The sequence below is a fragment of the Lysinibacillus sp. G1-3 genome, assembly GCF_056322905.1.
Genome location: NZ_JBWHYQ010000021.1, coordinates 1 through 101,173, shown reverse-complemented (window position 1 = coordinate 101,173; position 101,173 = coordinate 1). Strand labels below are relative to the sequence as shown.

Annotated in this window: 75 protein-coding genes, 2 pseudogenes and 1 riboswitch; of the genes and pseudogenes, 50 read left to right on the top strand and 27 right to left on the bottom strand. The window is 37.7% G+C overall.

Going from position 1 to position 101,173, the window contains the following annotated elements; genetic code table 11:
• Positions 1-280: 280 nt before the first annotated feature.
• From ACVYAD_RS20580 to chrR, 3 genes are all read right to left on the bottom strand, one after another.
• A complete protein-coding gene (locus ACVYAD_RS20580; protein ID WP_476427746.1) occupies positions 281-751 on the bottom strand; it encodes a peptide-methionine (S)-S-oxide reductase in 471 nt (156 codons plus the stop codon).
• 382 nt (positions 752-1,133) lie between these two features.
• Positions 1,134-1,433 (bottom strand): hypothetical protein, encoded by a 300-nt coding sequence (locus tag ACVYAD_RS20575; protein ID WP_476427745.1) that lies wholly within the window; start codon positions 1,431-1,433, stop codon positions 1,134-1,136.
• Between the two features lie 278 nt (positions 1,434-1,711).
• Positions 1,712-2,443 (bottom strand): class II chromate reductase ChrR, encoded by a 732-nt coding sequence (chrR, locus tag ACVYAD_RS20570; RefSeq protein ID WP_476427744.1) that lies wholly within the window; start codon positions 2,441-2,443, stop codon positions 1,712-1,714.
• A gap of 283 nt (positions 2,444-2,726) precedes the next feature.
• On the opposite strand from chrR, the gene ACVYAD_RS20565 reads away from it, so the two are divergent.
• On the top strand, positions 2,727-4,247 hold the full coding sequence (locus ACVYAD_RS20565; RefSeq protein ID WP_476427743.1) for a succinate CoA transferase: 1,521 nt from the start codon (positions 2,727-2,729) through the stop codon (positions 4,245-4,247).
• Between the two features lie 276 nt (positions 4,248-4,523).
• On the opposite strand, the gene ACVYAD_RS20560 is transcribed toward ACVYAD_RS20565, so the two are convergent.
• Positions 4,524-6,005, bottom strand: a complete 1,482-nt coding sequence (locus tag ACVYAD_RS20560; RefSeq protein ID WP_349662256.1) for a DASS family sodium-coupled anion symporter — start codon at positions 6,003-6,005, stop codon at positions 4,524-4,526.
• A gap of 181 nt (positions 6,006-6,186) precedes the next feature.
• A complete protein-coding gene (locus tag ACVYAD_RS20555; protein WP_386831029.1) occupies positions 6,187-6,819 on the bottom strand; it encodes a glycerol-3-phosphate acyltransferase in 633 nt (210 codons plus the stop codon).
• 296 nt (positions 6,820-7,115) lie between these two features.
• A riboswitch (SAM riboswitch) is annotated at positions 7,116-7,229 on the top strand.
• 117 nt (positions 7,230-7,346) lie between these two features.
• Between ACVYAD_RS20555 and ACVYAD_RS20550 the strand changes: the two genes are divergently transcribed.
• The 3 genes from ACVYAD_RS20550 to ACVYAD_RS20540 all read left to right on the top strand — a co-directional run bounded on the left by ACVYAD_RS20550 (position 7,347) and on the right by ACVYAD_RS20540 (position 11,037).
• On the top strand, positions 7,347-8,648 hold the full coding sequence (locus ACVYAD_RS20550) for an O-acetylhomoserine aminocarboxypropyltransferase/cysteine synthase family protein (protein ID WP_476427742.1): 1,302 nt from the start codon (positions 7,347-7,349) through the stop codon (positions 8,646-8,648).
• Positions 8,649-8,971: 323 nt separating this feature from the next.
• Positions 8,972-9,358 carry a hypothetical protein gene (locus tag ACVYAD_RS20545; protein WP_349662253.1) on the top strand — a complete coding sequence of 129 codons (387 nt, stop codon included), beginning with the start codon at positions 8,972-8,974 and terminating at the stop codon, positions 9,356-9,358.
• A gap of 692 nt (positions 9,359-10,050) precedes the next feature.
• Complete coding sequence (locus ACVYAD_RS20540) at positions 10,051-11,037, top strand: homoserine dehydrogenase (protein ID WP_386831023.1); 987 nt, start codon at positions 10,051-10,053, stop codon at positions 11,035-11,037.
• 54 nt (positions 11,038-11,091) lie between these two features.
• Here ACVYAD_RS20540 and ACVYAD_RS20535 read toward each other — a convergent pair whose 3' ends face one another.
• Entirely contained in the window at positions 11,092-11,322 is a 231-nt protein-coding gene (locus ACVYAD_RS20535; protein WP_323650927.1) for a MerR family transcriptional regulator, read from the bottom strand.
• A gap of 381 nt (positions 11,323-11,703) precedes the next feature.
• Here ACVYAD_RS20535 and ACVYAD_RS20530 point away from each other — a divergent pair, with 381 nt between their 5' ends.
• The 3 genes from ACVYAD_RS20530 to ACVYAD_RS20520 are packed head-to-tail and all read left to right on the top strand — an operon-like array spanning position 11,704 to position 14,743.
• On the top strand, positions 11,704-12,396 hold the full coding sequence (locus tag ACVYAD_RS20530; protein ID WP_079564002.1) for a response regulator transcription factor: 693 nt from the start codon (positions 11,704-11,706) through the stop codon (positions 12,394-12,396).
• A complete protein-coding gene (locus ACVYAD_RS20525; protein WP_170939071.1) occupies positions 12,374-12,529 on the top strand; it encodes a hypothetical protein in 156 nt (51 codons plus the stop codon). Before ACVYAD_RS20530 ends, ACVYAD_RS20525 begins: the two co-directional genes overlap by 23 nt.
• A 15-nt stretch (positions 12,530-12,544) precedes the next feature.
• Positions 12,545-14,743: a sensor histidine kinase gene (locus tag ACVYAD_RS20520; RefSeq protein WP_476427741.1), complete on the top strand. Its 2,199-nt coding sequence runs from the start codon at positions 12,545-12,547 to the stop codon at positions 14,741-14,743.
• A 489-nt stretch (positions 14,744-15,232) separates the two neighbouring features.
• On the opposite strand, the gene ACVYAD_RS20515 is transcribed toward ACVYAD_RS20520, so the two are convergent.
• Complete coding sequence (locus ACVYAD_RS20515; RefSeq protein WP_476427740.1) at positions 15,233-16,381, bottom strand: acyl-CoA dehydrogenase family protein; 1,149 nt, start codon at positions 16,379-16,381, stop codon at positions 15,233-15,235.
• Between the two features lie 278 nt (positions 16,382-16,659).
• On the opposite strand from ACVYAD_RS20515, the gene ACVYAD_RS20510 reads away from it, so the two are divergent.
• The 4 genes from ACVYAD_RS20510 to ACVYAD_RS20495 all read left to right on the top strand — a co-directional run bounded on the left by ACVYAD_RS20510 (position 16,660) and on the right by ACVYAD_RS20495 (position 21,902).
• Positions 16,660-17,739: a metallophosphoesterase gene (locus ACVYAD_RS20510; RefSeq protein ID WP_476427739.1), complete on the top strand. Its 1,080-nt coding sequence runs from the start codon at positions 16,660-16,662 to the stop codon at positions 17,737-17,739.
• 104 nt (positions 17,740-17,843) lie between these two features.
• Positions 17,844-18,677: an undecaprenyl-diphosphate phosphatase gene (locus ACVYAD_RS20505; RefSeq protein ID WP_349662248.1), complete on the top strand. Its 834-nt coding sequence runs from the start codon at positions 17,844-17,846 to the stop codon at positions 18,675-18,677.
• Between the two features lie 236 nt (positions 18,678-18,913).
• Positions 18,914-20,206 carry a protoglobin domain-containing protein gene (locus ACVYAD_RS20500; protein WP_476427738.1) on the top strand — a complete coding sequence of 431 codons (1,293 nt, stop codon included), beginning with the start codon at positions 18,914-18,916 and terminating at the stop codon, positions 20,204-20,206.
• A gap of 733 nt (positions 20,207-20,939) precedes the next feature.
• On the top strand, positions 20,940-21,902 hold the full coding sequence (locus ACVYAD_RS20495) for a 2-hydroxyacid dehydrogenase (RefSeq protein WP_476427737.1): 963 nt from the start codon (positions 20,940-20,942) through the stop codon (positions 21,900-21,902).
• Positions 21,903-22,362: 460 nt separating this feature from the next.
• On the opposite strand, the gene ACVYAD_RS20490 is transcribed toward ACVYAD_RS20495, so the two are convergent.
• Positions 22,363-23,163 carry a TIGR00266 family protein gene (locus tag ACVYAD_RS20490; protein ID WP_349661527.1) on the bottom strand — a complete coding sequence of 267 codons (801 nt, stop codon included), beginning with the start codon at positions 23,161-23,163 and terminating at the stop codon, positions 22,363-22,365.
• 411 nt (positions 23,164-23,574) lie between these two features.
• Here ACVYAD_RS20490 and ACVYAD_RS20485 point away from each other — a divergent pair, with 411 nt between their 5' ends.
• The 5 genes from ACVYAD_RS20485 (at position 23,575) to ACVYAD_RS20465 (ending at position 33,183) form a co-directional block, all read left to right on the top strand.
• Positions 23,575-25,053 (top strand): aldehyde dehydrogenase family protein, encoded by a 1,479-nt coding sequence (locus ACVYAD_RS20485; protein WP_349661528.1) that lies wholly within the window; start codon positions 23,575-23,577, stop codon positions 25,051-25,053.
• A gap of 26 nt (positions 25,054-25,079) precedes the next feature.
• Positions 25,080-26,252 carry a saccharopine dehydrogenase family protein gene (locus tag ACVYAD_RS20480; protein WP_349661529.1) on the top strand — a complete coding sequence of 391 codons (1,173 nt, stop codon included), beginning with the start codon at positions 25,080-25,082 and terminating at the stop codon, positions 26,250-26,252.
• Positions 26,253-26,262: 10 nt separating this feature from the next.
• On the top strand, positions 26,263-27,456 hold the full coding sequence (locus tag ACVYAD_RS20475) for an acyl-CoA dehydrogenase family protein (RefSeq protein WP_349661530.1): 1,194 nt from the start codon (positions 26,263-26,265) through the stop codon (positions 27,454-27,456).
• Between the two features lie 269 nt (positions 27,457-27,725).
• On the top strand, positions 27,726-30,956 hold the full coding sequence (locus ACVYAD_RS20470; RefSeq protein WP_476427736.1) for a collagenase: 3,231 nt from the start codon (positions 27,726-27,728) through the stop codon (positions 30,954-30,956).
• Positions 30,957-31,089: 133 nt separating this feature from the next.
• Positions 31,090-33,183 (top strand): beta-propeller domain-containing protein, encoded by a 2,094-nt coding sequence (locus ACVYAD_RS20465; RefSeq protein WP_476427735.1) that lies wholly within the window; start codon positions 31,090-31,092, stop codon positions 33,181-33,183.
• Positions 33,184-33,694: 511 nt separating this feature from the next.
• Here ACVYAD_RS20465 and ACVYAD_RS20460 read toward each other — a convergent pair.
• Positions 33,695-35,101 (bottom strand): polysaccharide deacetylase family protein, encoded by a 1,407-nt coding sequence (locus ACVYAD_RS20460; RefSeq protein WP_476427734.1) that lies wholly within the window; start codon positions 35,099-35,101, stop codon positions 33,695-33,697.
• Positions 35,102-35,491: 390 nt separating this feature from the next.
• On the opposite strand from ACVYAD_RS20460, the gene ACVYAD_RS20455 reads away from it, so the two are divergent.
• The 3 genes from ACVYAD_RS20455 (at position 35,492) to ACVYAD_RS20445 (ending at position 38,722) form a co-directional block, all read left to right on the top strand.
• Positions 35,492-36,244, top strand: coding sequence for a threonine/serine exporter family protein (locus ACVYAD_RS20455; protein WP_349661534.1), 753 nt, complete (start codon positions 35,492-35,494; stop codon positions 36,242-36,244).
• A gap of 12 nt (positions 36,245-36,256) precedes the next feature.
• Positions 36,257-36,724, top strand: coding sequence for a threonine/serine exporter family protein (locus ACVYAD_RS20450; RefSeq protein WP_476427733.1), 468 nt, complete (start codon positions 36,257-36,259; stop codon positions 36,722-36,724).
• A gap of 708 nt (positions 36,725-37,432) precedes the next feature.
• Positions 37,433-38,722 (top strand): flagellin N-terminal helical domain-containing protein, encoded by a 1,290-nt coding sequence (locus tag ACVYAD_RS20445; RefSeq protein WP_476427732.1) that lies wholly within the window; start codon positions 37,433-37,435, stop codon positions 38,720-38,722.
• A gap of 207 nt (positions 38,723-38,929) precedes the next feature.
• Here the strand turns inward: ACVYAD_RS20445 and ACVYAD_RS20440 are convergent, their stop codons facing one another.
• Together ACVYAD_RS20440 and ACVYAD_RS20435 are read right to left on the bottom strand one after the other, a co-directional pair.
• Positions 38,930-39,133 (bottom strand): hypothetical protein, encoded by a 204-nt coding sequence (locus tag ACVYAD_RS20440; protein ID WP_476427731.1) that lies wholly within the window; start codon positions 39,131-39,133, stop codon positions 38,930-38,932.
• Between the two features lie 289 nt (positions 39,134-39,422).
• On the bottom strand, positions 39,423-41,444 hold the full coding sequence (locus tag ACVYAD_RS20435) for an EAL domain-containing protein (protein WP_476427730.1): 2,022 nt from the start codon (positions 41,442-41,444) through the stop codon (positions 39,423-39,425).
• 695 nt (positions 41,445-42,139) lie between these two features.
• Between ACVYAD_RS20435 and ACVYAD_RS20430 the strand changes: the two genes are divergently transcribed.
• From ACVYAD_RS20430 to ACVYAD_RS20390, 9 genes and pseudogenes are all read left to right on the top strand, one after another.
• A complete protein-coding gene (locus tag ACVYAD_RS20430; RefSeq protein WP_476427729.1) occupies positions 42,140-43,861 on the top strand; it encodes an ABC transporter ATP-binding protein in 1,722 nt (573 codons plus the stop codon).
• Complete coding sequence (locus ACVYAD_RS20425; RefSeq protein ID WP_476427728.1) at positions 43,861-45,693, top strand: ABC transporter ATP-binding protein; 1,833 nt, start codon at positions 43,861-43,863, stop codon at positions 45,691-45,693. Before ACVYAD_RS20430 ends, ACVYAD_RS20425 begins: the two co-directional genes overlap by 1 nt.
• 471 nt (positions 45,694-46,164) lie before the next feature.
• Positions 46,165-47,031: a GNAT family N-acetyltransferase gene (locus ACVYAD_RS20420; protein ID WP_476427726.1), complete on the top strand. Its 867-nt coding sequence runs from the start codon at positions 46,165-46,167 to the stop codon at positions 47,029-47,031.
• 870 nt (positions 47,032-47,901) lie between these two features.
• Positions 47,902-47,952, top strand: a pseudogene (locus ACVYAD_RS20415) (sortase B protein-sorting domain-containing protein); the annotation flags it as partial.
• A gap of 228 nt (positions 47,953-48,180) precedes the next feature.
• Positions 48,181-48,972, top strand: a complete 792-nt coding sequence (locus tag ACVYAD_RS20410; protein WP_476427724.1) for a WxL domain-containing protein — start codon at positions 48,181-48,183, stop codon at positions 48,970-48,972.
• 33 nt (positions 48,973-49,005) lie between these two features.
• Positions 49,006-49,824, top strand: coding sequence for a WxL domain-containing protein (locus ACVYAD_RS20405; RefSeq protein WP_476427722.1), 819 nt, complete (start codon positions 49,006-49,008; stop codon positions 49,822-49,824).
• A 260-nt stretch (positions 49,825-50,084) separates the two neighbouring features.
• A complete protein-coding gene (locus tag ACVYAD_RS20400; protein WP_476427720.1) occupies positions 50,085-51,122 on the top strand; it encodes a WxLIP family cell surface protein in 1,038 nt (345 codons plus the stop codon).
• 394 nt (positions 51,123-51,516) lie between these two features.
• Positions 51,517-54,768: a hypothetical protein gene (locus ACVYAD_RS20395; protein WP_476427719.1), complete on the top strand. Its 3,252-nt coding sequence runs from the start codon at positions 51,517-51,519 to the stop codon at positions 54,766-54,768.
• A 268-nt stretch (positions 54,769-55,036) separates the two neighbouring features.
• Positions 55,037-56,233, top strand: coding sequence for an alpha/beta hydrolase (locus tag ACVYAD_RS20390; protein WP_476427718.1), 1,197 nt, complete (start codon positions 55,037-55,039; stop codon positions 56,231-56,233).
• 196 nt (positions 56,234-56,429) lie between these two features.
• On the opposite strand, the gene ACVYAD_RS20385 is transcribed toward ACVYAD_RS20390, so the two are convergent.
• Positions 56,430-57,005: a TetR/AcrR family transcriptional regulator gene (locus ACVYAD_RS20385; RefSeq protein ID WP_476427716.1), complete on the bottom strand. Its 576-nt coding sequence runs from the start codon at positions 57,003-57,005 to the stop codon at positions 56,430-56,432.
• 145 nt (positions 57,006-57,150) lie between these two features.
• Here ACVYAD_RS20385 and ACVYAD_RS20380 point away from each other — a divergent pair, with 145 nt between their 5' ends.
• On the top strand, positions 57,151-58,620 hold the full coding sequence (locus ACVYAD_RS20380) for an MDR family MFS transporter (protein WP_476427715.1): 1,470 nt from the start codon (positions 57,151-57,153) through the stop codon (positions 58,618-58,620).
• Positions 58,621-59,103: 483 nt separating this feature from the next.
• On the opposite strand, the gene helD is transcribed toward ACVYAD_RS20380, so the two are convergent.
• On the bottom strand, positions 59,104-61,341 hold the full coding sequence (gene helD, locus ACVYAD_RS20375; RefSeq protein ID WP_476427714.1) for an RNA polymerase recycling motor HelD: 2,238 nt from the start codon (positions 61,339-61,341) through the stop codon (positions 59,104-59,106).
• 249 nt (positions 61,342-61,590) lie between these two features.
• Between helD and ACVYAD_RS20370 the strand changes: the two genes are divergently transcribed.
• Entirely contained in the window at positions 61,591-62,310 is a 720-nt protein-coding gene (locus ACVYAD_RS20370) for a glycerophosphodiester phosphodiesterase (RefSeq protein ID WP_476427712.1), read from the top strand.
• 959 nt (positions 62,311-63,269) lie between these two features.
• Here the strand turns inward: ACVYAD_RS20370 and ACVYAD_RS20365 are convergent.
• Complete coding sequence (locus ACVYAD_RS20365; RefSeq protein ID WP_349661548.1) at positions 63,270-64,292, bottom strand: DUF2804 domain-containing protein; 1,023 nt, start codon at positions 64,290-64,292, stop codon at positions 63,270-63,272.
• 171 nt (positions 64,293-64,463) lie between these two features.
• Here ACVYAD_RS20365 and ACVYAD_RS20360 point away from each other — a divergent pair, with 171 nt between their 5' ends.
• Together ACVYAD_RS20360 and ACVYAD_RS20355 are read left to right on the top strand one after the other, a co-directional pair.
• Complete coding sequence (locus ACVYAD_RS20360; RefSeq protein ID WP_476427710.1) at positions 64,464-64,958, top strand: amidase domain-containing protein; 495 nt, start codon at positions 64,464-64,466, stop codon at positions 64,956-64,958.
• A gap of 288 nt (positions 64,959-65,246) precedes the next feature.
• Positions 65,247-65,819, top strand: a complete 573-nt coding sequence (locus ACVYAD_RS20355; RefSeq protein WP_476427708.1) for a nitroreductase family protein — start codon at positions 65,247-65,249, stop codon at positions 65,817-65,819.
• A 46-nt stretch (positions 65,820-65,865) separates the two neighbouring features.
• Here the strand turns inward: ACVYAD_RS20355 and ACVYAD_RS20350 are convergent, their stop codons facing one another.
• The 3 genes from ACVYAD_RS20350 to ACVYAD_RS20340 form a co-directional block, all read right to left on the bottom strand.
• Positions 65,866-67,248, bottom strand: coding sequence for a dipeptidase (locus tag ACVYAD_RS20350; RefSeq protein ID WP_476427706.1), 1,383 nt, complete (start codon positions 67,246-67,248; stop codon positions 65,866-65,868).
• 238 nt (positions 67,249-67,486) lie between these two features.
• Positions 67,487-68,113: a nitroreductase family protein gene (locus ACVYAD_RS20345; protein ID WP_476427704.1), complete on the bottom strand. Its 627-nt coding sequence runs from the start codon at positions 68,111-68,113 to the stop codon at positions 67,487-67,489.
• A gap of 26 nt (positions 68,114-68,139) precedes the next feature.
• Positions 68,140-68,544, bottom strand: coding sequence for an Ohr family peroxiredoxin (locus ACVYAD_RS20340; RefSeq protein ID WP_349661553.1), 405 nt, complete (start codon positions 68,542-68,544; stop codon positions 68,140-68,142).
• A gap of 152 nt (positions 68,545-68,696) precedes the next feature.
• Between ACVYAD_RS20340 and ACVYAD_RS20335 the strand changes: the two genes are divergently transcribed.
• The 5 genes from ACVYAD_RS20335 to ACVYAD_RS20315 all read left to right on the top strand — a co-directional run bounded on the left by ACVYAD_RS20335 (position 68,697) and on the right by ACVYAD_RS20315 (position 71,363).
• Entirely contained in the window at positions 68,697-69,143 is a 447-nt protein-coding gene (locus tag ACVYAD_RS20335) for a MarR family winged helix-turn-helix transcriptional regulator (protein WP_476427702.1), read from the top strand.
• A gap of 297 nt (positions 69,144-69,440) precedes the next feature.
• A complete protein-coding gene (locus tag ACVYAD_RS20330; protein WP_386831096.1) occupies positions 69,441-69,611 on the top strand; it encodes a hypothetical protein in 171 nt (56 codons plus the stop codon).
• 86 nt (positions 69,612-69,697) lie between these two features.
• Entirely contained in the window at positions 69,698-69,958 is a 261-nt protein-coding gene (locus tag ACVYAD_RS20325) for a hypothetical protein (protein ID WP_476427700.1), read from the top strand.
• Positions 69,959-69,980: 22 nt separating this feature from the next.
• Positions 69,981-70,217: a hypothetical protein gene (locus ACVYAD_RS20320; protein ID WP_476427698.1), complete on the top strand. Its 237-nt coding sequence runs from the start codon at positions 69,981-69,983 to the stop codon at positions 70,215-70,217.
• Between the two features lie 567 nt (positions 70,218-70,784).
• Positions 70,785-71,363, top strand: coding sequence for a hypothetical protein (locus tag ACVYAD_RS20315; protein ID WP_476427697.1), 579 nt, complete (start codon positions 70,785-70,787; stop codon positions 71,361-71,363).
• A gap of 689 nt (positions 71,364-72,052) precedes the next feature.
• On the opposite strand, the gene ACVYAD_RS20310 is transcribed toward ACVYAD_RS20315, so the two are convergent.
• Positions 72,053-72,727, bottom strand: coding sequence for a DUF2642 domain-containing protein (locus ACVYAD_RS20310; RefSeq protein WP_349661559.1), 675 nt, complete (start codon positions 72,725-72,727; stop codon positions 72,053-72,055).
• A 767-nt stretch (positions 72,728-73,494) separates the two neighbouring features.
• On the opposite strand from ACVYAD_RS20310, the gene ACVYAD_RS20305 reads away from it, so the two are divergent.
• Positions 73,495-74,838 (top strand): arsenic transporter, encoded by a 1,344-nt coding sequence (locus ACVYAD_RS20305; RefSeq protein ID WP_476427695.1) that lies wholly within the window; start codon positions 73,495-73,497, stop codon positions 74,836-74,838.
• Positions 74,839-75,281: 443 nt separating this feature from the next.
• Here ACVYAD_RS20305 and ACVYAD_RS20300 read toward each other — a convergent pair whose 3' ends face one another.
• From ACVYAD_RS20300 to ACVYAD_RS20290, 3 genes are all read right to left on the bottom strand, one after another.
• Positions 75,282-75,926: a methyltransferase family protein gene (locus ACVYAD_RS20300; protein ID WP_349661561.1), complete on the bottom strand. Its 645-nt coding sequence runs from the start codon at positions 75,924-75,926 to the stop codon at positions 75,282-75,284.
• 20 nt (positions 75,927-75,946) lie between these two features.
• A complete protein-coding gene (locus ACVYAD_RS20295; protein ID WP_476427693.1) occupies positions 75,947-76,744 on the bottom strand; it encodes a MerR family transcriptional regulator in 798 nt (265 codons plus the stop codon).
• Between the two features lie 272 nt (positions 76,745-77,016).
• Complete coding sequence (locus tag ACVYAD_RS20290) at positions 77,017-77,886, bottom strand: DMT family transporter (RefSeq protein ID WP_349661563.1); 870 nt, start codon at positions 77,884-77,886, stop codon at positions 77,017-77,019.
• A gap of 445 nt (positions 77,887-78,331) precedes the next feature.
• Here ACVYAD_RS20290 and ACVYAD_RS20285 point away from each other — a divergent pair, with 445 nt between their 5' ends.
• Positions 78,332-78,880, top strand: a complete 549-nt coding sequence (locus tag ACVYAD_RS20285) for an RNA polymerase sigma factor (protein ID WP_349661567.1) — start codon at positions 78,332-78,334, stop codon at positions 78,878-78,880.
• A 138-nt stretch (positions 78,881-79,018) separates the two neighbouring features.
• Here ACVYAD_RS20285 and ACVYAD_RS20280 read toward each other — a convergent pair whose 3' ends face one another.
• Positions 79,019-80,962, bottom strand: a complete 1,944-nt coding sequence (locus ACVYAD_RS20280) for a helix-turn-helix domain-containing protein (protein ID WP_476427691.1) — start codon at positions 80,960-80,962, stop codon at positions 79,019-79,021.
• Between the two features lie 125 nt (positions 80,963-81,087).
• Between ACVYAD_RS20280 and ACVYAD_RS20275 the strand changes: the two genes are divergently transcribed.
• Positions 81,088-82,320 carry an MFS transporter gene (locus ACVYAD_RS20275; protein WP_476427690.1) on the top strand — a complete coding sequence of 411 codons (1,233 nt, stop codon included), beginning with the start codon at positions 81,088-81,090 and terminating at the stop codon, positions 82,318-82,320.
• Positions 82,317-83,723: an amidohydrolase gene (locus ACVYAD_RS20270; protein ID WP_476427688.1), complete on the top strand. Its 1,407-nt coding sequence runs from the start codon at positions 82,317-82,319 to the stop codon at positions 83,721-83,723. The genes ACVYAD_RS20275 and ACVYAD_RS20270 overlap by 4 nt, the downstream gene beginning before the upstream one ends.
• 198 nt (positions 83,724-83,921) lie before the next feature.
• On the opposite strand, the gene ACVYAD_RS20265 is transcribed toward ACVYAD_RS20270, so the two are convergent.
• Both ACVYAD_RS20265 and spx read right to left on the bottom strand, forming a co-directional pair.
• Positions 83,922-84,365, bottom strand: coding sequence for a MarR family winged helix-turn-helix transcriptional regulator (locus tag ACVYAD_RS20265; RefSeq protein WP_197142462.1), 444 nt, complete (start codon positions 84,363-84,365; stop codon positions 83,922-83,924).
• Positions 84,366-84,388: 23 nt separating this feature from the next.
• A complete protein-coding gene (spx, locus tag ACVYAD_RS20260) occupies positions 84,389-84,793 on the bottom strand; it encodes a transcriptional regulator Spx (RefSeq protein ID WP_079563727.1) in 405 nt (134 codons plus the stop codon).
• 538 nt (positions 84,794-85,331) lie between these two features.
• Between spx and ACVYAD_RS20255 the strand changes: the two are divergent.
• A pseudogene (locus ACVYAD_RS20255) lies at positions 85,332-85,841 on the top strand (sigma-70 family RNA polymerase sigma factor).
• Positions 85,834-86,598: a hypothetical protein gene (locus tag ACVYAD_RS20250; protein WP_476427686.1), complete on the top strand. Its 765-nt coding sequence runs from the start codon at positions 85,834-85,836 to the stop codon at positions 86,596-86,598. Before ACVYAD_RS20255 ends, ACVYAD_RS20250 begins: the two are co-directional and overlap by 8 nt.
• Before the next feature lie 94 nt (positions 86,599-86,692).
• On the opposite strand, the gene ACVYAD_RS20245 is transcribed toward ACVYAD_RS20250, so the two are convergent.
• From ACVYAD_RS20245 to ACVYAD_RS20235, 3 genes are all read right to left on the bottom strand, one after another.
• Entirely contained in the window at positions 86,693-88,258 is a 1,566-nt protein-coding gene (locus tag ACVYAD_RS20245; RefSeq protein WP_349661573.1) for an ABC-F family ATP-binding cassette domain-containing protein, read from the bottom strand.
• A 54-nt stretch (positions 88,259-88,312) separates the two neighbouring features.
• Positions 88,313-88,498, bottom strand: coding sequence for an SE1832 family protein (locus ACVYAD_RS20240; RefSeq protein ID WP_285397488.1), 186 nt, complete (start codon positions 88,496-88,498; stop codon positions 88,313-88,315).
• Between the two features lie 491 nt (positions 88,499-88,989).
• Positions 88,990-90,036 (bottom strand): PseG/SpsG family protein, encoded by a 1,047-nt coding sequence (locus tag ACVYAD_RS20235; RefSeq protein ID WP_349661574.1) that lies wholly within the window; start codon positions 90,034-90,036, stop codon positions 88,990-88,992.
• Between the two features lie 270 nt (positions 90,037-90,306).
• Between ACVYAD_RS20235 and ACVYAD_RS20230 the strand changes: the two genes are divergently transcribed.
• From ACVYAD_RS20230 to ACVYAD_RS20200, 7 genes are all read left to right on the top strand, one after another.
• Positions 90,307-91,152 (top strand): NAD(P)H-binding protein, encoded by an 846-nt coding sequence (locus ACVYAD_RS20230; RefSeq protein ID WP_476427685.1) that lies wholly within the window; start codon positions 90,307-90,309, stop codon positions 91,150-91,152.
• 17 nt (positions 91,153-91,169) lie between these two features.
• Entirely contained in the window at positions 91,170-91,556 is a 387-nt protein-coding gene (locus ACVYAD_RS20225; protein ID WP_476427684.1) for a hypothetical protein, read from the top strand.
• 98 nt (positions 91,557-91,654) lie between these two features.
• Positions 91,655-92,209, top strand: coding sequence for an NADPH-dependent FMN reductase (locus ACVYAD_RS20220; RefSeq protein ID WP_349661576.1), 555 nt, complete (start codon positions 91,655-91,657; stop codon positions 92,207-92,209).
• A 119-nt stretch (positions 92,210-92,328) separates the two neighbouring features.
• Positions 92,329-96,111, top strand: a complete 3,783-nt coding sequence (locus ACVYAD_RS20215; RefSeq protein WP_476427682.1) for a DEAD/DEAH box helicase — start codon at positions 92,329-92,331, stop codon at positions 96,109-96,111.
• A 1-nt stretch (position 96,112) separates the two neighbouring features.
• Positions 96,113-96,871, top strand: coding sequence for a hypothetical protein (locus ACVYAD_RS20210; RefSeq protein ID WP_476427680.1), 759 nt, complete (start codon positions 96,113-96,115; stop codon positions 96,869-96,871).
• 146 nt (positions 96,872-97,017) lie between these two features.
• The gene (locus tag ACVYAD_RS20205) at positions 97,018-98,091 is read left to right on the top strand and encodes a glycosyltransferase (protein WP_476427678.1); all 1,074 of its coding nucleotides are present in this window, start codon (positions 97,018-97,020) and stop codon (positions 98,089-98,091) included.
• A 388-nt stretch (positions 98,092-98,479) separates the two neighbouring features.
• On the top strand, positions 98,480-100,669 hold the full coding sequence (locus tag ACVYAD_RS20200; RefSeq protein WP_476427676.1) for a DNA topoisomerase III: 2,190 nt from the start codon (positions 98,480-98,482) through the stop codon (positions 100,667-100,669).
• Positions 100,670-101,173 lie beyond the last annotated feature (504 nt).

Sequence of the window (101,173 nt, the reverse complement as noted above, 5' to 3'; positions counted from 1 at the left end):
TTTAAAATGCATAAAGGAGTCCTCCTTGTTTGATGATGGGTCAATGGTCGTTGACACTCATGCATCATACTAGAGGGCTCCTTTTCTTTCAAGACCTCGAACATCCTTCAAACAGGAATGCTGCTCCTTTCGTTGAAGAAGAAAAAGATGGAAGCTCTATGGAATTCCATCTTTAAGTAAAGCCACCGTTAATTTAAGAAGAACAGTGACGCTTATTAAACAATCGCGCCCAATCGTTGAAACTGATTAAATCCCATAAACCATCTGTTAATAATCTCTCTTACTTATACCTATTTAATATTTCTTCTGGAATATGACAATAATCATCTGGACATCTAGCTAACCTATCTTGATGTTCTTCTGCACTTCTCATATAGTTTGTAAGAGGTAATACTTCAACAACTATAAGGTTGTAATCATTTCTCTCATTAAGAAACGCCTTCGCCTCTTTTAAGTGTTCAGGCTTTTCACTATATACTCCTGTTCTGTATTTCACGCCAACATCCTGTCCTTGTTTATTCAAACTGTATGGGTCAATGATTTCAAAAAAATACCCCATTAACTCTCTGATTGTTACAACTGTCGGATCAAATTCTGTTTTTACACATTCGGCGTACCCATCATAATCACCCTCAAGTGTATGACTTGTTCCATTAGCCCTTCCTGCTTCCGTAAACTTAACTCCAGGTAAAGTTTTTATAAAAGCTTGTACTCCCCATAAACATCCACCTGCAAAATATACTATTTCCATATTGACTCTCCTCTTTGTTTAAAAAATATAAAAATTCATTCCAAGTAAATAGGAGGAAAAAATGTAGTTACTAGGTCTACTAATGACAAATTTCATTATTCCATATTATGGACCGAACCTGTACCGTTAGTTCAATTAAGAAAAAAAGAGCTGCATATGCAACTCAATGACCTTTAATTAACACAACGTTAGTCCAACAAGCACATTCACTTATCTTTCTCTACTGACTCATTTATCAACCGACTATGTATTCTCTGCAAGGCCATCTACTCCTTTATTAATAGCTTTCCATAGGGGTGTGCCTTAAAATTGTTCATACGGATGTGACATACCACTGTATATCTCCAAAGGCTTTTGTAGCTTGTCCAATTAAAGCACAACCTTAGTTGAAGAACGGAGCTATAAATAGCATTAGAATCGAACATAAAATTAGAGAATTACTAACTTCTTTTGGAAGCTTTTCTTTTCCTGGCCCTTTATAAAATCCGGAAAATTGAAATTTATTTCTATATAACACAAAAAATAAAATAAAAATTGAAATACCAACTAACCAGCCACCATTGGTATTATCTACATTTATCCCTAAATTCGTATAGATTAATTTCACCAAAGCTCCCATCATACTACCCAGAACTAAGAAAATTACAATTATCCGAATTAATTCTAAAAATAATCTAATCATAATTCAAGTTCCCTTCGATTTATTTATATTAAAAGTTCTTTGTATACAGGAAATCCTAACTTTCTGCGTCGTTCTTCACAATCTTTATAGTCATATTAACATAAATGCCTAATAAAGAATTGAGCTACAAGGAGATACCATAATCATAAAAAACGTCTAAAAGTTAATGGATTTAATCCCTTTAACTTATCGTTTAGTTTAGAAGCCAAAGAAAAGAATATAAAAGAAGTGGAGTTACTATCAATACGATAGTAACTCCACATAGCTTGTTGATGAAGTTATTTCCAATTAAAACCCTTTTTCGCTAAGAAATCTTTAATATGAGGACGGCGCTGTTCAATTAAGAAATCAGCCATTTGCTTTGTCCAGTTATCAATTTTTCGATTGGATGAGCGATTATTATAGTATGCTTCCATTGTGTCGTTGTACGCTGGTAAAAGTTCCTCATATTTTTCTGTATTGTATTCATTTTCATGTAATACTGCTGCAACAGGTAAACGAGGTTTTACTTCATTGCGACGTGCAGGAACCCCGATTGTTAAGCCGAATAGTGGGAAAACATAGTCAGGTAGATTGAATAATTCGCTTATTTCCTCTAGCTTATTACGCACTCCACCGATGTAACAAATTCCATATCCCATAGATTCTGCAGCAACAACGAAGTTTTGCGCGAATAATGATACATCGGCCACTCCAACAAGTACATTTTCTGCGGAATCAGCGACGATGTCTACACCTTCTAATTTGCCTGCTGATTGAAGACGTTTGAAATCTACACAAAAGACAAAGGCACCGCCTGAAGTTTCGTATTGACGAGGATTACCAGAGAGTAACCCTAGTTTTTCTTTTTTCTCCTCATCAGTGACCCAAAGAACACTATAAGCTTGTACAAAATGTGATGTAGCAGCCATTTGTGCAGTAGCAATTAATTCTTCAATAATTTCCTTCGAAATCGGATTTCCATCATAAATACGAACCGAAGAGTGGTTGCGTAATAATTCTTTAACCATCAAAAAAATCCCCTTTTCCCTTTTATATATCAAGAGCATATCACGCTTTTTCGTCAAAATCGAATTTTTTTCATGTTGAAATTATTTTTAAATAATTTGCAGATGCATAAAATTTCTCGTAAAATAAAATATTTTGTTAGTTATAGATTAAAAATTCTAAATAGTTTAAAATTATGTGTGGGCGGTTCATTTGGTTGGATTTCTAATAAATGGATGACTATACCAAAATGAGTAAACCGGATAATCTAGTTGAACAAAATAAAGTCGGATGGAGGAATAGGGGATGGAAGAAAAGTTGGCGAAAAAGCTTCGTAATGAACAGCTACGGAGCAAGGTAGTAACAGCAGATGAAGCAGCGTCTTGGATTAAGGATGGTATGGTTCTTGGGATGAGTGGATTTACTCGTGCTGGTGACGTTAAAGTGGTACCGCTTGCGCTTGTGGAAAAAGCTAAAAAGGAGAACTTCAAGGTAGATGTATATACAGGTGCATCACTAGGCCCAGAAGTCGACCAATACTTAGCAGAAGCTGGCGTTATTCGTAAACGTGGACCTTTCCAAGCAGATGCTGGCATTCGTAACAAAATCAACAGTGGTGACATCACATTCGTTGATGCGCATCTATCACATAATGCGGAGTTAGTACGTCAAGGTATTATCGGTCCCATTGACTTTGCGATTATTGAAGCAGCTGCTATTACAGAAGACGGCTTACTAATTCCTACAACTTCAGTTGGTAACTCTCCGATTTTTGTGCAAGAGGCAGACCAAATAATTATTGAGTTGAACGTAGCTCAGCTTGATGAATTAGAAGGTGTCCATGATATTTTTGTACCAGGACTACAGGGGCAACGTGATCCAATTCCATTGCAAAATGTATCTGATCGGCTTGGCACAATTGGTATACCACTAGATTTAAATAAAGTAAAAGGCATTGTAATTTCAGATATTTTAGATGCGCCATCAACGATTGTCCCTGCGGATGAAGAGACAGATATTATGGCTAATCATTTATTAAATTTCCTACGTGAAGAAATTAAAGTAGGGCGTTTAACAACAAGCTTAAGGCCTATTCAATCGGGTGTAGGCTCAGTAGCAAATGCCGTTTTATTAGGTTTTAAAGATTCTGAGTTTGAGAACTTAGAAGTATATTCAGAAGTATTGCAAGACGCGGTATTCGAATTAATTGATGCCGGAAAGGTAAACTTCGCATCTGCTACTTCAATTACACTTTCCGAGGAAGTTGGAAATAGAGTTTATGGTAATTTTGAAAAATATACAGATAAACTAGTATTACGTCCGCAAGAGATTTCTAACCAACCAGAAATTATTCGCCGACTCGGGTTGATTTCTGTTAATACGGCATTAGAAGTAGATATTTACGGGAATGTGAATTCTACACATGTTTCTGGTACAAAAATGATGAATGGAATCGGCGGTTCTGGAGACTTTGCGCGTAATGCAAGATTAGGTATTTTTGTCACAAAATCTTATGCAAAAGGCGGAAATATTTCTAGTATCGTTCCAATGGTGTCGCATGTAGACCATACAGAGCATGATGTAGACGTCATCGTAACAGAGCGGGGAGTAGCAGACTTACGTGGGCTTGCTCCAAGAGAGAGGGTTGGACTCATTATCGATAACTGTGCACACCCGGAGTATCGTGAGCAGCTATGGAAGTATTTTAATGATGCCAATGAAGCAACAGGTGGACATCATACGCCACATGTTTTAGAAAAAGCGCTCTCATGGCATGTGAATTACGCAAAAAATGGCACGATGAAGAACCCAGCTTTATCGAAATAATAAATTGAAAAAGCCTTGAAGGATAGTTTATTTGTTCCTTCAAGGCTTTTCATTGTTAATAATGTTGTCCCGAAAGTTTAGGTAGCTCTACGAAGTGATCGGTTAAGCCCGTAAATTGATCAGGTAGCCCTGTTAAGTGATCGGGTAGGCCTATAAAGTGATCGGGTATCCCCGTAAAGTGATCAGGTAAGGCTGTAAAGTGATCGGGTAGGCCCGTAAAGTGATCAGGTAGCCCCTCGAAGTGATCAGGTGTCCAAAGAAAACCCTAGCTGCTTCTTACAATAATCCAATCCATTTCCAATATGTTGCGGAGAATAAAAGAACTAGGATGTATCCGATGATCGTTAATGGAATACCAGACTTTAAGAAATCTTTTGTTGTAAAGGCTCCTGTACCATAGGCAAGCATATTTTGTGGTGCACTAATAGGTAAGAGGAAGCCGAAGCTAATAACGAATTGTTGCACGATAACGAAACCAACCTGATCGACATTAGTCGTTAATGTTGAAGCTAAAACGATAAATACTGGTATAAGCGCAGATGCTAAGCTTGTTGCGCTCGCAAAGCCTAAGTGAATAAGAATATTGAATAAAGTGACAAGGGCAATGGTTGCAAGAATTGGCATAGAATCTAAACCGAGTGAACCGAATACTTTATCAGATAACCAAGATGCACCTTTAGTATTAAGCAAGACTGTTCCTAACATAATTCCTACTGCAAAGACGATAATTGTACCCCAAGGAATATGCGGTTCAACTTGTTTCCACGTATAGACCCCGATTTTGGGCATTAATAAAATGGCAATTGCAACGATTGTGACCGTTGTCGTATCGAATGGGTGGAGTTTGCCCTCAGCAGCCCAGAAAAATAGTAAAACGACAGATGTTATGATTAATCGAATTTCGGGAGCTTTTAGTGGGCCAAGTTCCGCAAGTTGTTTTTTGATTACTTCTCGGCCACCTTCGATATTGCTTGTTTCAGGCTTAATTAGTGTAATCATAATGAAAAATAGAGCTACTGACATGATGATGGAGAAGGGAGCCGCGTAAAGCAACCAAGCACCCCATGAAATATCCACACCAAATTGTTCTTTAATGAAATTTAAAGCGACCATATTTTGAGCTGCTGCCGTTTTAATACCGATATTCCAAATGGAGACAGCTTGCACAGAGGTAATGACAAGTAAAGCAGCAAGTCGACTATCGCGTGGTAAACCAAATGCCGCTACCATTCCGAGTAGAATTGGTACAACTGCGCCTGCACGTGCAGTAGCAGAAGGGACGAAGAATGCGAGTGCAATAGATACTAAAATAGCACCGAAGACAATGGCTTTCGTTTTTGTCCCTACTAGTGAAAGAATCCATAGTGCAAGACGTTTATGTAAATTGGTAATTTGCATGGCTGCCGCTAAGAAAAGAGCTGCGGCTACTAGTGCAACTGCTGAATTACTAAATCCGCTTAATGCTAATTTTAATGCATCTGATGTTCCTAGCTCTCTCGTTGGATCTTCCATTGACGGAGCTAATCCTAGTAAAACTGTAACTAGAGCAATAATCATGGCAGAGCTAACGGGATAGGATACTGCTTCTGTAACCCATAGGATGACCGCGAAAGCTAAAATAGCCAAAGCCCGTTGTCCAGCTACAGGTAAATCGCCGTTGTTCGGTAAAAAAGTTATGATGATTAGGGATGCGAAGGCTAATGCAATCCAGAGTGGCTTTAAATTACGTTTCGGTTTTGCTTGTTCAGAAGTAGACATACTTTCTCATCCTTTCTAGCATTTTCTATAACATCGACTAGTAAAATGCTTTATTAAGAAAGTAAATTGTCTATTTATTGTAAAAAAAGCTAGTGTGTTCAAATGCGCTCTAGTTATAGCGATAATGGGCAGTTACGAGAAAATCCGCGGTCATAGAAAAGACAAAAATATCCAAAAGATATTAGTTTTTCTTCTTGAATGCAGAGGTAACTTTAGGCTCAGTTCCTAGCATCAATCGTTTAATATTTTCGATATGCAAAATGATGGCTATACTAAAAAGAAATAAGGCTATAAACGTTGGGCCGACCCCAGGAATCCATAAATATGTGGCTGTACAAAAAACGAGATAAAATTCAAGTACACCGACAATTAAAAAGCTCGTCACGAAAGAAAAAATAACAAATAAAATGAGTGCAAATAAGCCAACTTTCCAATCAATCGCGAGTAATATCCCAATAATTGAAGCAGTTCCTTTGCCGCCATTGAAGCCCATATAAAATGGGAAATTATGACCTAGAATGACACCGGCTGCTACGATATAGATAAAGAGCCAAACTTGTACTTCAGTTAATTGTGTTATATCAGCAAGATAGACATGTGCACCGATTATAGCTGCAACACCTTTACCGATATCGATAAGTCCGACTAATATGCCGTATTTCCATCCAAGGGAAAGCGTGGCATTAGAGGCACCTGCATTACCAAAACCAGTCTTTTTTAAATCTACCCCAGATAAAAACTGAGCAACTTTAGAGCCATGAATGCAGCCAATCAAATAACCAACAAGAAGAAAAATGATAATGGCTTTTAACATTAAAGTCCTCCTTTCTAAATAATAAGCTCATCAATAAAAGCTAGGGATGTCATTTTAAAACGTGCCATTGTATATAAGTTGATTTCCGTTCCGACTGGACGCCCCCAGGAAAGCGCCCAGTTGGAACGGAAATCAACCCCAAGTTTTGATGATAAATCATTTATCATTAAAATAATGTATGCGTTCGTAATACGTAAAAAAGCAGACAGAAGTTTCGGAAAAAATAAAATTTTAGTGTTGACAGAGAAAATGTCTATGTTTATACTTTGTAACAACGATGGAAATTGAATCACATACTCTTATCAAGAGCGGCGGAGGGATAGGCCCTATGATGCCCGGCAACCAGTAAGTGACGAGCTTGCTAAGGTGCTAATTCCTACAGATTCTTACTTGGATCTGGCAGATAAGGGGAGGAAAACTTGCAACCGCAACCCTCTTCTTAGCTGAAGAGGGTTTTTGTTTTCTACTTAAAAAATCCTCCTCATCTCCGGTGCCATCGTAAAAAAATAACCATATGGAGGTATACAATGACAAATTTTAAACCAGAAACATTGCTGTTACACGGTGGCCAAGAGCCAGACCCGGTAACAGGATCTCGTACAGTACCCGTATATCGCTCAACGGCATTTGTTTTTAAAGACACTGCTCATGCGCAACGTCTTTTTGCCTTAGAGGAAGCTGGCAATATTTACACACGAATTACAAACCCAACTGTAGATGTTTTTGAAAAACGCGTCGCTTTATTAGAAGGCGGTACAGCAGCGGTAGCACTTTCATCTGGTGCAGCAGCTATTGCATTTTCAATTTTAAATCTAGCAGGGGCAGGTGATGAAATTGTTGCAGGTAGCTCTTTGTACGGAGGTACTTATAATTTATTCGCCAACACACTACCAAACTACGGTATTAAAACAATTTTTGTAGACGAAACAAATCCAGAAAATTTCCGAGCAGCTATTACAGATAAAACAAAAGCGGTGTTCGCTGAAATTTACGGTAACCCAAGTTTAAAAGTGCTAGACATCGAAGCAGTAGCGAATGTAGCACATGAAAACGGCTTACCATTAATTATTGATAGCACATTTGCTTCACCATATGGCTCTACACCAATTGATTTCGGTGCAGATATCGTTGTTCATTCCGCAACAAAATGGATTGGCGGCCATGGTACAACTTTAGGTGGCGTTGTTGTAGATGCAGGGAAGTTTGATTGGACTCGTGGACGCTTCCCAGGCTTTACAGAGCCAGATGCTTCTTATCACGGTTTGCGTTATGGTATTGACACAGCAGCGGCTGCATTTGCCACAAAACTGCGAGTGCAATTACTACGCGACTTTGGACCAACATTAAGTGCAGATGCAGCATTTAATTTATTACAAGGTTTAGAAACGCTTCATTTGCGTATTCCTAAACACAATGAAAATGCATTAGCGGTAGCTGAATATTTACGAAACCACCCATCTGTGGAATATGTAAATTACAATGGCTTAGAAGATTTCCCTACTCATGAGTTAGCTAAAAAGTATTTGAGAAATGGCTTCGGATCCGTGCTTACATTTGGTATTAAAGGTGGGCGTGAAGCAGGGCGTAAATTAATCGATAGTGTGAAATTATTCTCGCACGTAGCAAATGTAGGGGATGCGAAATCATTAATTATCCATCCAGCATCTACTACACATCAGCAACTATCAGCTGAGGAGCTAATCCAAACTGGCGTAACCGAGTCGCTCATTCGCTTATCCATCGGTTTAGAGGCAGTAGAGGACATTATTGCAGATTTAGAACAAGCTATTGAACAAGTAACAGCTATCCAGCAACAAGTAGAAGCCTAAATACTAAAAGACATTGACTAATGTTGTAGCGTTTACGTATTTTCCCATTCGATAGGCCTCATTTGGTAATGCGTAAAACGTTGCTACATCATCCGCTTGCCTCATTCGGTAAAGGTAACTGAAAATCTTTAAAAATAATACCTAGTAATTTGATAAGTATTGTTGACTTGTTTAATTCCTTGTTTTATACTAGGAAATAAGAAAAGCGTTCGACATTTAGTTTTCATAAGTGCTCCCCCACTTTTGAAATATATGAAGCGGAGTAGTTGCTAAGTCAGTAACTACTCTTATCTACCAATACTGATGATAAAGGAGTGTTTTAAATGGGAAATGTGTATAGTGCGCAAAACATTGCATCTTATCTTATTTATGAGTTAAATGAAGGTCATGTTTTTGTGAACAACATGTCCATTCAAAACATACTTGCATCAGTTGAGAGTAAATGGCAAGAGAACTTCGGACATTCAGCTTTTAAGGAAATTGTTTATGTCAAAGAAGAAGGCTATACAGTAAAAGAAGTTTTTGAAGCTTATGAAGGCTATGGAGCAAGTCATATCTCTCTACCAGCAACAGAGTATTACTTAAAATACGGCACGTTCCAATTAGTTGAACGTACGTATGCAATACCAAATTTTACGCTAGAGGAAATAAGACTGGTGCAACAAGCGTTAACACAATATCGTTATAAATTACTAGCAAAAGCTAGTTAAATCCCTCATATAATTATGCTCATTCTCTGCTGCTACAGAGAATGAGTTTTTTAATTAGATGTTGGAAGATATACTATTATAATTGAAAAAATTTTTATTAATATATTTCAAAAGAACAATTTTTATAAATGTATTTACATAAATATAATAGAAGAAAGACAATTATTTTTGGCTCATTACAAAAGCTGTGGATGACATTTGTTAAAATTAATACCAAGTATAAGTTGATTGGAGTGGAGGTTGGGCGCCCCCCAGGAAATCAACCCCACACAATTGTGATGATCCTTAGTTTTTATAAGAATCGTCAATATTTCTTCAATATTTTATAGATCAAGTGAAAAATCATATAATAAAAGGAATGAAAACGATTTCCTTTGCACTTCTAGGAGAAACAAATGTCCATCCTAGAAAGATTTTTCTTGTGAAATGTATGTATTTACGATACAATTTTCAATAAGTTAAATTTTGAATTATTTGAATTTGTGTGTTTCACAGACTGTATCTTCATTCAGAATATTTTTGTAGTGAGAGTGAAACACAATGACTAAATATCTGTCTGAAGACGAAGTGTTAAACACGGCAAACTGACCTGCTTTGTAAAGTCAGCGAACAATTCAAAATCTGTACGAATTAAGCTGAGACGAAATAAATATAATGAAACTGCGGAATGTAAGTTGGAGGGAATAACAGAAATGGCAACTATAAAGGCAGCTATATTAGGATTTGGAACGGTAGGTCAAGGAATTTACCATATATTAAACGAAAAGCGTGAAGAGCTTAAAAATAAATTAGGCATTGAGCTAGAAGTAGCAAAAATTTTAGTGACAGACGCCAGCCGTGAACGCGTACCAGGGACAGCACATTTAATGACAACTAGTATGGATGAAGTTTTAGCTGAACCAGGTATGCAGGTTGTTTTTGAGGCAATCGTGAATGAGGAGCCAGCATTTACTTACTTAAAGCGCGCTGTTGAACATAAATGTCATGTTATCACAGCTAATAAAGTAATGTTTGCAAAGCGAGGCTTAGAGCTACAGGACCTTGCAAAAGCAAACGGTGTATTTGTGGGCTTTGAGGCAACAACGGCTGGTGGTGTACCAGTTATTAAAACGATGAAAAACATTTTGCTTGTCAATGATGTTAGTCGTATTCAAGGTGTTTTAAATGGGACATCCAACTATATTTTAACGAAAATGCGTTCACAAGGCTGGTCGTTCGAAACTGCTTTAAAAGAGGCGCAAAATTTAGGCTATGCAGAGGCAGATCCATATAATGATATTTCTGGGCAGGACGCCTTTAAAAAATTAATGATTTTAAGTGCTTTAGCATTTGGTGAACAACCAGACTGGGCTGACGTCGAAGTAGTAGGTATTGATAGTATTTCGGCAGAGGAAGTAAAAGAAGCATGCGAAAAAGGCTTGCGTTACCGCCACGTTGCAGAGGTTGAGAAACTAGCGGATGGTAAAGTGGTCGCAAAGGTTGGCCCGCAATTAGTAGATAAAGAACATCCACTTTACCCCGTTGATGACGTCAATAATGCTGTGGCATTAGATACAAATTATATTGGCACTTTAACGCTAGTTGGACCTGGAGCAGGTATGTATCCAACAGCTAGTGTAATGGTAGAAGATTATGCCGAAATTATCGGTAAAAGAGCCGGGTTTGTCGTAACAATATAATAGATATGCCTATCATTCAACAATGCTCAACTTGTTTGAATGATAGGCATTTTTTTAATCCTCATCTTTAACATCAATATCCTCTGGAATAGGAGTATTCCGCCAAATTTCAATTTCCTCTTTAATACGATCTAGCTGCTCAAAATAAGTACTAAACTGCCCACTATTAATCAGTATTTGGTCCCCATCGTATACTGAACGAATACGGCCCTCGTAAACTAAGCGAAGTATTTGATCTTCTGGCATACTAAGGTCGATGGCTGTTTCTTCAATTGTTTTATACATAATTTCGCTCCTTTTGTTGTTTATATTATAACCTCCCGTTAAAAGAAAGCCTACTGTAGGTTAATAAATGAAAGAAAAAGGAAAATGGTAATTGTTTACTTTTTGATAAATCTGTATTATTAATGTTAATGGGCTGTGGGGACTAGTATTAACAATGTCTTTTTTTCTAATTAATTCGTCTAACAGGTACAACTATTATTTTTTATTGGGGGACAACCTTAGTTGATCCAAGCGACTAATCAAACGCCCCAACCGGAACGGAAAACAACTCACAAATTTGGTAATGAGATTCATTAAAATCTTAAGAATTTCTTCATTTTTATAATAACTGGTTTTTAAGATTTAAAAGGTACACTATTTATTGAGAGCGAGGTGTATATCATGACGAAACTAACAGTTCTTGTTACAGACGATGATCAAGATATTCGTGATGGTATTGAAATCTATTTAAAAAATGAAGGCTACAATGTTATTAAAGCTGCTGACGGCTTAGAGGCAATTGAAAAATTAGAAAACAATGAAGTACATTTAATTATTTTAGATATTATGATGCCGAATATGGATGGAATTACAGCGACGTTTAAAATTAGGGAAGAGCGCAATATTCCAATTATTATGCTTAGTGCAAAGGCAGAGGATGGCGACAAAATTCATGGTCTATCTGTAGGCGCAGATGATTACGTTACAAAGCCTTTTCATCCGTTAGAGCTATTGGCTCGTGTGAAATCTCAACTGCGACGTTATGTACAACTTGGGACGTACAATGAAGGAGCGGCAAAGGTGGAAATCGACGGTCTTGTATTAGATGAAGATGCAAAGGAAGTCAATTTAGAAGGCGAACCTGTTCGATTAACGCCAATCGAATATAAAATTACGGAATTACTAATGAAAAATGCAGGACGTGTATTTTCGATAGGAGAGATTTATGAACGTGTATGGAATGAGGAAGCGTACAATGCAGAAAATATTGTGGCTGTACACATTCGAAAAATACGTGAAAAAATCGAAGCAGATCCGAAAAATCCACGTTATTTAAAGGTGGTGTGGGGCGTTGGCTATAAAATGGAAAAATAAAGTAGAGCAGTATGTTACAATTGCAGGGTTTGTAGCAGGGGTTATTGGACTTATTTATTTTGGCGTGTATGCGTATCAGATAGTAACTGCCCACTCTCCGGGGATGTTACAATTGCTCGAGAGAATTTTTTAGAGAGGAGTTAAAAATATGGTGAAAAATTGGAAACCTCTTCTCGCTCTTATATGTTTAATCTGGGTGATATTCGGTATTGTCACGTTCTCAAAAGTGGGGTATCGATATATTGGAAAGTCTTATTTTCAATCTGAAAATTTACAACCTCAACTTGATAATTTCCAGTCGGAATTAGGACCATTAGTGTTAAATGTACCAACAGCTGAAGATTTAAAAAGTAAAATTGTGGTGACACAAAGCGAAATCGAGGAACACCGTAATCGCTATGGAACATTAGGAGAACAGATAGGTAATATTAAAGCCCAATATGAGGCGCGCATTCAAGAAGCTGCTAATGTCAATGCAACGGATTTAAAAACAAAGCTTGAAAAAGAGCGAGAAGCCAAAATTAAAGATATTACAACTAATTTTGGGGATGATGAGCATGTCCGCAAAAAAATTCTCACTCAAAAGGAAGCGCTTGTTGATAAATATATAAATGCTGTACAAGAAGAAGCAAAGAGTTTTGTGAAGACTAATAATCACTGGTCTTATGAATTAACGAACATTGACTCAGGTCAAACATTTACCTCGGGTAATGTTTCAGACAGTAGTGCTTTCAAAATAAAGTATACGGACCAACATCCATTAACGACTTCAAATATTAGTAGTGGTTATTTAAACGCGATTTTTTATCAAACTGATACTGTCATGGATACAGAGGATCTTAGTGAAACCTTTGATTACACTGGCATAATATCCATCTCAAAAAAATCAGCCCAAGCAGAACAAATCATGGTGGGATATAACAATTTTATAACCCATCAATACATTTTCTTCTTTATATGGTTAACGAGTATTGTGGCAGCTATTTTTGCATGGAAAGGACGCAAAGAAGTACTGCCGATGATACAAGCTTTAAAGGGAAAAGAAGCTTTGGCAAAGATGAGAATTGATTACCCAATCGGATTATTATTAATAAGCGCATTTGTATATTTGATAGCAACTCAAATTGCTTATCGATCGATTGTAGGTTATATGGATCCAGATAATTATATAAGCTATGTAACGGATATGTTGCTGAAAATTGGTATCTTATTCATTGTTGCTATACTGTTCTTTGTACAGCTAATTTGGTTGTATGATCGAGTGAACACAGTACAGAAATTAGAGGAGAATTTAAAAGCTAGTTATTTATGGTCTCTAGGTGAATCCATTACAGATTTATTTTTAAATCGTTCCATTGCATTACATACCATTGTGATGATAGGGGCAGCATTTTTTGGTGGTGGAAGTCTTGTTGCATTTTTGCTAAGTGGCGATGGATTCCCTTTTCTAGTATTAGGCATCTGTGCAATGATCGGTATTCCAGCCATGATTCTTTTCCTTTCGAGAATGGGCTATTTAAACCGAATTATGAAGGACACAAAAGATATGGCAGAAGGGCGTTTAAATCGCGATGTCAAGGTAATGGGCAAATCACCACTCGCGGGGCATGCAGAAAATCTTAATCATTTAAGAGAAGGCGTACGCACATCTATGCATGAGCAGGCAAAAAGTGAGCGTTTAAAATCAGAGCTTATTACGAATGTTAGTCACGACTTACGCACGCCGCTAACATCCATTATTACGTATACAGATTTACTGAAAAATCCTGATATTACAGAGGAAGAACGTAAGCAATACATTCATATCCTTGATAAAAAATCAGAACGTCTAAAATTACTGATTGAAGATCTTTTTGAAGTATCTAAAATGGCGAGTGGTAATATGGAGCTTCATCGCAGTCGAGTCGATTTAACCCAGCTTGTACAGCAGGCGGTAGGGGAGCATGAGGAAGATTTAGCTCAGGCGCATTTAGATTTACGCATGACAAAACCACATGAGCCAATCTACGCGTATGTGGATGGGCAAAAATGGTGGAGACTAATCGATAATTTAATCGTTAATGTATTGAAATATGCATTAGAAGGCACAAGAGTTTATGTAACATTAAAACGTACAGCAGAAGGTGATGCTGAATTCACGGTGAAAAATGTTGCAAAATACGAAATTAGCGAGAATGCCGATGAGTTATTCGAACGCTTTAAGCGAGCGGATGCCTCACGCCATACAGAAGGCTCAGGACTAGGCCTAGCCATCGCACAATCCATTGTAGATTTGCATGGTGCTCGCATGAGTATAGAAGTAGATGGAGATTTATTTAAAGTAATCGTTCGAATTCCAACAGCATAAACCAAAAAACAGCGGCAATCATTTTGCCGCTGTTTTTGTTATGACGGTTTTATCCGTCGATAAGGCACTAAGTTCCGTCGCTAAGGTGTATTAGACCGTCGCTAGGATAGATACATCCGTCGTTAAGGCTTATCATACTGTCGCTTTGAGGAGCTATCCATGGAATTTACGTTTCTATCCACGTTTTTGGGTGTTCTATCCATGGAATTGACGTTTCTATCCACGTTTTTGAGCGTTCTATCCGTCACTCCGGCTTTTCGTTCCATCGCTTCGGAGCATTCATCCGTCGTTACGCCCATCTATCAATCTATCCGTCGCCCCGGCTCGTCGCTTTAAATTTTGCCAATTCTTTAGCACTACACTTTCAACCTACACACCATTTATGCCGGAGTTTTATATTATCAAAGCGAAGCGGCTCACAGGACGCCCCAGTCTAAACGAAAACCAACCCCACTGCCGAAGAGCCACATACACACACCAATCACACAGTTATAACCCTAAATTCTTAGCAATAATTACTTTCATAACTTCGTTGGTACCTGCATAGATGGACATGACGGGAATGTCTCGATATCTTCTAGCAATCTTGTATTCTTCCATGTAACCGTAGCCACCGTGTAACTGCATACATTGGACAGCGAGCTCACGGGCATTTTCCGTTATCCAGTATTTTGCCATTGAAACTTTTGTTACAACGTCATTTCCTGCGATATGTTCTTCTATTAAAGATTCTAAAAATGATTTGCCGAGTTCAATTTTTGTTGCCATTTCGGCTATTTTGAATTGCGTATTTTGGAAGTCGCTAATTGATTTTCCGAAAGCTTCACGTGATTTTACATAATCAATTGTTAAAGCAAGCATATCCTCAGCGGCCGTTTGTGCGGCGATGGCAACTGCTAATCGCTCTTGTTGTAGCTTTTCCATCATATAGATAAATCCTTTACCTTCTTCACCAAGGAGATTCTCTACAGAGACGCGACAATCCTCGAAATATAGCTCGGCTGTGTCTTGGGCGTGCATGCCAACTTTTTCGAGCTTGCGACCTTTCGTGAAGCCTGGTGTCCCATCCTCAATGACAAGGAGGCTAATGCCACGATGTTTTTTTTCTGCCTGAGGATTTGTTTTTACAGCAACGACTGCTAAATTTGTATGAATACCATTTGTAATAAATGTTTTTTGCCCGTTAACGATATAGTGATCGCCATCCCGAACGGCAGTTGTTTGGATATTTGCCAAATCTGAACCTGTACCTGGCTCTGTCATAGCAATAGCTGTAATATTTTCGCCTGTAACGCATTTTGGTAGCCAGCGTGATTTTTGCTCATTTGAGCCGTATGCTTCGATATAGGGCACGACGATATCGTTATGCAGACCAACGCCGATAAGGCTTGAACCTACACGCTCTAACTCTTCTTGAATAATAACGCCAAAACTAAAATCGAGCCCGAGACCGCCATATTGCTCTTCTACTTGAGGGCATAGATAGCCCATTTCCCCAAGTTTTCGCCAAAACTCAAGTGGAATAAGATGATCTTTTTCCCATTGTGGATAATGTGGCTCGGCTTCCTCTGCTAAAAACTTACGTAAAGTTTTACGGAATAGCTCATGCTCTGTTGATTCGAATTTATATTTTGTCATATGAACAGCACCCCTTTTTTGCTCGTACATGCATAAATTTCCTCTTGCTACTACAATGTTACCTAAATATTCAGAAAAATTAAAGTGTATTATTTATAGCTGTTTAAGTTTCCTAGATGACAATATTGTCACTTTCCTAATTAGATTGTCATGTAAATCATACGATTAAATTATATAGAAGATGTACACTTGCTATATTGATAGTTGCCCTTTATCCTTACTTTCTAGAAGAGAATGCTATAATCAACTAAGATTATATGAAAGTAGGGAACTAAATTATGCCTAAAGTAATTGGTGGAATTCTTTTAATAAGTATATATAGTGCACTAACTTTTTACTTAGGGTGGGGATTAAAACAGTGGCTTGTGGCGATGGGGTGGTTCCGCTATCCAATTTTATATTGGTTAGTGCTGTATATCATTGCGTTTAGTATTATCATTAGCAGATTGCATGAGTCTTTACGAGTGTTTTCAATCATCAGTAATTACTGGATGTTTATTTTTGAATATGGATTATTGCTTTGCTTAGTAGCACACTTGATTATTTGGCTAAGTCCCTTTAACAGTGTAAAGATAGTTGGTAGTATAGCGATTACTATATTGTTTGTACTAGGTGTTGTGGGCACTTATTTAGCGTATTCACCTGTTGTCCGTCATTTAGACATAACGATGGATAAAAAGAGTAGTGAATTAGAATCGATGAGGGTTGTAGTTGCATCAGATTTTCATTTAGGAGTTCTATCAAATAAAAGTCATTTACAGCGCTTTGTTACTTTATCGAATGAAGCAAAGCCGGATATCGTCTTTTTAGCTGGAGATATTGTGGATGATGATCCTAAATGGTTTGTTAAAGAGGGAATGGCAGATGTGATGAAGCAATTATCATCTACATATGGCGTGTATGGTGTACTTGGCAATCACGAGTATTATGGCAAGAAAATTCCTGAGTTTATTGATGAGATGGAAAACGCAAATGTAAAAATTTTGTGTGATGAAACTATTAGAATCGATAATGTGTTAGTATTAACGGGTCAAGAAGATATTACAAACAAGGATAGAAAACAACTAGATGCATTGAAGACAACTGATGACTTACCTTGGTTTGTCATGAATCATACCCCGAATGATTTAAGTACGCCTGCAAAACTAGGCGTAGACTTCCATATGTCAGGTCATACACATAAAGGTCAACTATGGCCTAATCAGTATATTACTGCTCGTGTATTTGAGCTTGATTATGGTTATAAGTTGAGGGAGAAAATGCATACACTTGTTTCATCAGGTTTTGGTTTTTGGGGTCCTCCAATGCGACTAGGCAGCCGCTCCGAACTATGGGTTGTAGATATAAACTTTCGTTAGAAGGTGAACTGGACACTCAGAAATCAACCCCACGTTATGGTAATGAGCTCATAGTGTATTTTATAATATGTTTGTATTTAATTAACAAAAGGTAAGGTGACAATGTGGATATCATTGAATTATTAAAGGCGCTTATTTTAGGCTTTGTCGAGGGAATGACAGAGTTTGCACCAGTGTCGTCGACAGGTCATATGATTATTGTGGACGATATGTGGTTAAAGACAGAGGAGTTTTTAGGGATGTATCCCGCCAATACATTTAAAATCGTTGTACAGCTAGGCTCTATTTTAGCCGTAATCGTTGTTATGTGGAAACGAATGTTAAATTTAGTGGGACTATATAAAATTGAAGGCCAATCGAACTCAGTGAAAGGTCACTTCAATTTAGCACATGTTATTGTGGGTATGTTGCCAGCAACTATAATTGGCTTTGCGGCTAAAGATTTTATCGATGATCATTTATTTAAAGTGGAGCATGTTATTTATGCTTTAGTAGCTGGGGCCATTTTAATGATTATTGCAGATAAATTTGCAACGAAAAAACCAAGCGTTGATTCTCTAGATAAAATCTCTTATGGTTTAGCATTTAAAGTAGGGTTAGTACAATGTTTATCACTTTGGCCAGGGTTCTCTCGTTCGGGTGCAACAATATCGGGTGGTGTTCTATTTGGAATGAGTCACCGCGTGGCGGCAGATTTTACTTTCATTATGGCCGTACCAATTATGGCTGGTGCTAGTCTAGTATCTGTACTAAAAAACTGGGATACGCTATCTATGGATTATATCGGATTCTATGTAGTGGGCTTCATTAGCTCATTTATCTTTGCGTTACTATCTATTAAATTCTTCTTAGCGCTTATTTCAAAAGTGAAATTAATGCCATTTGCTATTTATCGTTTAGTATTAGCTGCTGTACTAGCTGTTATTATCTTTATGTAATGAATAAAGTCACTCTTCTATTAAAGAAGGAGTGGCTTTTTTTAGCGATTTTATTTTGTTCTAAGAAAAATAGTATGGTTATTAAGTATTGTTTGTAAGGAGGGGGGATTAATGCTTTTTACAAAAATAGATATTTTTTACCTATTTATTGTCATTTCAGTTGTCTAGACAGTATAATTGATTTTAGAATTATTTGTTATTAGTAGAATAGATATAGGTGCGATGGGGTGTAGAAGTTGTTTCATATTGGAAGTAAGCCTAAGAAAAATTCAATTGAGATTAGTGACGAATCAAGTATAGGAGTTATTATTCAAGATCAGGAACGTTTACAACAGTTAAATCTAGTAAATTTGACGAAAGAAGATTTGCGATTAATTAGAAGTTTAAAGCCATATGTTGAACAGAATGTCACAGAGGTGGTAGCCGCATTTTATCAGGCAATTGAAAGTGTGCCAGACTTATGTGAAGTTATTGAAAAGTACAGTTCTAGTGAGCGTTTACGCCAAACATTACGCCTTCATATTATAGAAATGTTCGAAGGGTGTATAGACGATGCATTTTTGGAGAAGAGAAGACGGGTCGCAAAAATGCATGTAAAGATTAACTTGTATCCTAAGTGGTATTTAGCAGCCTTTCAAAACCTTGAAAAATTGTTAAGAAAGATTGTATATAAACTTCAATTAACGAGGGATGAAGAAGAAAAGTTTTGTGAGGCGATTAGTAAAGTATGTAACTTTGAACAACAGATTGTCCTAGAGGAATATGATCATTATGCTAACACATTATTGGAACAGCAACAGGATACCGTTCGAGTACATGTGAAGGAAGTTATAGGCGGGATATCTACGCAGCTAGATACTCAATCTCATAGCACGAATGAAACAGTGACCGAACTTGTTGATAACGCTAAGGAAGTGAATGAATACTTGAAGGACAGTATAGACGAGGCAAAAACAATGCAAAAGGTATCGTCTGAAGGTTATTCTAAAATAGTCCGAATCAATGAGCAAACAGGGGAGATTCATCATAAAACAGTCGAAATGTCGGCTATGGTGGAGCGATTAAATCACTCTTCCTCTAAAATTAATGCTGTTATTGAAATAGTGAAAAGGATTTCTGATCAAACAAATTTACTTGCGTTAAATTCAGCTATTGAGGCTGCACGTGCAGGGGAGCACGGAAAAGGCTTTGCTGTCGTGGCGAGTGAAGTTCGTAAGCTTGCAGACCAGACGAAAAGTTCGGTTGAACAAATTGGGGACCTTATTACGATGTCGAATGGCATTACAAACCATGTTGTTCAAGCTATTCATGAGATCCAAGAGCTGGTGAACGATAGTATTGAGCAAAACTCAGAATCTTTAAAAGCGTTTGATGCCATATCCTGTTCAGTAAACGGTTCTATCTCAAACTTCCAAAACGTCGGACTAAAAATAACAGAATTGGCAGAAATTATAGAAACCATTGGAGAATCATCCGAGGAATTAAAACAAGTTGCCAATCGTTTAGATACAACAATTAGAGAATTTTAGCGACTATGCATAAAGCTGTGCATAGTTTTTTTGATTATTACCATAGTGTGTGAGGGGTTGATTTCCGTTTCGGATGGGCGCTTTGTTGTTGCTGTCGCTACGCTTTCGCACAGATAAAACATTTGTTGCTGTCGCTTCGCTTTCGCACAGATAAAACATTTGTTGCTGTCGCTACGCTTTCGCGCAGAGCAGAGCTTCCTGGGGGTGCCCGATGAGCAACTTGGGCAAACAGATGTTTTTTGCGCGAAAGCGTAGTGCTAACGTAGCGACAGCGGCAGGATGTTGGTCACGAAGGGGTTATCACAAGATGTGATGGATTTAGCCTTCGCTCCTTTATCACTGATCCCCGAGGTGTCGCCCATCTTCCACTCCACTCCAATCAACCTATTTGCAAGGCATACGTTTAACAAAATGTAATCCCTAACGAATTCATTAGAAATCACTTGTATGGCCTATTACCATAGCAAGTTTCTGTTCACTGGGCGCTATCAACTTAGCTTCATGAACAAACCTTTTAAATAAAATGCATCCAAAACTGATTGGACTAGTTTTATTTTTCATAAAACTTAGGACAAAATCCCTTTTCTGAAGGACAAAACACCAAATAGGCAGATGAAGTTTGGAAAGTGATAAAAAAGGAATAGTGTTATAAATGCAAAAATAAGAAATCCCTAGAAAATGAGCGTTCTAAGTGTTACGCTATAGGCGAATTGAGTAGAGAGGTGTTCGAAATATGAAAAAGAAATTATTTATTACACGTAAGTTTCCGCCACATATAGTTGAACCGTTAAAAGAGTTTTATGATATTAAACAATGGGAGGAGGAGGAAATTGTTATACCGCGGGAAAAGCTATTAGCAGCTGTCGCAGATTGTGAAGCACTTTGGGTAACGCTTGCTGATCAAGTCGATGAAGAGCTATTAGTACGCGCACCCCATTTAAAGCTTGTGACAAATTTAGCAGTTGGATTTAATAATATTGATATTAAAGCTTTGCGTAAACGCGGAATAATGGCGACAAATACGCCGGGAGTTTTAACAAATACGACGGCTGATTTTGTAATGGGATTATTGCTTGCAACGGCTCGTAGAATTCCAGAGAGCGATCGATATTTGCGCGAGGGCAAATGGAAAAGCTGGTATCCAATGCAATTAGTAGGCAAAGATGTTTCGGGGTCCACGATAGGAATTATTGGGATGGGACGTATTGGTCAAGCTGTTGCAAGACGCGCAAAAGGTTTTGATATGAAAATTTTATACAACAATCGTAGACGTCGCCATGAGGCAGAGGAAATGTACGGCTTTCAATATGTATCGTTAGAGGATCTTTTAAAACAATCGGATTTTGTTGTGATTATGACACCTTTTAACGATGATACAGTAGGACTAATCGGGGCAGAGGAACTTGCTTTAATGAAAGATGATGCGGTATTAATTAATGCGTCACGTGGTGGCATTATCGATGAAAACGCACTTTATGAGACGTTAAAAAGTGGTAAGCTGTGGGCTGCAGGGCTAGATGTTTTTGAACAAGAGCCTATTACGTTAGATCATCCATTGTTGACGCTTCCTAATGTTGTAGCACTCCCGCATATCGGTAGTGCCTCGCTTCAAACTAGAACGGCTATGCTGATGCTGAACGTTAAAGCACTTACTGCTTACGGGCAGGGCCAAACTCCATCCAATCGAATAGATTAATGACAATGAAGAAAGGAGCACATCTATTTGAGATGTGCTCCTTTCATGTTGATTAAGTATTGCTCTTTGCAAAACGAGGGGTTGATTTCCGTTCCGACTGAGCGCTTTGTAGCTGCCGCTTCGCTTTCGCACAGATAAAACATTTGCCGCTGTCGCTTCGCTTTCGCGCAGAAAAAACATTTGTTGTAGCTGCCGCTACGCTTTCGCACAGAGCAGAGTTTCCTGGGGGCGTCCGGTGAGCCGCTTGGGCCGACACGATGTTGGTCACGAAGGCGTTATCACAGGACGTGATAGTTTTAGCCTTCGTGCCTCTAACGCTAATCCCCGATGAGTCGCTCAGTCTCCACTTCAATTAAGGTGAGTAGCCATAGCCTTCGCTGCATATAATTTATAAAAATTCTACGCGAACGCTGACGTGTTCCTTAAATGTTCCTTCTTCTGTATTTTTAAATAGCGTCTACTATTTATTAAACATATCAAATAAACCGCCGATGCCACCTTCGCCTTTAGATTGACCGCCACCGCCTTGTGAAATTGGTGCTGCAGCGAAGACGCGGCTTGCTAATCGGCTAAATGGTAAGGATTGAACCCATACTTTACCCGGCCCCTTTAACGTAGCGAAGAAGATACCTTCACCACCGAACAATGCTGTTTTTACGCCCCCAACCATCTCGATATCGTATTGTACATCAGATGTCATGGCTACTAAACAGCCTGTATCCACACGCAATACTTCGCCATGTTGTAAAACCTTTTCGTGAATAGCGCCACCTGCATGTACAAATGCCATGCCGTCTCCTTCAAGTTTTTGCATAATGAAGCCTTCACCACCGAAGAAGCCAACGCCGATTTTCTTTTGGAATTCAACGCCAACTGAAACTCCTTTTGCGGCAGCTAAAAAAGCATCTTTTTGACAAATAATTTTCCCGTTTAATTGACTTAAATCCATTGGAATAATCTTACCTGGGTAAGGAGAAGCAAAATAGACGTGACGTTTACCTGAACCAACGTTCGTAAATGTCGTCATAAATAAACTTTCACCAGTAATTAGGCGTTTTCCGGCTCCAAATAATTTACCCATAAGACCACTTTCTAGGCTTCCTTTCGAACCATCGCCAAAGATTGTTTCCATATGGATAGCATCATCCATCATCATTAAAGCACCAGCTTCAGCTACTACTGTTTCTTGCGGGTCAAGCTCGACTTGCACATATTGCATATCGTCGCCATGTAATTTGTAGTCAATTTCGTGATTATTCATTATGGGATTCCTCCAAAATTCAATTTAGTATTATATACGATTATATGTTATGTAAGTTTCAATGAATAATTATTTATTTAAGAAAAAAAAGGAATAAGATAGAAAATGTCGAATATAAAAAACTAGTATGAGTATTTTTTATTTTCTTTCAGCTAAAAATTTGTGATTGTTTTTTCAATGATCACAAAAGATTTTCATTTGTAACGTAGCTAAAAGGAAATAAAATCTCTGGTGATTGTCACCAATATCATTGTAACCAAAAGCATGCTTTACAGATTGTTATATATTGAAGATTCGGAATTTTGACATATTTGATTCTGCATAGAGATTAATAGATGACAGCTGTCTAAAAGCGATGCGACTGGTAACGATGATATAGAGGCAACATAGATACTTCAGGGGGTGTTTGTAGTGGAAATCAAAAACTATATCGGTGGTAAATGGGCAACATATTCCCATTTACAAAGTATAGTAGTGACCAATCCTGCAAATGGGGAGCAGCTAGCTACGATTCCGCGTTCTACGGCAAGTGAGGTAGATGAAGCGGTAGCGGTTGCAAAACAGGCACAAAGAAGCTGGGCATTAGTACCTGCGCCTAAACGTGCTGACTATTTATATGCCATCGGTCAAAAAATGAAGGAGAAGAAGGAGCATTTAGCGACCGTTTTAACAAAAGAGATGGGAAAGGTTATTGAAGAAGCTAGAGGTGAAGTACAGGAAGGAATCGATATGGCCTATTATATGGCTGGTGAAGGGCGACGGTTATTCGGGGAGACAACACCGTCTGAGCTAGCCAATAAATTTGCCATGAGTGTACGGGCACCTATTGGCGTAGTAGCTTTAATAACTCCGTGGAATTTCCCTGTAGCGATTGCCACTTGGAAGTCGTTCCCGGCGATTGTTGCTGGCAATACGTTCATTTGGAAGCCGTCGAATGAAACACCGATGATGGCGTATGAAATGGGTAAAATTTTTGAAGAGGTTGGCTTACCAGATGGAGTAGCAAATATCGTCTTCGGTACAGGGCCAACAGTTGGAACAGCATTAATTGAACATCCAGGCGTTAAGGTCATTTCGTTTACTGGCTCTACAACAACAGGAAGTAAAGTAGCGGAGCTAGGTGGTAAACACCTGAAGAAAATTTCATTAGAGATGGGCGGAAAAAATGCAGTCATCGTAATGGATGATGCCGATCTACAACTAGCGACTGAAGGAATCCTATGGAGTGCATTTGGAACTGCAGGTCAAAGATGTACAGCATGTAGTCGCGTGATCGTGCATAAAGATGTAAGAGAGGAACTAGAAAAACGTCTATTAGACGAAATGCATAAGCTAACAATTGGTGACGGTCTAGATGAAAGTGTGAAAATCGGACCTGTCATTAATAAAGCTGCATTGGAAAAGATTAATCACTATGTGCAAATCGGTAAACAGGAAGGGGCAACGTTGTTAGCTGGAGGTAGAATTTTAGCTGAGCCTCCTTATGACAAAGGGTTTTATTATGAGCCTACACTATTTACGAATGTGAAGCCTGACATGATTATTGCACAGGAAGAAATCTTTGGTCCGGTCGTTTCTCTTATTGAAGTAGCAAGTTTGGATGAAGCAATCGAAGTAAACAATGGCGTAAAATTTGGCTTATCCAGTTCAATTTTCTCACAAGATGTGAATACGATTTTCCGCGCACAACGAGATTTAGATACAGGTATTGTTTATGTGAATGCTGGCACAACAGGTGCTGAAATCCATTTACCATTTGGTGGGACAAAGGGTACGGGGAATGGTCACCGTGACTCGGGTGTAGCTGCCTTAGATGTCTATACAGAGTGGAAAAGTATTTATGTGGACTATAGCGGGAAATTACAAAGAGCACAAATCGATACAGAATAACAGATCAATGAAAGGGGATGTTCTTGATGAAAGTTGTTGTATTAGGTGCAGGTTTAATGGGTAAAGAGGTAGCTCGCGATTTAATAAAAAATAACAAAGTGGAGTGTGTATTTTTAGGGGATATTGACGTAAAAATAGCGCAGGACTTTGTAGACTCGTTAAACACAGATAAAATTCAGGTTGTAGAGCTTCATGCTGAGCGCGATGACTCGTTAATGGAGGTTATTTCAAAAGGCGACGTAGTCGTTAATGCATTGTTTTATGCCTTTAATGAGCGTGTAGCAAGAGCAGCCATCGCGGCGGGTGTTCATTCTGTGGATTTAGGTGGTCATATTGGCGGCGTCACAGAAAAAATATTAAATCTCGACGAAGAAGCAAAAGCGAAAGGTGTAACTATTATTCCGGATTTGGGTGTTGCTCCTGGTATGGTCAACATTTTAGCCGGTTATGGTGCTTCGAAATTAGATGAGGTTGAATCTATTAAACTATTTGTAGGCGGTATTCCTACAGAGCCGAAGCCACCTCTTCACTATACACGCGTATTTTCTTTAGATGGTGTCTTTGATCATTATACGGAGCCATCAAAAGTGATTCTAAAAGGTAAACTTCAAGAAGTTCCGTCATTATCAGGCGTTGAACCTATTTATTTCAAAGATTTTGGTGTGCTTGAGGCATTTTATACATCTGGCGGTATATCGACGTTGGATAAGACATTCCCAAATGTCCAAACATTAGAATATAAAACAATTCGTTATAAAGGCCATGCAGAGAAATTTAAGCTATTAGCAGATTTAGGATTCCTCGATGCTAGCAATAAGGTAGAGGTAGAAAATCAAGAGGTTTCTGTACGTCCAGTTGTTCGTGAAGCGCTTAAAAAGAAACTTGAGCTTGGTACAAAACCAGATGCCGTGCTATTGCGTGTTATTGTAGCGGGTGAAAAGGCACAGCAACAAGTGACGTATGAGTACGAAATGGTCGTAACTAAAGATATGACGATTAATGAAACAGCTATGGCTCGCTCAACAGCCAATACAATTTCTGTCGTTGCTCAAATGATTGGAGAAAATAAAATTACAGAGCGCGGTGTATTTGCACCTGAATCAATTGTACCGGGCGACATTTATATTGAAGAAATGGCTAAACGTGGTGTAGTTATTAAAGAAACGTCTCATACGTCTGCAATGATCGTGAAATGGTAGGTGCTCGGTCATGAATTTCGAATTTACCACTGAGCAGGAAATGTTACGTAAAACAGTACGGAAGTTTGTGGATGATGAAATACTTCCATATATTGCGAAGTGGGATGCTGAAGGTGGCTTCGATCCGAAGATTTGGTTAAGACTAGCTGAGCTTGGCTTAATGGGCGTTTGTGTCCCAGAACAATACGGTGGCAGTGGTATGGATTACAATGCACTCGCCATCGTTTGTGAAGAGCTTGAACGTGGAGATACAGCATTTCGTACAGCTGTTTCCGTTCATACAGGCCTGAATAGTATGACCTTAATGCAATGGGGAACAGAGGTTCAAAAACAGCGATATCTTATTCCGCAGGCGAAAGGTGTTCGGATTGGTGCGTTCGGTTTAACAGAGCCTGGAGCGGGGTCAGATGTAGCTGCTATGTCTACGACCGCTATAAGGGATGGAGACTTTTACGTATTAAATGGGCAGAAAACATGGATTTCCTTATGTGATATAGCTGACCATTTTATCGTTTTTGCCTACACGGATAAATCGAAGAAGCATCATGGCATTAGTGCATTTATCGTAGAGCGTTCTATGGCGGGCTTTACGTCGAAAGCGATTAAAGGTAAATACGGTATTCGTGCTGGTAACACTGGTGAGCTCTTTTTTGAAAATCTACGTATACCTGTAGAGAATCGTCTAGGAGAAGAAGGAGAAGGCTTTAAAATTGCAATGTCCGCGTTAGATAATGGACGTTTTACCGTAGCTGCTGGCGCTGTTGGTCTCATTCAAGCGTGTCTCGAGGCGAGTGTGAAATACTGTCATGAACGCGAAACATTTGGAAAGCCTATCGGTGAGCACCAGCTAGTAGGGCAAATGGTTGCCAAAATGGAGGCGGGCTATCAAATGAGCCGCTTGCTTGTCTATCGTGTTGGAGAATTAAAAAACAAAGGTGTACGTAATACGCGAGAGACATCATTAGCAAAGTGGCAGGCTTGTGATTTTGCCAATAAAGCTGCGGATGATGCCATGCAAATTTATGGAGCATATGGTTATTCGGATGAATATCCAGTCGCCCGTTATTTGCGTAATTCGAAAGCACCTGTTATTTATGAAGGCACGCGGGAGATTCATACAATTATGCAGGCGGACTATGTATTAGGAACTCGCCAAGATAAGCCATTAGCGAAAATGCTACCGAAATGGCCATTTGAAGAGTAAGTGTTTTATTAAAAATTAAACAAAAAAAAGAATCCGAATTTCGGGTTCTTTTTTTTATGTCCAAGTAAAATATTCCATTTAGTTTCAATCGTATCTATTTTCATGCTCCAATTGTGTCCTAATGTTCAAATTATACTAGAAAAAATTGTTATAATATAACATTTAATGTTGCTTTGCTCTCATAATATGGTATTTTTAAAAAGGTGATATAGTTCTAAATAATCAACGTATTACCGAGTTGTGAATATAGTACAATAGGAGGATTTGTTATGAAGAAAAAATTAAAACTAAATCAAGTGTTACTTGGAGTAAGTACAATGGCACTGTCGTTCGGAGCGTTACAAGCAGAAGCATCAGCAGCAGAAAAAACGCCTTATAATGTATTACAAATGAAGCCTGCCGGCATAGTGACTTCGAATGATGAAGTTACACATTCTACAACGGCTGATGAAACATTGTCATTTGAAAAACGTTTGGAAATTGGTGATTTTTCGGATCAACCAGCTCCAACTATAAAGCTTGCTGAAACGAAGCAATTGCAAGAGCAGTACTCAATGGCAGAGCTTAATAAAATGAGCGATAGTGAGTTAATTGATACGCTAGGAAATATTCGCTGGAATCAAATTACAGACTTATTCCAATTCAATGAGGACTCAAAAGCTTTTTATCAAAATAAAGAACGTATGCAAGTGATCATCGATGAATTAGGAAAAAGAGGAAGTTCATTTACGAAAGATGATTCAAAAGGTATTGAAACATTTGTTGAGCTATTGCGTTCAGCTTTTTATGTAGGCTTTTATAATAACGAACTAGGTTATTTAAACGAGAGAAGTTTCCAGGATAAGTGTTTACCAGCATTAAAAGAAATAGCTAATAATCCGAACTTTAAACTTGGTACAGGTGAACAAGATAAAGTAGTATCCGCCTATGGTAAATTAATAGGTAATGCTTCTAGTGATGCGGAAACAGTTCAAAATGCTACGAAGGTTTTAAAACAGTATAATGAAAATCTTTCTACATATGAACGCGAGTATTCAAAAGGACAAGCTATATATGATTTAATGCATGGGATAGATTTTGACTTGCAGTCGTATTTGCATGATGAACGTAAAGAAGCTAATACGTCGATATGGTATGGAAAGATTGATGGTTTCATAAATGAAGTGAATAAAATTGCACTTTTACATAATGTGACAGATGACAATGGTTGGTTAATCAATAATGGTATTTATTATGCAGGGCGTTTAGGAAAATTCCATAGCAATCCGAATAAAGGTTTAGAAGTTGTTACACAAGCGATGCATATGTATCCATATTTAAGTGAAGCTTATTTTGTGGCAGCAGAACAAATCACTACAAATTATGATGGAAAAGACAATAATGGAAATACAGTAGATTTACAAAAAGTACGTGAAGAAGGAAAGAAGGAGTATTTACCGAAAACATATACATTTGATAATGGATCAATTGTCTTTAAGACGGGAGATCAAGTAACAGAAGACAAAATTCAAAGATTATACTGGGCTGCAAAAGAAGTGAAAGCACAATATCACCGTGTCATTGGAAATGATAAGGCATTAGAACCAGGCAACCCTGACGATATATTAACAGTTGTCATTTATAACTCTCCAGATCAATATTCATTAAACCGTCAATTGTACGGATATGAAACAAATAATGGCGGTATTTATATTGAAGAGACTGGAACGTTCTTTACATATGAACGTACGCCAGAGCAAAGTATTTATAGTTTAGAAGAGTTGTTCCGCCATGAATTTACTCATTATTTACAGGCAAGATTCGAGGTTCCTGGTTTATTCGGAAGAGGAGATATGTACCAAAATGAGCGACTAACATGGTTCCAGGAAGGAAATGCAGAATTCTTTGCAGGATCAACGCGAACAAATGATGTTGTTCCACGTAAGAGTATTATTAGTGGATTATCAGATGACCCATCACAACGTTATACAGCAAAGCAGACATTGTTTGCTAAATATGGATCATGGGATTTCTATAATTACTCATTTGCGCTACAGTCTTATATGTATACTCATCAATTTGATACATTTGATAGAATTCAAGATTTAATTCGTGCGAACGATGTGAAAAATTATGATGTGTATCGTGACTCTTTAAGTAACGATCCACAACTGAATGCGGATTACCAAGCCTATATGCAGCAATTGATTGATAATCAAGAAAAATACGAGGTGCCACAAGTAGCAGAAGATTATTTAATGGAACATGCACCAAAACCGTTAAATGAAGTGGAACAAGAAATTGTCGATGTTGCTAACGTAAAAGATGTAAAAATGACAAAACATAAGTCCCAATTCTTTAATACATTTACACTCGAAGGTACGTATGTAGGTAGTGAAACACAAGGTGAATCTCAAGATTGGAAAACGATGAGTAAGCAAGTGAACCAAGTACTAGAGAAACTGTCGCAAAAAGAGTGGAGCGGCTATAAAACAGTGACAGCGTATTTTGTAAACTACCGTGTGAACGCGGCAAACCAGTTTGAATATGATATTGTTTTCCACGGCGTTGCGACGGATGAAGGAGATCATCAAGCACCTATTGTAAATATCAATGGTCCATATGCTGGGGTCGAAAATGAAGAAATCCAGTTCAAGAGCGATGGTTCAAAAGATAAGGATGGAGAAATTGTTTCTTACCTTTGGGATTTTGGTGATGGTAAAACAAGTGACGAGGCAAACCCTACTCATGTATACGAAAAAGAAGGCACATATAATGTGACATTAACAGTGAAAAATGATAAGGGAATAGAAAGTAAAGATCGTACAATTGTATCTGTACGGAAAGGCGCACAAACAGAGAATCCTCAACCAGAAGAAGCGAAGAACATTCCATTTAATACGCCTCTAAAAGGTGATTTGGTTGGTGATGATGATTCGGATGCATACACATTCGAAGTTACGTCTCCAGAAGAAATCGATATTTCTGTCTTAAATGAAAATCAAATCGGCATGACATGGGTGCTTTATCATGAGTCTGATAAGCAAAATTATGTAGCATATGGACAGGAAGATGGAAATAGTATAGAAGGCAAACTTCATGCAGAGCCAGGAAAGTATTATTTATATATTTATAAATTTGATAAAGAAAATGGGACATATACAGTAAACGTACAAAATAGTGCACAAACAGAGCTAGAACCAAATAATCGTCCAGAAGAAGCGAATATGATTCCATTTAATAAGTCTTTAAAAGGTAGCTTGATGGATGATGATCATACGGATGTATACACATTCGATGTTACGTCTCCAAAAGAAATCGATATTTCTGTCCTGAATGAAAATCAAATTGGCATGACATGGGTGCTTTGTCATGAGTCTGATATGCGAAATTACGTAGCATATGGACAGGAAGACGGAAATAGTATAAAAGGTAAATATAATGCGAAACCAGGCAAATATTATTTATACATTTATAAATATGATAATGAAAATGGTGCATATTCAGTAACAGTACAATAGTAGAAGGTAATTTGAAAACGAGAGGGATTCACGTCCTCTCGTTTTTTATTAAGAAAAAATTTCAGAATAATGTAACTCTTCTGCTCTTAAGTAGTCTAAATAATAAACAACTTTATGAAAGGTAGGAAAAATAATGAAAAGTAAGTGGCTAGCATTGCTAATCATCTTCGTACTAGCTATTTTGCCAGGAATTTTTACGCTCATGTCGACCCCAAAAGTGGAGGCACGGACTGCAAGTGAAAGTAATACAACTCATAGCTGGCAAGTATCCTTTACGAAGGCACTAAAGGCAAGCAAAATAACGGAAGACAATGTTTACGTAACAAATAGCAAAAATCAAAAGGTAACAGCAACTGTCTCATTAGCAGAGGATAACAAGACAGTTCTCATTAGCGATTTAGTACCCGGTAGCTATAAATTACATGTGAAGAAAGAAGCTTTTGTACTAGGTGGTCCGAAAACAGCATCGCAAGAAATAGCGTTCACCATCATTGAAAAACTGGAAGCCATCAAATCAGAAAAAGAACTACAACAATATTTTGAAACACTTTTAGCTAATTCAAAAAAAGAGCGGGAATATGAAGTAACTACAGAAGTTTCGGCGAAAGATGAGAAATCTAGTGCGAACGACTCCTCGACAACGAATAATCAGGTCGAAGGCGTGGAGGAGGGTGATATAGTCGTTGTCAAAGATGGCTATATTTACGCTGTCAAAGATCAGAACATTACGGTAGTGGATGCTAAAGATCCGAAAAATTTAAAGCTAGCAACAACGATTAAGATGAAGGAAACTCAATATATTTCGAAGCTAGCAGTATACGACCATTTATTAATAGCAATTAGCGATGAATATTTAGAAAAAATAGGCACGAGCATGACGAAAGCCTCTTTATATGATATTTCAAATCCAAAAAATCCAAAGCTTATACGTGAAGTGGGGCAAGAGGGGTATTTACAAGATATTCGAATTACAAATGACACATTATATTTAATCGGTAATATGCATCCGAATTATTGGATGCTTAGAGAGAAAAAAGCGCCAGATTTAAAACCGAAAACATATGATAGTGTAGAAGGAAAAGAATATAAAAGTTTACCTCTAGAGAAAATTTCTATTTTACCAAATACAATGGATGGAACATATAGCTTAATGACAGCGGTGGACTTAAAAAATGGTGCTCAGAAAACGGCGAATACGAAAGGATACTTAGGTGGTAGTAGTGGACTTTATATGTCGGAGAATGCACTTTATTTAACAACGCCTATTTATGACGGAAATATCGTGCCTGCTGCTGGCATCATTATGGATAGAATTTGGATGCCAAGAACAACGAATACCCAAGTTTTTAAATGGAATGTTGATGGAACTGACATGAATTTTGTAGGTACTACGGAAGTAAAAGGATCCGTGTTAAATCAATACTCGATGGATGAATATAAAGGTAATTTCCGTATCGTTACAACGGAAGGAAATGCATGGGATGAACAACAAATATCAAAAAATCACCTATTTATTTTAGATAATAAATTACAGCAGCTCGGTGCTGTAAAAGATTTAGCTCCTGGTGAAAAAGTGTATTCTGCACGCTTTATGGGCGAAAAAGCATATGTCGTAACATTCAAGCAAGTGGATCCACTGTTTGTAATTGATGTAGCAAACCCGAAAAAGCCAACTGTGCTAGGAGAGCTAAAAATTCCAGGCTTTAGTAACTATTTACACCCTTTAGACGATACCCATTTAATCGGCATTGGTTATGATACGGAGCAACGCTATGATGCCTATACGAAACGTAATTTTACGGTGACAACAAATATGAAAATGTCATTATTTGATGTGTCAGATTTCAAACATCCAAAGGAACAATCAACCGTAAAAATCGGTGGCAAAGGTTCGTACTCCGATGTTCAATACAACCCTAAAGCGTTATTCCGCAACAAGGAATACCATTACTTTGGTTTCCCAGTTGTCCTGTATGATGCAGGAAAGGGCGATGAAATTGTCTACAAAGGCCAAGGCGCACAAATCTATGAAATCACTGCAGATAAAGGCATCGATCTTAAAGGAAATATCATTAATAAAAGTAAGGGCGATCCGTATGAAAACTGGGAGCAACTCGTACAGCGAGTAGTCTATATAGACGACGCGCTTTACACAGTAGCTCGCAATGAAGTAAAGAGTTACCAACTAAAAGACTTCAAACCACTTGATACATTAACAATTAAATAATGAAAAGAGTCCAATAAACTTAAGGTGAGTTTATTGGACTTTTCATGTTGTTGAAAAACTAGTAGAAAAAACTGAAATTGTTCCGATAAAACGAGAAAGTATTCCGATAAAATCTAAAATTGTTCCGATAAAAAGAGAAAATGTTCCGATAAATCTTCGATGTATTCATATGAAAATTCCGGCAGGCGCTTTGACGGTGCCGCTTCGCTTTGAGACTTTTAGTTTGATCGGGACATTTTCAGGAGTTATCACCCAACTTTGAAAGTTTATCGACCAACTTTCACGTTTTATCGACCAACTTTCATGTATTATCAACTAACTTTTAATTTTTATCGACACCACCTTCTACAGCTTGCCCCCAGGAAGTTTTGCTCTGTGCGATAGCGAAGCGTCAGCAACAAAGCGAGTAGCCCGAGAATCAACCACTCGTTTTGCCAAAGAGCCGCACTTTTTTATTTATTTAACACAAAAAAGTCCAATAAACTTTGAGTTCATTGGACTTTTTCTTTAATTATTTTTGACGATATGGAAGAATTTCCGATACTGTCACGAATTCATAGCCTTGCCCTTGTAAATAAGCAAGTACGGCATCAAGACCGTCGGCAGTCGATTGATGAATATCATGCATTAAGACAATGGCGTTATTGTGTAAATTATTTTTAACATGAGGTAGAAGCTGTTGCGCATTGCGATGCTTCCAGTCTAATGTATCGATTGACCATAAAACAACAGGAATTGGAATTTGAGCGTTAATCGTATCGTTCGTTGCGCCATACGGTGGTCTAAATACAGTTGGCTTGTGATTAATGGCCTTCTCAATTTCCCCAAATGTAGATGTATATTGATTCACTGCCTGCTCTAGAGACAGTTTTGTTAATACAGGATGGTCCCATGAATGATTACCGATTTCATGTCCCCTTGCAAGGACATCTCTTGCGATATCAGGGTAATATTGTACGCGACTACCAAGCATAAAGAAGGTAGCTTTTGCATTATATTTATCGAGCGTATTTAAAATCTGTTCTGTAACCTTTGGATGTGGACCATCATCAAAAGTTAAGGCAATACGTTTTTTGTTTGGATCACCTACATTAACTGGCTTCGTCGGTTTTTCCATAGCAATCTGGAATTCAGATGCTAGCAACGGATTGATAAGTGAAAGGGGAAGCTTCACAGTTTGTGGACCGGCAGCTCCGCTAGCAATCTCATACTCATCAAAATAGAATTGTAACGAATTATCAACGATAGCAAACCTATGGAAGTTAGACCACTTCGGTTCAGTTGACTTGATTACATCATCCTTGAAAAGCTCTTCCTTTAATTTGGGATTTTGTTGTAAGTCCTTACGTACATAAGTAGCTAATGCCGATAAGTTGTTTTCGTCGTTATTTAACAATGTTTCAATGGAAATTAATTTACCAGTTTCATGATTGATAAAGAATGTTTTTGTTGAAATCTCGGGATTGGCTCCACTTGTATACAACGTTTTTGTTAGCACAAACGAATAGTAGTGCTTCTGGTATGGGAAAGTTTCCAAGCTAATATTCAGCTCACCCATTGCCTCTTTATCTTTATTTTTTTTCATAGATGACAGATAGTTTTCTTTAGAATCCGTTATGTACTGTAGTACAGCATCGTTAAAAGCTTTATTATCTGTTTCTGGATAGTGAATAGCAAAAGGAGTTCGCTTATCATTTGAAACATCGGTTACAATACGTATACCTGGAAACGCAGAGCTTTCAGTGGATAGGTTACTCGTTATTGAATCTGAATTTGTCTCTTTTGAGGCACTGATTTTTTGAAACTTAAAGTCATCCTTTGATAGGATAATGACTAAAATAATAGTCGTTAATGAAATGATGAGGCCAATTAATAGGAAATCAATCATTGGGCCGCGTTTTTTTCTGCGTTCCGGCATTTTGATGGATACGCTCCTTTCCGTATTTATTTTTCTATACAAATCAGACGTGTTAGTCATTGAAAAAGTTATACGAATCTACGAAGTTTTGCTATAAATTTGTATGAAACAATCCTCATGAATAAATGACTCATTAGCTTATCATTTTTATCATATGAAAGCTAAAATACTTTTGTGTTAAAAGTTGAAATTTTAGTTGAGTTTTTATTTGCAGTTCGATACTATTGGCAAGGAACCTTAACTTCTCTCAGCGGGTGCCAAACACCCGTTGAAAGAAGTTAAAGCCTCCGGCGGATGTCACGGAATCGGAAAGGAGTGCTTTGTGCAAGCACAAACCCGATTCCGGACGCAATTATGCCGAGGCATAATTGAGGGAGGTAGTTAACTGTAATGGTTTTACATGAAGTGGATAATGAATTTACGATTGACTGCTTATTGCTTGCGGGGCGAATTATGATTGAAAGTGGTGCAGAAACATACCGTGTGGAGGATACAATGCTACGTATGGCACATTCTCAGAACATGCTAGATGCGCAATGTTATACCACACCCACAGGGATCATTTTTTCGTTAGGCAAGACACAGCCAACGAGAATTACATCGATTTCCAACAGGGTAACAGATTTACAAAAAATAGCCTTGGTAAATTCAGTATCTCGGAGACTCACATCTCACATGATAACATTAGAAGAAGCTTATGACGAGCTAAAGTCGATACAAAAAACAAATTATTTTTTACCCACATATATTCAAGTCATATCAGCGGCTCTTGCGAGTGGTTGTTTCCTTATAATGTTTAAGGGGGGGTGGTCTGATTTCCTTTTTGCCTGTTTGGCAGGGGGGGTAGGCTTCCTAGTGCTTTTATTGATAAATGACTTAACAAAAGTGAAATTTTTCGCAGAATTTACAGCTTCATTAGTAGTAGGAACGATTGCTGTCTTTTCAGTGAAATATGGCCATGGTACGGAAATAGATAAAATTGTAATTAGTTCCGTTATGCCACTAGTACCAGGTATTTTGATTACGAATGCAGTTCGAGATTTAATAGCAGGTCATTTTATGTCAGGGATGGCGAAGGGCGTAGAAGCCTTTTTAACAGCTTTTGCAATTGGTGCAGCTATTGCCGTTACTCTATCGTTTTAGGAGGCAGACGACATGGACTATATTACACAGTTGATTCTTAGCTTTTTTGCGACGGCCGGTATCGGCGTTATTTTTAATGTACCTAGAAAAAACCTCATTTATTGTGGTTTTGTTGGGGTAGTAGGCTGGATGATTTACTTCATCCTAACAGAGCATGGCATGGATGTAGTAAATGCCTCATTCTTTAGCGCTTTTGTCATTGCGATTGTTTCCCATTTGTATGCTCGGCGCTTCAAAATGCCAATGATTATTTTTATTGTTGGTGGGATTATCCCGTTAGTTCCGGGAGGCATGGCTTATAATGCCATGAGAAATGTAGTTGAGGATGATTATATACAAGGGCTACAATATGGATTAAAGGCATTTTTAATTACAGGTGCCATCGTTATAGGACTTGTATTTGCAGAGGTACTGATACAGCTTATTTTCCGTTCTGTACGTAACGGTAAGGCGACAATCCAAAAGGTCTACAAGAAATAAGGCTTTAGAGCCGATGCGGATAGAAAAGCAAAAGCAAATATAAGGAGGTTACGTTTTAAATGTAACCTCCTTTATATTGTTCTACAGATGAAAGATTGTTGTTGCTTCCAAGTGAAAGCGCTATAAGGAATTTGCTTAACTCTTACAAGGTGTAAGAACGAGCAGATTCCTTTTTTATTTGCAGTTGAAAATGAGAAAAAATAAGAAGCACATACATTACTTAGCGAGAAATTTCAAGAAAAGTGAATATCAAAATATGTTCAAAAACGAGCAAAAGTTGATTTGTATCTTTTTGAGAGGATTGCTAGTGTAATAACTGTAGAAAATAACAAATATTATCCATTTAAAGGTAGCTGCCCTTTGTTATTTTTTCAATAAGATGAAAAGGAGACTTCGAAATGAAAAAAGCAAGTTTACTTTTAATAGTCATCCTTTTAGTCTTTTTCAAACTAACTTTTAGTTATCAAACAGTCATTAATCGATGGTTTTCCTTACGTAATCGAACCAGTTCATTTTCTTCTTCTGTTCGATTATCTTTGGCAACGAAAGAGCCTGTTTTATTATGGTTTTTTATCCAACGATCTAACCCAGAAGGTATATATCATAGTCTCTAGCAATGTTTGCACGAGATTTATCAATTTCATAAAGCTTCATTAATTGCAGTTTAAATTCGGGTGTAAAAGTTCGACTTGAAAGGAGTAGATATTTGTGAGAATAAAACATAATATTTCATCCCTAAATACACATAACAGATTAACACAAAATAAGAAAAAGGCTGATAGTGTATTAGAGAAGCTATCTTCTGGATATCAAATCAATCATGCGGGAGATGATGCAGCTGGACTGGCCATCTCGGAAAAAATGCGTGGGCAAATTCGTGGTTTAAATATGGCAGGAAAAAATATTCAAGATGGTATTTCATTAATACAAACAGCTGAAGGCGCTTTAAATGAAGTGCATTTACTTCTTCAACGCGGAAGAGAGTTAAGTGTGCAAGCAGCGAATGACACCAATACAGCTAGTGATAGAGCAATGATCCAAATGGAATTAGAAGCGATAAAAAAAGAAATTACATCTATTGGTAATAATACGGAATTTAATACTAAAAAATTACTTAATGGTGCACTGAAGATTTCACCACCTTCACCGCCTTTACCACCTTTACCACCTTCACCAACCTCATCATTAACTATTGTGGATTATAACGATAATAAAATAGGCCCGTTTACAGCAGAAGATGATTGGATTGAATTTGGAAGTGGTAGTAACCCTAAAAAAGACCCTAATCAGAATAATAAAGTTAAGCTTAATGAAGGCGAGAAGGTTATTGAAGACCCTGATAATGGTTTTTATACAGAATTAGTGATAACTGTTAATTATGTTAAGGGGGTTGCAGAAAGTTTAACTATTCATGGAGATGGACATATTATTACAGAAGAAAATACTAGTTTAATATATTCATATAACGGTATGACAATTGATGTAAGGCATAGAAAAGTTCCTAATGAAGAAACTAATCCTTATTTTGAAGGGGTTATTGATTTAACAGCAGGAGAAAATCAACCTACAGATCCTACAGATCCTACAGATCCTACAGATTCTACAGACGGTTTAAAGCTTCAAATAGGCGCTAATTCTGGTCAGACAACAGAATTAACAATACCTGATATTCGTTCACAGGCCATAGGTATTAATGGTGTCTCGGTTTTGGATAGCTCATTGGCTCAAAGTAGTATCAGTAGTTTTAACAGTGCTATCGATATTGTTTCCGGTGTACGTTCTAGTCTTGGGGCGCATCAAAACAGACTTGAATACGCTTATAATTCAGTTACAAATACATCTGAAAACCTTCAATCTGCTGAATCACGTATCCGCGATACTGATATGGCTAACGGTATGATAATATTCACGAAAAATAATATTTTAGTACAAGCTGCCCAAGCAATGCTCGCTCAATCAAATAAACAACCAGAAGAAATTTTAAAACTTCTTCAATAAGTTACGTTAAGATTGAACGCAATAAGTGGTCATATGATGGAACTATTAACAGAACGCAACGTTCCAAGTCTTATCATAGAGGGAGATGTATCGTAATTTGATACATCTCTTTTTCTAATAAACGAAACATTTAAAACTAAGTGGATGCTCATGTGCTTGGACTACAAGTGTAGCGGGATGACCTTTTGTTAAACGTATGCAATGAGATTAAGTTGATTGGAGTGGAGACTGTATGACTCCTTGGGGATCAGCGATAGAGGAACGAAGGCTAAAAGCATCATGTCCTGTGATAACGCCTTCGTGACCAACACCCTGCTGTCGCTGCGCTTTCGCATAAACAAAATCCTCTGCTGTCACTATGTTAGCACTACGCTTTCGCGCAATAAACATCTGTTGCCCCAAGCGGCTCATCGGACGCCCCCAGGAAGCTATGCTCTGCGCGAAAGCGAAGCGTCAGCAACAAATGTTTTCTGTAGCGAAAGCGAAGCGGCAGCTACAAATGTTTTAACTGCGCGAAAGCGAAGCGACAGCAGCAAATGTTTTCTGTAGCGAAAGCGAAGCGACAGCAACAAAACACCCAGTCGGAATGGAAATCAACCCCTCACTTTGCCAAAGAGTTACTTACCTTCATTAACATAATAGTTTTTCAACAACAAAGAAGGAGGCTACGTCTTAAGCGTAACCTCCTTCTTCAAATTAACTATTTAACGAATAATGCTTCAATTTCTTCAGCATGAATTGGCTTACTAATATAGTAGCCTTGAATCGCATCACAGCCATAAGTAGTTAAAATATCTGCTTGTTCAGCCGTTTCGACACCTTCAGCGACAACTTTAAGTTCCATAGATTTTCCGAGTTGCACCATACCGTTCATAAGCTTTTGTGTTTTTTCAGATTTTAATAGAGAGCTTGTAAATGTTTTATCGATTTTTAATGTATCAATTGGTAGAATTTGCATATATCTAAATGAGCCATATCCGGTACCGAAATCATCTAGAATAAAGGCGATTCCTTCATTTTCAAGCTTACGCATTTGCTGTGTAATAAAGCTAGCAGCTTCTGCTTCTAGGGCAAATTTCTCGGTGATTTCGATTTGAATAAGGTTCGCTGGACAGCCAGTTTTCGCTAACGTGTCAAGAACTGATTTTGCCATGTTTTTATCTCGGAATTCGCGTACAGAAGAGTTAATAGATACTTTTAAATTAAGACCCGCTTTTTTCCAGATGAGTGCCTGTTCACAAGCTTTTTCTAGCATAAAGGAACCGATATTATTAATAAGACCTGTTTCCTCCGCAATTGGAATAAGCTCATCTGGTGAGACAACGCCTATTACTTCATCTTCCCAACGAACTAATGCTTCTACAGCTGTGATTTTACCAGAAGTAACATCAATTTGCGGCTGATAGAGGACTTTTAGGTTTTTTTGGTCAAGAGCCTGAAGTAAACGTTTTTCAATTAAAGCTTTACGATTTAATGCTTTATGTGTTGCTTTTGATAGGGAGACGATTTTATCGCCACCGGCCTCACGGACAGTTGTAATAGTAGCAATAGATGCCTTCATTAGTTGGGAGAATGTAGTTTGATCCTCTGGATAACGTGTAATCCCGCCACTAATAGAAATAGGGACAGCTACATTACTGTTATAAATTGGATGTTGTTGTAAGTAAGACAGGAAGCCTTGAATGAACCATTCACTTAATGGTGTAATCACGACAAAATCATTTTCGTTAATACGTGCCATTGTGCTATCTTGGAAGTACATTTTTATACGATTTGTAAACTCTACAATAAGACTTTGATCAATTTGCTGATCATGTAATTCTTTTAATGTATAAAATTTATCAATACTTAAATAGACGAAAGAGAAGTTTCTTTCATCCTCAATCATGTTGGAAATCACTTTTTCGAGACGATGTGCATTCATAAGACCTGTTTCTGTATCGATATAAGCGATCTTTTCAAGCTGATGTTGGATGGACTTAGACTTCGTGATATCCTTTTCAATCAATAAAAATTGTTGTTCATTTGTTTCGATATCAAATGTTGGGATAGCTGTGAGTAGTACCCAATAAGATTGGCCTGTTTTTGTAACTTTTTCGATTTCGCCTTGCCACGTTTGGCCATTGTTTAAATTACGCCAAATGGTAGTTGTAATCTTTTCACTTTCTTTATTATCAGGGAACAGTTGCCAGAACGTTTTACCAATTACACGTTTTGGTGTCCACTGACTCGTTTTTAGAAATTCAGCATTACATTCTAAAATGAACCCATCATGATCTAGTACTACTGTCATAAACGTCGAGTCCAAACCTTGTTTTAATTTTGCGAGAGTACCGCAATTTGAGACAGAATTAATCATTAATTCTGGTAGCATAAACATCATAAGGATGAAATGCTCTCCTTGTTCAATAAATGGTTTAGCTAGAAGCGCTGAGTTAATTTCTTCGTTTGTATACGTTTTCAGTTGAATTTGATTGATATACGTACTGTCATCATTTTGTAAAATGGTTTGAAACTTTTCTAATGAAAGTTGATGTAGTAAATTTTCGTGAATGAATGAAGCGGTATGTTCTTTAACAGTAGTAGCTGAAAAACCAAATAGCTGTTCAGCAAGCTTTCCCAAATGAATAATTTGTCCATCTTGATTCATGACAATTGCAGGAAAAGGAAGTGAATTTAAATAATGTTCATCAATGGTAAATAATTTATGCATATGACTCATGATTATTCGATCTCCTTGAGTAATCTATATATACTATTATTATAGTTAATTATCAGGAATTAGTCATTATGAATATGATTGTAAATATTTGATAATAAAAAATATAGGGACTTTTTTAGCGAAAAACATGGAAAGATTTGAAGATAAATAACATTTTTTAGTATATATATAGGGAGTGAGTAATGTGTGTGACATTTAAAAGAGATAGTATTTATTGGCTCTAGTGCATGTTATAGGTAGCGTTGGGCCTTTTTTATGTTTTATCGGTTACAGGTATTATATTATTTACATAGTAATTGTTAACTAGAAAAGATGTTTCGGCATTTGGCTACAACCAACGGAAGTATTGCTGTTTCGCTACATTGTTACAATTTTTGGTACTTGTAGTTGTCATTGCTTATGCCTCTCTTAGTTTAAAGAAATGGCCACCAAAATATCAAGTAATAGGGATTATGGATACGTTGATAGGTCTATTCCTCCTACTAACGAACGCTTCAATTGCCATTTTGTTAGTTAGTAGCAAAGTCTTATTCTGGGGAGGTAGCAGTTCTTTGATAGACCCGTTTACCTTCTACACGTTGTATCCTAGACAATTGTGTGTAACATGGCTTTCATATGAAGGGAAAGCAAAAATACAGTATGGTAGTTCCTTGCTCATTTATGGAACTCCCTTATAAAGAAGAAGGGGGAAGAATATGAAAGAAGTTTTTTCCTATGTAAAGCCTTATAAATGGACAGCATTCATCGCGTTTAGTTTAATGCTGTTGGAATTGTTTGTGGAGCTCGCGCAGCCATTGGTTATGGCGAAAATCATAGATGATGGAGTACAAGCTCAAAATCAAGGGATGATATGGCAATGGGGAATTGTGTTACTGGCCTTATCTTTCGTAGCATTTATAGCGGGTGTTGTGAATTCCTATTTTTCATCGCATACAGCACAGAGTTTCTCCTATGATTTACGAAATGCACTGTTTGAAAAAATACAATCCTTTACATTAGCTACTTATCAAAAATTTTCAACGGCTTCTCTTATAACAAGGTTAACGAATGATGTGACGCAAGTTCAGACGGTGCTGTTTATGAGTTTACGTATTATGCTTCGTGCACCACTTGCCGTTATTGGCAGCATCATTATGGCTTTTGTTGTAAACGCTAAACTAGCATTGTTTCTAGTAATTGGCGCACCGATTATTTTTATTTTTCTTATCGTTATGGTGGCAAAAGGTGTGTCTTATTTTGGACGTGTGCAAAAGAGAGTAGATCGTTTGAATCGAGTATTACAGGAAAATTTACAGGCTATTCGATTAGTGAAAGCTTATTTACGTGGTGCCTATGAAGCCTCTCGCTTTGATGAAGTTGCCTCCCGCTTAAAAATAGATACTGTAAAAGCTCTACGCACAATGGAGTATATTATGCCTGTATTGTTATTCATCATGAATATGAGTTTACTCGCAGTGCTGTGGTTTGGGACAAAACAAATAGCTTCTGGTACAACACCACTTGGAGATGTAGTGGCCATTGTCAATTATGCCATGCGTATGACAGGCTCGTTTTCGATGTTTGCCTTTATTATTATTTTTTATGCGCGTGCAAAAGCTTCAGCAGAGCGAATGGCAGAAGTACTTTCGACTGAAAATGAGATTGAACTACCATCAACTTCAGAGAAAACAACGAATGATTTGAACTTCGGAGAATTAGCGTTTGAGCATGTAAGCTTTACGTATCCTGGGGGAGACGCACCTGTACTTTCCGATGTAAGCTTCCGAGTGAAATCGGGTGAAAAGCTTGCCATTATGGGGGCAACTGGTGCAGGGAAATCAACGCTATTACAGCTTATCCCACGTTTTTACGATGTGACAGAGGGCAAAATCGTAGTAGAGGGGAAAGATGTACAGCAATGGGATTTACAAGAACTGCGCGAAACGATCGGCTATGTACCACAACAATCTTTATTATTTACCGGAAGCATTGCTGATAATGTTCGTTGGGGCGATGCAGAGGCCGACATGGATGCAGTGCTACACGCGACTATGCAAGCACAAATCCATGCTTCTGTGGAAGATTTCCCGAATGGGTACGAGACGAGAGTCGGTCAGAAGGGTGTCAATCTTTCGGGTGGTCAAAAACAAAGATTATCGATTGCAAGAGCGTTATTAAGAAAAGGACATATATTAATGCTTGATGATAGTACAAGTGCGCTTGATGTGAAAACGGAGCAGGCATTATGGGAAGCATTGAGTGAAGAACAAGCAACGATGTTAGTCGTTACTCAAAAAATTCGCACAGCGAAAGGTGCACATCGTATTTTACTCATCGATGCTGGAAAAGTGGTCGCATATGGGACGCATGAAGAGCTTTTGCAAACGTCAGCGCTCTATAAAAAAATCGCAATCTCCCAACAGGAGGTGGAGGAATAATGGGATTTTTCCAAAAACCTTTTGGCTATGAGCCTATTTTGACGAAGGATGATGTGAAGCAAACGGTTAAGAAAAAGAAGGGACCTCGTGCGACAAATTGGAAAAGTACACTACTACGTTTATGGAAAATAGTCGATGAACAACGTGCACTACTACTGACCGTACTGTTACTTGTTTTTGTGAGTTCCATGTTGGCTCTTCTTGGGCCGTATGTAATTGGTAAAATGATTGACATGTACGTAACGCATGGAGAGCTTGCAGGATTAGAGAAGGGGATACTGCTGTTAATCGGCATTTATGCTCTATTAGCCGTATCGTTATTTTTGCAAAATTATTGGATGATTGGTATTGCTCAACAAACGATTTATCGTTTACGAACGAGTGTATTTGCTCATTTCCAAAGACTGCCGATTGCCTTTTTTGATCGTCGTCAGCATGGGGAATTAATGAGTCGGATGACGAATGATATTGAAGCCGTTAGCTCCACATTAAATAGCTCCTTTATCCAAGTATTTTCTAGTGTATTAACACTGACGGGAACAGTCATCATCATGCTAAGTTTAAGTCCTTTATTAACGGTATTAACGATGACGATTATCCCAATTATGTTTTGGGCGATGCGTTGGATTACACGGAGAACCGCACCGTTATTTAAGGAACAGCAAGCGGCTATAGGAGCTCTAAATGGCATGATTGAAGAAACGATTTCTGGCCAGAGGATTGTGAAAGCTTTCTCGCAAGAAGAACGAATGAAAGAGGAGTTTCGCGAAAAAAGTGTACGATTAAAAAGAACGGGCTTTTGGGCACAAACATACTCTGGCTATATTCCGAAGGTCATGAACTTTTTAAACAATATGAGTTTTACAATTGTGGCTGGTATTGGCGGTATACTCGCTCTTTATGGGCATGTGTCTATCGGCGTCATTGTTATTTTTACAGAATACGCAAGGCAATTCACACGACCGTTAAATGATTTAGCCAATCAATTTAATACCGTATTGTCAGCGATTGCTGGTGCAGAGCGTGTATTTGCGCTACTGGATGAAATGCCTGAAGAGGAGGCAGCTTCAGCGCAAAAGCATAAGCTAGAAGGACAGGTGAGCTTTCAGCATGTGTACTTCAAATATGAACAAAAAGAAGAAGCTTACACGTTGAAGGACATTCATTTTAACGTGGAGCCCGGTCAAACGGTCGCTCTTGTTGGAGCAACCGGAGCAGGCAAAACAACGATTTTGCAGCTGATTGCAAGATTTTATGAAGTATCAAAAGGTGAGGTTTTATTTGATGGTGTCAACGTACAGCAAATAGAACGACAAGCATTGCGCTCACAAATGGCCTTTGTGTTGCAGGATCCGTTTTTGTTTGAGGCAACTGTACGTGAAAATATTCGTTATGGTCGATTAGATGCTAGTGATGAGGAGATCAAGGAAGCAGCAAAGCGTGCAAATGCCCATGACTTTATCATGTCGCTAAAGGATGGCTATGACACAATACTTGCCGCAGATGGCAGTGGCATTTCCCAAGGCCAAAAACAGTTATTGTCCATTGCACGAGCATTGATTGCCGACCCGAAAGTTTTATTATTGGATGAGGCGACAAGTAGTATTGATACCGTTACGGAGCTTGCGATTCAGGAGGCTCTTGATCTGTTAATGCAGGGACGCACAAGTTTTGTGATAGCTCACCGTTTGAATACTGTGCATAATGCCGATATGGTACTTGTCATGCACAAAGGTGAGTTAGTCGAAGCAGGCTCTCAACAAGAGTTAATGGAATCTGGTGGTATTTATGCGCAGATGCTACAATCTTCGTCCCATCATCTTGATGAGTAGGGTGAACGAAACGATGTAGGTATAAATTTCATTCCTCAAACATAAATAAGAGTAATTCCGAAGTTTTTGGGATTGCTCTTTTTTTAGTTGGAATATAGCATAGCATTTTAAATTTTAAATGTAATTTATTTATAAAAATAGTATAATTATGGATAATGACGAAATAAAAAATTCAGGTTTATTATTCACCGATAGAAGATTTATGAATGATATTTTGCCTAGGTGAAGGAGCGACTGGACGTTCATTCGCAGTGGAAATCGGATCTTCAGATAAATGGGGTGTGTACAAACACACACGTGATTATAGTAACTTTCAGTCATTATAACCGTCAATAATCATAGTAACTTTTTAATTTCACTAAATTTGAAAAGAATTGTTAATAATTAGAAGTGTCAAATTTATTTTGTTGCAAGATTATTTTCTTTCTTGCTACAATAGGGCGATAGTTTGATACAAGAACGGAGTAAATGATGAATATTTCAGTAATGACAGTGTCTTTTCCGTTAGATGGGGAAACATTAAATGAATTAAAATTATTGTGTGAAGAAGCGACTACAAATGACTATCGCGTCTATGAAACGGCTATGGGTTTGCCTATGGCGAGTTCCTTTGAAACGAAGGGCTTTATGGTACTTGCTTATGAAGATGACAAAGATGTCTTAGTCGGTGCAGCAAGTGCAATAGATTTAATGGGGCTGCATACTTATGAATGGTCTTTAGTTGTAACACCTACGTACCGTCAAAAAGGAATTGGAACGGCTCTAGTAGATGTTTTACAGGCAGGCCTCGAGGAGCGCGGAGCAGAGGGGCAATTGGCGGTAGTAATAGACGGCTCACCTTTTGGACACACGTTTATTGAAAAGAAAGGCTTTACATATAGCTTTTCAGAAGCCACTTTAGAAACAAAAGCAGAGTCAGTAGAATTAAAGGATGATATCGAAATTATCCCTTATACAGATGAACAGGCAGAGCTGATTGCTATTTATAGCGCAGCGTTTGGAGATCTACCTGAAGAGTCTGAAGAGCTAATCGCTTTTAATACATCAACGACTGGAAGAAAACTGTGGGTAGCACGTAAAGAAGGAAAAGTTGTTGGAACCGTGACGACTGCCCAGGAAAATGAAATTCAATGGGTTACAGCATTGGCAGTACATCCAACTTGTGAGGGGCAAGGGATAGGTACTGCAATGCTTTCGTTTTCCAAAGATTATGCAAGCAAAATTGGTGCGAAATGCGTCATGCTAGATGTAGAGATTGACAATAGAAAGGCGCTTTCTGTTTATGAAAAGGCCGGCTTTATGAAGGCTCAGCAAATAGACTATTTTGTAAAACATTAAGTGAAGAGTGAGGAGTGTGCTTTATGCATCGCTCCTCACTTTTTTTGTGTCCACGAAGTCAAAATACGGAGATAAGGAAGTAAGGTCTCCAGATGAAGATAACGAACTACATGATTTGTCTTTTGCTCAAAGGAAAATCCAAGGGAAACATCATTCGATCGTGGGATAAAAGGCTGAAAAGAATACTCGTGATCATGCAAATGACTACTTTATCAAAATTTGTTCAAAAGTGAACAAAAGTTGATTTGCATCTTTTTCTGGAAAGTTTTACGCTGATTAAGCCAGTCGATTAAAGGATGTCTTTTTTGGTTTTTTGGGAATGGAATAATTTTATATAAAGAGTTGGAAAATGGTTTTTAATGATTCAACTGTTGCAAGTAATGCAGAAGTAGTACCATCACTAACTCTAGGGTCATGTCATATGCGAAATCCAAAAAGTATTAATAGATTTTCAACAATACTCGTTGAAAAGCATTTAAATCGAGTGAGAATTTTCAACATTAATTTCAAAATCACTATTATCAAATTATGTTGGAAAAGCAACAAAAGTTGATTTTTATTTTTTTGTAAAATGCGATACAGTTGATAACTGTAAACAGAATGATAAGAAAAAAGAAAAAAATATGTTTAAGATCATTCATTTTGAGGTATAGGTTAAGTGTAAAAGGTAAACAATTTTGTATTTGTAGTAATAGTAGTGATGTTTCTAAGTCCTTCTTCTTCATCTAATGCTAACTCGCAAGCTTTTCAAAGTAAGAGGGCATTCACTTTTTTGAAAAGTATGTTGACCCTGATTCAGAATGGAAACCTGACTTTAAGGACGTAGAAAAAATCTAAAAACGGGATATACATCTTATTTAGGAATAACAAGGAGTGCTATTTACCGTATCAGCATTTTATCTGATACATAAATATAAATAAAATAAAAAACAATGAAATGAGAGGATGATATAACCTTGAAAGGATGTCCTTTTTTGCTCATAAAATGTAATAATATTACAAACAATAAAGAAAATGGATTTTTGTAAGCGATCCACATAACTGGGGATGCATCTTATTAGAGAAAATATTTTAAGAAGTGTTATTTACCGTATCAGCATTTTTTGATACGTAAATATAAAAAAATACAAAGAAAGGAGAGTCTAACCTATGAATAAAAAGATCATACAAGCCGTAGCAATCGCTACGTTACTAAGTGGAATGGCTATTTCACCTCAATTTGCTTCAGCGGAGGGAGAAAAAGAAAAAGTAGTTCCTTACGTATCGAAAGGAGCGGTGACATTTATCCCGAACGAAGATTCGCAAGGACCGGTAGATCCAACTGACCCAGATCCAGAGAAGCCAGTGGATCCAGTAGATCCGTTAGATCCTGGGGTACCACCAGGACCAGGAACTGGTGGCCCATTAGGCATTGATTTTGTATCGAATCTCGATTTTGGTATTAATGAAATCTTGAGCAAAGATATGACCTACTATGCGAATGCTCAAAAGTTACGTACCGGTGAGACGAGTAAATTTGTACCAAACTATGTGCAAATCTCAGATACTCGCGGAACAAATGCCGGATGGACATTAACGGTTAACCAAGAAGGTCAGTTTTCTAATGCTACAACGCAAAATAAAAAATTAAATGGCGCGCAAATCAAATTTGTAAATCCGACTGTCACAGGTAAAAACGAAGCGACAGCGCCAACAGCGGCTAAAGAAATTACGTTAGATCCAAATGGAGCTGAGTCACTTGTCATGTCAGCAAAAGCAACTGAAGGGGCTGGACTTTGGGTAAACCTTTGGGGACAGGTAGATGAGATGACGAATAGTAAAGGTGAGAAAGTACAAAAAAATAAAGCGATTTCCCTTTCTATTCCAGGGAAAACGCCAAAAGATGCTGTTACATACAGTACAAAATTAACATGGAACTTATCGGATGTTCCAGGTAATTAATAATAATAATAATAATAATAAAGGATGATAAACATGAAAATTAATTTAAAATCGCTAGGCGTTGCAACAACAATGTTAACAGCTTTCGCATTAGGAGGAAGCGTCACTTCTTATGCGGCAGAAGGAGAAAAATATGAAAGAATTTATAACTCGAATGCAATTATCGAATTTACACCAAATGATGGCGAAGGCTCCATAACACCGCCAGTAGATCCAACAGATCCGGAAAATCCGAATCCAGTAGAACCAGTAGATCCAACTGATCCAAACGGTCCAAATCCGGGAACGGAGGGTCCATTAAGTATTGACTATGCATCTAGTTTAAGCTTTGATAAGCAAAAAATTACTTCTACCGATCAAGTTTACAAAGTAAAACCACAAGAATTTGGCAATCGTAATCCTAAAGAAGGCCCAAACTATGTTCAAGTGACAGATAGTCGTGGTACAGATGCAGGTTGGTCACTGCAAGTGAAACAGAATGGTCAATTCAAGAGCACTAAAAATCATGTACTAACGGGTGCTGAAATTCAGTTCAAAAATGCTTGGGTGAATACGGCTTCTAAATCTCCAAAACCGTCTATTATTAAATCTGAATTTAGTTTAACACCGGAGGGAACTGGTGTAGCTGAAAATATTATGACCGCTAAAGTAGGAGAAGGTAATGGTACTTACGTTTTAGTATTTGGTGATAACCAAACAGCAGCGAATAGTATTGAACTTCATGTCCCAGGTGCAACTACAAAATATGCAGAAAAATATTCTACATCATTAACTTGGACACTGACAGACGTACCAGGAGCAGGTGGGGAACCAGAAACACAACCAGAAACACAACCAGAAACACAACAATAATAAGCATAGTCATGATAGGGGACTGTCATAAAAGCAAAATAGTAACCTATCATGTCATTGCAATATTGTGAGATACAGGTAAAAACCCTTATAAGCTCCTGCTAATTCAATTTACAATAAGCGCGAGTTAAAAGTGTAGCGACAGGAGGATCACGCCTTCGTGACATCCTGTTGCTCCATTGTTAGAGGAAAGCATGGCGGGTTTTTACTAATAACTTTAAATCGTTGAAGAATTTTAAGCAGTAAGGATGGTAGAAATTATGAAGAAAAATAAGTTATGGACCTTATTCGGACTATTGATTGCAAGCCTAGTATGGTTAACACCATTAGCTTCTGCATCTGAATTTAATTTTGGTGTGTATACCGTCATTCCAGATAACCAAATTGATAAACAAAAATCTTATTTCAATCTGAGAATGGAGCCTAATCAAAAGCAGACATTAACGATTCAATTAAAAAATAATACGGAAGATGATGTTGTCATTGAGCCGATCATTCATTCAGCTACAACGAATATTAATGGAGTTGTAGAGTACGGCCCTACAAATGCTAAACCTGATTCTTCATTGCCTTATGAGTTAGGGGATTTAATAAAAACAGATAAGGAAGTTACGATTCCAGCTAAGGGAAGTAAGGATTTATATTTACATGTAACAATGCCTGAAGAAGAATTTGATGGAATTTTAGCGGGTGGCATTACATTAGAAGAGAAGAAAGCACCGTCAAAAAATACCGAGGAAACAAAACAAGGTGTAAGTATTGAAAATAAATATGCTTATGTAGTAGGAATTACCTTACAAGAGACGGTTGTTGAAGTGAAGCAGGATTTACAATTACACGATGTTAAAGCTGGACAATTGAATGCGCGTAACGTCATTAATGCTACGCTTCAAAATCCAACGGCAACGTATTTAAACCGTTTTGAAGTAGACGCGGAAGTTACGGAAAAAGGGAAAACAGAGGTGCTCTATGAATCGAAAAAACAAGACATGCAAATGGCGCCCAATTCAAACTTTAAATATCCGATTTCGCTAAATGGAGAAAAATTTAAAACGGGAACATATACGTTACATGTAAAGGCTAAGTCGAGCAAAGAATCATGGGAATTCGAAAAGGACTTTACCATTAAAGGGGAAGAAGTAAACCAATTTAACGCAACGGATGTATCAATTGAAGGTCCGAATTATCTAGCGTATTTGGTAGGATTGTTAATTTTAATAGTAGTAGGGTTACTAGTGTATATAGTTTATAGCAAAAAGAAGCAGAAAAAAGAAAAAGAACAAGAAACGAACGAATAGTTGATGAAAAAATACGCATTTTTATTGAAAGCTTGGGATTATTCCTTGTTACCCTATAGGTAAACTTTATATTTTTGAAATATCTCAAGTGTGTGGATAAACCATTTTTATCTATGTCTAAGTAGAGGCTGATTTCAGCTAAGGGCTACTTGCTTTTGCACATAAAACATTCAATCCGTGCAGGGTCCCCCCGCCTTTCCAGAAGGAAGTTTTGCTCTGCGACAGGAGCACTCGAGTAGTCCTTCGCTAAAATCAGTTGAAAATGGTCATTCATTAGCGAAATACTAAAAAATTTATCGGGTATTTATAAACATATATTTCCTAACCAACAAGACAACATGCCCTGATAAATTCTCTCACTATTAAAGATATACATACTAAGGTAGGTGGAAAAATGAAGAAAATAGCAATGGTGATGATGGTCATTCTTCTCGTTTTTTCTGAGTTGAATGTATATGTAGCGGATACGTCTGTTGGTTATGAAAATCCAGCAGTTGAATGTCAAGAACAGTCAGAGTCCATTAGTGAAGAAGAGTCAGCAAATGCATGTGAAGAACAGCCAGAGTCTGGAAGTGAGGAAAATCCAGCAACAGAAGGTGAACAACAGCCAGAGTCTGGAAATGAAGAAAATCCAGTAACTGAAGGTGATCAACAGCCAGAGTCTGGAAGTGAAGGAAATCCAACAACAGAAGGTGATCAACAGCCAGAGTCTGGAAGTGAAGAAAATCCAGCAACAGAAGGTGAGCAACAGCCGGAGTCTGGAAGTGAAGAAAACCCAGTAACTGAGGGTGAGCAACAGCCAGAGTCTGAGAGTGGAGAAAATCTAGCGCCTGCGTGTGAGCAACAGCCAGAGTCTGGAAGTGAAGAAAACCCAGCAACTGAGGGTGAGGAACAGCCAGTGTCTGAAGGTGAAGAAAATCCGGAAATTGAATGTGCGGAAGAACCTCAAAGTGAAGAAAACCTGGAAATTGCATGTGCGGAGGGAGAATATTTAGTTAGCGAAGAAGAGCTAACAATTGAAGGTGAGGAACAGCCAGAGGTAGACAGTAAAGAAAATCCAGCACCTAAATGTGAAAGAGTTGTTCCTCTTGATCCTAAAGGAATTCCAATAAGTTATGTTGGTAAAATTGGCGATATTGATTTTGGGGATTTGGATAAGGATGGTTCTCCGGAAGAATTAGGATTTACGCAAATGTCATTAAATAGGGGACTTGAACTGCCAACAAGAGAGAAAGATAAAAGAACTTATTACATGTATTACGGGGATGTTCACAATGAGCGGTCATTGAACTCATTGAAAGATGAGAAGGCTTATGTGAAGCATGAGGATGATTGGTTACATCCGTTGCCTAGCATGGATACAACACTTTACGATGTAGTGAATGGAAGGAATATACAAGCACAAAATTTCACAGTAATGACAGCTCTAGCTATGGAGGATCCTAATCAAAATTATGGTGTCGCAACATATCATTATTACCAAGGAAGACCTGGTCGTGAAAACCGAATAGGAAAGGCGAGCGCAATGGGATTTGTGGTTGCTAATGGGGAGGAGACAATATATGCATTTAAGGATACTTGGTTTCAATCTGGGGGCATGCCACTTCTAAAACTATATAAAAATGAAAAAACACATGAATTGATTGCTTATGCAGCTGTCATTAATGGTCAATACGTAGATGGATATGTGAAATTTAAAATGAGTCTGATGAGTGAGAGAAAAGGGCGTATTAATGTCAGTATGAAGTATTTGAAATTAAGTAATCTTTATACTTATATAAATTTTGCTTATACAGTTAATATGGATATTTTTACGCGTTGGAAAAGAAGTAAGATATATTCATTAGGAAATAATGAAGGATTTTATTTTCATGAGAAGAGACTAGGGGGAAACGGTCCAGGGGGAGACAAACAAGATTATTTTCTTTATTTCTACCGTGATGGTTATGAGAATCATCCAACTAGATTTAAAGCAAATGATACCGGGCAATCCTACGTTTTCGGGGAACGCCTTTTCTTTAATTTAGATGGGTCAGGCACCCAAGATCCAGGCCGGGGTGGGCAATATCCCTATGAGAATGCGACAAATTCAGCCTGGGCATTAAGGTGGGATAAGGAAGATCTAAAGCGTGGCAAAATCAAAGAAGCGAATCTTCAGATTGCGGTAACTGAAAGACCAGATGTTGCGCCAACGTTAAACTTGAATAAAGATGTTGAATATACAGATGGTGGTTATCGTATTTCAGGAACATGGAAAGATGCAGACAGTGATACTGTCAGTCTTTATTATACGGTAGATGGCGGTGTGCCTAAGGAAATAGGCAATTATATAAATGAAAATATGAATACAGATGTTTCATGGTCGCATACGATTCGGAGAAATGAAATAACAGAGGGAGTAGATCACGAGATTGCTGTATATGCGATTGACTCAGAGAATCTGCAATCTAATATTGAAAAGATAAAAATTGCCTATCACAATATAGCGCCGGTGGTGACTATAGATAATGATGGTACTTATACAGATGAAGGATATTATATTTCTGGAACATGGAAAGATGCAGACAGTGATACTGTCAAACTTAATTATATAATAAATGGTGGTGGTGGTGTTTTTTCTGGGCAAATAGGAGAATATAAAAATACGAATCCAAATACAAATGTACCGTGGAAGTTCATAATTCCAATTAACCAAGTAAAAAAGGGTCTAGATCACACGGTTACTGTATACGCGGATGATGGAACAGATTACTCCAATTTTGAAACGAAAAAAATACGCCCAGAATTATCCGTTGAAGAGCGGGTGTTTGATGAAGATGGTAACGTGCCAACAGACGTTGCGCCGGGTGAAATAGTAAGCTATAAGATTTTAGTAGATTCTGGCTATATTTCGGAAGATAAAGGCACATATGACCAACTTACGATTACACAAAAATATGATACACATTTAGAACCACCAACAGATCTTAAAGTAATCAATGCAAATGGTGGTAAAATTGGTGAGGCAATATACAATACTTCTACAAATACAGTTGAAGCAAAACTCGATCCAGGCTTGAAGCGCTCTACGGAAGTAAACGTCACTTTTAATGCTAAAGTAAAAGAAGATGCGGCAGAAGAAGAAGTTGTAAGTCAGGCGACAGTAGCAGGGAAATACAGTACGGGTGATACAGTTAATAAGACATCAAATGAAGTGAAAATCAAGATTACTGGCGTGTTGAAGTTCATTTCATCACCTCAAGTGATTGGCTTTGGAGAAGTGCTTAAGATTTCGCCACGAAATAAAACGTATCAACTCATCCAAGTTGATGAGCCTTTGGCAGTAAAAGATACTCGTGCGTTGTCGGGAAAACCGTCTTGGACGATGAAAGCTAAGCTAATTCAGCCGCTAACAAGCAGCAGAACAGGTTCTAAATTAGAAGGCTTACAGTACCGCTATGGTGAAAATGTTTCAATCCTTACTGAAAATGCTTCAGCAGAGATTTATGCAAAGGAAACAACAAACAGAGAAGTAGTCAATATTTCTAGGACATGGCAACCAGACGAAGACGGTCTTTATTTAGAAGTAGCAGCCGGAACTGCTAGAGCTGAAGCTTATACAGGAACGATACAGTGGGTACTTGAGAATGTACCGGTGAATGAATGATGTCGCATTTGTCTACATCAAAAGAGGATCTCTTATTCTAATCAGAGATTACCTGAGGTGTGCTATGCTATAATAGCAGAAATAAGTACCTCCCAATCATTTGCCATTCTCACAGTGCATGGTTGATAACTAAATGATTTTTAAAAAAGAAAACATGAGATTGAACATTTATCAATCTCATGTTTTTTAGGTGCTATATGGATGTATTTGTTTTGTGCTAATTCTTGAAGGATAAAATATATTCTTTAGAATGGAGGGACTTTGAAAAATGGAACAGAAACAACTAACCTCATGGCGTCCTAACGGTTTTATGCAATGGTTATTGACAGTCATTGCAGTAATTACATTGCCGTTTATAAGTTTTTTGACATACTATATATGGAATCCAACTAATTATTCTAATAAAATGAGTTTCCTTGCCATGATTGCATTGGCAATTCCAATGTTTTTATTAATTTTAACAGTATTGATCATCGTGCTATTAATACTAGCTGTATGGAAAAAAGCTGTAATCGCTCGAGCACTTTTGATTCCTTCATTGTTATTATTGATGCTTCTAAATATAGTACCGACTACTAAAATGTTTAACTATGCTAAAAGCGAAAATGTTTCGGTTTCTCTTACTGATCATTTTTTTAGCACGACAAAAATTACATCAAAATTTACTCAGGATGTTGTCTATGGAAAAACGGCAGATGGCGAAGAGCTAAAGCTTGATGTGTGGCCTGCTCATGATAGTTCAAAAACGGCACTGAATCCTGCTGTTATCATAATCCACGGAGGCGGATGGGTTGAAGGCGATAAAGGGACTACACCACATTGGAATCAGAAGTTTAGTGAATTAGGATATACCGTTTTTGATGTACAATATCGTATGCCTCCTGAAGCGGGATGGAAAGATGAAGTAGGCGATGTGAAATCAGCAATAGGATGGGTAGTAGAACATGCGGATACCTACAAAATTGACCCCGAAAAAATAAATGTCATGGGTCAATCGGCAGGAGGAAATCTAGCTATGATGGCTGCCTATAGTATGGGAGAGGAAAAGTTACCTCCTTCAACTAATGTAGCCTCAGTAGCTATTAATTCTGTCATTAATATATATGGACCAGCAGATATGACAGAGGGTTATAAGCATAATCCTAGCCCTGACTATGTAGAAACTGTTATGGAAGAGTATATCGGAGGTACGCCTTCACAATTCCCTGATCGTTACAAAATACTGTCTCCTATCAATTATATTGATGAAAATACACCGCCGACTATTACGATTTCCGGAACGAGTGATCGTATTATCCCGACAGAACAGGCTGAAGCTTTAGATAGGAAACTAAAAGAAAATAACGTTCCGCATGAACTTTATCTTCTTCCAGGAACGGATCATGCGTTTGATATATTTTCAGATAACGTAAGTACTCAGTTTGCTTTTGAAAAAGTCAAAGCCTTTCTTCAAAAGTATAATTAATGAATATAGATGATAGAGCGAATCTACATAAAAACTAGAAATAAAAGTGAACCTACTTTATTTCTAGTTTTTATTTGTGAAGTGGAGAGAGAGGGATGGATCGTAATTAGATACATCTCTTTTTCGGTTTTAATACGTAAAAAGAAAAGAGGCTTTACACAGATGAGGAGTGATATGTTGTCATCCCTCACTGATTCTATTCCTTTTCAAATTGAAAAATATCTTGATTGATCATTGCATGAAAGTAGCTATCCATTTCCTTCGCTGAAACTTCTTTTCTATTTTGTAACCACCATGTACTTAATGTTGTAAGGACACCTGAGTGGAATTCAATAATCAACTCAGATGGTATCGTATGATTTTTACAAATGCGTTGTAATTCTTCATTTTCCTGTTTCTTCATTTCACGAGTTTGATAAGCCATAAAGTTAATAAATTGTTCATCATCCATTTGCGCCTCTAATATTTTACCAATCTCTTTATGACGTAAGAATTGTTCTATCACTTGAAATGGCTTCGTTAATCGATCGAAAAGTGGTACGGTCAATGCTTCTTCTTGATCTTGTCTAAGCCCAAATGCCAATAATGCATTTTTATCCTCAAAATGTTGATAAAAAGTTGTTCTGTGAACCATGGCACGATCACAAATTTGGTTAATAGTAATGGCACTATATTTCTGTTTTGGTTGGGTCATTAATTCAAATAAAGCTTCCCACAATAATTTATGTGTACGTCTAATACGTAAATCCAGCTGCCTCTCATTATTTTTCATCTACACTTCTCCTATTCTGTAGTTTATTTATACAACTGTTGAAAATTGATTCTGCCTATTTAATCTACAAATGTATAGTATATTACGTGTGTTCTTTTGTATACACATGTATTAATAATCAAGACGGCAGGAGGAAAGTTAATCAATGAATATGACGACTACGAGTTCTACAAGTAGCAAAGTTGATCTTTCTACTATTAGACATAAGCCAATAATAATCGCATTAATGTTAGGTGCAATGGTCGCGCTTTTAAATGAAACATTACTCGGTAATGCTTTAACTGTACTTATGGGAGAGTTTGATGTAACAGCTTCGACCATTCAATGGCTTTCTACAGCTTACATGTTAGTTGTGGGCGTTTTAGTACCGATTACAGCTTTACTTCAACAATGGCTCACAACAAGACAAATGTTCTTAACCGCCATGATTACCTTTTTAGTTGGTACATTGATTGCTGGAGTCGCGCCGACTTTTAGCATTTTATTGATCGGCCGTATTGTCCAAGCAATCGCCACTGGATTAATCTCACCATTACTAATGAATACGATTTTAATAATTTGTCCACCTGAAAAACGTGGCGCCACAATGGGCTTAATCGCACTTGTGATGATGTCTGCTCCAGCAATTGGCCCGACATTATCGGGAATCATCGTTGATTCACTTGGCTGGCGCTGGTTATTCTATCTTGTTATACCTATAGCCATCATTTCGATTTTAATTGGAATGAAGTATCTTCAAAATGTCTCTGAGATAACACGACCAAAAGTGGATTACTTATCCATTCTTTTATCAACATTAGGTTTCGGTGGGATTGTGTATAGCTTTAGTTCATCCGGTGATTTCGGGTGGTCAGATCCGAAAGTTTATATCACTTTAATGATTGGGGTTATAGCGTTAGTCATTTTTGTTGTTCGTCAATTAAAAATAGATCATCCCATTTTAGAACTGCGTGCCTTTAAATTTCCAATGTTTGCTTTGTCAGTTGGGTTAATATTCATCGTCATGATGTCTCTGTTCTCAACGATGACATTATTACCGATGTTCTTACAAATGGTTTTACTTGTGACAGCCTTTAAATCAGGGCTCATCATGCTACCAGGAAGTATTATTAGCGGCATCATGGGGCCGGTTGCAGGTTTACTATTTGATAAATTAAGTCCAAAAACTATTATCGTCCCAGGTATTGGGCTAGTAGCCTTTGCGATGTGGCTATTCAGTGGCATTAACGCAGAAACGACATTACCACAAATTATTTTGATGCATAGCGTATTAATGGTGGGCCTCATGTTTGTCATGACCGTACAAACATATGGATTAAATCAATTGACACCAGAGTTTTATCCACACGGTACAGCGATCTTTAATACGCTATCGCAAGTAGCCGGCGCAATTGGAACAGCTATATTTATATCTAAAATGACGACAGGTACAACTAAATATATGGAAAGCTCAACAAATCCAATGGATCCAGTTGAAAAGGTAAATGGTTTAACATCTGGCTTCCAAGGGGCATTTACGCTCGGGTTAGTCTTTATAATTGTTGCCCTCGTTGTATCGTTTTTCTTAAAAGGACAGAAAAAGAAAGTAAAAGCCACTCAGCTTATAGAAAAATAAAAGGTTGTAAAAAGGTTGTAAACGTTGTATTCGTGGGCGAGTGGATATATTGCCACATTGGCGATGGAAACGGTCATTTTACAATTAGTTTATAAAATATGAAAAAGAGAGATGTATCGTATGTTTGATACATCTCTCTTTCTGTTTTTAGATAAGTGTGAAGAAAATGTTTTTTATTCTATTTATTGGTAAAAAACACTAGAAGTCCACAAGTTAATTGTGTAAGCTAGCATTAGGAAACCGTTTATCATAAATTTGTAACTATCTTCATATAGTAATAGCAAGCCTATGAAAGGAGTCGTTACCATGCGCATGCCGGCACTACCTAAAAAGAAGTCTCCTCCAAAGGAAGCACCAAGGTCATGGTGGAAAGTTGTAAAAGCGTATTTATCCAGAGGAAGGTTTTACCGCATACCGCCTCGGAAATGATAGATGGGTATTGAATGTTCGATGCAAAAAAAGTCGCTATGAAGGCGACTTTTTTTACATCTGTTCATTTTCTAATAGAAAAGTATTTTTGGTTGGACCAATTAAATACAGCTCATGCATGGCTCGAGTGAGTGCCACATACAGTAGTTTTCGATCAACTTTTGTATCGTAGAAAGGTGTATCGAAGGCAGCTACGATTACAGCATCAAATTCAAGGCCTTTTGCTAAATGACTCGGCACAACGAGCAATAAATCCTGATTAATAGACTCGTCTTCAGTTAAAAGCTGAGAAGCAATTTTTTTATCTTTTAATGCTTGCTGCATGGTAATCGCCTCTGCAGTCGTTTTACAAATTAAAGCAATGGAATGATGTCCATTGGCTCGAATGGCATCAAAAACCTCTTGTATTTGCAGGGCATCGAATGATGGAGCCTCTATATAGGTAGGGACATTGCCATGACGAACTACCGGCTCTACTAATGGCAGCTGTTCATCCATTTGTGCTAAAACCTTATTCGCAACTTCCATAATTTCAATGGTCGTTCGATAGCTTTTTTGAAGTGTTCTAAAGCTTGCTCTAGGAAATAGATTTTGGACAGGTTCCCAGGCAGTAAGGGAACGATAGCTATGGATCCCTTGTGCTAAATCACCGACCATCGTAAACATATCTGTATCCAGTCCTGTTTTTAAAGCGGCAAGCTGAAATAAACTATAGTCCTGTACTTCATCGATGAAGACGACTTTCATTTTCCATTCATCAGGAATGCCCTTTAAGCGAGCTTGTAAATAATAAATGGCAGCTAAATCTTCAAGCACCCATTGTTCTTTAGCATGTGCCTGTAAAAATTGCTGTTGCTCAAGATAATGCCATTCCGGTGCAAGTTCTGCTAATAGCTCAGCATTTGTTAGAAGGGAGCGATAGAGAGTCTTGATGTTATGTTTAGAAAAGCGTCGCATATAAACAGTGGCTGTTGACTTTGCCTCTTTTTCAATGGCAGGAATGCGTTCATCACGCTCATCAATAAACTTCGTGACAACTCGACGACGTTTTTCATCATCACGGAATCCATCAAGTGCTCTGCCAAGTGCTGCATCATATTTTTTATGGAGCGTAATTAAAATAGCTTGTTTCTTTTGACGGGCATGGCTTGCTAGCACTTTTTTAATATGTGCCAGTCGTTTTTCAATCGGCATATAAGAAAATTCATATAAAAATAGCTTCTTTAAATGGGAGGCACGCATAATGCAATATTTTTCAATGAATACATCCTCAAATTGGTTAGCAATTTCCTGCTCAATCTTTTGCACGTAGCGCTCGATAACATCACGGTAATAAAGGGAGCCCTTCATTTCAGATATCCAAGAAGCTACCTGTTGGGGTTCACCCGCAACAAGCGATTCTAACTGCTCATTAGGATTTTGGAGTTTCAGTTTTAGCTTAGTCGCAGCTAGAACGTAATCGGTAAAGGTTGTTTGACAAATTTTATCGACACCAAGCTCTGGCAAAACATCTCCAATATAATCGATAAACAACTTATTCGGTGCTAAAATCATGAGCTGCTCAGGGTTAAAATGCTCGCCCATTGTATAGAGGAAGTACGATATACGGTGTAGGGCAATGGTTGTTTTTCCACTACCAGCAGCACCTTGAACGATAATCGGCTGACGAAGATGCGCTCGTATAATTTCATTTTGTTCTTTTTGAATGGTGGAGACGATTTCTGTCAAACGTACATCGGCTTTTCCAGCTAACGCTTCTTGCAGTAACTCATCGTTTGTCGTTAAATCAATATCTCGAATATCAAGCAATTCACCATCTTGGATTTTATATTGTCGCTTGGCAAATAGGTGTCCTTTATGGATTTCTCCACGAACATCATATTCCATATCCCCGAGGCGACCATCATAATAAACATTCGCTACCGGTGAACGCCAATCGACGATAATCGGCTCATGCGTTTCTCGATGAAACAAAGACGTTTTTCCGATATAAAGAAACTCTTCAGGATCTCCAGTCTTTTGAAAATGAATTCGAGCAAAGTATGGCTTTTTTTGAATAGCTTCTAAGCCTTCCTTTTGGTTCCGAGCCATTTCAAAAAAACGGGCATTTGCCAAAATATTATTGTAGCCCAAACTTGAATCTAAATAATCAAGATCCGCCATCGACTTACGAATATTCTCCTGAGCAGATTGCAAACCTCTTTGCGATTCATTTAAAATTTGCTGCATGTAATTTTTAGTAGAAGCAAGCCGCTCCACTTCAGCCTGAAAATCTGGATGTTGTGCAGTCATTTTTTAGCACCTCCTAATTACTTATGATGTTTTAATAAAACTTTTTGAAGAGAAAAGTAGACCCTAGCTCAAAGCCGAATCCGGACGCAATGAGGCCTAGGTATAATTAATGTAGATTCTCATACTACTATATATAATATTTACCAGCAAGTGAAATTGTAATAGGCTTATTAAGGAAAGAACAAGAGAACATGAATGATAGAAAATCGCTCGACCAACTAAAGGTGAGCAAACTAGGAGGTTATTAGATTGGAAATTTTTGCTCATAGAGGCGTTTCGGCACATTACCCTGAAAATACAATGGCTGCTTTTACGGCCGCATCGAAGCTTCCGATTACAGGCATTGAGCTAGATGTTCATTTAACAGCAGATAGGGAGTTAGTCGTTATTCATGACGAAACAATCGACCGCACATCAAACGGCTCTGGCTACATCAAGGACTACACGCTACAAGAGCTTCGTGCATTTGATTTTGGCTCCTGGTTTTCAGCTGAATTTGAAGATGAAAGCATACCAACTCTAGGAGACGTATTAGAACTGTTTGCAGGCACAAATCACCGCATTAACATCGAGCTCAAAACCGATGTATTCCCATATGACGGGATAGAAGCCCTTGTGATTAGAGAGATAGCTGCCTATCAAATGACAGAAAGAGTGATTATATCCTCCTTCAATCATGAATCTATTCAGATGATCTCACAAAGAGCGCCATATATCGAAAAAGCGGCGCTGTTTGCAGAAATCTTAGTAGACTTTACCAGCTATACAGCCCAAATCCCGGCAAACGCAATACACGTCAACTTACCAACAGCGTTTCGGAGATCTGTTCAAGAAGCTCTAAATGAAGGAACGACTGTCCGTGTATATACAGTAAATGACGTCGAGAACGCAAAACAATTACAGCAGCTCGGCGTACAGGGGATATTTACAGATGACCCGGAGAAAATCGTAGCCGCGTTGGTAGGGTAGAATGGCTGGAGCGTGGATTGGGTGGAGTGGCGTGGCTGAAAGAAGAGCTAGGGTGAAGGAAAAAAGAGTCGAATTGACGGATAGAGAAGGCAAAGTATTAGAACCGGCAAGGTGATGGATAGAGCCGTTAAGGTCGTGGATAGAACCGCTCATATCGTGGATAGACTCGTCGAAGTCGTGGATAGAACCGCTCATATCGTGGATAGAACCGTCAAATCGTGGATAGAACCGCTCGAATCGTGGATAGAACAGCCCATATCGTGGATAGAATCGTCAAAGTTGTGGATAGAACAGCCCAAAACGTGGATAGACTCGTCGAAGTCGTGGATAGAACAGCCCGAAACGTGGATAGAATCGTCAAAGTCGTGGATAGAACAGCCCAAAACGTGGATAGAACCATCAAATCGTGGATAGACTCGCTCAAATCGTGGATAGAACCGCCAAAGCGATGGAAAGAAGAGCCGAATCGACGGAAAGAAGAGTCGAATCGACGGATAGAAAGACGAGAGCGACGGAAAGAAGAGCCAAAGCGACGGATAGAAATCAGAGTGACGGAAAGAAGAGTCGAATCGACGGATAGAAAGACGAGAGCGACGGAAAGAAGAGCCAAGGCGACGGATAGAAATCAGAGTGACGGAAAGAAGAGTCGAATCGACGGATAGAAAGGCGAGAGCGACGGAAAGAAGAGCCAAAGCGACGGATAGAAATCAGAGTGACGGAAAGAAGAGTCGAATCGACGGATAGAAAGACGAAAGCGACGGATAGACTTGCCGAAATCGTGGATAGAACCATCAAAATCCTGGAAAGCTCCGCCGCAAATCGACGGAAAGCCCCGCCAAAACTCATAGATAGCCCCACGAAAATCCGCAGAAAGCCTTTATTCATAGGCTTTTCGGATTTAACGCGCTGAGGGAGCGCAATTCAGTGCGTTAAATCCCCGTATGAAAAGAATAGAGTTATTACCACTTAACGCGATTCTCTTCGATACTGCCTAGCATTTGCTTGATGACAAGTGTTTCGCCGTTGTCTAGTAATACGGTACCGTCGTAGTAGCCAAACATTTGGTGTACTTCAGATTTTACGAGGCCAGCTTTTGTGACGGCAACACGCTCGTAGAATGGGGAGAATGTTAATGAAACTTGGTTAGTGAATTTAGTTTTAATTTTCCACCGTTGCATTAAATCCTCTTGATTATAATTAAACAGTACATCTTCATGTATTTTTGTCATTTTGCCTTCAACGAAAACAGCATTTTCGGTCATTCCAGTTCCGTCTGTCCATTTACCGCCTAAGTTGAGTCCGATTCGTCTGCCTCGAACTCGTTGTGAGGCCATTCCCCAAGTCCATGTGGATTGACGCGGCCAAACGCCACGACTGTATTCTAGTACAGCGAAGTTTTCCTCAGGAGAAAATGTAAAGCGGCGAGTACCAATTGACACAAAACCAGAAGTAGGAAGTGTGTGATGCTTCCCTGTAAATTGGAATGTTTTACGGTTCCAAGGGATGACTACATTCAATGACTCGTCTGTAGGCGGATGTTGAATGATAAGCTTTGCACATAAAGTATCTCCATCAAAGTCTGGGATCGAAACGGATAGATGAGTTTCGTTTTGTACATATGTCATATCGATCATCATTTCACTATTTTTGAAGGTTACTGAATCTAGCACCTGTGTAGGCATTTTTAATTTTCCACCCAATGGAACTATAATTGTTTTTTCAAAGTAGCGCTGTGTTTCATATTCAAGGAAATAGACGAAGCAGACCGCTGCATAGTCTAGATGACTAATAGTAGCTGAGAAGATGATCTCATCACCGTAGACACACCAATAATTCCATTTCTTTTTGCGCATGATATGGCCACTTAAATTGCTGTTTATAAGAGGCTTGCGTGCAAATCCGATGGCAGCTGGATTTAAATTGCCTTTTTTATCGCATAAAAGAGTAGGTTGTATAATTTCTTTCTCAGCATGCTGCTTCACATTCAACATCCCTTCTGATCATAAAATAAATATTTATAATTCCTTACCCTTATTGTAGCAAAAACTAGCAAAGATAGTGCCAAATAAGACCACTTTCGACATTTTTATGAATAAGGACCTAGCTAATAGAAATATCTCTTTATACATATGTTGAACATAAGGAGGGGTAGTGTGGCAAAAATGTATAACAGACAGGCTGCTGTGCAGTATGCGAATTTATGGTGGAACAGGCGTAATCCAGCGTTTCCGAATTTTACTGTTGATTGTACGAACTATATATCTCAATGTTTACTTGCTGGGGGAGCACCTATGCGGGGGGCTCCAAACAGAGGGAAAGGTTGGTGGCTTCAGCATGGGAATTGGAGCTTTAGCTGGTCTGTTGCACATTCCCTTAGATGGTATTTGGAAGGCTCAACGACTGGATTAAAGGGAAGGCGGGTTCAGTCTGCCGAAGAATTAGAGCTTGGAGATATTATTTTTTATGATTTTCAAGGGGATGGGAGAATTGACCATTCTGTCATTGTGACTAGTATTCAAAATGGTATTCCTTATGTTAATGCACACACTTCAGATAGTATTAACCGACCCTATTTTTATGAAGATTCAACAGCCTATACGCCAAGCATGACTTATTATTACATTCATATTGATGATAGTTTTGCTTAAAGGGATAGTAGTTTTAAAGCTCATCATTTTATGATAATGTGAGGGATAGAAGATAAATTTTAACTTCATTCAGCAAACAGCCGCTGAATGAAGTTAAAGCCTCCGGCGGATGTCACGGAATCGGAAAGGAGTTCTTAGGGGATGTTAGCCTAAAATCATCGCATCCATGCGATAACGGCTAACTGACCTGCGTCGTGCAGGCCTAAGCACAAAGCCGATTCTGGACGCAATTATGCCGAGGCATAATTGGTAAATATATTGTAGTGTTATAGAAGGAGATATGAGTATATGAGTGAACAAGTTTTATCTGTAAGGGATGCGATTATTGAGCGTCGTTCTATTAAAAAATTTAATGGTCAGCCAGTAGAGCGTGAAGATTTAATGGCTATTATTGACGATGCGGTATGGGCGCCGAATCACGGGAATCGTGAGCCTTGGCGTTTAGTCGTTGCTTGTGGTGAGGAGTTATCGGCTCTTCATAATTTATTGCGTGATATAGCGATACCGAAATGGCAGGAGCTTTCAAGTGAAGATTTAGCGAAGCAAATGACGAAATTCACATTACCAGGCGGTTATGCTTTTGTCATCGTTCCAGAGGATGCACGACAAAAAGAGCGATTAGAAGATTTCGGAGCGGCAAGTATTTTTATTCAAAACATTCAATTGCTAGCTTGGGATAAAGGAATCGGCTCATGCTGGAAAACACCTGGGTTCCTAGATAACCCTAAATTCCGTGAAGCTCTAAAGGTTCAGCCGGGTGAGCGCGTGATTGCGATGCTACAAGTTGGTTATTTTGATGAAGCACCAAAAGGGAAAGAACGTAAAAAATCAGCAGATATCGTTACGATTTTTGGCGAATAAGTTAGCAAAATCCCCTCGTTAAAATAGACGAGGGGATTTCTTTATTTTATTTTGGTAATTCAGCAACCTCAAATAAATAATCACTTAAAACACGTAATCCTTTATCGAAGTTTTCTAAATGGAAGTGCTCATTTGGTGCATGGAAGTTTTCACTTGATAAGCCGAAGCCCATTAGCACTACTGGTAATTCTAAAATTTCATCAAAGGCAGCGACGATAGGGATGGATCCTCCGCCACGTGTGTAAGCAGTTGGTACATTATATACTTTTTCGTATGAGCGACCAGCAGCTTGGATAAATGGATGATCAAATGGTGTTAAGAATGGACGTCCTTTATCAAATTCAGAGATCGTCACTTCAACGCCAGTTGGTTTATGTTTTTCAATATGTGCTTTTAAAAGTGCTACAATTTCATCTGGCTCTTGATTTGGCACAAGACGGCATGTGATTTTTGCGCTAGCCTCAGCAGGAAGCACTGTTTTAATGCCTTCGCCAGAGAAGCCTCCAAACACACCATTGACCTCTAATGTTGGGCGCGCCCAAGTGCGTTCTAAATAGGAATAACCAGCTTCACCGAATAATTCCTTCACGCCAACTTCTTCCTTCACGGATTCTTCATCAAAGCCAAGTGCACGGTAAGCTTCGCGTTCTTCTTCCGTTAATGGTAAAACGTTGTCGTAGAAGCCTTCCACTTGAATTGTTCCATGCTCATCACGGAAAGAGGCTAAAATGTCAGCTAATGCATGAATAGCGTTTTGTACACCGCCACCGTATAGACCAGAGTGAAGGTCACCTTTAGCACCACGAACATCAATTTGAACCCCTGTTAAGCCACGTAATCCATAGCATACAGCAGGTTTACCAGGACCATATAAACCTGTATCAGAAATCAAAATTAAGTCGGCAGCAAGTTTCTCTTTATGTTCTTCAACATAGGCAGGAAGGTTAGGACTACCAATCTCTTCTTCACCTTCATAGATGAATTTCACGTTCACTGGTAAAGTGCCAGTTGTCGCAAATAAGGCTTCAATCATTTTCAAGTGCATAAACACTTGTCCTTTATCGTCACTAGCACCGCGAGCAAACAGTTTGTTGTCACGAATCGTAGGGTTGAATGGCTCTGTTTCCCATAAATTTAATGGGTCAACAGGCTGTACATCATAATGACCATAAAATAGAATAGTTGGTTTACCCTCAGCATGTAGCCAATCAGCATAAACAACAGGGTGACCTGCAGTTTGCGTAATAGAGATGTTCTCAAGATTTAGCTTTTTAAATGCGTTCGCTAGCCACTCTGCGGCATTTTGTATATCGCCCTTATGTTCAGATAAAGAACTAATACTTGGAATACGTAAAAATTCATTTAATTCATTTAAGTGTGCCTCGCGATGTTCTGTGAAATACGCATCTAACTGCTGTACATTTGTCATCTAGCATCCCTCTTTTCAAATATTTCGATAATAGAAATAGTATAGCATAATGTGGTTGGGGAATCTTGCTATAGCAATGGTTTCTTCCATATTTAGCCCAACTGCCTACTGCCTGTAAATTTCTTGCTGGATGCTTGTCACTCACATACTTTCATCACTGTTCTTTTCTATTATAAAAAAGCAATGTCCTCCAAATGCATTCAAGGACATTGCTAAAATCGATTGTACAACCGGTAAATTATTTATTGAAGCGTACAAGGCGCTCAATTGGAAGACGTGAAGAACCATAAGCTGGTCCAGCTGCCTCGCCAATCGCTAGTAATAAAATTGGCACTTCGTTCGATGGTAATTCCATATATTCAGCAAATTTTGATTTGTCGAAGCCTCCCATTGGGACTGTATCATAGCCCATTTCCTTCGCTAATAGCATAATTTGCATTGAAATTAAGCCTGCGTCAAAGTGAACGATATTTAGTAGCGCTTCTTTTGGAATCGAACTATACATTGCTAGAGAATCTTTAGCAAGCTTACTTGCAATTTCTTCAGGCATATAGCCTAGCTCAACGTTTTTTGCATAGATTTCCTCTGCGTTTAGATACATTTCTGTATCTCCAATGACAGCGATAATGGCGGATGCTGTTTCGATTTGTTCTTGATTAAATGAAAAAATATTAATGTTCTGTTGGATTTCTTTATCATCGATGACGATAAAGCGCCATGGTTGCATATTACTTGAAGATGGAGATGAAGTAGCGTCTTCTAATAGTTGCATAATCGTTTCACGAGAAATCGTTGTGTTAGCATTGTATTTACGAACCGATTTACGCTCGTGCATGATTTGTTTTACTGGTGTAGTTTTTGTCATTTTATTCCCTCTTTTACTAAAATAAATTAAACCGCTTTAATTGTTACGTTGATATTGCCCATTGTCGCTTTTGAATATGGACAAACAGTATGTGTAATTTCTAATAATTGTTGTGCTTCTTCAATCGATAAGCCTTCAATATGTCCTTCAATGTCAACAGCAAGCACGTAGTCAAATGAGGCTTGCTCGATTAGTTTAACCGTTGCTTTAATTGTTGATGCCCCTCGAATTTTCTTTTGACGTTTAATTAAATCTAACGCGCTATTAAAGCAAGCGCTATAACCTGCTGCAAATAGTTGTTCGGGGTTTGTAACATCCTCTAATTTCGAGCCAGGTGGTGCAATATTTAATGATAACGATTGATCTTCTGCATACGATTTACCATTTCGGCCACCGTCATTAATCATTGTTGTTGTATATAATTCTTTCATTAGATAAAACTCCTATTCTGTGGCACTTAATAATTAGATTGTGCGCAATTTAATTTTACAAAATCGATTGTACACAATTCAATTGTGTTTGACAAGTAGAAACTTTATTTTTAGTATTAATAGTATTAGAAGTACTTAAAGAGGGGGTTCCTATGCCGAATCATTTAGATAATCAACTATGCTTTCTTTTGTATGCAACTTCAAAGGAAATCATTCGACAATATACATCGTTATTAAAGCCATACGATTTAACTTATACAGGTTATATTGCCCTACTAGCCCTAGAGGATGATGAGCAAATTACAGTGAAGGAATTGGGACAACGTTTATTTTTAGATTCTGGTACATTAACACCAGTACTAAAAAAGTTAGAGGTAACAGGCTACGTCTGTCGTGAGCGTTCTAAGGAAGATGAGCGACAAATGAAAATCTATTTAACAAAAGCAGGAATTGAAGTACGCCAAAAGCTACCTGAAGTGTCACGTCAAGTAATGAAGCAAACGAACATTTCAGAACACCAGTATATGCAGCTAAAAATAGTCCTTCAAGATATTTTACAATGTGACTTGCCAATCAAGGATGAAAAGCTAGAAAAATAAACTGATTGTTGAGTCTCTCCCTGAACTATTGAATCATTCACATATCACAATATGTTAACGCCAGCTATCAAGTTGGCGGTTTTTTATTTTATATAATAAAAACAGGGATAATTAAAGATATTGTAATTGCCCCCAATCCTATAGATTTTATAGCACTACTTTTTATCTCCACTAGCCTGCAAAGTTTGACTGAATACCGAAACATTTTTTTCCTCTAACTCCTTTAGAACATGATCATGAATTTAGTAAATCATCCGCACATATCATTTTATTAGATTAGAAAGATGAGGTGGATTATTGGAGGTTAAATTTTATGAATCAGAGGATCTTTTGGGATTAGAAAAGAAAGTGAATGATGCCATTAAAAATGCAAAAAGTCACGAAGTTAACAATATAGTATTCAGTTATCATCAACCTACAGAAACAGCAAATGAATTATATATTGTGATGATAGTATTCGATTGCTGAATTGGTAACTTCTTTTTGTAATGACAATAGGTTCCATTTATCCTATTATATATATAGGTATTTTGGAGGTGTTAATAATTTTTGAGATGAATAATGTTGAGGTGAAAATTTTAGAAGAAGTTAAAAATGGAAGAACAGAAATTCTTTTTACGAAGAAAACTAAAGATATACCGAAAGAAGAAATACAAGGGACATTTATGTTGAAAAGCTTCGGGTATATACATGGAGAAGACTATTCAGATGAAGACAAACTTGGGTTTGTGAATGTAAAGTTGACAGATAAAGGTAAATGTTGTTTTATGGCCGAGGAAGAAATTAAAGTTTCAGCAAAGTTGAAGAATACATAAAACATAAGAGGGAGAATTTATTATGAAAGAAACACCACATAAAAAACGTCCGGTTTATGATAATAACGTGAATAAAAAAGGAATAGTTATTGCTAGCATTATATTATGTTACAGTGTAATTGCTGTTATCTATTCGCTTTTCTTATATGAAAAAATAGAGTGGTCTCTATTATTTTTAGCATTATGTATGATTTGTGTAATAGAAGTTGCTAAAAACAATAATAAATTAATTAAAAAGAACTTCAATAAACAAATATGAAGGCATATTCCAATGAGGATATGCTTTTTTTGTGGTGTAAATACTTTGCGACCATATTTTAAATAATGCCTCTTTATGCAAGCGAGAGCAATACGCCAGCTAAGGACGTTTCTTGTAACGTAAGTGAAACGCCAGTTACACAAAGTGTGCCACCTCTGAGATGAGTAAGGGTTTAAGTTACTTCAAAAAATAATTCAAATCTTTAATTTTTATGTATTTGCGCAAGTATTCTAATCAAGAGGTGATAGTATAGTCTATATATGAAAATTACCACAGGGGATAGAGCATTTCCTAATGGACTAGATTCCTTCATTATGAAATTTTATTTTAAGTCACATCCAATAAGGTGTGGCTTTTATTATGCACAAAAAGGCGATAGAAGGTAAAAGTTTTTGTGACAATTTAATAGGTAAAGTAAATACTGTTATCTTTGTAGTTTGTCTTTATTGACTCAGATCTAGAACCCAGATCAGATGTTATATTTTTACCTAGATGGGCATTTTACATAGGTTTATTATTCAAGTACACATATAGATAACAAGACAATACTATTAGGAGGCTAAAAGAATGAATAAAGATCTTCTGCTTACGTTAATGAATAAAGTTATAAGAGTGGATAGGGGAGGCCCTGAATCACGTATAGGGAAGTTAATGGCTGCTGAAGACGATCATTTTGTATTATTAACAGAAAAAGATGGGATTGTTTATTACAAAACACAGCATATTAAAAGCATTACGCTAAATTCAAGAGATGGGATGGAATTTAGTGTTGAAGATCCTGCAACAGACTCGTACTTACTTGCACCAGATTTTAAAACAGTGGTAAGTAGTCTACGACATCATTGGGTTAAAGTGAATCGTGGTGGTCCAGAAATGTTAGAAGGCATAATGGATGAAGTGACGGACGATTATATTTCTATCTTCTCTAAAGAAGAAATTATTCGTCTGGCAATGTATCATGTTCGCAATATTAGTTTAGGAACAACTAGTGAAAAAGCTAATGAAGGAAAGAATAATCAAGAAAATACAAATGAAAATAAAAATGAAGATAAAAATAAAGATAATAGTAATGAAAGTTCTAACAAGATGACAAATGAAAAAGCGGCGAATGATCGAGGAAGAAATACTAGAAATAGAAGAAGATGACGGTTTTATAGACTTATAAAACATAAGGCGGCCAATAGGAATGTTGGATAGTTCGATTACGAAATGATTCGATGTACGCATTGTCATATGGACATTCTTTTCGGCTAAATGACGGAATCATTTCGTATTTCTGTAGCGCTGGTCAAAAGCTTCACTTGTATATTTCAGAGTCTCAATCCGTGTACAATATGTGTTGGTGCCGGATTTTGCCTGTACTTTTTTTGACTCATTTCGGACACGTCCTCTCTTATGCTCATTCTATAGATTAAACTGAGGTATGCCTATTCAACTATAATACATCCATAAAACAGAATGTCTTATATAATATGTGACATTTTAATAAGTGATTTAAAGCTGAACTAATAATTAGTTCAGCTTTTACTTATGACTGAAGATGAATCGAAATATTTAGATGTATCAACTCTACATTGTGCTACTGACGCTACGCTTTCGTGCAAAGAATTTCTATAGACCTAAGCACAAAGCCGATTAGTGCTAAAACTTCAACAAATAGTTTCAATCTTTCCTAAATTAACGCCCCAGTTACTTCGATAAAAGGAACTAAAAACAATTTCTCTATTCATAATCAAGTCTTAATTGTGGTTTACGGTGCATAGTAGGGGGCGTTTTAAAAAAAAATAATCAGAAAAGGGGACTTAGAAAAACCTCCTTTTCTGAATAGATACATCTTATACTTGATGAACAGTTTGAATATGTGAAAGGTTAAAATAAGTTGAACTCGATTTTCCATTTTGTATCTCAATAATTTGATCATTTACGTTTATTACTCTACCTATATGGGAAAAATCTTTTCCAAGATTTAATACAACAAGTTGATTTCTAAGTTGGTTAATTTGAGACTCAAATGTATTGTTTAGGGACTGATTCTTAATAGCTGATAGACTTAAAAATTCATTTTCACTTAGTCCGTAAGGAAGTTGATCCTTAGAATATGGTACGAGCCACTTTAAATGTTTTGTTAAAATGAACATTGTTTTGTAAATGGGAGACTCAAATACAAAATAATCATTCATAACAGACGTTATAACCCCATGTAGCGCTAGGTTTTTTGTTACAGAAATCTCCACATGTATTCCTTTTGCTTGTGAAAGTATATTTGTAAGAGTTAGGTCTTTATTAGACACTTGAGAATTAAATGTCGGTCTTTCTGAAGGTTGTTGAACATTATCTTCATTGTCATAATCTATTTCTAAAGTTTGAATATGGTCTATTGGTATATAGACAAACATATTTCCATTATATATCACCATAATGTCACTACTCGAATCAATCACTGAACCTTTTAATATCTTTCGTCCCGAGAGTTCAATTACAACAATTTCTTTATTTAGATTTTGCAACATAATCAAATTTACCTCCCTTTCTTTTCAAGTACTAAAATATCCACAAATCCTAACTAATTAAATTAATCATTAAGCTAATTTAATTAATTTCCCGTGTTATTGAAAATGAACATCGACATTAGTGTCGCTAGGGAACAAACAGGTGTCGATAATGCACCTGGTATCTCCTCTAATTACATGTGCGAGACTTGTAACTTGTAAAAGTAACGGTTCTAATTCCAAAACCATAATCGCAACAAACCAATCATCTCAACTTATTCATTTGAAATTGCTTTTATGTCCGAATTTTTTAATGGCTTTACGGTGCTAAAGCGCATCACTCCTATAGGTCAACTACTTTATAGTTTCTTTATCAATAAAAAAAGCGTTCATCCTATTCGGATAAACATCTCTGATCGTTTAAAATAAACTATTTTGCTCGGTTGAAATTAGGAAACTAACTACTATTGTAGAAATCTCTTTAACCAAAGTTTTTTTGAAAATACGTGGCATGAGATCAGATCTTGCTTGAACTCATAATTTTTTTATATTCGCCTTCAACACCACAACAGTAAATCTTGTCTATTCTTTACAGAATACTATTTTAATATTTGAGTAATTTACTATAAATATTAGAGAAAATAGGTGTAAAACTAAAGGAGTTTTAACTTTTTACATATTTATACTATGACAGCATCGCTAACCTAATGAATGAGAGGTAAGGGCCTATTATTTTAATAACAAGTTATTTTCAGAATTAAATAATACTGCATGAAGGTGAAAATACTATGCAAACATTCGAAATAATAACGATACTGACCTTTTTAGTTACTCTTGGTTTCATTTTTTGGAGACCTAGAAATATGAATGAGGCTATTCCTGCATTGGTAGGTGCGATTATAGTAATACTTTGCGGTAGTGTGACCATGACAGACCTTTTCACGATTATACAAACTATCAGTGATGCTGCGATTACCATTATAGCTACAATTGTTATGGCGATTGTATTAGAAAGCTTCGGGTTCTTTAACTGGGTTGCAGAGCTGCTTGCTGAGAAAGCAAATGGATCTGGCATTCGATTATTCTGGTATGTCAATCTCTTATGCTTTCTCATGACACTCTTCGTGAATAATGACGGTAGTATTTTAATCGCAATACCAATTCTAATTATGTTATTAAACAATATGGGATTAGAAAATCATCAAAAGGTTCCATATTTACTTTCAGGAGGTTTAATTGCAACAGCATCCAGTGCTCCAATCGGGGTAAGTAACATCGTAAATTTAATTGCATTAAAAATAGTCGATATGAGTTTGTACTCACATACAGCAATGATGTTTGTTCCTGCAACAATGGGTTTATTACTACTTGCTGGTTTACTGTTTTTATATTTCAAAAAAAACATACCTAAAACTGTTCCGACAAATGTAACAGGGATGTCACTGCCTTCTTATCATCCACTTAAACAAACTGCTCTAGGAGATTCGAAGAAAAAGCGTACTAGGTTTATGCTAAACGTACTTCTATTTGTATTTGGCGTTCGGATAAGTCTGTTCCTTGCCTCGTTTTTAGGAATTCCAGTTTCTGTTGTGGCGGTAATTGGATCTCTCGTTCTTTTAGGATGGAGATGGGCTTATTTAAAAATACCACCAGGTGATATGTTGAAAAAAACACCTTGGTATATTATCGTTTTTGCATTTGGTATGTACGTCATCATCTATGGTCTCAATAATATTGGCTTAACGGAATGGTTAATTCAATTTATGCGTCCATTGGTTTCGGAAAACCTACTCAATACGAGTGTCTTAATGGGCGGATTACTTTCAGTGCTTTCCAATATCTTCAATAACCATCCAGCGCTTATGGTAGGAACTATTACGTTAACCAATATGGGGCTTGACCCTATTTCCTTGAAAGTCGCTTATTTAGCAAACATTATTGGAAGTGACATAGGTGCACTGCTACTTCCTATGGGTACCCTTGCAACACTAATGTGGATGCACATCGTAAGGAAAGGTAAGGTAAAAATCACATGGTGGGAATATATTAAAGTTACTATCATCGTGATTCCTCCTACAGTCATCTTTACATTAGTCATTTTATACTATTGGGTAACATGGCTCTTTTATTAACACGGTGGAAAAGCAAACCTAGATTAAATATATGCTTATCCAAAGAAAATTGTTATAACACGATTACAATTTATTTGTTAGTAACCAAATAGTTGGGATAAATAACCACTTTAATTTGTAAACCAACGGCACTTTAGAATCGGTTTTTTAAGCTTTAGCAATTGTGGTAAAAAGGTGACTTTGAATCATACATTAGGTGCTGAGTATTAAAAATGAGAGTCTACAATTTTTGTAGACTCTCTACACCTTTGTTAACTTTTTTTAACTGATTTTGAGTTTAACCTGTAACAATAGTTGGAGGGAAGAAATGTAAAGAGACTACTATTTTATTCTAGTATTCAAGCCTACTCTTAGCAGGAGGAAGGCTTTTTCTTTTATGGATAAGAAAACATGTTGAAAGAAGTTAAAAAAGATCACCTATAAATAGATGATCCTCTTACTACTTACCAAATGAAAGGGATTAGTTTTTTAGTTGTCTGTTTATAGAATGTAAATTGTTCTCCGTACTTGTTTTGAAGGTAATCATCAGATTTTGGAATATAGCCAAAAATAAATACTAAAAATAAACCTAGAGGGATAAGCAAACTATACATATTGTTAGAGATTAGCGCTAAGCCTAGTACCCAAAGGCAATCTCCGAGATAATTGATATGAATCGCATATTTAAATAAACCGCCTGTATATAGTTTACCTTTGTTTACAGGATTGTCTTTAAACGGTTTTCTAAGTAACTCTGAAACCGTGTTTAACATACTGCCCCCTAAAAATAATATCCAGCCTACAATAAGTACTGTTAAGTTTGGATCCTGATTACTAGTAATCATTAAAATGGGGAAACCTAAATAATAAATCCCGAAAGCTAGACTATTCATGATGGCTTCTTGCCATGCAATACCCCTAGGCAACCATATAAACATCATAGCTGTTAATCGTAAAGCTGTAATAATTAAAGCAATAAAAAGCCCAAGTGAAATACCTGATTTGTCATATGTAATGAAAAGTAAATAATAGGCAATGATTAAATAGATAATCTCAGCAACTAAAATCAAAATTTTTTCTTTTATCGTTGACTTGTTAATACCATACATTTAGGACGCTCCTTCATTTTTTATTTAATGGGGAAGTATACCTCTGTAATATTATTCTCCTCAGGTGTGCTATAGGGGTCCGTTTGATAAACTTCAAACGGAGCACCGTTCAGTTTATAGTTATTTTCATCAATCCAAACATGCAGCTTTGTATGAATCGAAGGTAACTCATCGTAAGAGCCAATAAGCGTAGCCATTGCGCAAAGACCGGGTTTAAACACTTTTGTTTTATTTGTGGCCATTGCAAGGGGAATCGCAATTTCTACATCATAATTTTCAGGTTCATATTCTGAACTATGGAAAATAGCAAGTGGTTTGGCAATAGGTGATAAATTTTCAAACGAAATTTTACTAAACAACTCATTAAAGTGTATTAGAAAATCAGCGGTATTTATTTGTTTTCGTTGAGATATTATATGGTAGGCTAAGTGATCAACAAGTTTAATCTCAATCTGATCTAAATAACCCATAATATTTGCCCTTTCTTCTAATAGCTGAATATCATGCTTTAACTTTTTTGATAACGAAGAATAAAATGTAATCTGTTGTGTCAGATTTTCTTGTTTGGCTTTCATTTTAGAGTTAAGAAGTTCGGTATCCTCCCAATTAGCTAAAATATCCTTAATTTCTTCCAGCGAAAATAAATAGCCTTTTAAGCGTGCAATCAATAAAGCTGTTTCTAATTGAGAAATATTATAATAGCGATAGTTGTTTTTAGCGTCTATGAAAGCAGGTTTTAAAAGTCCAATTTCATCATAGTAGCGAAGAGTCTTCAATGTGAGATGTGATATCTTTGAAAACTCACCAATTGTAAGCATTACAATCACCTCCTGTTCTAAATATAATGCTTCCTGTAAGGGGAGGGTCAATCAATGTAGCTAAATTTTTTTTATGGTAAACGAGGTATTGGATAGAAGTAGGGGTTACATAACATGGGTGCTTGGGGCAATAGATGTTTTATGTTCGAAAGCGCAGCGAGCCAAAGTATGTTTGGCACGAAGAAGTCGCCCAATCGTTTGAACTGAACTCATTAAGAAAATAAATTCTAATAAAAAGCTGAATGAGAAATATCATTCAGCTTTTCATATGCTTATTCGCGAATAACCAATAGTACGCCACTAAAGATTAATACAGTGCCAACCCAAAAGGATACGCCGATTTGTTCGCCTAGTAATAGCCATCCTAGGAAGGTGCCGACGATTGGTTGAAAGAAGAAAAATAGACCGCCACTTGCGGCATTGAGCATCTGTAATCCGCGATTCCACAGTAAGAAGCCGCACGCTGTAGAGATAACGCCTAAGTAGAGTAGACCACCCCAGATGGATGGTTCTGCCATAGCGTGAAAGTCTAAATGTATTAATCGCGGAATGGCTAAAGGTGTTAAAACAATGATAGCGACAAGTGTTCCGTAGCTTGTGACAACGATTGGTGAATACTGCTCCGGTACCCGTTTAATAAGAACGGACATTAATGACCAGGTGAGGGCAGCGATTAGTAGAGCAACCCCACCTAATTGATGGGAGGAATCGATATGTGCACTGCCTACGATCATGTAGACGCCGAATGTCGCTAGAATAATAGAAACAGCTTTTTTTAACGTGATTTTTTCTTTTAAAATGAATCTCGCAAATACAACCATAAATGCCGGTGTCGTTGCTGTAATGATGGCGCCCATTTGAGCAGTAGATAGCATAGTACCAATTTCTTGAGCAACGATAGAAATTGTATTTCCGATGAGCCCAATCATAAAGATTAACAGCCAGTCCCGTTTGTCAATTCGCCATGATTGTTTTGTCATCGTGCCAATGATGAACAAGGCGATGATGGCAATCATATAGCGCAGCCATACTAATTCTAAAGGTGGTATAGTATCGACAACTACTTTAACTACTACATACATGCCGCCCCAAATACTAGCAGCAAGTGATAAATATAAGGAACCTAATAAGGTTTTTTTCATGTTTTCCCCTCCGTTATCTGTAGACAATGCTTGTCCTTAACGGAGAAATGATGATTCTCCGTTAAGGGAGAATCACTTCAGGTACATCGTGTTCAAATAATGGTGAGAAGATCATCATTAGCCAACTCCTTCTATTATATTTCATTTATCATATAACATTTTTTTGAATTTGATTAGACAAAAATGCTTTGATTTCAGAATTTTTAAATAGGTAATATAAGGAAATGTTATTGGGGGTGCAATAAAAACAAAGTAGAAGGAGCGCGCTATGTAGCTTTCCTCCGCAAATTAAGTATTGTAATAAAACATTATTTACGAATATTACAAGTGAAAGGATTTAAGCTTACATGATTGTAATGTAATTGAAAGCCAATACGATAGAGTGTAATACATTATTTTGCGAGAATGTATATAGAAGCAAGAACAAGAAGCGGAGGAATACAAAATGAATGAAAAATTAGAAGGCGTATATGAGGAATTTAATCGTTACATATACCACTTATGTTTAAAACTTACTCGCAATACTGTAGAAGCTGAAGATTTAATGCAAGAAGTATGGGTAAAGGTTGTACGCTATGAGAATAGCGTTGCCGAGGTGGAGCATATTAAAGCTTGGCTTACAACAATTACAATGAATACATTTAGAGATCGCTATCGTAAAACAACACGACGTAGTAAATACATGATGAATCAACCTGAAACATTAGACGTACCGATATTAGATTTGGTTCCCAATAATGACATTTCAACTGAAGAAAAAATAGAAAAAGATATTGTTACTCAATTAGTACAAGATAAAATGGGCGAACTAGATGGAATCTATCGTAAAACTTTATGGTATTTCTACATAGACCAATATTCACTTGCTGAAATCTCTACAATTATGAAAGTTTCCATTGGTACTGTGAAATCTCGTTTATTCCGTGCGAAAGCTCGTTTGAAAGAAATGCTAATGGCCGATGTAGCTATCGTAGAGTCAGTGCTACCAGCATGATGAAATGCATTGGTCGCACTAGCAGTATTACTTAGACGGAAGTATTCGTTCGGCCAATCCCAAAAAAGATGCATTGCAAAATTACTTTGCGATGCATCTTTTTTTGATGAGGATTTTGATTGATGGAAGAAGTTAAAGTCACTCACTTAAATGCAAGGCTAAATGAATTTCTAAATAATGTGCTGGGTTGTGTAAATCTCGATTTAACAATTGCTCGATTTTTTCGAGTCGATGATATAGCGTATTTTGGTGAATGTGTAAGGTGGAAGCCGTTTTCGAAATGGAACGATCTTGATGAGTGTAACAACGAAGTGTTGTCAGTAAAGTTTCATCCTTTAGCTTGTATAACGGAGCGAGTATATCGTGGACAAATTGTCCAAGCTCTTCTTCGCTTTGCTTGCTGAACAGTCGATTAATTCCTAAATCCTCATAACCGAAAATAGTTACTGCCTCTTCTTTTTGTGTGTGGCGCAGAGCTTGTCGGAGTGCTTGTTTACTTTCTTCTGCACTTTGAGCGACCATTAGTAAGTGATCATGTACATCTCCAATGCCTATTGCCACCTGTTGATGATAAAACTGGACCCAACTAATGATGGCCTGCGTTAATTGTTGTTTTATTTTTTGGCGAAAGGCTGTATCTCCTTGTAGTGTCCAAACGACCGTTTCGCGTTTTGTAAATATAAAATGTTGATCTTTGAAATACTGCTGCACATGTTGAATAAATTGCATACTATTTTTGTGGGAAAATTGTTTTAGCTTAAATTTCACGACGAATGTTGGTTTCTTAATATCAAGTCCTAATTCATCATAACGAGAATCAACGAGGGGGGCGCGTCCAGAAATAAGTTGTTGGAAAAGCTCAAAACGTTCTTTAAAAATCGTTTGTCCAGCTGCCTGTATTTGTAATGATTTTAACGTTAAGCTCATCGCCGCATTTTCAATAATCATACGTTGCTGACTCGTTAATTCCTCCAATTGCTGAATAATTAAATAACCGAATGTTTCTTTTTCATTTCCAATAGGGAAGACATAGCCGATATCAATTAATTGGTCCTTTTTAATGGCTGAGAGCTTGTTCATTTCTGCTAGCTGTAAAATTGTTTTACGATCTGCTAAATTTACATATTGAACGTCTAATTGTAATAATTCCTTCGTTGTTTGAATGATTTTTAGTTCTTGCACATTTTGCAGGGAAAGTTTAAGAAAGATTTGATGAATGTCGTGTTGCTTTATAAAGTAAGCATTTAACCGTTCTATTTCTTCATAAGCTTCCGCATTTCTTATAGCAACGGCAGCCTGCGATGCGAAGCTTTCTAGGAGTCTTAAATCACTTTGTTGAAAAGCACGTTTATTCGTATATTGATGGACAATCATAATACCAAGCTTTCTTTCATGAAAGGTAATCGGAACAGCCATCGATGTATTATTCTCGATTCTTCCCAAATGTGCAGCTTCCATTAATGCGTCTAGATTAAGCTTTGTGACGTTGCCCATGATTTCTAATGTTTCTTGGTAGTTGTAAATGCCCGATACACCTGTTTGGAATGTATAGCCTGCCATTCCCTCGCCTAATTGAGGAGCGTAATCAAAAATACGCTCTGTTACACCCGCACTAGCTACCGTATATAAACGCTCCATTTCAGGATTGAATAACATTAAAAATCCACGGTCAATGACTGGAATTGCTAAAATGGCAAAATCCATAATCGTTTGTAATAGCGTTTTTATTTTCAACGTTGAGTTCATAGCGCCCATGAGCTGTATAATAGCTAACTTTTGCTCACGTTGCCGTATAAGGGTTTTCTGATAAAAGGTCTTTTCTAGCTGCCAAACTAAAAATTTCTCATCATAATCTGTAAAGTCTCCAAAGATAATACCTTGGACAATGCACTCATTTGGCTCCGGTATGTATAACATTGCACTGAAGCGTTGCTGTTTTTTATCCCAATGTACTCCTTTTAAATTAGGTTGTATTTCACAAGGTCGCCCATAAAATAAAGACCATTCCTTTGTTGCACCATAAATATAAAAGCTACAATTGTCGTCGTTCAATATAAGTTCTGTATGCTTCTCTAGAAACACTGTTATTTCGACTCCTTTCATTTCGGAATTTATTCTAATGAAACTTTATAAACATTGTAAGATATTCTAATGATTTCGTCCTTTATTTTTCTTAATATTTAGATAATTATTGAGGGGGTGGAGGTATGAATGTCGAACTAAAAAACCGCAGTCATTTGATTTTAGGCGTTTTATTCTTTGGATGGATGGTTTCATACATTGATAGAACTGCTATTAGCCTAGCTTTAATCAATATTGGAAATGACCTATCTTTAACAGCTACGGAACTAGGATTTGTTTTAAGTGCCTTCTTCTTTGGCTATGCTGCTATGCAAATTCCTGGAGGATGGTTAACGGATAAGTATGGAACGAAGAAATTATTAATTGGTGCCGTTATTTTTTGGTCCATTTTCACAGCGTTTACAGGGTTAGCTTGGTCACTCACTTCATTGCTCTTCATTCGATTTTTATTTGGTATTGGAGAAGGCGGATATCCTGCCGCAAGTACAAAAGCAATTTCTATTTATTTTCATAAAGAACAACGTACAAATGCTCAAACGACGATGATGTCATCCAATATGATCGGTGGTGCCGTCGCTCCTATTATTTGTGCACCGCTATTATTGGCAATGGATTGGCGCAATGTATTTTTCTTAATTTCGGGTCTAGGTCTTATTTTTGTGATCGCTCTTTTATGGAGTACTAAACATGCACAAACATTTACGTCAGAGGAGCGAAAGGAAAAAGAAGAGAAGGGCTCTTTTGGCAAAGTATTAAAAAATACGTATTTAATGCGTGTACTTCTTATTTTCTTCTTTATGAATATTGCAAACTGGGGGTTAAATACTTGGATGCCAACCTATTTAATGAAAGTGCATGGTCTTGATTTGAAAAATGTCGGCTTCATCGCGGCCATACCAGCGATTTTTGGAATGGTTGGTATGATTGTAAGTGGGCGTATCATCTCAAAGTTAGGAGGGCGTTCGAAATATGGCGTAATTTTCGGAGCGGCCGTGCTGGCTGTTTGTTTATATCTCATGGCTACAGCCGGCTCTGCAGCAATAGCTATTACGTATCAGTCAATCGCCTTTATATTTGTAGCTTTTATGGCCTCTTTCATATTTACAACGCCACATCGTGTTGTCAATCAGCAAAATGTTGGGACAGCTTTTGGCCTCGTCAATTTTGGTGGACAAGCAGCGGGGATTATTTCGCCAACAATTATGGGGTATTTAATTAATGCATCGGGTGGTTCCTTTAAAACATCGTTTATTTTTTTAGCCATTATGTGTGTCATCGCGGCTATAATCGCTATTACTTTACCAGTTAACCATCAGCAACAAACAACTATAAAATCTGTGGAGGGATACGAACTGTGAAACAACAACTATTTGAGTGGATGCAAGAAAATGAAGAAACGTTTAGTCATATGGCAAAGCAAATTTGGGAAAATCCTCAGTTAGGCTATGAAGAGACATTTGCGTCTTCGCTGCAACAAGAAGCTCTAAAAAAAGAAGGGTTTGAAATTGTTACGCCGATTGGCGATGTACAAACTGCCTTTTATGCACAGTGGGGTTCAGGGAGTCCAATCATCGGATTTTTAGGAGAGTTTGATGCACTTCCAGGGTTATCGCAGCAAGTTAGTTCGTCATATTCTCCAGTGGAGGAGGGGGCAGCTGGGCATGGCTGCGGCCACAATTTATTAGGAACGGCCGGGGTAGAAGCTGTAGTTGCCTTAAAAGAATTGATGACGCTCCATAATATACAGGGAACGATCCTCTATTATGGTTGTCCTGCGGAGGAATTGTTATCTGGAAAATCGTATATGGCACGTGCTGGTGTTTTTGATGACTTAGATGTTGTCTATACGTGGCATCCATGGACGTTCAACGTGACAGCGAACTTTTCTATGCAAGCACTCACTGCTATTGAATTTTATTTTTCAGGTCGGACAGCACATGCTGCTGGTGCGCCGCATTTAGGGAGAAGTGCGCTTGATGCAGTTGAAATCACAAATGTTGGAGCCAATTATTTACGCGAGCATGTACCAGATGGATCTCGAATTCATTATCAAATTACAAATGGTGGCTTAGCACCAAATATTGTTCCAGATAAAGCGAGTGTCTATTATTACCTACGCGGAGCAAATCGTGATGCTGTCAAAGATTTAGAACGCAGACTCATTAAGGTGGCGAAAGGGGCAGCGATGATGACAGAAACAGAAGTACATTGGGAGCTGAAGGCAGGGTGTTATGATACATTACCGAACCTCACATTAAATGAGCAAATGTTGGCGCAATGGAACGAGCTATCGCCATTATCCTTTACAGAGGCCGAGCTTACTTTTGCAAAGGAGCTACAGGCTTCATTAGATCCTTCTGTTCTTGCAGGTACCGCCCAGCAATCATTTGTACCAAATGAAATAAGTAAGGAGGTATTGGTGGAGCAAGTATTTCATTTGCCACAAACTTTTCGCCAATCCATGCAAGGTTCTAGCGATTTAGGGGACGTTTCGTGGATTGCGCCCCTTGGTCAGGTATTGACAACTTGTGCTCCATATGGGGTCCAAGTGCATACTTGGCAAGCAACCGCTGCTTTTGGATCTTCACTCGGCATGAAAGGAATGCATTATGCGGCAAAAGCAATGGCAGGAGCTGCGCTGGATTCCTTACTAAATCCTGATGTAATTAAAAAAGCGAAGGGGGAATTTGAGAATTTAAAAGCTGGGAAACAGTATGAATGTGGTATTCCAGAAGAAGTGAAAGCGCCAAATCTAGTTTAGTGAGATGAATGCGGATTCCGGACGCAATTACGCCGAGGCATAAATGAGATAAAGCTTTAGGGTGAGGAGCAATCTTCACCCTTTTAATGATGTACAAACGAAAAGGGAAGGGGAGGTTACTAAAAAAATGAGCTAACAGAAAAACACCGTAAAAAGTTAGATGCTTGTCTAACTTTTTACGGTGTGAAAATGAAGTGTTTACTCATATCGATTAGGTTCAGCGTTGAGTAATTTCGAAAAAATATTACGTAATGTTTGGACTTCCTCAGCTGACAGCATACCAAACATATTTTGTATAAGTTCGTTAACTTGCTGACGGGACTCTTCTAAAATATCTTCGCCATCAGCTGTAATTTTCAATTGAGAAGCTCGTCGATCTGTTGCATGCTGTGTTTTTTCGATAAAGCCAGCATTTATGAGCTTAGTTGTTAAAACAGTGACACCACCTGTTGTCACTTTTAACCGATCAGCAATGGCAGAAGGGCGCTTTGGTCCCTCCTGCGATAAGTAGTCTAAAATTAAAATATGGGATTTTGAAAAGCCGAGTACATTATGATTATTCCACTCGTTTGCCCACTTACGCTCAATGGAAGATACTACTTCAAACAAAGAGGTAATGGCTATTTGTTTTTCTTGATCCATATAAGGTCAACTCCAAAACTGTTTTAACTTTCTTGTGCTAATCTTGTCATCGCGTTTAACTCATAGGCACGGACTTTGCGTGGAATAAAACGGCGAATGTCCATCTCATTGTACCCAACTTGAATACGTTTTTCATCAATTAAGATTGGGCTTCGTAACATTCTTGGATGAGCCTGGATGATGGCAAACAACTCTTGGATAGAGAGCTGATCAATATCAATATTTAAATTTTTAAAATCATTTGAGTTAGTTGCAATAATTTCATCTGTTCCATCTTCTGTCATGCTTAAAATCTCTTTAAATTCAGCAAGTGTTAGTGGATGTGATGTAATACGTTTTTCTTTATATTCGATGTTGTGATCTTTTAACCATTTTAATGCTTTTCTGGATGAAGAACAGCTCGCTTGTGTATAAATTGTAACTGTCATTCTTCATTCCCCGCTTTCTTTTTTAGGATTATATTTAATATATATCTTATTAGTAAGTTAAATAGGTTATACATATATCTTACTAGTAAGCTATATATAAATCAATATTTATTTTTAAAAATTTAACTAGAAATAACATTTTTTTTATTACACTAAAATATACGCACAAAAGAGCGAAAAGTTTCGCGAATTAAGCTTACAATGATGTAAGTTTTGCTAAGCCTTAACAATAGATGCTCATAGAATGAAGAGAGCAGTTTTAATAGAGAGAGAAATAGTCTGATTTATAGATAATAGATATATTGTTTATCCACTCATTATTTTTATGATTGGATGCAGGTTTTTATGCATAGATAAATAAATTTTTTTGTTCTTTGGGTAGGGGGCGGAATGCTCATGTAGGTAACAGCTCGGATAACTAGTAAGTCTATTCAGGTTACTTTATAAAAAAATCAAAAAAGCTTAAGCCAATTTAAACTTTCGATTGTCTATAAAGGGGTAGGAAAAAAAGAGAGGGGAAACTACAATTATACGATTAGTGAAAAAAGCTCAAAAAGGGAATGATGAAGCCTTTTTAACGCTTTTTCAGCAATATGAGGTAGAAATTTATCGAGTGGCTTATGTATATGTCAAAAACAAAGAAGATGCTTTAGACGTCGTTCAAGAAGTAGCATATCAATCATTTAAAAAGATAGATACATTGAACAACCCAGAATATTTTAAAACCTGGCTGATGAAAATTACGATGAACTGTGCAATCAATTTAATTTAAAAAAATAGTAAGGTGGTTTTAATAAGACCAGAATACGAGGAGTTCATTGAAACCGAAGAAGAGGATATTCCTCTTTCTTTATCATTACAAGACTTGATAGATGGTTTGGAGGTGGATGAAAAGAGTGTCGTACTTTTAAGGTTTTATCAAAATCATACCTTTAAAGAAATTGCCGAGTTGTTAGATATGCCGTTAGGAACCGCAAAATCGGTTTTATATAGAGCTATAAAGAAACTTAGAAATAAATACTTTGAAGGAGATCGTATGAATGAGTAATAAAATAAAACAAGAGGTTGAAAAAATTGATATCCCAAAAGAACTTCATAAGAGGAGTGAAATGGGCATTTTAAAAGCGAAGAATGAAAGGCAAAGAAGTAGAAAAAGCAAAAATGTGAAAGGTATCGTTGTAGCTGCTAGTTTACTTGTATCTATTGGAATATTATCTTTAGTTAATAATGATGTTGTTCAAAATAGTACAACACCTGATTCTGAACAACATACGGTTGATGTCACCGAATCAGCAACGGACAGCATACGTACGGTTGATATTCAAGCTAATTATATTGGGTATGAAACGGCTGATGAGCTCAGCCAAGGTGCAGATATTATTCTCGTCGCGTCCCCTATAGATGACTTTACTAACCGTGTACATCAATCGACGAAGTATGAAGACGGCACGCTCCAAGACTTTTATACGCTAACAAAACTAAACATCGAGCGCATAATTAAGCAACCCGAAGGAATAAACATCGGCTCACAAATGGAAGTGATTGAACCGGTTGGTATTATCACGGAAGCTGACAAACAACAAACAAAAGTTACAACAGATGGATACCGCGAGCTGAAGCAAGGCAGACGCTATATCATGTTCCTGAAGAACAACGGTATGGGCGGCTATAGTATTATCAATATGAACAATGGTAAGTTCAACCTAGATGGTGGCGATGCACAGGACATTCCAACAAACAAAGATGAGAAAGTGTTTAAAGAAAGGTTGAAGAAAGATATTCTATTAATATTCAACGTGAAATAATCCACTAAGCCCAGTATGAGTTTCAAGCAAAAAAGAAGGCAGCTCCGAATGATCAAAAAAATCATAGCGGAAGCGGCCCTCATTAATACTATTTTTAGTTTTGTTGTCCTGAAGTAAACCAGTCTTGGACATTCCAAACTTTTGTCGCTAAACCTTCATAGAAATCAGGTTCATGGCTTACTAATACGATTGTGCCTTTAAATTCTTTCATGGCACGCTTTAGTTCGTCTTTTGCATCGACATCCAAGTGGTTTGTCGGTTCATCAAATAAAAGCCAGTTTGCTTCATCCATCATGAGCTTACATAAACGTACCTTTGCTTGCTCACCACCAGATAAAGAATTAAGTGGGCGAGTAATATGATCCGTTTTTAGTCCTGCGCGTGCTAATGCTGCACGTACTTGTGCTTGCTCCATAGAAGGGAAGGCATTCCACACATCATCAATAGGTGTAATTTTTTCAGCTTTTACTTCTTGTTCGAAGTAAGATGGGTAAAGATAGTCACCACGAATCACTTTTCCATCTAGCGGATTTATTTTGCCTAACATCGTTTTTAATAATGTTGATTTACCGACACCATTCATACCGACTAGTGCAATTTTTTCCCCACGTTCAATAGCAAATGTAAGTGGAGGAAGTAATGGCTTGTCTTTGTCGTATCCAATGACTAAGTTTTCAGCCTCTACTACATAACGACCAGAAGAACGTGCCTCTTTAAAGCCGAATTCAGGCTTTACAGCTGTTTCAGGACGGTCGATACGCTCTAAGCGGTCAAGCTGCTTGGAGCGAGATTTTGCACGACCAGTAGTTGAGTAGCGCGCTTTATTTTTCGCAATAAAATCTTCTTGTTTTTTAATGAATTCCTGTTGTTTTTCATAAGCATCGATATGCTGACGTTTATTGATTTCAGCAAGCTCTAAAAACTTTTCATATGTCGCCGTATAGCGAGTTAATTTTGAAAACTCTAGTTGGAAAATAACATCCACCGTTTCATTCATAAACTCTGTATCATGCGAAATTAATAAGAAAGCGTGTGGATAGTTCTTTAAATAGTTTTTCAACCATGTAATATGCTCTTCATCAAGATAGTTTGTCGGCTCATCTAGTAATAATACTTTTGGTTTTTCAAGTAATAGCTTAGCTAGTAATACCTTTGTACGTTGTCCACCAGAAAGAGCAGCGACATCACGGTCCAAGCCGATTGCATCAAGACCAAGACCACGTGCAACCTCATCAATCTTCATATCAAGAGAATAGAAATCCCCTGCATCCAGAGCATCTTGCACCTCAGCCATTTGCTCTAGTAATTCTTCTAATTCTTCTGGTGTCGCTTCAGCCATTTTCCCTGTAATTTCATTAAGCTCTTCTTCTTTTTTGTATAAAGGAAGGAAGGCGTCACGTAGTGCATCACGCATAGTGCGGCCAGCTGTCAGTACTGTATGCTGATCTAAATAGCCGTAATGTGTTCCTGGAAGCCATTCAACTTTACCAGTATCGTGGATTGCTTGACCCGTAATGATGCCCATTAATGTTGACTTACCAACACCGTTTGCACCTACTAGACCAATATGATCACCTTCAACTAGACGAAAAGAGACATCTTTAAAAAGCGTGCGGTCACCGAATGAATGACCTAAATTTTCAACTGTTAATATTGCCATATATGTTCCTCCGAGATAGCGGCCTAAGCTTTTTTATGACCGCCAATATCATTTTTATAGTTCTGCTAATTGTTTATTTAACTCTGCTAGCGTTGCTTCCATATTTGCAAGGCGTTGCTCTGCTTTTGCTACTTGATCATTATGACCTGTAGATTCAAGCTTCTCAATGTCGCCTTGTAAATTCATATAATCCATTTTTAGCTCTTTAATTTGATATTCAATATCACTTTTTGATGGCATGATAATTGCTCCTTTATGTGTTTAGTTGTATAACGAATGCGTATCAATTATGCCTCGGCATAATTGCGTCCAGAATCGGCTTTGTGCTTAGGCCTGCACGAGGGCCGACACGATGTCGGTCATTTCGGTAATGCCACAGGACGTGGCGTTTTTACCGATGCAGGTCAGTTAGCCGTTATCGCATGGATGCGATGATTTTAGGCTAACATCCTCTAAGAACTCCTTTTCGATTCCATGACATCCGCCGGAGGCTTTAGGCCAACACGAAGTTGGTCACTCAGTCGTTGCCACAGGACGTGGCGTTCTTAGACTGAGTTCCCCTATTTTAGCAGGTGTTTGGACACCCGCTGAAAGAAGTTAAAGCGATGGAGGTTTTTATCCCCCACCGCTTATTAGTTACTATCAATCGGGTACTTATGTTGCTTGAATCCACTTCTGTAATTAAAGATGAAATTCTTCTATATTGTATCATATCCACCTTCAAAGAATCACTAAGTAGAAGCGATATTATGTCGATCGTAAGCGAAATCTAAAAGTAAGGACTGTAGTGCTTCATTGTTACTTGCAAGATTGAGCTGTCGTTGTTTTTTAACAGCCCGTTCACTTCGAGCCTCATGTAATAAAAATTCCATGACAGCGTTTTGAATTTGTGATTGTTTCATTTTGCGACCAAGTCCAAGGTGAATGAAGCCATTATGTTCGCGAGGGAAGGCATGTAATAGTTCAGCCTCAGTTTGTGCAAGTGTAATACAAGGTACACCATAAGAGGCAATTTTATATGGTGTATAGTTAGCATTACAAATAATAACATCTGCTTTTGGTAATAGTTTTAGGAGTGCGTTTTTATCACGAAGAATGGCAGTGTTACGACGACTAAGTACCATCATTTGCAAATCATCTGTTGCATGTCGATAGCTATCATCTATCATCACTGTAATTTGTAGTGGGATTTGTAGCTGCGTTAAGTGTCGAAGAGTACGGTAGGTTAAGTTATGCTCGTCCCCATCCTCAAAAGCAACAACGATATGAGGTGGGTTTTCGGGTATTTTATTATCTGGTCGATCCTCAAAATTTTGATAGGCTTCTGGTAATGCAAAATTGAAGCTCCCACCAATATAATGAGAGGGTAAATAATCTTTAACTTCTTGATAGAGTGCTAGCAATACACAGTCACAGGCTTGACCACCCTCACCTAAATCATCAAAATGGATGATTGATTTGCAGAACGGTCGTAAATTTTGTACTTGCCAGCTTTCAGAGTTACGGCCATCTCTTACAATTAAATCTGGCTGAATACCTTTCATTTGCTTGGGTAGCTCATCGAAATGTTCAAATAAAATTGGCGAGAGATTGTCATTCATTAAAATTTGAATCCCATCATTTGAAGGGGTCTTTACAAATATGAAAACTTGTTCATTTGCAAGTAGCTTTGCTAGCGTTGCAACCCGTTCAAAAGGATACAGCCCTTTATCAATACAGCTTTCAATAATGAAGACAATCGTCTTATTTAGTTCCATTGGTTGAGTTTCGTTTTGCAAATGTATCCCATCCTTTCATCCGTCTATTTAAATTATGGTGAATGATGGGCAAGTATGTGTAAAAAATTAGGATTCGATAAATTATAGCTCTAATTAGTTTTTCAAACTTATACAAATTTAATGAGTAAGAGCTCCTTTTTTGACCGATAAATAAAGTAGAGTTTGCGAGAAAGTACATATAGGATTGTTTCAGTTTTATTAGCAAAAATAGAAGCTTTGTTCTGGCAATATGGTTTCTGGAGCAAATGAGCTTAGAAGGGGGTACAACTAATGGGAATGCGCGCAGCGATTGTTGTAGGGGCTACTGGATTAACAGGTACCTCTCTTGTAGAACAATTATGTGAAAATGATGAATATGTTTCAGTTACGGTGATTGCACGAAGAGCGCCAGCATTTACGCATCCAAAGCTAGAAGTGAAAATTCGTAATTTAGATACTTTAGAGGAAAAAGATATCGAACTTGCAAATGAGCTTTATTGTTGTTTAGGAACAACAATAAAAAAGGCAGGATCTCGTGAGCAATTCGAAAAAGTTGATTTTGAATATCCACTAACGATTGCCTCGTTAGCCAAAAAACGGGGAATCCCACATATGCTAGTCATTACAGCAATGGGGGCAAATGAAAAATCTCCATTTTACTATAATCGAGTAAAAGGAAAGCTTGAACACGACCTTAGGGAGCTAGGCTTACAAAGACTTTCTATTATTCGCCCATCTTTATTGGTTGGAGAGAGAGAAGAGTTTCGCTTAGGTGAAAAGGCGGGAGAGAAGGTTTTAAAGCTAGCAAAACCACTATTAGTTGGACCATTAAAACGTTCAAGAGCTATAGAAGCTTCTCAAGTTGCGAAGGCGATGATTGTTATTGCACTGTACGGCGATAAACAGCCGGTTACCATTTATCCATCACAGGAGTTGGCTCAGTTAGATTTTCCCGAAACGCAGAATGAGGACGTTTCAAGAGAAAATATATTTAATTGGGAGAAACGCAAATTATCGAGTACCAGCGATGAAGAAGATAAAGTAAATCAAGAAGTCGTGATTAATCGAGATAAATATAAAATAGAGGAAACGGTTGTAGATAAAGAGGTAAATTTCCAACATCGTAGGGATAAATAAAGGTTCATCATCAAAGATTGGGAATTATTTTTTTAAATGTATTCAATGAGACAAAGCTGATCTTCGTTACGACTGGGCGACTACTCAGGGATCAGCGCAAAGCGAATACCCGCGGAAGGGAAGGTAAATACCCGCGGAAGCAGGGTGAATACCCGCGGAAGCGAGGTGAATACCCGCGGAAGCGTGAATACCCGCGGAAGCGAAGCGAATACCCGCGGAAGCAGGGGGAATACCCGCGGAAGCAAGGTGAATACCCGCAAGTAGCGACAGCAACAATGAAGCGCATGGGCGGAACGGAAATCAACCCCACTTTATGGCCAAATATTATTTTAATAACAAGTAATCGCCATACCAATATCTTTTTTCTGAAGCGATATTTCTTGTGTAGACCACATTCCGCCTAAAGACTGAATTTACGGTTTTATTTACTACAATTCTTTTCGTGCCTCTTTTCATTTGTTACAATATTATTGTAGAAGTTGAATGTGGAGGCAAAAAGAAAATGAAAATATTACTCGTTGATGGCACGATGTTTGGTCGTAAAACTGGTGCTATTTTAGAGCAAGTGGAGCATTATATTAAAGAATTAGATGCTAGTTTCGAATTAGAAATTATGCATTTTAGTCAATATAAGCATCAAATTGTAGATGGTTCACCGTTAAATGATGACATGAAGGAAATGATTCAAAAGTTTGAGGAAGCGGATGCGTATATTATCGCTACACCGATTTTCCAAGCATCTATTCCGGGCGTTTTGAAAAATGCATTTGATTTCTTGCATCCAAAAACAATGCGCTATAAGCCAGTATCTATCGTGGCCAATGGTGGCACATATCAACATCATTTAGTAGTAGAAAATCAGTTAAAGCCAATTTTAGACTACTTCCGTGCACTTGTGACTCCGAACTATGTATATACACACACATCTCATTTTGATGCAGATAATAATATTGTAGACGAAGATGTTCATAATCGTTTACGTGAATTGGCTCGTGTTTTTGTGCAATATTGTGAAATGAGCAAAACATTGCCGAAAGAACCGATCGACCAACATTAATAAGATATTTATCCCTTGTGCGGTGGAAGGAAATCACTGTGCAGGGGATTTTTCTTTTCAAGTATCCTCTCGCGATGTGATAAAATATAATTTTAGTGAATCGGAAGGGAGGGATGCTCATGCAGGACATCGCTGTACTAGAAAAACAACGCTGTAATCTCATATTGACGAATAAGGCGAAGGAAGCGGTAGAGGAATGCTCAGCAAATGAGCATGCCTTTTTTGCCTTACAAAAAGCATTTACCGTCTATATCGAAAAGCGCAAAGCTAAAACAATTGGTGAGACGTTTTTATCGATTTATTTTAATGCAGAGCAAAATGAAAAGTTAACGGACGTCCTTGCTGAGAAAACAGCCATTATGGATTGTGTGCTAAAGGTTGAAGGGTTGCTAGCTACAAATCTTCGTTTTGTACATATGCGAGGCCCCATCAATACAAATCGACGCTTACCAGCAGCATTACAATTTGTCACAAGACCTAATAATGGAGCAGGGATTCCGCTTGATCTTCATACAAAAATAAGAGGGCTACCAATAGCCGAAGAGCGCACGGAATATGTGAAAAAGCGTATTTCGAGCTGGGAAGGCTTTTTAAAAATTCAAGAACGTGATGCGACCGTTGATGACATTCATACAGAATTTAAGCAAAGCTATTATAATGAAGATTTTACTAGGCTTACAATAGTCTGCCCTTATATAAAATCGAAGGAATGGAAGAAGCTTGAAGGGTTAAGTGTGAACATTCAAGGAGTGCGCGGTGAAATTGGACAAGTATTAAAGTCTAATGCAGGGAAGCAGACAATAGAAATTGACTTAAAGCCTTTTGTGCAAGATTTAGCACGTAAAGGTCAGCTGAACCTTCGTTCGAAGCAAGCGAGCTTTAGTAATTTTGCGACATTGAGTCAAATTAGACGATTACGCAATGGTTTTACAAAGCTAGAAAAGGGCGAGGCCGTTAACCCTAATTTAGAAACTATACTATTTGAAAAGCGTCCAACAGTTCGAACATCTAAGCTACGAGAAGATATTGTTTTTCACAATAATTTAAACGAGTATCAGCGACGAGCTGTTTTAGGCGCATTGTCTGTTGAAGATTTGTTTGTCATTCAAGGACCTCCTGGCACAGGGAAAACAACTGTTATTTCTGAAATTTGTCAGCAAAATGTGAAGGCTGGTTTAAAAACACTTGTAGCTTCACAATCAAATCTAGCCGTGGACAATGCATTAGGTCGACTTCTTTCTAATCAAGAAATTCGAATTTTACGCTATGGTAGAACGGAAAGCATTGAAGAAGAAGGTAAAAAATTTATTGAGGAAAATGTTGCGCTTCAGTGGCGTGAGCAAACTCTCGCAGCAATTGAAGAGGAAATCATAGCCTTTACAGAACGTGAACAGGAACTAAAATCTAGTATTACCAAGGCTGAAGAAGAGCTAGAAAAGCTTGAGGCATGGCTTGAGGAGCTAACAAAGGAAATCGCTGCAAAAGAACAGGCCGCAATTGACGAGCCCATTTTACAGCAAGAAATACAAGCGTTAAAAAAAGAGTTAAAGGCTGCAAAAACCGAGCAGCAGGAGAACGAGGCACATAAAGAACATTACGAAAAACAGCTGGCGCAAATCGAGCCTGCTGTAAAGACGCTTGAGCAGACTCTTGCTGGAAGTCCGACTATCGAGCAACTGAAGCTTACTATAGAAGAAACTACTCAAAAGATGGAGCAATTGGAAGCGGCTGCTCAATATAAGGAGCTGCAAGAACAAAAGCAGCAACTAGCAGTGCAATTCAAAGATATCCAATTGAAATATGAAGAGGAAAATAATCGTCTTCGATTAATGAAGGAAGCCGAAAAATACATCGGTAATTTAACATCCTATGAGCGAATCGAACGATTTTTACAGCACTATCAAATTCGCCCATCTTATGTGCTGTCACAGCAAATAAGTCGTTTACAGCATTTAGAGGATGCTAAAGATTTAGACGCATGGGCAACTATCAATGCACGTTTACAAAAGGCGATCGCAAAACTTGAGGCGTTAGTATCGGAAGAAGAAAAAGAACGAGCCCTTGCTAAAAGTAAATTGCAGCCTGTTCAATCGTTTTCGTTGCAAAATCTAACAGGTGTTTTTGCCCAGCTCAATACAGCCTTTCAAGATGATCAAACACCATCTGCCGAGCAACTTGAGAGTTTCTTGCTCGGTTTATATATGCGTCGAGATTTTGTTTGGCAAAAAGGTGTAGCGTTGAAGCAACAACAAGACCATAAAAATCAGGAATTTGAGTCCTTACGTAAAGGTATTGGCGGCTTAATACATCAAGAATGCGCGATTACAAGCTTTGACGTTCAAAGCATACAGCGACAACTGCAGCCATATTTACAGCATACAGAACGACTTCAGCAACTAGCTGAGACATTTCAAATGGATACTGAACCAGAAGAGTCTGTAGAGCATTTAAAAATACTTGTATCCCAAGAGAAATCTTCTCTTCAAACAGTACGTCAACAGCTGGAGGCAGTTGAGCAGGCTAATACACAGCTTCTACCAAAGAAAGCGGCACTTCAAACAGCGCAGACTAGCTTACAAGAGATTGAACAGCAGCTCACACAATTAGAGGAAAATATAAAAGAAATTAATATAGCTGGGTTAAAGAAAGAGAAGCAGCTCTCAGCTTGCACCAAACTCCTACAATCAACACCAGAGCGCACTTCCGAGGAAGTAGAGGAAGCAATTGCATCCTCCAAAGTAACGATGGAGGAATTACAGCGCAAGGAGAAGCAGCTTCCTCTTCGAAAAAAATTACAAGAGCAATGGCGTGACAAGCTGCAAAATGCTACTGAATATGATTTAGATGAAATTCGAAAATTATATGTGCGTCACGCGAATGTTATTGGTACAACATGTGTGGCTTCAGCAAGTAAGGAATTTATGGAGAACTATCCGACATTTGATGTTGTCATTATTGATGAAGTATCAAAGGCCACACCACCAGAACTATTATTGCCAATGCTGAAAGGTAAGAAAATTATTTTAGTGGGCGATCATCATCAGCTACCTCCATTACTTGGAGATGATACGTTGGAGGAAACGTTAAAGGCGATGCTCGATGAAAATCCAAACTTTGATGGTGCGCAAGAATTGAAAAATTTGCTGCGTGAATCGTTGTTTGAACGTTTATTTAATAACTTACCGCAAACGCATAAGCAAATGCTGGCATTGCAGTACCGAATGCATGAGAAAATTATGCACAGTATTACACCGTTTTACGCGAAAGAGGAAAATGGCTTGCAATGTGGTTTACCAGATTCAGATGCAGCGCGAGACCATTGCTTAGAAGGACAATTTGTTAACCGGGATGATCATTTGCTATGGGTCGATATTCCAACTGAAAAACCTTATTTAGAGGAGCAGGTAAAGGGCGGAACGAGTCGTTATAATGAAGGTGAATTACAAACAATTCGACGTATTTTAACTGATTTGAATAAGGCTGTTATCGAAGCTAAAGCAGCCGGACGCATGCCTCAGGATGCACAAAAAAGCGTTGGGGTTATTAGTTTCTATGGGGAGCAAGTAAAGAAAATTAACCGCCTTCTGCAACAGGAATTACAGCTACCACATCTTCAATTTAGAACCGGGACAGTCGATAAGTTCCAAGGTATGGAGATGGACGTCATATTAGTGAGTATGGTACGTAATACGCCTAAAGGGGGAGACGTCGGCTTTGCAAAAGATTACCGACGCTTAAACGTTGCCTTATCTCGTGCCCGTGAGCTATTACTACTTGTCGGAAGTGCTGAAATGTTTACTAAACGTGCGAAGCATCCAGATACACGAGAGATGTACAGCAATCTGTTAGATACAGTGAAATCTTATAACGGCTTGCGTAATCATGAAGGACAGGTGATGTAGATTGTCAAAACTGCAGCAGCGCTTAATGCGTGAACTTCAGCAAAATCGAAATATTAAAATCGTCAAAACCGATGAATGGTGCATCCCGATTCGAACAGTAGAAGTAACATATGAGCCCGTTCGACGTTCCACTATGGATGTCTTGATGACTATGCTGTTAATCAGCATACAGGAAGCAGATTTTGCAAGTGCACAAGATTTAAGTGAGTTATTGCTCGTCGATCCATTATTTATTGAGGATTTAGTATCATTAATGACTCGAGTAAGTCTTATTGAGCAAGAGGAAGGCTTCTATCGATTAACATCTAAAGGACAGCAGCAACTGGAACGTGGCATCTTCGAGGAGGAGCTAGATGTAGAAATGGCTAACCTTTACTATAGCCCATGCCATCTTGCATTTCTTGCTGTCGATGAAGGCAATATCGAAGAATATGATAATCTACCAGAGCTCTATCGTTATGTGGATGAAGAGGCTGAGAAGCAGGAGCAATTCGACGAAGCTATGTTAATAGAAGCGTTACAGCAAGAGGATAGCGGAGAAGCTGGCGTTGGAGCTTCGCAAAAAATAGTTTCAAAAATTGTGCAAACCGACGCTAAACAAATTAATGATAGCCCGTGTCTCGAATTTGTCCTACACGATAAAGAACAAGATATTATGTTTGTTCGTGTATGGAATGCGCTGTTAAACCAATGGGATCCACATCTAGAACAACAGCTCACAGAAAAAGAACAACTAGAGTGGCGTAAGAAATATTTATAAAACAAAAACGAACGTGTAAAGCGTTCGTTTTTTGTGCTTTTTTAGGTAGTTGGGCGATAAATTCAAAAAGTAAGGCGATAAAATGGTAAAAGACCTCTATAAATTTTTAAGCTCGCATATATTATTACAAAAAAAGGAGGGGACCGATGTTTACGATTAGTTTATGTATGATTGTCAAAAATGAAGAATGTATTATTGAAAGATGCTTAGATTCCGTTCAACATTTAGTGGATGAAATCAATATTATTGATACAGGCTCAACTGATCGTACAAAAGATATCGTCCGAAGCTATACCTCTCGAATTTTCGACTTTACCTGGTGTGATGACTTTGCGAAAGCCCGTAACTTTTCCTTTCAGCAAGCTACGAAAGATTTTATTTTATGGCTCGATGCAGATGATGTAATCACAACAGAACATCAGCGGAAATTTCTACAACTTAAGCAATCGTTATATCATCCTAACGTCGATGCTGTTTCCATGGATTATTATGTAACGCTCGATGCAGATGGCTGTGTAGAATCAAGTGAAAAAAGATTTCGTCTCGTAAAACGTGATCGTAATTTTCAGTGGCAGGGTGCCGTCCGTGAGTATTTAGATGTAATAGGCCAGCTCTATCATAGCGATATAGCCGTTACACATTTGCCAAGAAAAATTGATATTCATCGCAATATTACTATTTATGAGCGTTTAAAGAAAGACGGGCACCCATTTTCAGCTAGAGAAACATTTCATTACGCAAATGAACTAAAATTGCATCAACGATTTTTAGAAGCGATCAATCACTATACTAGTTTCCTTGATTCTACAAGAGGTACTGCTGACGAACATATCGAAGCTTGCTTAAATTTAGCGGATTGCTACCAACAGCTAAATGATGCAAAACAAGCAACTCAAGCTATTTTACAATCATTATTATATGATCGACCAAGACCAGAAACATGCTGTCGAATCGGTCATTTTTTTATGGAGCAAATGAAAAATAAAGAGGCTATTTACTGGTATTCACAAGCATTACAGCAGCCTATAGAACAAACAATGGGCATTCTAAAGCATGCTTATTCCACATGGCATCCGCATTTCCAGTTAAGTTTGTTATACAATCGCTTGCGTCTCTTTGAAAATGCACATCAGCATAATGAGGAAGCACGTAAATATAAGCCAAAAGATCAGCGCATACTAGATAACCGAACATACTTGTTAACGCAGTTAAAGAAGTAAGATCGTCATGGGAAAGGAACATCAATAAAATTAATATATATACCGTAACCAATTAACATCGATACAAAAACAACGATCGTCATAAAAATCACATTCCGAGGTCTGAAAGTTCGAGCATCCATTCATTTATCCCCTTTCAAATTTGTGAACATTCTGTTAACTCAACATATGTTTTGAGAGTTTGAGTATGCAGTTCATTGAAAACATTTTTTTGAAGCATAGAAAAAGCAAACTCACAATTAGCGTGAATTTGCTTTTTTACCTTTTTCAGCGGATGTCCAAACACCTGCTGACTATGATTGACATTAAGTAGATGGTTCTAAAGCAATTGATGCCCCGAACTTATGGTATATTAGACATTACATAGTTAGTAAAGGAGTACGAATATATGGTTAAAAGTGTAGTTATTGCTGAAAAACCTTCAGTTGCACGTGATATAGCAAATGTCTTGAAATGTAATAAAAAAGGGAATGGGTTTTTAGAAGGTGACAAATATATAGTTACTTGGGCATTAGGACATTTAGTGACGTTAGCCGATCCAGAAGCCTACGATAATAAATATAAAACATGGAATTTAGAAGATCTTCCGATGTTGCCAGAACGAATGAAGCTAGTCGTTATGAAGCAAACGGGCAAGCAATATAATGCGGTCAAATCACAGTTAACTCGTAATGATGTAAATGAAATTATTGTTGCTACTGATGCTGGGCGTGAAGGTGAATTAGTTGCTCGATGGATTATTGACAAAGCAAATGTGAAAAAGCCAATTAAACGTTTATGGATTTCATCTGTTACAGATAAAGCGATTAAAGAAGGATTTGCAAATTTAAAACCGGGTAAAAACTACGATAATTTATATGCTGCTGCGGTTGCTCGTTCTGAAGCGGATTGGTATATCGGATTAAACGCGACACGTGCTTTAACGACAAGATTTAATGCACAGCTAAATTGTGGCCGTGTTCAAACGCCAACAGTTGCAATTATTGCTGCACGCGAAGATGAAATTAAAAACTTCAAACCACAAACGTATTACGGTATTGAAGCACAAACAGATTCATTAAAGCTTACATGGCAAGATGCAAATGGTAATTCACGTAGCTTCAATAAAGAGAAAATTGACGCTATTGTTAAAGCGCTAGGCAATCAAGATGCAAAAATTGCTTCAGTTGATCGCAAGCCTAAAAAATCATTTGCCCCAGGTCTTTATGATCTAACAGAATTACAACGAGATGCCAATAAATTATTTGGTTTTTCTGCTAAAGAAACATTAAATATTATGCAAAAGCTATATGAATCTCATAAAGTTCTGACATACCCTCGTACAGATTCTCGCTACTTATCATCTGATATTGTCGGCACATTACCTGAGCGTCTAAAAGCGTGTGGTATCGGTGAATATCGTACATTCGCGAATAAAATTTTAACAAAGCCGATCAAAGCGAATAAATCATTTGTAGATGACAGTAAAGTGTCCGATCACCATGCCATTATTCCAACTGAGGGCTATGTGAATTTTTCTGCATTCAATGATAAAGAGCGTAAAATTTATGATTTAGTAGTAAAACGATTTTTAGCTGTATTATTCCCAGCACAAGAATATGAGCAATTAACTGTACAAGCTCAAATTGGACATGAGAAATTTATTGCCAAAGGGAAAACGGTTTTAAATGCTGGCTGGAAAGAAGTATATCAAAATCGTTTTGATGATGAGGAATCGACGGATGATGTAAAAGAGCAACTACTTCCGCGTTTAGAGCAAGGACAACTATTAAAGACAAAGCTAATTGCCCAAACATCTGGTCAAACAAAGCCACCAGCACGTTTTACAGAGGCAACATTACTATCGGCTATGGAAAATCCTACGAAGTATATGGAAACGAACGATAAGAAACTTGTGGATACATTGAAATCGACTGGTGGATTAGGGACAGTCGCAACACGTGCAGATATTATCGAAAAGCTATTTAATTCATTCTTAATCGAAAAGCGTGGCGGTAAAGAAATTTATATTACATCCAAAGGTCGTCAGTTACTTGACTTAGTGCCTGAAGAATTACGTTCTCCTGCGACAACAGCCGAGTGGGAGCAAAAGCTTGAGCTCATTTCAAAAGGTAAGTTGAAAAAAGATGTATTCATCAATGAAATGAAAAAGCACACGCAAGAAATAGTCGCTGAAATTAAAGGAAGCGATAAAAAATACAAGCATGACAATATTTCAACAAAGTCCTGTCCGGATTGTGGCAAGCCAATGCTTGAAGTAAACGGTAAAAAAGGTAAAATGCTTGTCTGCCAAGATCGTGAATGTGGTCATCGTAAAAACGTATCACGTGTTACAAACGCACGATGCCCGCAATGTAAGAAAAAGCTAGAGCTTCGTGGTGAAGGTGATGGCCAAATTTTCGTATGTAAATGTGGTTATCGTGAAAAATTATCTGCTTTTGAAGCCCGTCGTAAAAAAGAAGGCGGCGGCAAAGTAGATAAACGTAGCGTGCAAAAATACATGAAGCAGCAAGAAAAAGAAGCTGAACCGATTAATAATGCGTTCGCAGATTTATTAAAAGGGATGAAGTTTGATTAGCAGTATAAGACAGATTGTTATTTAAGAGGTTGAGACAAAGCTTCAATTAAATAATAAGCAGCCTAGAAAGTTTTACGGACAGTAAAATTTTCTGGGCTTTATACTTGAACATAATAAAAAGAAAGGGGGCGATGGTTGTGTCCTAGCTTCTCTTGTTGGATTTTTTTGAAGTACTATTAAATAGGAAGTTTCTTAATGAAATGAAAAATTTATAATTTTTTTAAGAAAAAGTGTTGACCTTTTTATATTAAGAGAGTAATATTATACGAGTCGCTAAGATAACTTCTGAAAAGTAATTAAGGTAAATAAATTAGTTGTTGACATCGAGTTTGTGACATGATATTATATAAAAGTTGCTGCTGAGAAAACAGCAACGTAATGAACCTTGAAAACTGAACAAGCAAAACGTAATCAATAAAGTTTTTAGTAACTAACCTTGAGTTGGTGAACGAAACAAAATTTTGGACATCAAACATGATGCCAGCAAAACAATTTGAGCTAATC

Coding starts and splice junctions, on each gene's coding strand:
- ACVYAD_RS20580 (WP_476427746.1), bottom strand. CDS start 751: ATGGAAATAGTATATTTTGCAGGTGGATGTTTATGGGGAGTACAAGCT.
- ACVYAD_RS20575 (WP_476427745.1), bottom strand. CDS start 1,433: ATGATTAGATTATTTTTAGAATTAATTCGGATAATTGTAATTTTCTTA.
- chrR (WP_476427744.1), bottom strand. CDS start 2,443: ATGGTTAAAGAATTATTACGCAACCACTCTTCGGTTCGTATTTATGAT.
- ACVYAD_RS20565 (WP_476427743.1), top strand. CDS start 2,727: ATGGAAGAAAAGTTGGCGAAAAAGCTTCGTAATGAACAGCTACGGAGC.
- ACVYAD_RS20560 (WP_349662256.1), bottom strand. CDS start 6,005: ATGTCTACTTCTGAACAAGCAAAACCGAAACGTAATTTAAAGCCACTC.
- ACVYAD_RS20555 (WP_386831029.1), bottom strand. CDS start 6,819: ATGTTAAAAGCCATTATCATTTTTCTTCTTGTTGGTTATTTGATTGGC.
- ACVYAD_RS20550 (WP_476427742.1), top strand. CDS start 7,347: ATGACAAATTTTAAACCAGAAACATTGCTGTTACACGGTGGCCAAGAG.
- ACVYAD_RS20545 (WP_349662253.1), top strand. CDS start 8,972: ATGGGAAATGTGTATAGTGCGCAAAACATTGCATCTTATCTTATTTAT.
- ACVYAD_RS20540 (WP_386831023.1), top strand. CDS start 10,051: ATGGCAACTATAAAGGCAGCTATATTAGGATTTGGAACGGTAGGTCAA.
- ACVYAD_RS20535 (WP_323650927.1), bottom strand. CDS start 11,322: ATGTATAAAACAATTGAAGAAACAGCCATCGACCTTAGTATGCCAGAA.
- ACVYAD_RS20530 (WP_079564002.1), top strand. CDS start 11,704: ATGACGAAACTAACAGTTCTTGTTACAGACGATGATCAAGATATTCGT.
- ACVYAD_RS20520 (WP_476427741.1), top strand. CDS start 12,545: ATGGTGAAAAATTGGAAACCTCTTCTCGCTCTTATATGTTTAATCTGG.
- ACVYAD_RS20515 (WP_476427740.1), bottom strand. CDS start 16,381: ATGACAAAATATAAATTCGAATCAACAGAGCATGAGCTATTCCGTAAA.
- ACVYAD_RS20510 (WP_476427739.1), top strand. CDS start 16,660: ATGCCTAAAGTAATTGGTGGAATTCTTTTAATAAGTATATATAGTGCA.
- ACVYAD_RS20495 (WP_476427737.1), top strand. CDS start 20,940: ATGAAAAAGAAATTATTTATTACACGTAAGTTTCCGCCACATATAGTT.
- ACVYAD_RS20490 (WP_349661527.1), bottom strand. CDS start 23,163: ATGAATAATCACGAAATTGACTACAAATTACATGGCGACGATATGCAA.
- ACVYAD_RS20480 (WP_349661529.1), top strand. CDS start 25,080: ATGAAAGTTGTTGTATTAGGTGCAGGTTTAATGGGTAAAGAGGTAGCT.
- ACVYAD_RS20475 (WP_349661530.1), top strand. CDS start 26,263: ATGAATTTCGAATTTACCACTGAGCAGGAAATGTTACGTAAAACAGTA.
- ACVYAD_RS20470 (WP_476427736.1), top strand. CDS start 27,726: ATGAAGAAAAAATTAAAACTAAATCAAGTGTTACTTGGAGTAAGTACA.
- ACVYAD_RS20465 (WP_476427735.1), top strand. CDS start 31,090: ATGAAAAGTAAGTGGCTAGCATTGCTAATCATCTTCGTACTAGCTATT.
- ACVYAD_RS20460 (WP_476427734.1), bottom strand. CDS start 35,101: ATGCCGGAACGCAGAAAAAAACGCGGCCCAATGATTGATTTCCTATTA.
- ACVYAD_RS20455 (WP_349661534.1), top strand. CDS start 35,492: ATGGTTTTACATGAAGTGGATAATGAATTTACGATTGACTGCTTATTG.
- ACVYAD_RS20450 (WP_476427733.1), top strand. CDS start 36,257: ATGGACTATATTACACAGTTGATTCTTAGCTTTTTTGCGACGGCCGGT.
- ACVYAD_RS20440 (WP_476427731.1), bottom strand. CDS start 39,133: ATGAGCCGCTTGGGGCAACAGATGTTTATTGCGCGAAAGCGTAGTGCT.
- ACVYAD_RS20435 (WP_476427730.1), bottom strand. CDS start 41,444: ATGAGTCATATGCATAAATTATTTACCATTGATGAACATTATTTAAAT.
- ACVYAD_RS20430 (WP_476427729.1), top strand. CDS start 42,140: ATGAAAGAAGTTTTTTCCTATGTAAAGCCTTATAAATGGACAGCATTC.
- ACVYAD_RS20425 (WP_476427728.1), top strand. CDS start 43,861: ATGGGATTTTTCCAAAAACCTTTTGGCTATGAGCCTATTTTGACGAAG.
- ACVYAD_RS20420 (WP_476427726.1), top strand. CDS start 46,165: ATGAATATTTCAGTAATGACAGTGTCTTTTCCGTTAGATGGGGAAACA.
- ACVYAD_RS20410 (WP_476427724.1), top strand. CDS start 48,181: ATGAATAAAAAGATCATACAAGCCGTAGCAATCGCTACGTTACTAAGT.
- ACVYAD_RS20405 (WP_476427722.1), top strand. CDS start 49,006: ATGAAAATTAATTTAAAATCGCTAGGCGTTGCAACAACAATGTTAACA.
- ACVYAD_RS20400 (WP_476427720.1), top strand. CDS start 50,085: ATGAAGAAAAATAAGTTATGGACCTTATTCGGACTATTGATTGCAAGC.
- ACVYAD_RS20395 (WP_476427719.1), top strand. CDS start 51,517: ATGAAGAAAATAGCAATGGTGATGATGGTCATTCTTCTCGTTTTTTCT.
- ACVYAD_RS20390 (WP_476427718.1), top strand. CDS start 55,037: ATGGAACAGAAACAACTAACCTCATGGCGTCCTAACGGTTTTATGCAA.
- ACVYAD_RS20385 (WP_476427716.1), bottom strand. CDS start 57,005: ATGAAAAATAATGAGAGGCAGCTGGATTTACGTATTAGACGTACACAT.
- ACVYAD_RS20380 (WP_476427715.1), top strand. CDS start 57,151: ATGAATATGACGACTACGAGTTCTACAAGTAGCAAAGTTGATCTTTCT.
- helD (WP_476427714.1), bottom strand. CDS start 61,341: ATGACTGCACAACATCCAGATTTTCAGGCTGAAGTGGAGCGGCTTGCT.
- ACVYAD_RS20355 (WP_476427708.1), top strand. CDS start 65,247: ATGAGTGAACAAGTTTTATCTGTAAGGGATGCGATTATTGAGCGTCGT.
- ACVYAD_RS20350 (WP_476427706.1), bottom strand. CDS start 67,248: ATGACAAATGTACAGCAGTTAGATGCGTATTTCACAGAACATCGCGAG.
- ACVYAD_RS20345 (WP_476427704.1), bottom strand. CDS start 68,113: ATGACAAAAACTACACCAGTAAAACAAATCATGCACGAGCGTAAATCG.
- ACVYAD_RS20340 (WP_349661553.1), bottom strand. CDS start 68,544: ATGAAAGAATTATATACAACAACAATGATTAATGACGGTGGCCGAAAT.
- ACVYAD_RS20335 (WP_476427702.1), top strand. CDS start 68,697: ATGCCGAATCATTTAGATAATCAACTATGCTTTCTTTTGTATGCAACT.
- ACVYAD_RS20325 (WP_476427700.1), top strand. CDS start 69,698: ATGAATAATGTTGAGGTGAAAATTTTAGAAGAAGTTAAAAATGGAAGA.
- ACVYAD_RS20320 (WP_476427698.1), top strand. CDS start 69,981: ATGAAAGAAACACCACATAAAAAACGTCCGGTTTATGATAATAACGTG.
- ACVYAD_RS20315 (WP_476427697.1), top strand. CDS start 70,785: ATGAATAAAGATCTTCTGCTTACGTTAATGAATAAAGTTATAAGAGTG.
- ACVYAD_RS20310 (WP_349661559.1), bottom strand. CDS start 72,727: ATGTTGCAAAATCTAAATAAAGAAATTGTTGTAATTGAACTCTCGGGA.
- ACVYAD_RS20305 (WP_476427695.1), top strand. CDS start 73,495: ATGCAAACATTCGAAATAATAACGATACTGACCTTTTTAGTTACTCTT.
- ACVYAD_RS20300 (WP_349661561.1), bottom strand. CDS start 75,926: ATGTATGGTATTAACAAGTCAACGATAAAAGAAAAAATTTTGATTTTA.
- ACVYAD_RS20295 (WP_476427693.1), bottom strand. CDS start 76,744: ATGCTTACAATTGGTGAGTTTTCAAAGATATCACATCTCACATTGAAG.
- ACVYAD_RS20290 (WP_349661563.1), bottom strand. CDS start 77,886: ATGAAAAAAACCTTATTAGGTTCCTTATATTTATCACTTGCTGCTAGT.
- ACVYAD_RS20285 (WP_349661567.1), top strand. CDS start 78,332: ATGAATGAAAAATTAGAAGGCGTATATGAGGAATTTAATCGTTACATA.
- ACVYAD_RS20275 (WP_476427690.1), top strand. CDS start 81,088: ATGAATGTCGAACTAAAAAACCGCAGTCATTTGATTTTAGGCGTTTTA.
- ACVYAD_RS20265 (WP_197142462.1), bottom strand. CDS start 84,365: ATGGATCAAGAAAAACAAATAGCCATTACCTCTTTGTTTGAAGTAGTA.
- spx (WP_079563727.1), bottom strand. CDS start 84,793: ATGACAGTTACAATTTATACACAAGCGAGCTGTTCTTCATCCAGAAAA.
- ACVYAD_RS20250 (WP_476427686.1), top strand. CDS start 85,834: ATGAGTAATAAAATAAAACAAGAGGTTGAAAAAATTGATATCCCAAAA.
- ACVYAD_RS20245 (WP_349661573.1), bottom strand. CDS start 88,258: ATGGCAATATTAACAGTTGAAAATTTAGGTCATTCATTCGGTGACCGC.
- ACVYAD_RS20240 (WP_285397488.1), bottom strand. CDS start 88,498: ATGCCATCAAAAAGTGATATTGAATATCAAATTAAAGAGCTAAAAATG.
- ACVYAD_RS20230 (WP_476427685.1), top strand. CDS start 90,307: ATGGGAATGCGCGCAGCGATTGTTGTAGGGGCTACTGGATTAACAGGT.
- ACVYAD_RS20220 (WP_349661576.1), top strand. CDS start 91,655: ATGAAAATATTACTCGTTGATGGCACGATGTTTGGTCGTAAAACTGGT.
- ACVYAD_RS20215 (WP_476427682.1), top strand. CDS start 92,329: ATGCAGGACATCGCTGTACTAGAAAAACAACGCTGTAATCTCATATTG.
- ACVYAD_RS20205 (WP_476427678.1), top strand. CDS start 97,018: ATGTTTACGATTAGTTTATGTATGATTGTCAAAAATGAAGAATGTATT.
- ACVYAD_RS20200 (WP_476427676.1), top strand. CDS start 98,480: ATGGTTAAAAGTGTAGTTATTGCTGAAAAACCTTCAGTTGCACGTGAT.